At 36.0% G+C, this 115343-nt stretch carries 130 protein-coding genes and 1 other annotated feature (2 of these 131 running past the window's edge); of the genes, 113 read left to right on the top strand and 17 right to left on the bottom strand.

Annotation, left to right across the window (positions count from 1 at the left end; genetic code table 11):
* Positions 1 to 806, top strand: partial view of an AAA family ATPase gene (locus tag AB8S09_RS01515; RefSeq protein ID WP_294181405.1) — the end only. The gene continues 1528 nt to the left of window position 1, outside the view; 806 of the gene's 2334 nt are visible here — the last part of the coding sequence; the start codon falls outside the window, past its left edge; it ends in the stop codon at positions 804 to 806.
* A 48-nt stretch (positions 807 to 854) separates the two neighbouring features.
* Here the strand turns inward: AB8S09_RS01515 and ychF are convergent, their stop codons facing one another.
* Entirely contained in the window at positions 855 to 1952 is a 1098-nt protein-coding gene (gene ychF / locus AB8S09_RS01510; RefSeq protein WP_294181403.1) for a redox-regulated ATPase YchF, read from the bottom strand.
* A gap of 303 nt (positions 1953 to 2255) precedes the next feature.
* On the opposite strand from ychF, the gene mraZ reads away from it, so the two are divergent.
* The 19 genes from mraZ (at position 2256) to AB8S09_RS01415 (ending at position 17807) form a co-directional block, all read left to right on the top strand.
* Positions 2256 to 2684 carry a division/cell wall cluster transcriptional repressor MraZ gene (gene mraZ / locus AB8S09_RS01505; protein WP_294181393.1) on the top strand — a complete coding sequence of 143 codons (429 nt, stop codon included), beginning with the start codon at positions 2256 to 2258 and terminating at the stop codon, positions 2682 to 2684.
* Between the two features lie 21 nt (positions 2685 to 2705).
* Entirely contained in the window at positions 2706 to 3635 is a 930-nt protein-coding gene (gene rsmH, locus AB8S09_RS01500) for a 16S rRNA (cytosine(1402)-N(4))-methyltransferase RsmH (protein ID WP_294181390.1), read from the top strand.
* Positions 3636 to 3671: 36 nt separating this feature from the next.
* Entirely contained in the window at positions 3672 to 4142 is a 471-nt protein-coding gene (locus AB8S09_RS01495; RefSeq protein ID WP_294181598.1) for a cell division protein FtsL, read from the top strand.
* 6 nt (positions 4143 to 4148) lie between these two features.
* The gene (locus tag AB8S09_RS01490; RefSeq protein ID WP_369868350.1) at positions 4149 to 5984 is read left to right on the top strand and encodes a stage V sporulation protein D; all 1836 of its coding nucleotides are present in this window, start codon (positions 4149 to 4151) and stop codon (positions 5982 to 5984) included.
* A gap of 161 nt (positions 5985 to 6145) precedes the next feature.
* Complete coding sequence (locus tag AB8S09_RS01485) at positions 6146 to 7540, top strand: UDP-N-acetylmuramoyl-tripeptide--D-alanyl-D-alanine ligase (protein WP_294181378.1); 1395 nt, start codon at positions 6146 to 6148, stop codon at positions 7538 to 7540.
* A 38-nt stretch (positions 7541 to 7578) separates the two neighbouring features.
* Positions 7579 to 8532, top strand: a complete 954-nt coding sequence (gene mraY / locus AB8S09_RS01480; RefSeq protein WP_294181376.1) for a phospho-N-acetylmuramoyl-pentapeptide-transferase — start codon at positions 7579 to 7581, stop codon at positions 8530 to 8532.
* 87 nt (positions 8533 to 8619) lie between these two features.
* Positions 8620 to 9732, top strand: a complete 1113-nt coding sequence (spoVE, locus tag AB8S09_RS01475; protein ID WP_294181595.1) for a stage V sporulation protein E — start codon at positions 8620 to 8622, stop codon at positions 9730 to 9732.
* 199 nt (positions 9733 to 9931) lie between these two features.
* The gene (locus AB8S09_RS01470) at positions 9932 to 10711 is read left to right on the top strand and encodes a cell division protein FtsQ/DivIB (RefSeq protein WP_294181374.1); all 780 of its coding nucleotides are present in this window, start codon (positions 9932 to 9934) and stop codon (positions 10709 to 10711) included.
* Between the two features lie 6 nt (positions 10712 to 10717).
* Positions 10718 to 11440 (top strand): DUF881 domain-containing protein, encoded by a 723-nt coding sequence (locus AB8S09_RS01465; protein WP_294181372.1) that lies wholly within the window; start codon positions 10718 to 10720, stop codon positions 11438 to 11440.
* Positions 11441 to 11463: 23 nt separating this feature from the next.
* Positions 11464 to 11808 carry a small basic family protein gene (locus AB8S09_RS01460; protein WP_294181370.1) on the top strand — a complete coding sequence of 115 codons (345 nt, stop codon included), beginning with the start codon at positions 11464 to 11466 and terminating at the stop codon, positions 11806 to 11808.
* Between the two features lie 13 nt (positions 11809 to 11821).
* Entirely contained in the window at positions 11822 to 12547 is a 726-nt protein-coding gene (locus AB8S09_RS01455; protein ID WP_294181368.1) for a DUF881 domain-containing protein, read from the top strand.
* Between the two features lie 139 nt (positions 12548 to 12686).
* Entirely contained in the window at positions 12687 to 13352 is a 666-nt protein-coding gene (locus tag AB8S09_RS01450) for a YggS family pyridoxal phosphate-dependent enzyme (RefSeq protein WP_294181366.1), read from the top strand.
* Positions 13353 to 13363: 11 nt separating this feature from the next.
* Positions 13364 to 13837, top strand: a complete 474-nt coding sequence (locus AB8S09_RS01445) for a cell division protein SepF (protein WP_294181359.1) — start codon at positions 13364 to 13366, stop codon at positions 13835 to 13837.
* Positions 13838 to 13882: 45 nt separating this feature from the next.
* A complete protein-coding gene (locus tag AB8S09_RS01440; RefSeq protein ID WP_294181357.1) occupies positions 13883 to 14149 on the top strand; it encodes a YggT family protein in 267 nt (88 codons plus the stop codon).
* A gap of 29 nt (positions 14150 to 14178) precedes the next feature.
* Positions 14179 to 14958, top strand: a complete 780-nt coding sequence (locus tag AB8S09_RS01435; protein ID WP_369868349.1) for a YlmH family RNA-binding protein — start codon at positions 14179 to 14181, stop codon at positions 14956 to 14958.
* 15 nt (positions 14959 to 14973) lie between these two features.
* On the top strand, positions 14974 to 15645 hold the full coding sequence (locus AB8S09_RS01430; protein ID WP_294181354.1) for a DivIVA domain-containing protein: 672 nt from the start codon (positions 14974 to 14976) through the stop codon (positions 15643 to 15645).
* 69 nt (positions 15646 to 15714) lie between these two features.
* Positions 15715 to 16410 (top strand): 5'-methylthioadenosine/adenosylhomocysteine nucleosidase, encoded by a 696-nt coding sequence (locus tag AB8S09_RS01425; protein WP_294181351.1) that lies wholly within the window; start codon positions 15715 to 15717, stop codon positions 16408 to 16410.
* A gap of 37 nt (positions 16411 to 16447) precedes the next feature.
* Positions 16448 to 16903: a signal peptidase II gene (gene lspA / locus AB8S09_RS01420; protein WP_294181349.1), complete on the top strand. Its 456-nt coding sequence runs from the start codon at positions 16448 to 16450 to the stop codon at positions 16901 to 16903.
* The gene (locus AB8S09_RS01415) at positions 16893 to 17807 is read left to right on the top strand and encodes an RluA family pseudouridine synthase (RefSeq protein WP_369868348.1); all 915 of its coding nucleotides are present in this window, start codon (positions 16893 to 16895) and stop codon (positions 17805 to 17807) included. The genes lspA and AB8S09_RS01415 overlap by 11 nt, the downstream gene beginning before the upstream one ends.
* Positions 17808 to 17819: 12 nt before the next feature.
* Here AB8S09_RS01415 and AB8S09_RS01410 read toward each other — a convergent pair whose 3' ends face one another.
* From AB8S09_RS01410 to AB8S09_RS01395, 4 genes are all read right to left on the bottom strand, one after another.
* Positions 17820 to 18581: an exodeoxyribonuclease III gene (locus AB8S09_RS01410; protein ID WP_294181347.1), complete on the bottom strand. Its 762-nt coding sequence runs from the start codon at positions 18579 to 18581 to the stop codon at positions 17820 to 17822.
* An 18-nt stretch (positions 18582 to 18599) separates the two neighbouring features.
* A complete protein-coding gene (gene uraA, locus AB8S09_RS01405; RefSeq protein WP_369868347.1) occupies positions 18600 to 19925 on the bottom strand; it encodes a uracil permease in 1326 nt (441 codons plus the stop codon).
* Between the two features lie 57 nt (positions 19926 to 19982).
* Positions 19983 to 20516, bottom strand: a complete 534-nt coding sequence (gene pyrR, locus AB8S09_RS01400; RefSeq protein ID WP_294181344.1) for a bifunctional pyr operon transcriptional regulator/uracil phosphoribosyltransferase PyrR — start codon at positions 20514 to 20516, stop codon at positions 19983 to 19985.
* 164 nt (positions 20517 to 20680) lie between these two features.
* Complete coding sequence (locus tag AB8S09_RS01395) at positions 20681 to 22429, bottom strand: Rqc2 family fibronectin-binding protein (protein ID WP_369868377.1); 1749 nt, start codon at positions 22427 to 22429, stop codon at positions 20681 to 20683.
* 228 nt (positions 22430 to 22657) lie between these two features.
* Between AB8S09_RS01395 and dapF the strand changes: the two genes are divergently transcribed.
* The 43 genes from dapF to scpB all read left to right on the top strand — a co-directional run bounded on the left by dapF (position 22658) and on the right by scpB (position 57394).
* Positions 22658 to 23479: a diaminopimelate epimerase gene (dapF, locus tag AB8S09_RS01390; RefSeq protein WP_369868346.1), complete on the top strand. Its 822-nt coding sequence runs from the start codon at positions 22658 to 22660 to the stop codon at positions 23477 to 23479.
* The gene (locus AB8S09_RS01385) at positions 23479 to 24549 is read left to right on the top strand and encodes a beta-propeller domain-containing protein (RefSeq protein WP_294181334.1); all 1071 of its coding nucleotides are present in this window, start codon (positions 23479 to 23481) and stop codon (positions 24547 to 24549) included. Before dapF ends, AB8S09_RS01385 begins: the two co-directional genes overlap by 1 nt.
* A gap of 77 nt (positions 24550 to 24626) precedes the next feature.
* Entirely contained in the window at positions 24627 to 26108 is a 1482-nt protein-coding gene (locus AB8S09_RS01380; RefSeq protein ID WP_369868345.1) for a GspE/PulE family protein, read from the top strand.
* Entirely contained in the window at positions 26099 to 27319 is a 1221-nt protein-coding gene (locus tag AB8S09_RS01375; RefSeq protein WP_369868344.1) for a type II secretion system F family protein, read from the top strand. Before AB8S09_RS01380 ends, AB8S09_RS01375 begins: the two co-directional genes overlap by 10 nt.
* Positions 27320 to 27354: 35 nt before the next feature.
* Positions 27355 to 27771, top strand: coding sequence for a type II secretion system protein (locus AB8S09_RS01370; protein ID WP_294181329.1), 417 nt, complete (start codon positions 27355 to 27357; stop codon positions 27769 to 27771).
* Positions 27764 to 28231 carry a type II secretion system protein gene (locus AB8S09_RS01365; protein ID WP_294181327.1) on the top strand — a complete coding sequence of 156 codons (468 nt, stop codon included), beginning with the start codon at positions 27764 to 27766 and terminating at the stop codon, positions 28229 to 28231. Before AB8S09_RS01370 ends, AB8S09_RS01365 begins: the two co-directional genes overlap by 8 nt.
* A complete protein-coding gene (locus tag AB8S09_RS01360) occupies positions 28183 to 28692 on the top strand; it encodes a type II secretion system protein (RefSeq protein ID WP_294181325.1) in 510 nt (169 codons plus the stop codon). The genes AB8S09_RS01365 and AB8S09_RS01360 overlap by 49 nt, the downstream gene beginning before the upstream one ends.
* Complete coding sequence (locus tag AB8S09_RS01355; protein WP_294181323.1) at positions 28631 to 29164, top strand: competence type IV pilus minor pilin ComGF; 534 nt, start codon at positions 28631 to 28633, stop codon at positions 29162 to 29164. The genes AB8S09_RS01360 and AB8S09_RS01355 overlap by 62 nt, the downstream gene beginning before the upstream one ends.
* On the top strand, positions 29119 to 29568 hold the full coding sequence (locus AB8S09_RS01350; RefSeq protein ID WP_369868343.1) for a hypothetical protein: 450 nt from the start codon (positions 29119 to 29121) through the stop codon (positions 29566 to 29568). The genes AB8S09_RS01355 and AB8S09_RS01350 overlap by 46 nt, the downstream gene beginning before the upstream one ends.
* Position 29569: 1 nt before the next feature.
* Complete coding sequence (locus AB8S09_RS01345) at positions 29570 to 30340, top strand: hypothetical protein (protein WP_294181319.1); 771 nt, start codon at positions 29570 to 29572, stop codon at positions 30338 to 30340.
* Positions 30341 to 30346: 6 nt separating this feature from the next.
* Positions 30347 to 30787 carry a hypothetical protein gene (locus AB8S09_RS01340; protein ID WP_294181317.1) on the top strand — a complete coding sequence of 147 codons (441 nt, stop codon included), beginning with the start codon at positions 30347 to 30349 and terminating at the stop codon, positions 30785 to 30787.
* Positions 30788 to 30817: 30 nt separating this feature from the next.
* Entirely contained in the window at positions 30818 to 31231 is a 414-nt protein-coding gene (locus tag AB8S09_RS01335; protein WP_369868342.1) for a hypothetical protein, read from the top strand.
* 156 nt (positions 31232 to 31387) lie between these two features.
* Positions 31388 to 32464 (top strand): M24 family metallopeptidase, encoded by a 1077-nt coding sequence (locus tag AB8S09_RS01330; protein ID WP_369868341.1) that lies wholly within the window; start codon positions 31388 to 31390, stop codon positions 32462 to 32464.
* 324 nt (positions 32465 to 32788) lie between these two features.
* The gene (efp, locus tag AB8S09_RS01325) at positions 32789 to 33346 is read left to right on the top strand and encodes an elongation factor P (RefSeq protein ID WP_294181312.1); all 558 of its coding nucleotides are present in this window, start codon (positions 32789 to 32791) and stop codon (positions 33344 to 33346) included.
* Positions 33347 to 33386: 40 nt separating this feature from the next.
* Positions 33387 to 33794 (top strand): CD1247 N-terminal domain-containing protein, encoded by a 408-nt coding sequence (locus AB8S09_RS01320; RefSeq protein ID WP_369868339.1) that lies wholly within the window; start codon positions 33387 to 33389, stop codon positions 33792 to 33794.
* A gap of 129 nt (positions 33795 to 33923) precedes the next feature.
* Positions 33924 to 34841 carry a stage III sporulation protein AA gene (spoIIIAA, locus tag AB8S09_RS01315; RefSeq protein ID WP_294181591.1) on the top strand — a complete coding sequence of 306 codons (918 nt, stop codon included), beginning with the start codon at positions 33924 to 33926 and terminating at the stop codon, positions 34839 to 34841.
* Position 34842: 1 nt separating this feature from the next.
* Entirely contained in the window at positions 34843 to 35361 is a 519-nt protein-coding gene (gene spoIIIAB / locus AB8S09_RS01310; RefSeq protein WP_294181306.1) for a stage III sporulation protein SpoIIIAB, read from the top strand.
* Positions 35362 to 35418: 57 nt separating this feature from the next.
* A complete protein-coding gene (gene spoIIIAC / locus AB8S09_RS01305) occupies positions 35419 to 35616 on the top strand; it encodes a stage III sporulation protein AC (RefSeq protein ID WP_294181305.1) in 198 nt (65 codons plus the stop codon).
* A 9-nt stretch (positions 35617 to 35625) separates the two neighbouring features.
* On the top strand, positions 35626 to 36009 hold the full coding sequence (gene spoIIIAD / locus AB8S09_RS01300; protein WP_294181304.1) for a stage III sporulation protein AD: 384 nt from the start codon (positions 35626 to 35628) through the stop codon (positions 36007 to 36009).
* A gap of 8 nt (positions 36010 to 36017) precedes the next feature.
* Positions 36018 to 37217, top strand: a complete 1200-nt coding sequence (gene spoIIIAE, locus AB8S09_RS01295) for a stage III sporulation protein AE (protein ID WP_294181303.1) — start codon at positions 36018 to 36020, stop codon at positions 37215 to 37217.
* A gap of 16 nt (positions 37218 to 37233) precedes the next feature.
* A complete protein-coding gene (spoIIIAF, locus tag AB8S09_RS01290) occupies positions 37234 to 37830 on the top strand; it encodes a stage III sporulation protein AF (protein WP_369868338.1) in 597 nt (198 codons plus the stop codon).
* A 14-nt stretch (positions 37831 to 37844) separates the two neighbouring features.
* Positions 37845 to 38504: a stage III sporulation protein AG gene (gene spoIIIAG, locus AB8S09_RS01285; protein ID WP_369868337.1), complete on the top strand. Its 660-nt coding sequence runs from the start codon at positions 37845 to 37847 to the stop codon at positions 38502 to 38504.
* Between the two features lie 60 nt (positions 38505 to 38564).
* Complete coding sequence (locus tag AB8S09_RS01280) at positions 38565 to 39101, top strand: SpoIIIAH-like family protein (RefSeq protein WP_294181298.1); 537 nt, start codon at positions 38565 to 38567, stop codon at positions 39099 to 39101.
* Positions 39102 to 39211: 110 nt separating this feature from the next.
* On the top strand, positions 39212 to 39604 hold the full coding sequence (locus AB8S09_RS01275; RefSeq protein ID WP_294184025.1) for an Asp23/Gls24 family envelope stress response protein: 393 nt from the start codon (positions 39212 to 39214) through the stop codon (positions 39602 to 39604).
* A 137-nt stretch (positions 39605 to 39741) separates the two neighbouring features.
* Entirely contained in the window at positions 39742 to 40203 is a 462-nt protein-coding gene (gene nusB / locus AB8S09_RS01270) for a transcription antitermination factor NusB (RefSeq protein ID WP_294184023.1), read from the top strand.
* 18 nt (positions 40204 to 40221) lie between these two features.
* Positions 40222 to 41418: an exodeoxyribonuclease VII large subunit gene (gene xseA, locus AB8S09_RS01265; protein WP_294184021.1), complete on the top strand. Its 1197-nt coding sequence runs from the start codon at positions 40222 to 40224 to the stop codon at positions 41416 to 41418.
* A gap of 14 nt (positions 41419 to 41432) precedes the next feature.
* The gene (locus tag AB8S09_RS01260) at positions 41433 to 41672 is read left to right on the top strand and encodes an exodeoxyribonuclease VII small subunit (RefSeq protein ID WP_294184020.1); all 240 of its coding nucleotides are present in this window, start codon (positions 41433 to 41435) and stop codon (positions 41670 to 41672) included.
* Between the two features lie 24 nt (positions 41673 to 41696).
* On the top strand, positions 41697 to 42581 hold the full coding sequence (locus AB8S09_RS01255; protein WP_294184019.1) for a polyprenyl synthetase family protein: 885 nt from the start codon (positions 41697 to 41699) through the stop codon (positions 42579 to 42581).
* Between the two features lie 51 nt (positions 42582 to 42632).
* Positions 42633 to 44507: a 1-deoxy-D-xylulose-5-phosphate synthase gene (dxs, locus tag AB8S09_RS01250; RefSeq protein WP_294184017.1), complete on the top strand. Its 1875-nt coding sequence runs from the start codon at positions 42633 to 42635 to the stop codon at positions 44505 to 44507.
* A gap of 19 nt (positions 44508 to 44526) precedes the next feature.
* Positions 44527 to 45351 (top strand): TlyA family RNA methyltransferase, encoded by an 825-nt coding sequence (locus AB8S09_RS01245; protein ID WP_294184014.1) that lies wholly within the window; start codon positions 44527 to 44529, stop codon positions 45349 to 45351.
* Positions 45348 to 46211, top strand: coding sequence for an NAD(+)/NADH kinase (locus tag AB8S09_RS01240; protein ID WP_294184013.1), 864 nt, complete (start codon positions 45348 to 45350; stop codon positions 46209 to 46211). The genes AB8S09_RS01245 and AB8S09_RS01240 overlap by 4 nt, the downstream gene beginning before the upstream one ends.
* Positions 46198 to 46650 (top strand): arginine repressor, encoded by a 453-nt coding sequence (locus AB8S09_RS01235; RefSeq protein WP_294184011.1) that lies wholly within the window; start codon positions 46198 to 46200, stop codon positions 46648 to 46650. Before AB8S09_RS01240 ends, AB8S09_RS01235 begins: the two co-directional genes overlap by 14 nt.
* 11 nt (positions 46651 to 46661) lie before the next feature.
* Positions 46662 to 48356, top strand: a complete 1695-nt coding sequence (recN, locus tag AB8S09_RS01230; protein ID WP_294184010.1) for a DNA repair protein RecN — start codon at positions 46662 to 46664, stop codon at positions 48354 to 48356.
* Positions 48357 to 48515: 159 nt separating this feature from the next.
* On the top strand, positions 48516 to 49601 hold the full coding sequence (spoIVB, locus tag AB8S09_RS01225) for a SpoIVB peptidase (RefSeq protein WP_294184008.1): 1086 nt from the start codon (positions 48516 to 48518) through the stop codon (positions 49599 to 49601).
* 184 nt (positions 49602 to 49785) lie between these two features.
* On the top strand, positions 49786 to 50601 hold the full coding sequence (spo0A, locus tag AB8S09_RS01220) for a sporulation transcription factor Spo0A (protein ID WP_294184006.1): 816 nt from the start codon (positions 49786 to 49788) through the stop codon (positions 50599 to 50601).
* A 230-nt stretch (positions 50602 to 50831) separates the two neighbouring features.
* On the top strand, positions 50832 to 51002 hold the full coding sequence (locus AB8S09_RS01215; RefSeq protein WP_294184004.1) for a hypothetical protein: 171 nt from the start codon (positions 50832 to 50834) through the stop codon (positions 51000 to 51002).
* A gap of 105 nt (positions 51003 to 51107) precedes the next feature.
* Positions 51108 to 51629, top strand: coding sequence for an NUDIX hydrolase (locus AB8S09_RS01210; RefSeq protein ID WP_294184003.1), 522 nt, complete (start codon positions 51108 to 51110; stop codon positions 51627 to 51629).
* A gap of 73 nt (positions 51630 to 51702) precedes the next feature.
* Entirely contained in the window at positions 51703 to 52353 is a 651-nt protein-coding gene (spoIIM, locus tag AB8S09_RS01205; protein ID WP_294184000.1) for a stage II sporulation protein M, read from the top strand.
* A gap of 257 nt (positions 52354 to 52610) precedes the next feature.
* Positions 52611 to 53489, top strand: a complete 879-nt coding sequence (locus AB8S09_RS01200; protein ID WP_294183999.1) for a site-specific tyrosine recombinase — start codon at positions 52611 to 52613, stop codon at positions 53487 to 53489.
* A 129-nt stretch (positions 53490 to 53618) separates the two neighbouring features.
* Positions 53619 to 54830 (top strand): D-alanyl-D-alanine carboxypeptidase family protein, encoded by a 1212-nt coding sequence (locus AB8S09_RS01195; protein ID WP_294183997.1) that lies wholly within the window; start codon positions 53619 to 53621, stop codon positions 54828 to 54830.
* A 112-nt stretch (positions 54831 to 54942) separates the two neighbouring features.
* Positions 54943 to 56118, top strand: coding sequence for a tRNA nucleotidyltransferase/poly(A) polymerase family protein (locus AB8S09_RS01190; RefSeq protein WP_294183996.1), 1176 nt, complete (start codon positions 54943 to 54945; stop codon positions 56116 to 56118).
* Positions 56119 to 56880, top strand: coding sequence for a segregation/condensation protein A (locus AB8S09_RS01185; protein WP_294183994.1), 762 nt, complete (start codon positions 56119 to 56121; stop codon positions 56878 to 56880).
* Complete coding sequence (gene scpB / locus AB8S09_RS01180; protein WP_294183993.1) at positions 56864 to 57394, top strand: SMC-Scp complex subunit ScpB; 531 nt, start codon at positions 56864 to 56866, stop codon at positions 57392 to 57394. The genes AB8S09_RS01185 and scpB overlap by 17 nt, the downstream gene beginning before the upstream one ends.
* 85 nt (positions 57395 to 57479) lie before the next feature.
* Here scpB and ytfJ read toward each other — a convergent pair whose 3' ends face one another.
* The gene (gene ytfJ, locus AB8S09_RS01175; protein ID WP_294183991.1) at positions 57480 to 57956 is read right to left on the bottom strand and encodes a GerW family sporulation protein; all 477 of its coding nucleotides are present in this window, start codon (positions 57954 to 57956) and stop codon (positions 57480 to 57482) included.
* 63 nt (positions 57957 to 58019) lie between these two features.
* Positions 58020 to 58529 carry a DUF2953 domain-containing protein gene (locus AB8S09_RS01170; protein WP_294183990.1) on the bottom strand — a complete coding sequence of 170 codons (510 nt, stop codon included), beginning with the start codon at positions 58527 to 58529 and terminating at the stop codon, positions 58020 to 58022.
* A 189-nt stretch (positions 58530 to 58718) separates the two neighbouring features.
* Between AB8S09_RS01170 and AB8S09_RS01165 the strand changes: the two genes are divergently transcribed.
* Positions 58719 to 59822 (top strand): D-alanyl-D-alanine carboxypeptidase family protein, encoded by a 1104-nt coding sequence (locus tag AB8S09_RS01165; RefSeq protein WP_369868335.1) that lies wholly within the window; start codon positions 58719 to 58721, stop codon positions 59820 to 59822.
* A gap of 67 nt (positions 59823 to 59889) precedes the next feature.
* Here the strand turns inward: AB8S09_RS01165 and AB8S09_RS01160 are convergent, their stop codons facing one another.
* Positions 59890 to 60369, bottom strand: a complete 480-nt coding sequence (locus tag AB8S09_RS01160; RefSeq protein ID WP_294183988.1) for a hypothetical protein — start codon at positions 60367 to 60369, stop codon at positions 59890 to 59892.
* A gap of 212 nt (positions 60370 to 60581) precedes the next feature.
* Between AB8S09_RS01160 and AB8S09_RS01155 the strand changes: the two genes are divergently transcribed.
* From AB8S09_RS01155 to rnfB, 7 genes are all read left to right on the top strand, one after another.
* Complete coding sequence (locus tag AB8S09_RS01155; RefSeq protein ID WP_294183986.1) at positions 60582 to 60998, top strand: SoxR reducing system RseC family protein; 417 nt, start codon at positions 60582 to 60584, stop codon at positions 60996 to 60998.
* Positions 60999 to 61148: 150 nt separating this feature from the next.
* Complete coding sequence (gene rsxC / locus AB8S09_RS01150; RefSeq protein WP_294183984.1) at positions 61149 to 62528, top strand: electron transport complex subunit RsxC; 1380 nt, start codon at positions 61149 to 61151, stop codon at positions 62526 to 62528.
* An 18-nt stretch (positions 62529 to 62546) separates the two neighbouring features.
* A complete protein-coding gene (locus tag AB8S09_RS01145; protein WP_369868334.1) occupies positions 62547 to 63542 on the top strand; it encodes an RnfABCDGE type electron transport complex subunit D in 996 nt (331 codons plus the stop codon).
* A 5-nt stretch (positions 63543 to 63547) separates the two neighbouring features.
* Positions 63548 to 64105, top strand: a complete 558-nt coding sequence (locus AB8S09_RS01140; RefSeq protein ID WP_294183981.1) for an RnfABCDGE type electron transport complex subunit G — start codon at positions 63548 to 63550, stop codon at positions 64103 to 64105.
* A 2-nt stretch (positions 64106 to 64107) separates the two neighbouring features.
* Positions 64108 to 64746, top strand: coding sequence for an electron transport complex subunit RsxE (gene rsxE, locus AB8S09_RS01135; RefSeq protein ID WP_294183979.1), 639 nt, complete (start codon positions 64108 to 64110; stop codon positions 64744 to 64746).
* Positions 64746 to 65327, top strand: a complete 582-nt coding sequence (locus AB8S09_RS01130; RefSeq protein WP_294183976.1) for an electron transport complex protein RnfA — start codon at positions 64746 to 64748, stop codon at positions 65325 to 65327. The genes rsxE and AB8S09_RS01130 overlap by 1 nt, the downstream gene beginning before the upstream one ends.
* 21 nt (positions 65328 to 65348) lie before the next feature.
* On the top strand, positions 65349 to 66209 hold the full coding sequence (gene rnfB, locus AB8S09_RS01125) for an RnfABCDGE type electron transport complex subunit B (protein WP_294184029.1): 861 nt from the start codon (positions 65349 to 65351) through the stop codon (positions 66207 to 66209).
* A gap of 68 nt (positions 66210 to 66277) precedes the next feature.
* On the opposite strand, the gene AB8S09_RS01120 is transcribed toward rnfB, so the two are convergent.
* The 3 genes from AB8S09_RS01120 to AB8S09_RS01110 form a co-directional block, all read right to left on the bottom strand.
* Positions 66278 to 66793: a Gx transporter family protein gene (locus tag AB8S09_RS01120; protein WP_294183974.1), complete on the bottom strand. Its 516-nt coding sequence runs from the start codon at positions 66791 to 66793 to the stop codon at positions 66278 to 66280.
* 30 nt (positions 66794 to 66823) lie between these two features.
* The gene (locus AB8S09_RS01115) at positions 66824 to 67207 is read right to left on the bottom strand and encodes a NusG domain II-containing protein (RefSeq protein WP_294183973.1); all 384 of its coding nucleotides are present in this window, start codon (positions 67205 to 67207) and stop codon (positions 66824 to 66826) included.
* Between the two features lie 141 nt (positions 67208 to 67348).
* Complete coding sequence (locus AB8S09_RS01110; protein ID WP_369868376.1) at positions 67349 to 67837, bottom strand: C-GCAxxG-C-C family protein; 489 nt, start codon at positions 67835 to 67837, stop codon at positions 67349 to 67351.
* 243 nt (positions 67838 to 68080) lie between these two features.
* On the opposite strand from AB8S09_RS01110, the gene AB8S09_RS01105 reads away from it, so the two are divergent.
* Complete coding sequence (locus tag AB8S09_RS01105; protein WP_294183967.1) at positions 68081 to 68722, top strand: lactate utilization protein; 642 nt, start codon at positions 68081 to 68083, stop codon at positions 68720 to 68722.
* Between the two features lie 63 nt (positions 68723 to 68785).
* On the opposite strand, the gene AB8S09_RS01100 is transcribed toward AB8S09_RS01105, so the two are convergent.
* Positions 68786 to 69448: a DUF4397 domain-containing protein gene (locus tag AB8S09_RS01100; RefSeq protein WP_294183965.1), complete on the bottom strand. Its 663-nt coding sequence runs from the start codon at positions 69446 to 69448 to the stop codon at positions 68786 to 68788.
* Positions 69449 to 69542: 94 nt separating this feature from the next.
* A complete protein-coding gene (locus AB8S09_RS01095; protein ID WP_294183963.1) occupies positions 69543 to 70004 on the bottom strand; it encodes a DUF4883 family protein in 462 nt (153 codons plus the stop codon).
* Between the two features lie 88 nt (positions 70005 to 70092).
* On the opposite strand from AB8S09_RS01095, the gene AB8S09_RS01090 reads away from it, so the two are divergent.
* Positions 70093 to 70935 (top strand): Cof-type HAD-IIB family hydrolase, encoded by an 843-nt coding sequence (locus tag AB8S09_RS01090; protein WP_294183960.1) that lies wholly within the window; start codon positions 70093 to 70095, stop codon positions 70933 to 70935.
* A gap of 19 nt (positions 70936 to 70954) precedes the next feature.
* Here AB8S09_RS01090 and AB8S09_RS01085 read toward each other — a convergent pair whose 3' ends face one another.
* Both AB8S09_RS01085 and AB8S09_RS01080 read right to left on the bottom strand, forming a co-directional pair.
* Complete coding sequence (locus AB8S09_RS01085; protein WP_294183959.1) at positions 70955 to 71407, bottom strand: threonine/serine exporter family protein; 453 nt, start codon at positions 71405 to 71407, stop codon at positions 70955 to 70957.
* A complete protein-coding gene (locus tag AB8S09_RS01080; RefSeq protein ID WP_294183958.1) occupies positions 71404 to 72174 on the bottom strand; it encodes a threonine/serine exporter family protein in 771 nt (256 codons plus the stop codon). The genes AB8S09_RS01085 and AB8S09_RS01080 overlap by 4 nt, the downstream gene beginning before the upstream one ends.
* A gap of 192 nt (positions 72175 to 72366) precedes the next feature.
* Between AB8S09_RS01080 and glyA the strand changes: the two genes are divergently transcribed.
* The 19 genes from glyA to AB8S09_RS00985 all read left to right on the top strand — a co-directional run bounded on the left by glyA (position 72367) and on the right by AB8S09_RS00985 (position 90498).
* Positions 72367 to 73602, top strand: coding sequence for a serine hydroxymethyltransferase (glyA, locus tag AB8S09_RS01075; protein WP_294183956.1), 1236 nt, complete (start codon positions 72367 to 72369; stop codon positions 73600 to 73602).
* 116 nt (positions 73603 to 73718) lie between these two features.
* Positions 73719 to 73955: a hypothetical protein gene (locus AB8S09_RS01070; RefSeq protein ID WP_294183955.1), complete on the top strand. Its 237-nt coding sequence runs from the start codon at positions 73719 to 73721 to the stop codon at positions 73953 to 73955.
* 112 nt (positions 73956 to 74067) lie between these two features.
* Positions 74068 to 77832, top strand: coding sequence for a phosphoribosylformylglycinamidine synthase (locus AB8S09_RS01065; protein ID WP_294183953.1), 3765 nt, complete (start codon positions 74068 to 74070; stop codon positions 77830 to 77832).
* Between the two features lie 140 nt (positions 77833 to 77972).
* Complete coding sequence (locus AB8S09_RS01060; RefSeq protein ID WP_369868333.1) at positions 77973 to 78842, top strand: DegV family protein; 870 nt, start codon at positions 77973 to 77975, stop codon at positions 78840 to 78842.
* Between the two features lie 157 nt (positions 78843 to 78999).
* Positions 79000 to 80190 (top strand): ATP phosphoribosyltransferase regulatory subunit, encoded by a 1191-nt coding sequence (gene hisZ / locus AB8S09_RS01055; RefSeq protein WP_294183950.1) that lies wholly within the window; start codon positions 79000 to 79002, stop codon positions 80188 to 80190.
* A complete protein-coding gene (gene hisG / locus AB8S09_RS01050; protein ID WP_294183948.1) occupies positions 80191 to 80850 on the top strand; it encodes an ATP phosphoribosyltransferase in 660 nt (219 codons plus the stop codon). It begins immediately after the preceding gene.
* A gap of 10 nt (positions 80851 to 80860) precedes the next feature.
* Complete coding sequence (hisD, locus tag AB8S09_RS01045; protein ID WP_369868332.1) at positions 80861 to 82168, top strand: histidinol dehydrogenase; 1308 nt, start codon at positions 80861 to 80863, stop codon at positions 82166 to 82168.
* A gap of 23 nt (positions 82169 to 82191) precedes the next feature.
* Positions 82192 to 82776, top strand: coding sequence for an imidazoleglycerol-phosphate dehydratase HisB (gene hisB / locus AB8S09_RS01040; protein WP_369868331.1), 585 nt, complete (start codon positions 82192 to 82194; stop codon positions 82774 to 82776).
* 43 nt (positions 82777 to 82819) lie between these two features.
* Positions 82820 to 83428 (top strand): imidazole glycerol phosphate synthase subunit HisH, encoded by a 609-nt coding sequence (gene hisH, locus AB8S09_RS01035; RefSeq protein ID WP_294183942.1) that lies wholly within the window; start codon positions 82820 to 82822, stop codon positions 83426 to 83428.
* Between the two features lie 29 nt (positions 83429 to 83457).
* Complete coding sequence (hisA, locus tag AB8S09_RS01030; RefSeq protein WP_294183940.1) at positions 83458 to 84171, top strand: 1-(5-phosphoribosyl)-5-[(5-phosphoribosylamino)methylideneamino]imidazole-4-carboxamide isomerase; 714 nt, start codon at positions 83458 to 83460, stop codon at positions 84169 to 84171.
* 22 nt (positions 84172 to 84193) lie between these two features.
* On the top strand, positions 84194 to 85261 hold the full coding sequence (gene hisC, locus AB8S09_RS01025; protein WP_294183939.1) for a histidinol-phosphate transaminase: 1068 nt from the start codon (positions 84194 to 84196) through the stop codon (positions 85259 to 85261).
* A 3-nt stretch (positions 85262 to 85264) separates the two neighbouring features.
* A complete protein-coding gene (gene hisF / locus AB8S09_RS01020) occupies positions 85265 to 86026 on the top strand; it encodes an imidazole glycerol phosphate synthase subunit HisF (RefSeq protein WP_369868330.1) in 762 nt (253 codons plus the stop codon).
* 43 nt (positions 86027 to 86069) lie between these two features.
* Positions 86070 to 86399: a phosphoribosyl-AMP cyclohydrolase gene (hisI, locus tag AB8S09_RS01015; RefSeq protein ID WP_294183936.1), complete on the top strand. Its 330-nt coding sequence runs from the start codon at positions 86070 to 86072 to the stop codon at positions 86397 to 86399.
* 17 nt (positions 86400 to 86416) lie between these two features.
* Positions 86417 to 86752 carry a phosphoribosyl-ATP diphosphatase gene (hisE, locus tag AB8S09_RS01010; protein WP_294183935.1) on the top strand — a complete coding sequence of 112 codons (336 nt, stop codon included), beginning with the start codon at positions 86417 to 86419 and terminating at the stop codon, positions 86750 to 86752.
* A 141-nt stretch (positions 86753 to 86893) separates the two neighbouring features.
* The gene (locus tag AB8S09_RS01005; protein WP_294183934.1) at positions 86894 to 87538 is read left to right on the top strand and encodes a phosphatase PAP2 family protein; all 645 of its coding nucleotides are present in this window, start codon (positions 86894 to 86896) and stop codon (positions 87536 to 87538) included.
* Between the two features lie 65 nt (positions 87539 to 87603).
* Positions 87604 to 88191: a hypothetical protein gene (locus tag AB8S09_RS01000; RefSeq protein WP_369868328.1), complete on the top strand. Its 588-nt coding sequence runs from the start codon at positions 87604 to 87606 to the stop codon at positions 88189 to 88191.
* 94 nt (positions 88192 to 88285) lie between these two features.
* The gene (locus AB8S09_RS00995) at positions 88286 to 89179 is read left to right on the top strand and encodes an AEC family transporter (protein ID WP_294183930.1); all 894 of its coding nucleotides are present in this window, start codon (positions 88286 to 88288) and stop codon (positions 89177 to 89179) included.
* 22 nt (positions 89180 to 89201) lie between these two features.
* Positions 89202 to 89978, top strand: a complete 777-nt coding sequence (locus tag AB8S09_RS00990) for a histidinol phosphate phosphatase (RefSeq protein ID WP_294183928.1) — start codon at positions 89202 to 89204, stop codon at positions 89976 to 89978.
* A gap of 16 nt (positions 89979 to 89994) precedes the next feature.
* Positions 89995 to 90498 carry a flavin reductase family protein gene (locus AB8S09_RS00985; RefSeq protein ID WP_294183925.1) on the top strand — a complete coding sequence of 168 codons (504 nt, stop codon included), beginning with the start codon at positions 89995 to 89997 and terminating at the stop codon, positions 90496 to 90498.
* An 81-nt stretch (positions 90499 to 90579) separates the two neighbouring features.
* Here the strand turns inward: AB8S09_RS00985 and AB8S09_RS00980 are convergent, their stop codons facing one another.
* A complete protein-coding gene (locus tag AB8S09_RS00980) occupies positions 90580 to 90861 on the bottom strand; it encodes a metal-sensitive transcriptional regulator (protein ID WP_294183924.1) in 282 nt (93 codons plus the stop codon).
* Positions 90862 to 90943: 82 nt separating this feature from the next.
* Positions 90944 to 92806, bottom strand: a complete 1863-nt coding sequence (locus AB8S09_RS00975) for a heavy metal translocating P-type ATPase (protein WP_294183923.1) — start codon at positions 92804 to 92806, stop codon at positions 90944 to 90946.
* Positions 92807 to 92995: 189 nt separating this feature from the next.
* Between AB8S09_RS00975 and AB8S09_RS00970 the strand changes: the two genes are divergently transcribed.
* From AB8S09_RS00970 to spoIIGA, 21 genes are all read left to right on the top strand, one after another.
* The gene (locus AB8S09_RS00970; RefSeq protein ID WP_294183921.1) at positions 92996 to 93442 is read left to right on the top strand and encodes an RrF2 family transcriptional regulator; all 447 of its coding nucleotides are present in this window, start codon (positions 92996 to 92998) and stop codon (positions 93440 to 93442) included.
* 87 nt (positions 93443 to 93529) lie between these two features.
* Positions 93530 to 94018 (top strand): PRC-barrel domain-containing protein, encoded by a 489-nt coding sequence (locus tag AB8S09_RS00965; protein WP_294183919.1) that lies wholly within the window; start codon positions 93530 to 93532, stop codon positions 94016 to 94018.
* A gap of 28 nt (positions 94019 to 94046) precedes the next feature.
* Positions 94047 to 95090: an AI-2E family transporter gene (locus tag AB8S09_RS00960; RefSeq protein ID WP_294183917.1), complete on the top strand. Its 1044-nt coding sequence runs from the start codon at positions 94047 to 94049 to the stop codon at positions 95088 to 95090.
* A 66-nt stretch (positions 95091 to 95156) separates the two neighbouring features.
* Positions 95157 to 95345: a binding site (T-box leader), on the top strand.
* Between the two features lie 62 nt (positions 95346 to 95407).
* Entirely contained in the window at positions 95408 to 98047 is a 2640-nt protein-coding gene (alaS, locus tag AB8S09_RS00955; RefSeq protein ID WP_294180331.1) for an alanine--tRNA ligase, read from the top strand.
* A gap of 63 nt (positions 98048 to 98110) precedes the next feature.
* Entirely contained in the window at positions 98111 to 98362 is a 252-nt protein-coding gene (locus tag AB8S09_RS00950) for an IreB family regulatory phosphoprotein (protein WP_294180332.1), read from the top strand.
* A gap of 61 nt (positions 98363 to 98423) precedes the next feature.
* Positions 98424 to 98837 (top strand): Holliday junction resolvase RuvX, encoded by a 414-nt coding sequence (gene ruvX / locus AB8S09_RS00945; protein ID WP_294180333.1) that lies wholly within the window; start codon positions 98424 to 98426, stop codon positions 98835 to 98837.
* Between the two features lie 40 nt (positions 98838 to 98877).
* Positions 98878 to 99126: a DUF1292 domain-containing protein gene (locus tag AB8S09_RS00940; RefSeq protein WP_294180334.1), complete on the top strand. Its 249-nt coding sequence runs from the start codon at positions 98878 to 98880 to the stop codon at positions 99124 to 99126.
* Positions 99127 to 99233: 107 nt separating this feature from the next.
* Positions 99234 to 99698, top strand: coding sequence for a Fur family transcriptional regulator (locus tag AB8S09_RS00935; RefSeq protein ID WP_294180335.1), 465 nt, complete (start codon positions 99234 to 99236; stop codon positions 99696 to 99698).
* 274 nt (positions 99699 to 99972) lie between these two features.
* The gene (locus AB8S09_RS00930; RefSeq protein WP_294180337.1) at positions 99973 to 101640 is read left to right on the top strand and encodes a ribonuclease J; all 1668 of its coding nucleotides are present in this window, start codon (positions 99973 to 99975) and stop codon (positions 101638 to 101640) included.
* A 22-nt stretch (positions 101641 to 101662) separates the two neighbouring features.
* Entirely contained in the window at positions 101663 to 102031 is a 369-nt protein-coding gene (locus tag AB8S09_RS00925) for a YlbF family regulator (protein WP_294180339.1), read from the top strand.
* Between the two features lie 192 nt (positions 102032 to 102223).
* On the top strand, positions 102224 to 104047 hold the full coding sequence (typA, locus tag AB8S09_RS00920; RefSeq protein ID WP_369868327.1) for a translational GTPase TypA: 1824 nt from the start codon (positions 102224 to 102226) through the stop codon (positions 104045 to 104047).
* 15 nt (positions 104048 to 104062) lie between these two features.
* Positions 104063 to 105088, top strand: coding sequence for an endolytic transglycosylase MltG (gene mltG / locus AB8S09_RS00915; protein ID WP_294180344.1), 1026 nt, complete (start codon positions 104063 to 104065; stop codon positions 105086 to 105088).
* Between the two features lie 16 nt (positions 105089 to 105104).
* Positions 105105 to 105752, top strand: coding sequence for an O-methyltransferase (locus AB8S09_RS00910; RefSeq protein ID WP_294180345.1), 648 nt, complete (start codon positions 105105 to 105107; stop codon positions 105750 to 105752).
* Between the two features lies 1 nt (position 105753).
* Complete coding sequence (locus AB8S09_RS00905; RefSeq protein WP_369868326.1) at positions 105754 to 106977, top strand: peptidase U32 family protein; 1224 nt, start codon at positions 105754 to 105756, stop codon at positions 106975 to 106977.
* 78 nt (positions 106978 to 107055) lie between these two features.
* On the top strand, positions 107056 to 108717 hold the full coding sequence (locus AB8S09_RS00900) for a penicillin-binding transpeptidase domain-containing protein (RefSeq protein WP_294180349.1): 1662 nt from the start codon (positions 107056 to 107058) through the stop codon (positions 108715 to 108717).
* 73 nt (positions 108718 to 108790) lie between these two features.
* Positions 108791 to 109492 carry an RNA polymerase sporulation sigma factor SigK gene (sigK, locus tag AB8S09_RS00895; RefSeq protein WP_294180350.1) on the top strand — a complete coding sequence of 234 codons (702 nt, stop codon included), beginning with the start codon at positions 108791 to 108793 and terminating at the stop codon, positions 109490 to 109492.
* 227 nt (positions 109493 to 109719) lie between these two features.
* Positions 109720 to 110775: a type IV pilus twitching motility protein PilT gene (locus AB8S09_RS00890; RefSeq protein WP_294180352.1), complete on the top strand. Its 1056-nt coding sequence runs from the start codon at positions 109720 to 109722 to the stop codon at positions 110773 to 110775.
* A gap of 130 nt (positions 110776 to 110905) precedes the next feature.
* Complete coding sequence (locus AB8S09_RS00885) at positions 110906 to 112180, top strand: glycosyltransferase family 2 protein (RefSeq protein ID WP_369868325.1); 1275 nt, start codon at positions 110906 to 110908, stop codon at positions 112178 to 112180.
* Positions 112181 to 112378: 198 nt separating this feature from the next.
* Complete coding sequence (ftsA, locus tag AB8S09_RS00880) at positions 112379 to 113659, top strand: cell division protein FtsA (RefSeq protein ID WP_294180356.1); 1281 nt, start codon at positions 112379 to 112381, stop codon at positions 113657 to 113659.
* Between the two features lie 19 nt (positions 113660 to 113678).
* Positions 113679 to 114791, top strand: a complete 1113-nt coding sequence (gene ftsZ / locus AB8S09_RS00875) for a cell division protein FtsZ (protein WP_294180357.1) — start codon at positions 113679 to 113681, stop codon at positions 114789 to 114791.
* 209 nt (positions 114792 to 115000) lie between these two features.
* Positions 115001 to 115343, top strand: partial view of a sigma-E processing peptidase SpoIIGA gene (gene spoIIGA / locus AB8S09_RS00870; RefSeq protein ID WP_369868323.1) — the start only. Its footprint extends 455 nt past the window's final position; only the first 343 of its 798 coding nucleotides appear in the window; it begins with the start codon at positions 115001 to 115003; the stop codon falls past the right edge of the window.

Below are 115343 nucleotides of genomic sequence, written 5' to 3'. Positions count from 1 at the left end.
ACAACAGAGTTTCCGAGACAGGGAAAGAGGTTATAGATAAAAAGGATATTCTGGATGTAGCTTATGAGGAAGAGCTGGTTGAAGAACAGATAGATGACATGTATAGGGAAGGGCAGATATCCATAGATGTACGGGAAAAAGTAGTTGGACAGGTAAATGCGCTTTCTGTTGTAAGTACGGGTTATTTCAGCATAGGTAAGCCCATAAAGATAACTTGTACTTGTTTGCAGGGGAGTGGAAATGTTGTGGATATTCAAAAGGAAAGTGATTTAAGCGGCAAGATTCACAACAAATCGGTAAATATCTTAAATGGATGTATAAAAAAACTGGTGGGCGGTTACGAAAAAATACCGGTGGATTTTTATTTGAGTTTTGAACAGACTTATGGCAAAGTAGACGGTGACAGTGCTTCTGTAGCAGAAATTTTAAGTATTATTTCCTCCCTTGCAAAAGTGGGAATCAGACAGAGTATAGCTGTAACCGGATCTATAAATCAGTTTGGAGAAGTGCAGCCTGTAGGCGGTATAAATGAGAAAATAGAAGGATTCTTCAAAGTGTGCAAGATATTGGACAATACAGAGGGAAAGGGAGTTTTGATACCATGGACGAATATAGGTGGATTGGTATTGAAAGATGAGGTGGAACAGGAAATAATGAAAGAAAATTTTCATATTTATTATATGCACAATTTAAGAGATGCTGTGGAAATTCTTATGGATACGGATTATGACAGCGTCATTTATGGAGCCAGAAGGGAATTAAAAAAATATTTGCCTGGAAAAGAAAAACGGAAAAAGAGTTTATAGGAAAATGCAGTAGATTCACAGAAGGTAAATCTACTGCAGATATTTTTTTTATACGTTAAATCTAAAGTTTACTACATCTCCATCCTGCATTACATAATCCTTGCCCTCCAGCCTGTAGTACCCCTTTTCTTTTGCAGCTGTTTCTGAGCCGCATTCCACAAGCTTTTCATAGGGTATGATTTCAGCTCTTATGAACCCTTTCTGCATATCGGTGTGTATTTTACCTGCAGCTTCAGGAGCTTTTGCGCCCCTTCTTATAGTCCATGCTCTTACTTCTTTTTCACCGGCGGTCAAAAAGCTTATGAGCCCGAGAAGTTTATAACTTGCATTTATAAGTTTGTCAAGTCCGGCTTCCTCTAAGCCGTACTCTTTTAACATTTCCAATTTTTCATCATCCTCCAAAGTGGAGAGCTCCTCTTCTATTTTAGCGGAAATTACCACTGCTTCAGAGTTCTCATCTCTGGCATATTTTTCTACTTCTTTTACAAATTTATTTTCTGCATTTCCCGAAGTCAAATCATCTTCTGAAATATTGGCTACATAGAGTACTGGTTTAGTTGTAAGTAAAAAAAACCCCTTTACGAGTTCCCTTTCGTCTTTTGTCAATTCCATAGTTCGTACAGGTTTGCCATCTTCTAGATGCTTTTTTATCTTTAGCATGAAATCATATTGTTCCTTGGCTTCTTTTTCTCCGCCTTTGGCCAATTTTGATACCTTTTCTATTCTCCTGTCCATAACCTCTATGTCGGAAAATATAAGTTCCAGATTTACGGTTTCGATGTCCCTTACAGGATCCACGCTGCCGTTTACGTGGACTATATTTTCATCTTCAAAACATCTCACTACGTGGACTATGGCTTCTGCTTCCCTTATATGAGATAAAAACTTATTTCCCAGACCTTCACCTTTGCTGGCACCTTTTACCAGACCTGCTATGTCGTAGAATTCTATAGCTGTGTATACCTTTTTTTTTGAATTATACATTTTTTCAAGTACGTCCAATCTTTTATCAGGTACGCTGACTACCCCTATATTTGGCTCTATAGTACAAAATGGATAGTTGGCGGATTCCGCACCTGCTTTTGTTATTGCATTGAACAAGGTACTTTTACCTACATTTGGCAGTCCAATAATTCCAAGTTTCATCTATGTACATTCCTTTCTTAAAAATTATAATTTACTAAATATAAAATCCTTTTTAAATTATACTCTACAGGGAACATTATTTCAATGAAGGGTACGGACGATAAAATAGTCTCATTTTATTTATTCAAATATATTTTAAGGGAAAAATGCGGTAATATTTTGTAATAATTTATAATTTAATAGGGTTAAAAAATATATTAAAAGTACTTTAAAAAGAAGGAATTTTTATGTTAATATAGAATAGATAAGTTAGTGGATTGAAGTGGTTTGAAGTGGAGCAAAATAGCATTGAGAGGTGCAGTTATGTTTTTGGGTGAGTATGAGCATGCTCTAGACAGCAAGAAGAGAATAATTATACCCTCCAAGTTTAGAGAGGAACTGGGAATAAAATTCATATTGACTAAGGGTTTGGACGGGTGCCTCTATGCTTTTCCACTGTCTGAATGGCATATACTGGAGGAAAAATTAAAGGGTCTTCCTTTTACAAATAAGAATGCAAGGGCTTTTGTAAGGTTTTTTTTCTCCGGTGCCAATGAAATGGAGCCGGACAGGCAGGGAAGGATTGTTATTCCACAGCCGCTTCTGGAATATGCAAGTATAAAGAAGGAAATAGTGAGTATAGGAGTATCGATGAGGGTTGAAATATGGAGCAGAGAAGGATGGCAGGAATATAATAATTCAAATATAGATTTTGACAATATAGCTGAGCAGTTGAGTGAACTTGGAATATAGCAGAGTTGGAGGACATATTTTATGAAATTTAGACATGTACCTGTACTTTTACAGGAAACTATAGATAGTTTAAATATTAAGGAAAATGGAACTTATGTTGATTGTACATTGGGAGGGGGAGGACATTCAAGGGAAATATTAAAAAGTTTATCTAAAGATGGAAAGCTTATAGGAATTGACGAGGACATTTCAGCAATTGATGCCGCAAAGGAGAATTTGAAGGAATTTAAGAATGTAACTTATATTCACGGTAATTTTTATTATATAAAGGAAATTCTAGATGAGCTCAAAATAGATGGTGTTGATGGAATACTTATGGATTTGGGAGTTTCTTCATATCAAATCGATAACCCAGACAGGGGATTTAGCTATATGAAAGATGCTCCGCTGGATATGAGAATGGACAGGGAAAATTCTCTTTCAGCCTATGATGTAGTAAACAAATATGACAGGGAAAGACTTTACAGGGTTTTAAGAGACTATGGAGAGGAAAAATTTGCTAACAGAATAGCGGATTCCATAGTGAGGGAGAGAAGGAAAAATAAGATAAGTACAACTTTTCAGCTTGTAGATGTAATAAAGAGAGCTGTTCCCTTGAGATTTCAAAGAAACGGCCATCCTGCAAAGAGGACTTTTCAGGGTATACGTATAGAAGTCAATAGGGAACTTGAAATATTAGACAGGGCGCTGGAAGACTGTGTGGGAAAATTAAAGCCGGGAGGAAGGATATCTGTTATAGATTTTCATTCTCTGGAGGACAGAATAGTGAAATTGAAATTCAGGAAGTTGGAAAATCCCTGTACATGTCCCCCGAGTTTTCCAGTTTGCGTATGCAACAAGAAACCTGTTGTAAAAATCATAAATAAAAAGCCGATAGTACCTAGTGAGGATGAAAAGAAGAAAAATCCAAGGAGCAAAAGTTCTAAGCTGAGAACAGCTGAAAAAATTTAGTTCTAAAGTTTAGGTGGGGTGAATAAAGTGATAGTGATGAATGAGGAAAATATGATGAACGGTAATGCTGCACTGCAACCACAGTATAAACCTTATAAAAAACATGACAAGAGAATACATAAAAATAAAAATGAAAATAAGCAGAAAAAAATAAAGAAGAAGCTTAGAGTACTTTTAAATATCTGTGTGTTTTTTGTAATTGGATTAATTCTCATATATAGGTATTCTATAATATACAATATGCAAACCGATTTGAATTCAGCAGAAAATAATGTAGACAACATTAGCAGGCAAAATGAAAATTTAACGGTAGAATTGGTAAAATACAATAATTTGAAATATATAGAGGATGATGCAGTGAATAAGCTTAAGATGGTAGTCCCCAACAAACAAAATGCAGTTTACATTGACTTGGATAAACCTGTCATAAAAACTCAGGAAGATGAAGATAGTATGAAAACACAAAAAGGTATGTTAAATAAGTTGAAGCAATTAATATGGAGGTAAATAATTTTGTACAAGAGAGAATATAGGGATAGAGTTATTATCGAGAAGAGGATGATAATTGCCTTCAGTTTCCTATTTTTGACTTTCTTTTTGCTGATATGCAGGATGCTGTATGTGATGGTATATAAATCGCCTGAGCTTAAATCCATGGCCATAGCTCAGTGGACAAGCGACGTGAAAATTGATGCAAAGAGAGGAAAAATTGTAGATAGAAATGGAAATGAACTGGCTGTAAGTGCCAATGTTTACAGAATTGATCTGGATATGAATACTTTAAAGGAAACTATGCAGGAAAAAAAGATATCTGAAGATAAACTGGCGAGTGAACTTGCAAATATTCTTTCTATGAAAAAAGAAGATGTATCCAAAATATTGAATAAGACACTTCCCGGTGGACTTCCCGTTGGTTCTGCGACTTTAAAGAGGAGGGTGGAAAAGGATGCGGCAGATAAGGTGAGAAACCTGAATTTGAACGGTATACTGATATCTTCGGATACTAAGAGATATTATCCAAATAACAATTTTCTATCCCAGGTTATGGGACATACCAATTCGGATGGAGTGGGACTTACGGGGGTTGAACTCTATTATAATAAGGAACTGGCCGGAACTCCAGGGAGCAGAGTTGCGGAACTGGACAGAAAGAGCCAGCAGTTGCCCTATACTATTTCAGAATTTACAAAACCGGTGGATGGGAAAGATGTAGTACTCACTATAGATGAAATGATTCAGCATTTTGCGGAAAAATCGGCCCAGCAGGCCCTTAATGATTATGGGGCGAAGGCGGTTTCGATAATAGTGATGAACCCCAAAAATGGAGAGATACTGGGTATGGCAAATAAACCGGATTACAACCCAAATGATCCCTGGATAGAAGGGGAGTCCTATGATGAACTTCAAAAAACCTGGAGAAACAGGGCTGTCAGCGATACTTTTGAACCGGGTTCCATATTCAAGGTGGTAACTGCACAGACAGCACTGGAAACAAATTCTGTGGGCCCGAATGACACTTTTGTGTGTAATGGGAGCATAACTATAGGCAAGAGGACCATACACTGCTGGAAGACATCGGGACACGGAGTGCAAAATTTTGAGGATATATTGAAAAATTCCTGCAATGTGGGATTTGCCGAGCTGGGGAAGAAAATAGGAAAGGAAAAGCTAAACGACTATATACACAAATTTGGTTTCGGACAAAAAACCGGCATAGATCTGCCTGGCGAGGCAAAGGGAATAGTTAAGAAAACCCAGGATATAAGCGATATAGATCTTGCAACCATTTCATTTGGCCAGGCAAATACGGTAACTGCGGTTCAATATTTGAGGGCTTTTAATGCCGTGGCAAACGGCGGCAATTTAATCACCCCGCATGTTATGAAGGAAATAAAGCATTATGATGAAAAAAGCGGCAGGGAAGTCGCAGATAAAATATATGACGTTAAGGGAAATACCACGAAGATTTTGGACTCAAGTAAAACTGCCCAGCTGAGAAAATACCTGGAAACAGTGGTTTCTAAGGGCGGCGGGAAAAATGCGTTTATAGCCGGGTACCATATAGCAGGAAAGACCGGAACGGCACAAAAAGCTGGTGTCGGCGGATATCAAGCCGGGAAGTACGTATCTTCTTTTGCGGGCATGGCACCTTCGAGTGATCCAAAAATAACGGTGCTGGTATCCATAGATGAACCGAATCCGTCCAATTACTATGCAAGCCAGACGGCTGCCCCTACGGCAAAACAGGTATTTACAGATTTGTTTAACTATCTTGCTATAAAGGGTGATGCGGTACCTGAAGATACGAGTCAGAGCGCTTCTCAGGTTGACGTCAACCAGGATGACTAAGTTTTTTCTTTACATGTAGTATTTTAAAAATTATAATATAATAGATCGGCACTTTAAACTGTGATTTAAGGCATGCAATATTGAAATTCCCTTATTGCATGCCAATACTATGTGACAATTGATAATTGTCAATTGTACATTGAAGAAAAGGGGTGTTATTTTTGGAACACATGGATTTTGATGAAATTGTAGCTGCTGTCAGGGGCAAAGTGATATTACCCGGAAAATACAGCGGATATAAGGATGTGTGTACAGATACGAGAAAACTGAAGCAGGGAGATATATTTATTGCTTTAAAGGGAGAAAGATTCGATGGAAATGACTATGCAGTCGAGGCAAGCAGGAAGGGAGCTTCTATCTGCATGGTAGATGAAGTTAAATTTAAAAGAGGCGGAATAGAAAAATATACAACTGTAGTTAAAGTAAAAGATGGTAATAGGGCCCTTTTGGATTTGGCTGAACTCTACAGGAGCAAACTTGACGTAAAGATAATAGGAGTAACGGGATCTGCAGGCAAGACTACTACCAAGGATATGATTGCGGCCGTATTGGGAGCCAAATTTAAGGTGCTTAAGACTCAGGGAAATTTTAATAACCAGATAGGCCTGCCGCATATGCTGTTTAAATTGGACGATAGTTACAAAGCCGCAGTATTGGAAATGGGTATGAATAGCAGGGGAGAAATACATAATATGGCTAAGGCCGCACGACCGGATGCTGCCGTTATAACCAATGTGTTGAGAGCACATATAGGAATTTTAGGCAGCAGGGAGAACATACTTAAGGCAAAATTGGAAATAACGGATTTCTTTTCGAAAGACAACATATTGATAATAAACTCTGATAACGATCTTCTCGGAAAACTGAAAATTGATAAATTTCCCGTGAAGAAGGTGGGAGTGGAAAAACCTGCAGATATTTCAGCTTATGACTGTGTGGTAAAGGAGGATTCCATCGGGTTCAAGGTATGTGAAAATGGCATTAGAACCGGAGAAAGCTTTAAGATCAGTTTACCGGGAAAGTACAACATATTGAATTCAATGCTGGCGATTGCCTGCGGGAGACTTTTTGGAATGACTTATGATGAAATAAGGAGAGGTTTTGATAATATAAGGACTACTTCTCTTAGAATGGAGATATTCAGGGGCAAAAAATTCAATGTTATAAATGACAGTTACAATGCAAATCCAGAATCTATGGAAGCTGCACTGGATGTTTTGAAAAATTTCAAATCAGAAAGACGTATAACCGTATTTGGAACCATGAGGGAACTTGGGGAAGCATCCCACAAAATGCATGAGGAAGTTGGAGAATATGCGGCAAATAGTAATGTAGATCTTTTTATAGCTCTGGGAGAATTTTGGGAGGACTTTAGAAAGGGTTTTGAGGCTCTGAGCAAAAAGGGAAAATTTATGTTCTTTAACAGTAAGGAGGAAGTTCTGAAATTCCTCCTGGATAAATATATTAAAAGAGGGGACACCGTTCTTGTGAAAGCTTCAAGGCTTATGAAATTTGAAGAGATAGCAGAAGAACTAAAGAAAAACAGCAGTTGTTAGGAGGTGAAAATCCTATTGATTTAGGATAAATACAAATTATGAATAAATTGATATATTCTGTTCTCATAGCATTTTTAATAGCAATTTTGGAAGGCCCAATTATGATACCTCTTCTACATAAGTTCAAATTTGGACAGAACATAAGGGAAGATGGCCCTAGAAGTCATTTGAAAAAAGCCGGTACACCGACCATGGGCGGAATAATATTTATACTGGCGACTTTTATAACTATGGCGATTTTGGTGAGAAACCCTTCAGATGAAGCAATGGTAGCATTATATGCCCTTGTTGCCTTTGGAGTGATAGGGGCCCTTGACGATATCCTGAAAATAGTTAAAAAGAGGAATTTAGGGCTTAGAGCATATCAGAAAATGATACTGCTTCTGGTAGCTTCTGGATTATTTGCCTTTTATGCTGCCAATAATCCAAGTATAGGCACATCTATAATATGGCCATTTACACATAAAATATGGAATCTTGGAAAATTCTATATTCCATTTATAATAATTTATTTTGCGGCAACTACAAATGCTGTAAATTTGACAGACGGTCTTGACGGCCTGGCTGCCTCTGTTACATTGTTGGTAATGACTTTTTTGGCCCTGGTCAGTTTTGCCACAGGACACCTTACCCTGGCTGTTTTCTGTTCGGTTCTGACTGGATCACTTTTGGGGTTTTTAAGGTACAATGTTTTTCCAGCGAGGATTTTTATGGGGGATACGGGTTCACTGGCACTTGGTGGTGCAGTAGCTGCTGTAGCCATGATATTAAAACTGCCATTGTTGGTTATAATAATTGGTGGGATATATGTGATTGAAGCATTATCTGTCATACTTCAGGTGGCTTCTTTCAAACTTACTGGCAAGAGAATTTTTAAAATGGCACCCATACATCATCATTTTGAACTTTCGGGCTGGCATGAGACCAAAGTTGTTTCTATGTTTTGCATAATTACAGTGATATTGTGTTTGGTAGGTTTTTTAGCTTTGTAATTAAAATCACAGGTAGTGTGATATCAAGAGAGTCCATAACTTTTGTCAGTTTTTTAGCAGTAATGATCTAGGAGGATTTTTATGAAAATTAGCAAGTCGAAGACTAGAATGGGTTCTATAGACTTCGTGTTGTTTTCAACTATAATGTTATTGGTTGCTATTGGCGTGGTAATGGTCTATAGTGCAAGTTCATACAAGGCATTTTTTGATAAAAGTACGCATGACAGCATGTTTTTTTTGAAAAGGCAGGGATTATGGGCTGTAATAGGGACATTTTTTATGTTCCTGACTATAAAAATTGACTATAAAAAAATAAAGAGATATACAAAACTGCTTATGGTGATATCCATAGTATGTCTGCTCTCGGTATTTGCCTTTGAATCCACAAATGGTGCACAGAGGTGGGTGAAAATAGGCTCATTTGGATTTCAGCCTTCTGAAATAGCTAAATACGTTGTCGTGTTTTACATGGCTAAGAGCATAGAGGCAAAAGGCGGGAGAAAAATAGGAACTCTGCTTTACGGGGTCATACCTTATCTCCTGGTTTCAGGATTTTATGCAGGTCTGGTGTTTGCAGAGAAAAACTTAAGTATAGCTGCCGTAATAATGATAGTTACAATGATAGTACTGTATGTTTCAGGGGCTAAAATCAAACATATGGTTGGCGTAGTGGGTCTAGTGGCTCTTGCGGGAATTGCCGGAATAATATTTGAACCCTATAGAATGGCCAGATTTACGAGCTTCATAAATCCCTGGGCGGATCCAAAGGGCAGTGGATACCAGCTTATTCAATCCCTTTTGGCAATGGGTTCAGGTGGTATATGGGGTGTGGGACTTGGAAGATCAAGGCAGAAATGTTATTACATACCGGAACCTCATAACGACTTTATATTTTCCATTATAGGAGAAGAGTTGGGACTCATAGGATGTACAATTATCATCGCACTTTTTGTAGTACTTGTATGGAGAGGAATTGTGATTGCCGTGAAGGCAAGGGATACCTACGGTACACTTCTAGCTACGGGGATAACCTCTGTTATTGCAGTACAGGCAATAATAAACATAGCAGTTGTAACTGGATCCATGCCGGTAACGGGTGTGCCGCTTCCATTTATAAGTTATGGAGGATCTTCACTTGTGATAAATATGATAGCAATGGGTGTGCTCTTGAACATATCCAGACAAAATGAATATACGTAAAATATAGCATTACAGCATTGTAATGCTATATTTTACGTAAAAATACTTTAATGCTTTTTTTATATACCTTTTAATATTCCTGTAAGAAAAAATATATAAAAAATTAATGATTATTTTAATGAAATTAATTTTATTAAGTGTTAATATATATATATCTTATAGTATTTTACATTTAAATTTTAAAGTGAGTTGGTAGGGGATGAGTGATTTTACGTTAAATACAGATACAGACAACGAAATGATTATAAAAAGACGGAGAAAAAGAAGAGTAAAAAAAGCTTTGATTTTTATGTTATTTCTAATAGCATTATTTTTTATCCTCTGTTTAAAACTTCCCTATTTTAATATTCAACATATTGAAGTACACGGCAATAAAAATGTCGTAAGCAGTGATATTGTGAACAGATCCCAGATATATGCCGGAAATAATATATTTTATATTAATTTAAAAAGTGCAAAAGACAGGATACTGAGCAATCCGTATATAAAGGATGTAGTAATAAATAGAAAGCTTCCTGCTACTATTGATATAAACGTTGAAGAAAGAGACGCGGTATTCTATTGTAAAAATGGGGAAAAGTACTATATTATAGATGGAAATGGTATTTTACTTCAAAAAATAGACAGCATAAACAACATGCAGTTGGCTGGATTAAATGGAATTGATTATACTAAAACAGATATAGGCAAAACCATCAGTGCCCAGAAAGACAAGAGAAAATTAAAAGCTGTGTCTTCCTTGGGAAACATAATTGTGAATAATAATCTGCCCTTCCCGATTACTTACGTGGATGTGAGCGATTTGCTGGATATAAAAGTGTATTTTAATAATATGTGTGTCAAATTGGGAAGCGGAGAAAATATAGAAAAGAAAATGAACAGGGCACTTAACATATTGCTTCAGGAGAAATTGAACGGTGCCAAGGGATACATAGATGTAAGGTTTGATGGCAATCCTGTATATAAAGTAGGAGGATAAGATAAAATGCGCAAATTTGGGTCACAGATTAGTGTTGCTTTAGTATGCTGTATACTTGGATTTATGCTTACCTATCAGTTCAAGGCATTGACAAAGCAGGACAATACTGTAAATCTGGGAAGCCAGAATAATACAGATGTTACGGTGACTATAGAACAATATAAAAAGGAAAAAAATGCCCTGGAGGCAAAGGTGAATGATCTTCAAAACAAAGTAAAGAATTACGAGGATGCAGCGGCAAGCAAGAGTGATTCTACTAAAAACCTTGTACAACAGTTAAAAAATACAAGAATACTTACAGGAGAAGTGGATGTAAATGGGCCGGGAATAATTGTATATCTCACTCCTAACAACAAGGACCTGTTTGGAGAGAGCAGCAGTGTCGACAACCACATAACTGACAAGGATCTGGTGTATTTGGTGAACGAACTTAGATTTGCAGGAGCTGAAGCTATATCCATAAATGACATAAGGATTGTTTCCAGAACAGGTATTAGGACTGCAGGAAACTATATACTTATAAACGACAACAAGATATCGCCCTCCAGCAGAATAGTCATACAAGCTATTGGAGATAAAAATTTATTGTACAGTGATATGAGTTTCCCGGAAGTATTTGCAGATATAAAAAATTTATGTGATGTTAAATTTCAAAAATCAGATAATATAACTATAAAGAAATATAATAAGGCATATAAATTTGAATATGCTAAGCCTGTAAAGGAATAAGTTGTTAAAGGTGTGATAAAATTATGATAGCGTTTATTGGTCTTATATTGGGAATAATTATTGGAGTGGCATGCAATGTAAATATTCCAGATAAATTTTCACCTTACATGTCGGTGGCGATCTTAGCCTGCTTGGATTCAGTTTTTGGGGCTATAAAAGCTAATCTTTCGAAAAATTTTCAAACTGATATTTTTATATCCGGTTTTTTTGGAAATGCACTTCTTGCTGCAGGACTCGCATATCTTGGAGACAAATTGGGAGTGCCTATATATTTGGCTGCAGTTATAGTTTTTGGAGGAAGAATATTTGACAACTTTGCAATTATAAGGAGATTGCTGCTAAAGAAATACAAACCCAAACCACATTGATGAGGTGAATTAAATGAAGAGCAATGAAGCCAATATTTTTGTTTTTATAGCTTCTGTGATTATAGGCATACTGATATCCATGAATATAAGTTTTACCAAGGGAAGTACTAACAAGAGGGTTATTTTGAGTGCAAAGCAGTATCAAGATGCATATAATTATAAAAATCGACTTCAAAGTCAAATATCGGATTTGTCGGAACAGTACAGTGAAAACTATGACAAATTGAAAAAATATGAGGACAATGAACAAAATAAAACCCAGGTTGTATCGGAGATAAATCAGGAATTGAACAAGAACAATATAGAACTTGGCAAAGTTGCCGTGGAGGGTCAGGGAATAAAAATATTTTTAAACGATGCGGCCATGGAAGATGGCCTGGATGCGTTTCAGTACCAGATGAGGCTTGTACATAATACTGATGTGATACAGGTGATAAATGACTTGAAAAATGCAGGGGCGGAAGCTATTTCCATAAATGGACACAGAATGGTGGATGTTTCTGAAGTCTACTGCAGCGGGCCTTTTTTAAGAGTAAATGGAGTAAAAATTGCCTCCCCATTTTCCATTTATGCTATAGGTAACAAAGATGTACTTTACAATTATATGATGTCGAATGAAAATTATTTGAAAATATTGATGACCAGGAAGATAGTAGTGAAGGTGACTAAGGAAAAAAGCATAACAATACCAGCCTATAATGGAGATTATAAAGTAGAATTTATGAAAGACAAGGAATAAATTATTTACAATTTATTCCATATATTACACTGTATTTATTAAATTCCAAAAAAATAATTAATTTTTGAAGGAATTTTAGTTTTTGTGAAGAATAATAGATATTGTATACATGTGTTTAACAATGAAGGAGACGGTATTATTGTCAATTGAAGAAAATTTAAATAATGTAGAAGCAGATTTAAAGGAAAGGAAAATTACTTTAGTAGCCGTTTCGAAGACTAAACCGGTAGAAGATATACAGACTGCATATAATGTAGGAGTTAGGGATTTTGGAGAGAATAAAGTCCAGGAGTTTATGAAAAAGCAGCCGCTTCTTCCAGATGATATAAGGTGGCATTTAATAGGACATCTCCAGCGAAATAAAGTAAAATATATAGTAGGTAAGGTTTATCTCATTCACTCTTTGGATAGTATAAGGCTTCTAAATGAGCTTGAAAGACGTTATAGTGCGAAAAAACTGACTGCCAATACGCTAATTCAAATAAATATAGGTCGTGAAGAGAGTAAAACCGGTATATATGTTGATGATCTTGAAAGATTGATAGGGGCCTGTGAAAAGTGTACTAGTGTAAAGGTGAAAGGACTTATGGCCGTTATTCCAAAGGGGGATGAGGAGAGCTGCAGACATTATTTTAAGGAAATGAAGTCTATTTTTGAAGATCTCAAGAAGAGAGAATTTAAGAATATAAGTATGGATATACTGTCTATGGGAATGACTCATGATTATAAAATCGCAATTGAAGAAGGTTCTACTTTAGTTAGGGTTGGCGAAGGCATATTTGGAAAGAGAAATTATAACAAATAGGAGGTATTTTTATGGCTGGTAAAATGATAAACAAAATGATGGGATTTTTAGGCCTTGAAGATGATTTGGATGAAGATGAAGAATTGGATGAAACAGAAGAACAGGAGGATGAGAGAGATGCTGGTACCGGCAGCAGCTATAATAGGTCGGAACCTATTATGAATTCAAAAAGACAGAATAAGGTTGTAAGCATACATACCACTGTTTCTGCTAAAGTCAGGATAGTTAAACCAACTACTTACGAAGAAGCGGCGGATATATGCGATGAGTTGAAGAACAGGAAGATCATAGTCATAAATACTACGGGACTTGAGACTAGAACAGCCCAGAGGCTTCTTGATTTTATGGGCGGGGCAAGTTATGCTCTGGGTGGAGATCTGGAGGAAGTAGAAAAGGGAGTATATATACTTTCACCTTCAAGTGTAGAAGTGAGCAGCGATTTAAAAAATGAATTGTCTGGAAAAGGAATATTTGACTGGAAATAGACGATAATAAAAATATGTAATAAAATAATTATTTTGGAGGCAGAAATGATAAGCAGTACCTTAGCTGTAGCATTGGCTCTTTTGTTTAGATTTCTAGAGGCAGCTATTATATTGGATGTGATTTTGTCCTGGGTTATGCCTGGAAGGGGAAATGCTTTTACAGATCTCCTGCATGTATTTACTGAACCTTTTATGAGACCTGGCAGGATGATTCAGCAAAAAATTATGCCGGGGCTTGCCTTGGATTTTTCTCCTATAATAGCTTTTTTTATAATAGATATAATAAGAGGAGTTGTGTTTTCTATAATTTAAGGACATGTAGATACTGGACGAAGGAAAAAATGATGAAAAAAGATAATTTTGTAGATAAGTTTAATTTTTGCAGTAAGGATTGTGTACTGCTGATTTACGATAAGATAGTACGGGCGGAACGAAGTCATAAAGTTGTTTATACAAGTGAGTTCTATACTCCAAATATATGGAAGACCCTGGAGAATCTAAGTGGGGAAATTGGAGTGAATATTTATAGCTGCGGTATATTTCATGATGCTGAGAGAAAAGTGCTGGCTTTTTCGGAAGATCCCGTAAAGTGCTCTTATCCTGTAAAGCTGTTGGAATTGAGATGCAGGTCAAAATTTGTGAAGTTAAGGCACAGTGATTATCTGGGAAGTCTTATGTCCCTTGGAATCAAAAGGGAGAAATTTGGAGATTTGATACTGCAGAGAGATGACCTGTGCTATGCAGCTGTCTGTGAAGATATAAGCGATTATGTAAAACTGAACATGGATAGTGTGGGAAAATGCCCCTGTAAAGTGAGTGAAATTGATATTAATACAGGTGAAATTCCCAATTACAGCTTTGAAACCTATATTTTAAATGTTTCTTCTTTTAGATTGGATTGTATGGTGAGTTCGCTTTGCAATTTGTCCAGGCGCAAATCAGAAGATATGATCAGGCAGGGTAAAGTTTTACTTGACTATTTACCTGTAGAGAGAAAGGATAAACTGGCAGGGGATCATTGTACGATAACAGTAAGAGGTTATGGAAAATTCAAGGTCGCAGGGAAAACAGGACTTACTGGATCTGGTAGGTACAAGCTCCTTGTAAAAAAATTTAGTTGATTTGAGGTGCTAAATATGCAGATGAACGCTGTTGAAATAACAGATAAGGAATTTAAGAAAAACCTTAGAGGGTATAATATAGATGAAGTAGATGAATTTTTGGATAAGATAGCGGAAGATTACGAATCACTGCAGAAGGAAAATTCCTCTTTGAAGGAAAAACTTCAATCTATGGAGGATAAGATAAATCACTACAATAAAATGGAAAAGACTATACAAAATACCCTTTTATTAGCTCAGAATGCTTCTGAACAGGCCAAAGAAAATGCTAAAAAAGAAAGTGAGTTTATACTTAAAAATGCCAATAATACAGCCCAAAAAATAATAGACAAGGCTCAGAGTGATGTCATTCAGATTAATGATGAATTTGAAAGGGCAAAACAGGAATTTGGAAAATTCAGATCGAGATTCAGAAATTTTATGAAAGCCCAGTTGGAAATGTTCGACGATATGGAAAAGGATTTTGTAAAAAATTACAACATAGGTTATGAAGTGAATGAAAATACTTTAAATGATACTTCTAAAGACTCTTCTTCGAAGAAGGATATTCCTGTGAAGGAAAAAGAAATAGAAGAGGAAGTTTCTCCAAAGGCAGAAAAAGAAGAAACTGAAAAAGATGACAGTGATGATACTTTGACGGAAGAGAATGATCTAGATGAAATTAAGAATTTTTTTGTTAAGGAGTAGAAAAGACCACTCTAAAGTATAGAGTGGTCTTTTACATCAGATGATTATAAATACAGGAGGCAATAAATTATGATTATTGGAATTATTGGAGCTATGGATGAAGAGGTAAAAATACTTTTATCTCAGTTAAAATTAAATAAAATCCAGGTAAAAGCTAATATGAGATTTAATTTTGGGCAGCTTTACAATACTGAAGTTGTAATAGTAAAAAGTGGAATAGGTAAAGTGAATGCGGCTGTTTGTGCTCAAATCCTCATAGATGATTTTAATGTGGATGATATAATCAATGTGGGAGTGGCAGGAGGTACGGCAGAAGATATATACCCCGGCGACGTGGTTATAGCCGACAGTCTGGTGCAGCATGACGTAGACACTTCTGCCTTTGGAGATGAAGTGGGCCAGATACCTAGAATGGATACATATGATTTTAAATGTGACAGAAACCTTGTGGAGAAAGCACAGCAGGCCTGCAGGAAAATAGACGGTATAAAAAGTTTTATAGGAAGAATTGTCACAGGGGATCAGTTTATCTGCAGTACCGAGAAGATAAGGTATCTAAATAGTAAATTCAATGCACTTGCCTGTGAAATGGAAGGTGGAAGTATTGCACAGGTAGCTTATTTAAACAATATACCTTTTGTGATAATAAGATCCATATCGGATAATGCCAATAATGGAGCTAGTATGGATTATAAAAAATTTACACCTATTGCCATAAGAAATTCTACTGAAATATTGAAAAATATGATTATGAATTTATCCTGATACTAAAATATATTGGTTTCAATGCCGGGAGGGAAAAATGGAGATACTTATAATATTGCTGGGAATTTTTATAGATAGGATCACTAAAATTTGGGCCGTTCAGAATTTAGCTCAGTTTTCTCAAATTGTTATAATAAAAGATATATTTTCATTTTTGTATTTGGAAAATAGGGGTGCGGCCTTTGGAATTTTGCAAAATAGGGTTTCTCTCCTGACAATTATAACAATAATGGTAGTTTCAGGTATGATATTCTATATGGTAAAGCACGGTTTTAAATCTTCCATGGTTAAAATAAGTTTTTCCCTCATAATAAGCGGTGCACTGGGAAACTTAATAGACAGGCTGGTTTACGGATATGTGGTTGATTTCATATCAGTTCATTTCAAGGATATATATTATTTTCCCATATTTAATGTAGCGGATATTTTAGTGGTTGTTGGAACGATATTGCTGCTATTTTGTCTGTTGAAGGAAGAAAAATATGAAAACTAAAGTTTTTTTGGTAGGCAGCGAAGATGAAAAAATACGGCTGGATGTGTTTCTGTGCAGTCGTCTGCCTCACAAGTCCAGAAATTATGTTCAAAATTTAATAGAAGATAAAAGAGTTAAAGTAAATGAAAGTATTAAAAAAAGCAGCTATAAGGTAACCTGTGAGGATAATATAACTGTAACGATTCCCGATCCTGTTGAAACAAGTATAAAAGGGGAAAATATACCCATTGATGTCCTCTATGAAGATGGAGATGTTATTGTGGTAAATAAGCCCCAGGGAATGATAGTTCATCCGGCGCCGGGTGTATATACGGGCACTCTTGTGAATGCACTTTTGTATCACTGCGGTGATCTGTCAGGCATAAATGGAGTGATGAGACCCGGGATAGTGCATAGAATAGACAAGGACACTTCCGGTGTACTTGTGGCTGCAAAAAATGACTTTGCCCACAATAAGCTGGCGGAGCAGCTAAAGACCCATTCCATGACCAGGGAATACATTGCACTGGTGGAGGGAGTTTTGAAAGAGGACAGTGGAACTATAGACAAACCCATTGCAAGACATCCGAGAGATAAGATAAAGATGGCTGTGGTCAGTGGCGGAAAAAGGGCTGTCACACATTATCGAGTCATTAAAAGGTTTAAAAACAATACATTGATAAAGTGCATATTGGAAACAGGCAGGACCCATCAGATAAGGGTACATATGGCTTACATAGGCCATCCCCTGGTGGGGGATCCGGTATATGGATATAGAAAGCAGAGATTCAATTTGAATGGTCAGCTGCTCCATGCTAAAAAACTTGGGTTCATACATCCGTCAACCGGGAAATATATAGAGTTTGAAGCAGATATACCGGATTATTTTAAAAGGGTTATAGATATAGTTGACAGCAAAAACTGATTACCCGTATTTTTAAATCATTTCAAGCAGTATGGGACAGTGATCCGAGCCGGTAACCTGAGTTAAAATAGCTGCTTTTTTCACCCTCTTGAGCAGGTTATTTGATACAAAATGGTAGTCTATTCTCCATCCCGCATTTCTCTCCCTGGCTTTGAACCTATAACTCCACCATGAATATTCCACTTTTTGCGGATTCATATATCTGTATGTGTCAGTATATCCGTTTTTAATAAACTTGTCTAGCCACTGTCTTTCCATGGGGAGAAATCCTGAATTCTTTTCATTGGCCTTTGCATTCTTTATGTCCATTTCGGTATGGGCGGTGTTGTAGTCGCCGCATATTACGAGCTTTCTATTTTGAGATACGAGAAAGTTGCAGTAATTCAGAACTGCATTGTAAAAGTTCATCTTGTAATTCAACCTTTCCTGGCTCATCTGTCCGTTGGGAAAATATATATTTAGTAAAGTGAAATCTTTAAATTCCATTGTTAAAATTCTTCCCTCTGAGTCAAATTCCGGAATTCCTATTCCATGTTTTACAGATATGGGTTTGAATTTGGTGTAAACTGCCACACCGCTGTATCCTTTTTTCTGGGCGAAGCTGAAATATGAGTGATATCCGTTTATGTTTCTTAATTTATCATCTAGAGTGGCTTCCTGAATTTTGGTTTCCTGTACACATAGTATGTCGGGATTTTCACTTCTTATCCAGTCAAAAAAATTCTTTTTTGAGATGGCTCTCAGGCCATTTACGTTCCAGGAATATATTCTCATAAACAAAAGTGCTCCTATCTATCCTATTTTTTTTACCTTTTTATCGATTTTTTCAATTGAATTGCTTGACTCTGAGGCGCTCTCTTTAGGTAATATCAAGTTTAATATTATACCTATAATAGATGCAAGTGCGACCCCGGATATCTGTACCGGAGATCCACCAACGGTGAAGTTTATGGAAGCTCCTCCAATACCTATTACTATTATAACAGAAGATAATATCAAATTTCTGTTCTTGCTAAAATCTATTTTCTCTTCTACCAGCACCCTAAAACCCGAGGAAGCTATTATGCCGAAGAGAAGTATACTTACTCCGCCTATTACAGGCATGGGCATATTTTCAATAAGTGCAGCTACAGGGCCTATGAAGGAAAGCAATATGGCAATTACTGCAGCACCGCCTATAACCCATACGCTGTAAATTTTAGTTATGGCCATGACTCCTATGTTTTCTCCATAGGTTGTAGTTGGAGGACCACCTGCAAGACCTGCAAATATCGTGGCCAGTCCATCTCCAAGTATCGATCTGTGCAGACCGGGATCCTTTGTAAAATCACGTCCTACTACATTATTTGTTACATAGATATGGCCTATGTGTTCCGCAAGAGTTACAAATGAAATTGGAGCCATTAGTATCATAGCATTTATATTGAATTTTGGAAGCATAAATGGAGGCAGCTTAAAAAATGAAGTATCTGCTATGGTTTTTAATGACTGCTGTGGTATAACTCCCAGAACTATTGCAGATACATATCCGGTTATTATGGCTATCAGTATGGGTATTATTCCGAGAAAACCCTTGAAATACATGCTTCCGATTACGGCTACAGCCAGTGTTATTCCAGAAACCGTCATCCAGGCCCACCTTGGTGTACTCTGCATTTGGTTCGTCGTATAGGCAGGATTGAAACCGGACCAGTTTATGGCTGTAGAGGCGAGGCTCAGGCCTATTACGATTACTATGGAGCCGACTACTACGGGAGGAAGGGCCCTGTTTAGCCAATCTACTCCGCAAAATTTTATTATCACGGCCACTATTACATACACGCATCCTGCAGCTATTACGCCGGAAAGCATAGCTGAGGGACCGTATCCCCTGGATGCGATAATTATCGGGCTTATAAAAGCAAAGGAAGAACCCAGATAAGCGGGCAGCTTGGCTTTAGTACATATTATATATATGAGAGTTCCAATACCACTGCAGAACAGTGCAATGGACGGACTCATACCGGTCAATATGGGAACAAGTATGGTGGAGCCCACCATGGCAAATAAATGCTGGAAGCTAAGCGGTATAGTAGTCAGTATGGGCAATTTATCTTCAACATCTACGAAATCTTTCATCTACGACACTCCTTTTTAGTCTCTCCGGACTATTTTAAAAGTTCTATTTTAATTAAATTATAGTTCATATATTTTTACCGAATCCTTTTTGTCTATTTCTGAAATCTCTACAGATATCATTTCTTCCCTGGAAGTAGGTATGTTTTTCCCTACATAATCGGGTCTTATGGGAAGTTCCCTGTGTCCCCTGTCGATTAAGACCGCCAGCTGTATTAGCCTTGGCCTTCCCGAATGAATGATTGCATCCATGGCAGCCCTTGCTGTGCGGCCGGTATAAATGACATCGTCGACCAGTATGATTTTTTTGTTTTCCACATCTGTTACATTAAATTCATTTACTACAGGTTGTTCTGAAAGGGGACTTAGATCGTCCCTGTAGAAGCTTATGTCGACTCCTTTGACATCCAACCTGACACCTTCAATTTTATAAATATTTTCTGCTATTCTCTTGGCCAGAGGGTATCCTCTTCTTTTTATTCCTATTAGCATTATGCCTTCTGTGCCTTTATTTTTTTCTATTATTTCATGTGATATTCTAGTTAAGGTCCTGTCCATGGCCTTTTTATCCAGAATAAGTGCTTTTAACTTCAAAATGTCACCTCCGTTACATATTTGGACATAAATAAAAGCCCTTCTCCATGTGAGAGGGCATATTTGCCAAATTACCCTTTTGATCTCACCGGATCGTATTAAAGGATATCAACCTTGTTAATTATAAAATAATTTTTTCTACATTTCAAGCTTTTGAGGCAAATCTATTTTTCCTGTTCTATAGGTGGAATTGAGGAGTCCACATACAGGGTCTTGTTTGTGTAGTATATTACCATACCAGGCCTTGCCCCATTTGGTTTGTGAATATTTTTCACATTGGTATAGTCCACGGGTACTTTTGAGGATCCTTTGGCCTTGCTGTAGTGAGCTGCGAGCATGGCTGCCTCTTCCAGGGTTTTATCCGGGACATTTCCAAAATTTTTTATTATTACATGGGAACCTGGAATCTTTTTGGTGTGGAGCCATATGTCCCTCTTATCTGCAAATTTGAGGGTAAGGTAGTCATTTTGAAGATTATTTTTACCTACATATATTTCTATACCGTCGCTGGAAATAAATTTCATGGGCCTGGATTTTTTGGAATTTTTCCTGGCCTTTGACTTTTTAAGTTTGATATATCCTGCAGACATGAGCTCCCTTTTTATTTCTTCTATGTCTTCGTAGCTGTCTGAATTTTTTATGTTGGTCATTACCGAATTCAAGTATTCAAGTTCTTCGTTTGCTATATTCAATTGTTTCCTGGCAGCTTTTTCTGTTTTCTTTAGCTTGTTGTATTTTTTAAAATAGCGCTGAATATTTTCAGAAGGCGTTTTGTTACTGTCCAGTTTTATGTCCACGTATCGGTTGCCTTCATAATAATTTTGAACTCTCATATGAGAACATCCATTTTTGATTTTGTATATATTGGAAGTGAGCAATTCACCGTAAACTCTGTAAATGTCTTTATTTAGGGAATCTTTAATATTCTCTTTTAGAATTTTGATCTTTTTATTACACCTGTCTAAATTTATATTTATAAGTTTTTGGAGGTCGGAGCTCCTGTTGTTCAACCTGTCTGCCCTATCCTTTTCATAATAGAATTCTTCCACGAGTTTGGAAGGTGAAGTATAGTGGCTTTCTTCATAGTCCTTTAAGTAAGTTAAATTGTCGCAGTAAAAATCTTTCATTTTACCGTCTTTTTTATAGGATATAAAGTAAAATTCATGATTTTTAAGCTTGTTGAAAGTACTGCTGCTGAAACTATATAGTATAGTTATGGATGTTTCGTCAAAAATGTTCAGGTTTTCACATAGATTTAAGCTCTCCAACCTGTGAAATAACTCTTTTGAAAAAGAATTGCTGACTCCTGTGAATACTGTGGAAAAAAATTTTTTATCTATATATTTTAAGCGGTTTTGTATAAAAATTTTGAATTCATTCTTGGAAAAACAAAATGGATTCAATTTGTTTGAAGTCGGAGGGAATTTGTATTTGATTCCCGGCAGCAGGGATCTGACGCTGTTTATTTCAGGAGTTATGTGTTTTATGCTGTCCATTATAAAATTGTCCCTCTGACGGAGCAGTGTGATGTTGCTGTGCCTTCCCATTATCTCCACTATCAATGTGTAAATACTGTTGAATCCAAGTTCGTCTGAACTTTCAAAATCCAGGAATACAACCCTGTCTGTATCCAGCTGTCTTATCTCAATTAATCTTGAAGAATTAAGATATTTTCTAAGTACCATACAAAATATAGGAGGCTTTAGTGGATTTGGTTTGTTTTTGTCTGTAATATGAATTTTAGGATATACAGAACTTGAGCTGATTGAGAGCTTATAGTTTTTCCTGTTGTTTTTTATGCACAGTATGATTTCATCTTTTTCAGGTTGATTGACCTTCTCGACACGGCCTCCCAGCAGTTTATATTTTAATTCTTCCAGAATACTGTATATAAAAATACCGTCCAATGCCATAGTATCATCCTTTCTATTTGTTTTCTGTATCAAATGTCTGTTTCTTGAACTTTAATTTAAAAATTATGACGGCAGTACTCTGATAAATTATATCATCTAAAATTTATTAAATAAAGTTACCTGGAAAAATTCTGCCGATGCCGGTATGAGTTGATTATTGATAAAAGATTAATGCAGTAGTAAACTTAATTCAAATGTGAAATTCTACGAGGGGATGAAAGTTATAATATGAAATTTACTAAAATGCAGGGAAGCGGAAATGATTTTGTAGTTATTGACGATAGAGGAAATGAATTTTTAGGTAGGGAAAGTGAGCTTGGAATAAAACTTTGTAACAGGCATTTTGGGATAGGAGGAGACGGCGTATTGATAATTAGGAAGAGCAATATTGCCCAGATCAAGATGGTAATAATTAATTCGGATGGATCCAATGCTTCTATGTGTGGAAACGGCATAAGATGTTTTGCAAAGTATATATGGGAAAATGATATAGTAAGGGACTCTGTCGTAAAAATAGAAACGGGGGATGGGGTAAAAGAAGTCTTTTTGGATATAGGAAAGAGTGGAGTTGAAAGAATTACTGTGAATATGGGAACTCCGTCCTTTAAGCCCCGTGAAATTCCTGCCAGGTTTGCAGACGAAATTGTAGATAAGCAAATAGAAATCAATGGAAAGAACTACAAGATCACTTCACTGTTCATGGGAGTACCACATACAGTTATATTTGGAGAGCTTGAAAAATATCATGTAGAAGAGGGGAAGTCGATAGAAAAATGTCCCGTTTTTCCTCAGGGTACAAATGTTAATTTCTGTGAAATTTTAGATAAAAATAATATCGAGGTGAAAACCTGGGAAAGAGGGGCGGGACCTACTCTGGCCTGTGGTACGGGAAGCTGTGCCTGTGTCGCGGCTGCAAATAAATTGAATTTGACAGGTAAAAAGGTTAAAGTCAAGGTGCCTGGCGGAAATATATGGGTTGAAATAAAGGGAAGAAGTGTGTTTATGACAGGCCCTGCGGAGATTTGCTTTAAAGGAGAATATGATATTTAATGAAAGTTTTCATGAAAATAATATTCTGTGCGGCGGTATTTTTAAGTATTTTTACATTTGGCGGGTGTACTGCCAGAGATGGATATGGGGATAAAAGCTTAAAAATACCTGCACATTCTGATGTTATGGTGATTGAAAATAAGAATAATGGAGGAAATATATTTGATATAAAAGGCGATAGATTGATTAAAGAAAAAACTTCCGGTAATAACATTTTGGATTTGGCATATAATGTGCAGAAATCAGTCTATGTTTACCTGGTTAATGAAGGTGGAACTGAAAAAAATGGCAGCAGGATCGTTATATTGCATAGGGGAGTAAAAAGTGAAATTAAAGATTTTTTTGCTGCAAAGGATATAAAAATGAGTCCTGGAGGAGATAAAATTGCCTGCAGGGTTTATGAAAATTCTTCTTTGGGCAGTGCACAGGGTATGAAGGTATATGGTTTGGAAAGCAAGAAATACATAAAACTTAAATCCAAAGTTTTGGTTTCGGGAAATTTGTATCAGTGGCTGGATGATCACAGGATAATATACTACGGGAGCATGGAGGGAAAGAAGAATTCTGATGCAATATATCTATATGATTTTAACAAGGACAGAGAGCAGGTGTATTTAAGTGACATGGGTGGATATTGCACTTATTTTGCCGCTGCAGGAAGCAACCTGCTTATTTTGCTGCAAAACGGCAGTGAATCGAATTTGTACTATTACAATCATAAAACCGGGAAATTTCAATTTTTAAGCGACGAAATCGGACAAATATACGTTTCTGCAGCAGACAGTAAAAATAAATGTATATTTTTTATAGGAAAAGACGAGGGAAATGCCGATTCGGTTTATAAATTTTCACAGGAGGAAATTGAAGTTTCAAGAATAACCTACGATTTCCCCAAAGATGTTTCCAGGTACGGCGGCATAGTTCAGGGTAAAAACGGAAAAGTGTATTTTGCGGGTACTGGCGGTGCAGAAAATGGTCAGGATGTATTTATGTATGATCCGAGTGATGGATCTGTGAATATCATATCGGATCATGAGGGAATATATAATATTTATTTTGGCCGTAATTGATTAGAAAATATTTTATTGGGATATAATCTGAATATCAATATTATGAAAAGAGAGGAAATAAGATGTTTTCTGCCAAAATGGAAAAAGTAAATATGGAAGATATTTCATTAGAACCTGACATAGTCAGGAAAATACCCGAGGAAATAGCCCGGGATAATTGCCTCATTGCATTGAGACGGGTCAATGGGAAGGTTATTGTAGCCGTAGATGAGATTCCGGATGTCACTTTAGTGGAGGAATTGAAGTTTATATTGGGTGTTGAATTGGAATTTGTAAAATCTCATAGGGAAAAAATACATGATTTGATAAACACCTATTATTGCAAGGAGAATTTAAACCATGCATTGAAAGACATAAAGGAAAATGAAAGTGTTTCACAGTTGACAGCGGAAAATATTTCGGACAGATATAGATTTCAGAACTCTCCGGTAATAAAAGCAGCCAATTATATTATAAATAAGGCCATAGATGAAAGAGCCAGTGATCTGCATATAGAGCCTTTCCAGGAAGATGCAGCTATAAGGATGAGGATAGATGGAATCATACACGAGTACATAAGAATATCCACGGCTGTATATCCTTTACTGTGTACGAGGATAAAGATAATGGCCCAGATGGATATAGCTGAAAAAAGGCTTCCCCAGGATGGAAAAGTGAAATATACGAGGGGAAAATTTGACTATGATATCAGGGTCTCCACTCTTCCAACTATATACGGCGAGAAATTGGTCTTGAGAATTTTGTACAGAGATGACAAAATAGAGGATTTGAACAAACTGGGGTTTTCAAGAAAAGATGAAGAAAAAATAAAGAACATGCTAAACAGGAGTTCGGGCCTTATTTTGGTGACAGGACCGACTGGAAGTGGCAAAACCACTACTGTTTATTCTATGATAAGCAATATAGATGCCAGAGAAAAAAATATAGTAAGTATAGAAGATCCTGTGGAATACACTCTGGAGGGAGTGAACCAGGTAAATGTCAATTTAAAGACAGGGCTTGATTTTGCTCTTGGTCTCAGAAGCACATTGCGCCAGGATCCCGATGTCATAATGCTTGGAGAGATAAGAGATGAGGAAACGGCACATATGGCAGTAAGGGCTGCGGTGACAGGACATTTGGTAATAAGTACGCTTCATACGAATAGTTCGGCCGAATCTGTGATAAGACTCAAGGACATGGGTGTTCCAGAATATTTTATACAAGATGCACTCATAGGTGTGATATCTCAGAAACTGGTTAGGAAAATATGCCCTTATTGCAGGGTAGAGTATGTCCCCTCTTCCGAGGAAATTAAAAAATTGAAATTGTCTTCCGGACAGGTTCTGTACAGGGGAGAGGGATGTGAGAGGTGTAATTATAAATCATACAGGGGCAGGACGGTGATATATGAAATATCATATGGAAACGGGGAAATAATGAACTTTTTCAAAAATGACAGATTGAATTTTGAGGACAATATTAAAGAGTTGGGCAGGGCTTCCATGAGGGAAAATTGCATGAAACTTGTTAAATCAGGTGTTACTACTTATGGGGAATTTCTGAGGGTGTGCCCGTAACAAAAAAGGAGGTGAATACCATAGTAAGGTACAGTGCAATAAATATACAAGGTGAGAAAGTCAGGGGCAGATGTGAGGGATATGAGTTCGTTGAATTGAAATCTTCCCTGAAGGAAAAGGGATATTATATATATGATCGAAGTATTGTAAAAAGTCACAGAAAGATATTTTTTAAGAAGCCCAATATGATGGATATAAGTGTGCTGTGCAGCCAGCTGAGTATTATGCTGAGTGCTGGAATACCCGTGTCTAAGGTATTTGATGAGCTGGAAAATCAGTATGGCACAAGTTCTGCAAAATATATTCTAAAAGCTGTGAAGGAAGAAGTAATAAAGGGAAAAAACCTATATGAGAGCATGGCTCAGTTCAAACATGCATTTCCCGTATTTATGATAAATATGGTCAAAGTAGGTGAAGAATCAGGCAGACTGGATGAAATATTCAAAAAATTATCTGAATATTACGAAAAATGTTACAGCGTTATATCTTCAATAAAAACTTCTCTCATATATCCTGCAGTGACATTGGCGGTTTCAGTATTTATTCTATTGTTTCTGATGATTGATATAGTGCCTCAATTCATCGACATCATAATTTCCAATGGAGGTGAAGTCCCTGCTTTAACCAAAATTGTCATGTTCAGTTGTCAGTTCCTTGGAGATCATTGTCTGCAAATTTTGGGGGCGTTTGTTCTTATTTGTATTGTATACTGCAGGTTTCGCAAAAAATCCAAAGTGGTCAATGCTGTAGAGAATATAAAAATCAGAATACCCTATTTTAATAAGGTTTTCAGTGATCTTACGATCTTTAAAATTTGTTCTTCCATGGCCATACTCACCAGTTCGGGGGTAAATATAATTGATTCGCTTAAAATTACCGGTGAATTGCTGGGGAATAATATCCTGTCGGGTAAAATTGAAGAGTCAATAAAATATATAGAAGGAGGTGAAGATGTATGCGGAGCTTTAAAAAGGGCAGGAATAGATGACAAATTGTTTTTGTCCCTTGTTAAAACCGGCGAAGACACGGGAAATATGGATGGTATGTTTTTAAAATTGGAACAGCTGTTTGGCAGTAAACTAGATAGGTATTTAAAAAAAATGACTAAAATTGTGGAGCCTCTCATAATAATATGCCTGTCATTATTTGTGGGTATATTTATTATATCTGCACTTATGCCAATATTTAGCATAATGGATTCTACATTATAGTCTTTAAATAAAAATTGAAAGAAGGTAGTTTAATAATGATGGAAAAATTTAAACGCAAAAAGAAAAAAGGATTTACTCTTATAGAACTCATGTTAGTGGTTGCCATAATTCTGGTGCTTTTGGGATTTTTAGTTCCTAAATTTTCTGCTTATCAGAACAAGGCAAAAACTGCAAAGGCAATTAATACGGCTAAGCAGATAGAAACGGCGGCTATGGCAAGCTACGGTGATAATGACGGAAGTTTCAATGAAGAAGATGTACGGAGCTGTATATCAAATCTCACTTCTGCTGGAGGAGCCAGCATTGAATCCGGAGGCAGCGATCAGCTTATCAACATAAGTTATGAAAGTGACAGCGATACATATGTTTTGGAAATTGATGCCGCAAATAATTCATATAAGGTGAGAAAAGGAAATGACCAGATATTTCCTAAAAATACTTCCGGTGAATAGCAGTTTTATGATATCAAAGGTTAAATCAAGAGGTTTTACACTGCTGGAACTGACTCTCACTATAAGCATATTTTATATAATATTTAGTTTTAGCTTGATTACCTTAGGGTTCTATAACAAGATTACCAATGACATAGATGTGGATTTAACCGAGAATAATATTGTGAATTTTATAAATAAATCCAAAACCTACTGCAGGGACAGCAGAGGAGAAGGGGGTTACATTTATTTTGATCAAAGCAGTGAAAGCATGACTTTTAATGTAAATTTGAATGAAATATTCTATATGAAATTGCCTGAAGGCTTTACACTGAATAAAGTGAGAAATGATAACAAGATAGAAATAGACAGCCGTGGGATCACACAGGACGCCTGCAGTATAAAGTTTAAGGATAGAAGGGAAGAAGTCCATTGTTTAACTATGTGTGTGGGAACCGCTTATGTGGAAATAAAATATTGATGCACAAAAAGGGGGAATACAACACAATTCACACTGCAGTGAAAGGTTTTACCTTAATAGAGGTACTGTGCAGCATAGCGGTTTTTTCACTATTGTTTATGACGGCCCTTTATATACAGATAAATGCTGTTAAAATTAAAAATTACAATGAAGATGCAGATAGGTATACGTTGATTATGGAATACATAAAAAATAATGTGAGATGTAATTTCAGCTATGAAGATATTCTGAATTTGCATGAAGAAGGCAGGGTATATTTGGACTGCCGCAATCTGAAGTCTGAAGATATTGAAAAAGTAAAACTCTATGGTTTGTTTTCCAGTGTGAAACCTTCAGGGGAGCCTTATATTATTTTAAACATTGCAGCAGGGGAGGTGCTGAAGATAGATCTGCAGTTTTATGGAAAAATATATGGAGATGTCAAGGTGGATAAATATGAATTCTACAGGGGAAATTATTAAAAATAAAATGAAATGCAGAAAAGGTTTTACAATTATAGAGATGCTTTTAGTTGTGGCATTGGTGGCTTCCATAACCATAGTGCAGATAAGAGTTATTTCAAAATATATGAAGCTTCACAGGGAAGAGATTGATTACAGCAGGGAATTGTTTTATGTCAATGAAGCTTTTATGATAATAGGACATCAGGTAAAAGAAGCTAAATATATAGATATAAAGAATAATATGATCATTTTAAAAAGATATGATGGTGAAGGATATGATTATATAAAAAAGCATAAAGGGGATAGTATTGTAATTTCTTATGGTTCCAGCAATTCCCCTACTTTAAATAATATATTGAAGGGAATAAAGGACTTTAAGGTGGAGAAAAACGGGAAAGTTTTCTATATATCCATAGATATGGGGAAAGGCAGTTTTTATAAAAAATGTTTTGCAGTGGAAAGAGAAAGGCTGGAAGGGGATTTATACTGATATATGTAATTCTTATAGGTTTTATATGTATTTTTATTTCCCTCGGCTGTTATAGTATGGAAATGAATATTAGATCAAATAATTTGAAGAGCTACAATAAATGCCTTGAGGTGGATGCAATAGGCAGACAGAGAGAATATCTTTTGACTGAATTGAATAAATACATAATTGAAAATATAGATTGTGAAGGAGAAAATCCAAAAGAATGCATGTCTTTTCTGGGTGATGTCAGACTGTATTTTGAAGAATGTTTCATATATTATGATAAAAATGCGGATCGTTTTAAAGCAGTGTACATATTTGATGGAAAATTTTATAAAGAGGAGATTTATGAATATAAATTTGAAAAGGGGAAAATTTTATATAGCTGTGTAGATTATTCTTTTGACGGGGAGTGTGAGTGAAATGTACAATAAGGTATTTCTAGAAGTGGATGATAGAGGCATGGTATATAGGGAAATGCCAGGTAAAAATTTTGCACTTGGCCTGTTTGATGCAGGAGAAATTAATAAAAATATTACTTCTGTTAATGAGATCAAGGTGAATTTGAGAAATAAGAAGCTGGTTGTATTGGTACATGGGGAAGAAGTGTATGTGATGTCCATGACATTGCCTAAGGTAGGCAGAAAGAATATATACAGGATCATAGAAGAAGAAATTGAAAATAAATTTAAAAAAATGAATGATATAATGTTTTCTTATAGAATAATCAGGCACTTTAGACATAGCCTGGAAATAATGGTATTCTGTATGAACTATGACAGCAGGAAATTAATAGAAGAGTGTCATAGCGCGGGCTTTTGCGTTAAGGGAATAGTACCGGTTCAATTTTATATATGGGAAACTTACAGAAATAAAATAAAAAGTGAAAGTTATATATTTATATTGATGAGAAACGGGATTTTATATTTTATGGTATGCCATGAGAACAAAATGGTACTTAATAATGTATTTGAAAATATGAAAAAAAGTGACTTTTTTTATATTCTAAGACAATTTCAAATGAAATTAAATGTTCTACTGAACAATTTTAGATTTCAACGAATATTTTTTGTTGATTTTCCGTATACAGATATAATAGAAAAATTGTCCGATACATATTTTTGTGAAGATCTCTCGGATGGGGTGAAGAAAGATATGAAGAAAGAAGCATTAAAATATTCAGATAAGAGGTAGGTAAATGTGAAGGGTTTGTATTTTTTACCCAAGTGGTATGTTAAAAATTTAAGCACGCAAATGGGCAGAAGATTTAAATTTATTATTGTGCTGCTCTTGATAATAAATTTGCTGCTCGTCAATTTATTTATAGCAAATAAAAATAAATTGACTGCTTTAGAAGATAAATTAAGGAAAACTGCACCTGTGGAAAAGAATTTAGACTATGATGACAGGACGTTTAAATGCTTTTCAAACTTCTATGAGTGTGTGTGGAAGGAAAGAAATTTTAAAGATATAAGCATACATGACGGCAATGTGGACTTTAGTGTGGAGGACGAAAAAGATTGTTTTTCACTGGCTGGGGATATAGAAAAATCAAATAAATTCATAATAGAAGATTTGAAATGTCTGGGTACTGCAGGTGATCAAAAGAAAATTTGGCAGATTGGTTTAAGGTTGAAATAAAAATATAAACTTGTTTGAGGTGAAATGGCTGTGAGGAAAATGACAAATGGTGTATATGGAGTTATCATATTAATTCTGACCTTGAGTTGTATATTTTTTTTGTCAGAGAATTGTCTGCTTATTAAAAATTTGAATATTAAAAATTACAATTTTAAATTACAGGAAACAAAATCAGAGAAAAGCTTAAATAACGTAAATGCAATAAATTATGGAGATGTTTTGCAGAAGCTAGATAGCTTGGATGGGGTTCAGATACTGAATTTTACCAGGAGCAAAAATGGGAAAATAGCTGTTAAGCTTGAGATATCGGGGGATAAGGAAAAAATTGCAGATACTTTGAAAAAAATAAGGCAAAGGGATAATTTTTACAACATGGGTAATATTAAAATAGAGCAGGATAAATACAGCAATATAAAAGCAAAAATAGATGTTAATTTTACCTAAACACCATTATGGTGATTCTGGTGTAAATAGGTGCCCCAAGTTTGCAAATAATCACAAATTTTGATAAAATAGCATTGTCTGAGTATGACAATGTTATGTGAGGGAGTTAATACAATTATCCATAGATTGTATTGCATTATTAGGGGAGGAATTATAGTGTTTAAAGAGAGAATTGAAAAATTAAGAAAAGCTATGGATGGGAGAAACTTGGATGCTGTTTTGTTGATAGGTGATCCGAATAGAAATTATTTGAGCGGATTCACAGGAAATGAGAGCTTTTCACTTATAACACAGGAAAGGGCTTTTTTCATAACGGATTCGAGATTTACAGAACAGGCATCGCAGCAGGTAAAAGATTATGAAGTTTTAGAATATAATAAAGGTACGACTTTTGTAGACTTTTTGTCAGGTTTAGTAAAGAAAAATAATGTTAAGAAACTTGGGTTTGAAGAAAATATAGTTTCCTACAGCCAGTATGAGATTTTGAATGACAAATTGGGTTGTGAGCTTGTTCCTATGAAGGGAATGGTAGAGGAAATAAGAATAGTAAAAGATGATCATGAGCTGGAATTGATAGGAGAGGCGGCTGCTGTTGCGGACAGGGCATTTAAACATATGCTGGAGTTTATAAAGGCCGGAATGACAGAAAGAGAAGTGGGGCTTGAACTGGAATTTTATATGAAAAAATTGGGTGCAAGTGACTTGTCTTTCCCATCTATAGTTGCCTCAGGAGTTAGATCAAGTCTTCCTCACGGTCAAGCTACGGAAAAGGTTATAAATAAAGGTGAGTTTTTGACATTGGATTTCGGATGTGTCTACAGGGAATACTGCTCTGACATGACAAGGACAGTTGTAATAGGTAAGCCTTCTGAAAAAATGGTTGAGATATACAATATAGTACTAGAAGCTGAACAACTGGCTTTAAAGGCATATAAGCCGGGAGTTCCCGCAATAGAAGTGGATGCCGTTGCAAGAAACTATATAAGCAAAAAGGGATATGGGAAAAATTTTGGACACAGCTTGGGACATGGAGTCGGCAGAGAAATTCATGAGGCACCTATAATCGGCTATAGAAATAATAGAAAGTTGGGATCCGGTATGGTGGTAAGTGATGAACCTGGAATATATATACCGGGTTTTGGCGGAGTTAGAATAGAGGATCTACTTGTGGTAACTGAAAATGGTGGTAAGGCTTTGTCAAAATCGCCCAAGAATTTAATATGTGTTGATTAAGTCAAAGAATATTGATAATATTGTTATGGTTGAAGGGTGTTTAATGATATAATGTTAAATGGATAATGGATAGCTCTTTGTAAAGGGAACTAAGTTAAAATCATAATGGGTCGAATAAGAATGAGAAAGGGGTTAAAAAAACCGTTGTTTCAATGCTTAATTTTATGGTAATTGAAGTTGTAGGGTGGATTTTACATCCGAATTTACGTCCTTGGAGTGTGAGACCCAACGTGAATATAGCTCACAGCAGCTAGATTTCGGACACTATGAAGGGGAAAATAAGCTTAAATTGAATGTGAGCTTATATAACGGTAGCACGAGAAAATGATATCAGCAGGAGATTTAAGAAAAGGAACTACTTTTGAGCAAGATGGACAAGTATATACAGTAGTGGATTTCCTCCATGTAAAACCAGGTAAGGGAGCGGCATTTGTAAGGACAAAATTGAGAAATGTTATTACAGGAGCAGTTACTGAAACTACTTTTAATCCTACTGCAAAATTGCAGGAAGCAGTTATAGAGAGAAAAGAAATGCAGTATTTATATACAGATGGCCAGTTATATTATTTCATGGATCAGGAAACTTTTGAGCAAATTCCGCTGGAGTACGAGAAAGTGCAGGATGCTATAAAATTTCTAAAGGAAAATATGTTTGCTATAATAAAATTCTATAAGGGAGAGGCTTTTTCCGTAGAACCGCCAAATTTTGTAGAATTGAAAGTAACCCACGCTGAACCGGGAGTAAAAGGAAATACCGCTACTAACGTTTTAAAGCCAGCTACTGTGGAGACAGGTGCGGTTGTATCGGTTCCTATATTTGTAAATGAAGGTGAAACAATAAGAATTGATACGAGAACCGGAGAATACATGGAGAGAGTTTAGTAAATAATAAAAAGTAAATAATATTTTAGGAAGTGATGTTATGGAATCCATTAGATCTAAAGTATCTTATATCAGCGGGCTGATAGATGGATTGAAAATTGATGAAAGTACGAATGAGGGAAAAATTTTTTTGAAAATTTTGGATGTGCTTGAGAGTATGGCAGAGGAAATGGAAAATATGTCTGAGGCTCAAAAATATACAGAGGACTATATGGATGCCATAGATGAAAACTTAGCGTATTTACAAAATGATCTTTATGACGAAGATTATGAAGCATATAGAGGAGATATAGACGAGAGTTTTGAAGAAATCAGGTGTCCTAATTGCAATGATATTGTGTATGTAGACAAAGATATGCTGGGACAAAGGGAAAATGTAACCTGTCCTAATTGTCATACGAATATATCAATTGGCGATACTGACGCCGGCGGAGACAATAAAAAATAAATTGTGTAGATGAAGTGATCCTGTTAAGGTTTATAAACTTAACAGGATTTTTTATTTTATTTTTATTTATATGGAATAATTTTTTGGAAATAGAAATAGGAATTAATATAAAGGAAGGAGATGAGAGAGATATATACTAAAGAAATTTTAAATATTTTGCCTGAAAATTTGAAAACTGCCATTGGAGATTTGATAAAATCACCTTATTTGCAGGAAATAAGGATAAGGGTCAACAGGTCATTGATACTCCAGCTGGGCCTGAAGGAAATAATATGTGGATATATACCGAGGATAGAAGATCTTAAAGTGATAATTCAGAGAATGAGCAACTATTCCATATATGCCTTTGAAGAAGAGATCAAACAGGGGTATATCACTATCAAAGGCGGTCACAGAGTAGGAATATGTGGAAGATGCATTATTGAAAAGGGCGAAATTAAAACCATAAAGGATATAGCATCTATAAATATCAGGATATGCAGGGAAATTATTAATTGTTCTGATCCCATTATGAAATTTTTGGTTAAGGAAAACGAGGTAATAAATACCATAATAATATCGCCCCCTAAAAGCGGAAAAACAACTCTTATAAGGGATATTGTAAGAAATATATCAGGTGGTATGAGGAGTATAGGTCTTACGGGCAAGAAAATATGTGTGATAGATGAAAGAAGTGAAATAGGCGCATGTTTCAACGGTATACCCCAGATGAATCTGGGAATTAGAACTGATGTACTGGACGGGTGCCCTAAAAGCCAGGGCATGATCATGGCTATAAGGAGTATGTCGCCTGATGTTATAGCTTGTGATGAAATTGGAACTTATAAAGATGTGGAAAGTATATTGACGGCGTTGAATTCGGGAATAAGCCTGATAGTGACTATCCATGGCTATGGCATAGAGGATTTATATGCAAGACCGGTTTTCAAGGAGATAGTGGAAAATAAGATATTCAAGAGAGCCATAGTGCTCAGCAGTAGAAAGGGGTCTGGAACAGTAGAATATGTATATGATTTTACAAACAATTCTGTAATATGGAGGGGATGAAATGCTGAAGGTTTTGGGATGTATTATGATAATATTTGCCTCCACCGGGATGGGATTTATTTATGGAGAAGGTTTTAAAAAAAGAGTTAAACAATTAATGGAGATACAAAGGTGCATTAACCAGCTTCAAAATGAAATCATGTATACACATACCCCACTTCCAGCAGCTATTTTAAACACGGCATCAAAAAGCACTGATCCGGTTAAAAGTGTTTTTGAGGATATATCATCTATGCTCCATGACAATTCCGTTGACAATGTTTATGAGGCTTTTAAATGTGCATTTGAGTGTAAAAGAGAAAGTCTGAGTCTAAAAGATGAAGATATAGCTGCAGTATTGGATTTATCGAAAACTCTTGGAGAATCAGATATAGAAGGGCAGAAAAGCATGTTTTTGCTGACCCTGCACAATATAAAAAATCAGATTGAAGTTTCAAAAATTGCAGTAGACAAGAATTTGAAGATGTACAGGTGTCTTGGATTTTCACTGGGGGCTGTAATAGTTATAATCTCAGTCTAGATTGTAATATGTGCGTGTTTAAATAAATTCCACGGAGAAATGAGGGGAGAAAATCAAATGATGGACATAAGTTTAATTTTTAAAATAGCCGGGGTTGGAATAATTGTCATACTTATAAACAAAGTGCTGGAAGCCAGCGGCAAAGGTGATTATGCAGTGCTTACAAACCTTACGGGAATTTTAATTGTACTGATGATGGTAATAAATTTAGTAAGCAGGCTGTTTAATACCGTTAGAACCATGTTTCAGCTTTAGGAGAAAACTATGGAAATAATTAAGATAGCAGCTTTTGCCTTCATTGCGCTGTTTATAACTTTACTGTTTAAGGGAAAGAGAGATGACATAGCAGTATATATAAGTATAGCTGCTGGAGTTATCATATTCTTGTTCATGATAACAAAGATAACGGCCATACTTCAGTTTATTGAACAGCTGGCAGTTAAGGCAAATATAGATTTTGTTTATTTAACTACTGTGTTTAAAATACTTGCCATTGCATATCTGGCTTCCTTTTGCAGTGAAATATGTAAAGATGCAGGGCAGGGAAATTTAGGAGCAAAAGTTGAATTTGCAGGTAAAATTTTAATTTTAGTACTTGCAATTCCTATACTTATGGCTGTGTTACAGTCAATTTTAAAAATTATGTAGGTGTTAATATGAAAAATGTTATAGTGAGTTTACTTTTAATTTTATCTTTTAGTCTAATAATAGACTTTAATGTACAAGCTTTTGACACCAATAAGATAGATGTGAATACACAAAATAGTACCCAGCTTGAAAATACATCGGAAAATAAAGCCCAGGAACAGCAAATTGAAAATTTTTATAATTATATATCCAACATGAAGACGAAAAATGAAGTTTTGAAAGATCTGGATGCAAAAGATTATGTGAAGAATTTTATAAAAAGCGGAGATGGAAAAATATCTTTTAAAAAAATCATGAATTTATTGGTATCCTATGGCTTCAGGGAAGTGATAGCTTGTATAAAGCTTTTGGTACTCTTGATAGTAATAGCCCTTATTTGTGCACTGCTCACAAATTTACAGAGAGCCTTTAGCAGTGAGGGGTTATCCAATATAGCATACTTTGCCTGTTATTCACTTATTATAATAATAATGGCAAAGAGTTTTTATATAGGGGTGGATGTTGCAAGATCCGCCATAAAGGAAATGTCGGATTTTATGACGGCTCTCATACCGGTGCTTGTAACTTTGATAGCATCTGCAGGAGGCTTCGTGGAAGCGTCTATCATGGATCCAGTTATAATAGGTGCTATAACTATAAGTACAAATTTGTTCACAAATATTATAATACCGGTAATATCCATGTCTTTTGTACTTCAATTTGTAAATAACCTATCTTCAGAATACAAGATAGATAAACTTACTAAGCTTTTAAACCAATGTGCACTGTGGGCCCAGGGAATTATAATGACTGCATTTGTAGGCATTATGACCGTGAGAGGTATAACTTCTAAGAGTATTGATGAAGTTACTGCAAAGACTGCTAAATTTGCAGTGGATAATTTTGTACCGGTAGTCGGGAAAAGCCTCTCGGATGCAGTGGCCACTGTAGCTGGATATTCCTTTTTGTTAAAAAATGCACTGAGCAGTCTGGGGCTTCTTATAATCATTATGATATTGATTTTTCCCATAATCAAATTGATCATCATGATAGTCCTGTATAAGCTTACTGCAGCTCTCATAGAACCTATAAGCGATGGAAGATTGGTCAATTGTATAAATTCCGCAGGAGATTCTCTCGTCCTTATAATGGCCTGCTTGATATGTGTATCTGTAATGTTTTTTATAATGATAGCCATGCTGGCCTCGGCAGGAAAAGTTATGGTGTGAAAGAAGGTGGGATTACATGATTCAATCTTTGAGAGAGTGGCTTATCAGTGTATGCACTGCCGTATTTTTTATAATTGCAGTGGAGATGATTCTCCCGGATAACAGCATGAAGAAATATTGTAAATTTGTACTGGGGCTGATTCTGATTACGGTGTTTATAAATCCTATCATAAAAGTATTCAATAGGGATTTTAACATAAATAACTATACTGAAAAAACCATAGAGGAATTTGACAAGGAGCTTGGCAGCAAAAAATCTTCCAGTGAGTTTGATGAATATAAGCAAAAAGGTATATCGGATACTTTAAAAACTTTTGAGGTAAATTTACAGAGCAGCTGTGAGAAAAACCTCAAGGAAAAATATCCCGATGGAAATTATGAGGTTAAGGTTGGAGCCGGGTACGATGGGGAAAATAATGTGGTATATATAAAAAGCGTAGATGTAAAAATTAAAGAGGGGAATGTGGAAAAGGTAAAAAAGGTTGACGTAAGCGGTGAAACCGCATCCGTGGATAATCCAAGCTCTGAAAATACTGAGGAGGCATTGAAGATAAAAACTTATTTAAGCCAAGAATTAAATGTATCTAAAGATATTGTACATGTAAATTCTTAGTGGGGGGTAAATCTATGAATTTTAAAAATTGGTTAAACAAAATTACCAAAGATAACAATCACAAAAATCATAATGACAAAAAGAATATTGTAAATTTGGCAATAGTGTTTTTAGTTGGGGTGCTTATAGTTTCTTTTGTAAGCCTTTTTAGTGATTACAGCAAAGATACTTCAGGCAATAGTACCAGTAGTAATACTGCAGCGGGCAGCAGCAGTGGAAAAAACAGTGAGGATAAACAGGTTAAAACCCAGGGTGAAACTTCTCAAAATAGTTCTGATGATTATGAAAAGTCCATACAGGAAAACTTAAAAAGTACATTGGAACAGATAGATGGAGTGGGGAAGGTAGAAGTTATGATAAGTTTCGAAAGTGGAGAGGAACATGTGCCGGCAGTCAATATAAACGATTCAACCAATACTACGCAGGAAAAAGACAATGCAGGGGGAACAAGGAATACAACTCAGAAAAACAACGGAAGCACAGTGGTTACTACAAGTGATGGCAGTAAGTCGGAGCCGCTTATATTGAAAACTTATAATCCAAAAGTGCTTGGAGTATGTGTTGTAGCCGAAGGAGCAGAGAACAAGGTAACTGAACTCAGAATATCCAAAGCTGTAACTGACCTGTTTGGAATATCAGGGGATAAGGTAAATGTGTATCCAATGAAAAAATAGTATATAAATATACCTTCGTGCATATAATTTTTTTAGAAGGTAGATTAGGGGGGATTGAAAATGAATAAAAAGCAAGCTGTTATTATTGTAACTCTTTTGGCACTTATTATCTGCGTGGGGGTTGTTGCCACAAAATTAAATAGTCCCATAAATTATGTAAATGGAGTTGATAATGGTAGCGGCAAGAGTACAATATCTCTTAACAACAATAACAATGAGACCAAGAAGACATCTCAGACTCAATCTAAGTCCCAATTTTTTGAAGAAACGAAACTTACCAGGGATCAGAAAAATGCTGAGACTCTCCAAACTTTGAAAAGTCTTATAGATGATGCCAATGCATCCAAGGAAAACCGTGCAGATGCGGAAAAGAAATATACCGAGCTGGCAATGAATACAAACTATGAAATGAAAATAGAAAATATTCTGAAGAGCAAAGGGTATGAAGATGTCATATGCTCTATAGAAAATGACAAGGCCAGAATAATAGTTAAGGGAAAGGATAAACTGGCAGATAAGGATACAAGAGTAATAAAAGATGTGGTAATGAGTGTGTCCCATATTCAGGATGTGGAAATAGAAGTAAAACAGGGTTAGAGGGCTGTGAGGCATTACATAAAAATAAATAATTGTAAAAAAAATATTCCTTTGCTATAATATATATAACGTGGATCTTTCGATGGTGTGAAAATCTAGGAGGTGCAACAATGGAAGAAGATAAAAATAACGAAATAGATATGGGTATTGTGAAAATATCTGACGAAGTTGTAGGTGTAATTGCAGGCCTTGCTACTACTGAAATAGATGGAATAGTTGGAATGAGCGCCAGCCTCGTAGGCGGGATTACTCAAATACTGTCGGGTAAAAAAAATTTATCTAAGGGTGTTAAGGTAAATGTAAATGAAAATAGTGCAGCGATAGATTTATATGTAGTAGTAAAATATGGCGTCAGAATTCCGGATGTAGCAGTGAAAGTTCAAGAAAATGTGAAAAGGGCAGTTGAATCAATGACCGGCTTGGATGTTTCAGCTATAAATATACATGTTCAAAATGTTATGATCCCAAAAACAGAAGAAATCAATGATGATGTAGAAGAGTAAGATGGATAATGCACCCTCTATTTAGAGGGTGCATTATTTTATCCTAATAAACTTGAACTAGAATATCAGTTTAAGTATAATTGTATCTGAAATGACAATAATTATTTTTATAAGCTTCATCTAAGTAGGAGGAAAAAATGAACAGAAGAAAATCTAGGGAATTGGCCATGAAATTATTATTTCAGATGACTATAAATAGAGAGAAATCCGGCGGTATCATAACAAATTTAAAGGAAAATGTTACAGAAAAGGGAAAGAATTTAACGGATGACAGTGAGGAAGAATTTTATGGAGAAAAAATTGGTGATTTAAAAAATATGGACATAGAATATATAACGAGGGTCCTGGAAGGCATAGAGAAAAATATAGATACCATTGACAAAAAGATTGAAATGTATTTGAGAAAATGGAGGTTAAATAGATTATCCAAAGTGGATGTGGCAATTTTAAGGATTTGTACCTATGAATTTTTGTATGAAGACGGTATACCGGAAAAGGTATCTATAAATGAGGCCATAGAACTGGCTAAAAAATATTCCTCGAATAAATCTGCATCCTTTATAAATGGTGTGCTCGGGAATATGATTAAAGATCGATAAGTTGAGAGGTCATGTGATATGTATATTAAAACATTAACGGTATCCGATATTAACAAATACATAAAAAAAGCTTTTGACAGTGATTTTATACTTGCCAACTGTTCTATAAAGGGAGAAATCTCAAACTTCAAGTTTCACAGCAGCGGACATATGTATTTTTCATTGAAAGATGAATACAGTAGAATAAATTGTATTATGTTTAGAGATTCAGTTGTCAAGCTGGATTTTTTACCGGAAGACGGCATGAAAGTTATAGTAAAAGGGAGAATATCCGTCTATGAAAAAGAAGGAGAGTACCAGCTTTACTGCAGCGAGATGAAACCCGAGGGGAAGGGAGAACTGTATCTGGCTTTTGAAAAACTGAAATCTAAATTGGCTGCAGTGGGACTATTTGATGAGAATCATAAAAAGGAAATACCCTCTTATGCCTCGAAGATAGGAATTATAACTTCTCCTACAGGAGCTGCTGTAAGGGATATAATAAATGTTACCAGAAGAAGAAATAACAAGGTGGAACTTTTGATTTTTCCTTCACTGGTACAGGGAGTAAGGGCCAGCGAAAATGTAATAGAGGGCATTTGCAAATTTAATTCGATTGAAGATGTAGATCTTATAATTATAGCAAGAGGCGGGGGTTCCATAGAGGATCTATGGTGTTTCAACGATGAAAAACTGGCAAGGGCAATATATAATTCTGAAAAGCCCATAATAACAGGAATAGGGCATGAAATTGACTTTACCATAGCGGATTTTGTGTCGGATAGAAGGGCGCCAACTCCTTCTGCTGCCGCAGAAATTGCGGTATTTAATATGGATGAATTTCTGAAGAAATTGCTGAATTATAAGGATGCACTTTCCAGTTATATTGAAAATAGAATAGGAGTGGAAAAGGACAGATTAGCTCTTGTGAGAGGGAATTTGCGATCTTACAGTCCAATGATATATGTGATAAATCAGTATAATGTCATAGACAAGTTTAAGCAGATTCTTGATTTGAAAATAAATACTAGAATCAGTAAGGAAAGGGAGAAACTTGCCAAGATAAATTCCCTGCTTTCGGCCAACAACCCTTCAAATGTGCTGAATAGAGGATATTCCATAATAGAAGATGAGTGTAAAAATATAATAAATACTATAGATGAACTGGATAAAAAAGATAAAGTTAAGGTTATAATGAAAGATGGGAAAGGTAATTTTAAGTTTAACCGCATTTAAGAGGGAGGATAATTATGCCTAGGAGAAAGGAAAGTTATGAAAGTGTTATGTCAGAACTGGAGAAAATAGTGAATTCAATGGATGCAGGTGGATTATCCCTGGAAGAAAGCTTGAAAAATTACGAGGATGGAATAAAACTCTGTGGAAAATTATATAAGATGTTGAATAGAGCGGAGGGCAGGATAAAGATCCTCACAGAAGAAGGGGAAAAAGATTTTCAGGAAAAAGACGGTGAAACGGAAGATAATAAATAGCAATGGAAATGGAGAGAGTTTACGATGAAAATTAATGACGGCTTGGTTGAAAAACTAAAGTGTGAATTGGATGAATATTTAAAAGACTATATGAAGGGAAAGGGTTCCTATAATAAAAGGGTATATGAAGCCATGGCATACAGTTTGAATGCAGGGGGCAAGAGAATAAGGCCTATATTATTCCTTTTAACCTATATGCTCTATAAAGACAATTACAGAGAAGTGATTGATGTGGCAGCATCTATAGAGATGATACATACTTATTCTCTTATCCACGACGATCTCCCGGCTATGGATAACGATGATCTCAGGAGGGGCAAACCTACAAACCATAAAGTGTTTGGCGGGGCCATTGCCCTCTTGGCCGGTGACGGGCTCCTGAATGAAGCTATGAATTTGATGTTCAGGCACTGTATTGGAAAAGGACAGAATGCATTAAGAGCCTGCAGCATTATTTCTGAAAGCACGGGAGCGGAAGGAATGGTAGGCGGACAGACTGTGGATATATTGAGTGAGAATACCAGAATATCCAGAGATCAGCTTTATTACATGCACAGCAAAAAAACCGGAGCTCTTATAAAGGGCTCTATAATTTCAGCGGCAGTTCACGCTTCCGCCGCTGAACAGGAAATAAAAAAATTGGATTATTATGGACGAAAGTTGGGATTGGCCTTTCAGATAAAGGATGATATATTAGATGTGACGGGAGATACTGCTGTTTTAGGCAAGACGGCAAATAGTGATTTGAATAACAACAAAACCACTTTCATAACTGCCTATGGATTGGACAAATGCAGGGAAATGTGCAGTTTGATTACGGGTGAATGCATGGATGTGTTAAAAGGACTTAAAAGAGATACATCGCATTTGGAGAATTTAACTTTATTTTTATTGAATAGAGAAAAATAATTTTGCTTCATAAAATATTTATGATACAGTATAAAAAAGGATAGATGAAAAATGCTTAGTTTGCTGGATAGATACAAAGATATAAATGATGTGAAAAAAATGTCTCTTATGCAAAAAAAACAGTTTGCTTTGGAAATCAGAAGATTTTTAATTGACAGAGTGTCCAAAACAGGGGGGCATCTGGCGTCCAATTTGGGAATCGTGGAACTTACTTTAAGTTTATTTACCGTATTTGATCTGGATCGCGATAAACTCATATGGGACGTAGGTCATCAATCGTATGTGCACAAAATTTTGACAGGAAGAAAGGATAAATTTGATACTCTGAGGCAGTTTGGTGGAATAAGCGGTTTTCCCAAAAGGTGTGAGAGCAAATATGATTTTTTTGAAACCGGACACAGCAGTACTTCTATTTCTGCAGCCCTTGGCATGGCGAGGGCAAGAGATCTGCAGCATAAAAATTACAATGTAGTTGCGGTTATAGGAGACGGTGCCCTAACTGGAGGAATGGCACTCGAAGCCTTGAATGACGTTGGATACAGGAAAACGAAACTTATAATAATATTAAATGACAATCAGATGTCGATAGGGAAAAATGTGGGAGGAGTGTCTAAGTACTTAAACAAGATAAGGATAGCTCCAAAATATAATAAATTCAAAAAGGAAGTAGAAGACAAATTAAAAAAAATACCTAATATCGGGGAAGGAATGGCAAAACATCTTGAAAAGATAAAAAATGGAATAAAACAGATGGTTGTCCCTGGTATGTTTTTTGAAGATATGGGAATAAAATATCTGGGTCCTATAGATGGACATAATATAAAGGAACTTACGGAGGTCCTCAATTCGGCTAAAAAGTTAAATAATCCGGTAATTATACACATTATAACCAAAAAAGGCAAGGGATATGAATTTGCAGAGAAGAATCCTGGAAAATTTCATGGAATAGGACCATTTAATTGTGGAAACGGAGAGCTGTTAAATGCCTCAGCCAATACCTACTCTAAAACTTTTGGCATTAAAATGACAAGCCTTGCGGAGAAAAATAAAAACATAGTGGCTATAACTGCTGCAATGAGAGATGGTACAGGTCTTAATAGTTTTGCAAAAAAATTTCCAGAGAGGTTTTTTGATGTCGGTATTGCAGAACAACATGCGGTCACACTTGCTGCAGGAATGGCCAGTTCAGGTCTGAGACCTGTTTTTGCAGTTTACTCTACTTTTTTGCAGAGAGCTTATGATCAGCTCCTGCACGATGTGTGCATGCAGAAACTTCCCGTGATTTTTGCAGTGGATAGAGCTGGTGTTGTGGGGGAAGACGGTGAAACTCACCAGGGAGTATTTGACTTGTCGTATTTGACTGAAATGCCGAATATGACTGTCATGTCACCCAAGTGTATTGATGAGCTGCCCTATATGCTGGATTGGGCGTTAAAACAAAATTCACCCGTAGCTATAAGGTATCCAAGGGGCGGCGATGATATACCACTCAAGCCGTTAAAAAAATTTAATATGGGGAAATGGGAATGTATATCCAATAAAGGTAAAATAGCATTGGTAGCCCAGGGCAAAATGGTACAGCATGCAGTTCTGGCGGCACATAGGCTTAAAAACAGGGGCATAGATGTCAAAATCATAAGTGCCTGTTTCGCAAAACCTATAGACAAAGTTATGCTTGATGAGTTGATAAGAGAGGGAACTACTATTATAACGATTGAGGACAATGTGGTAAGAGGAGGATTGGGTTCCTATATTTTAGAATATGTAAATACCTTAGGTGGTGAAACTAAAGTTATAAATCTGGGATTTTCAGATGAATTTGTACAGCAGGGCAAGGTTGATATTTTATATAAATTATATGGGCTGGATTCAAAGGGAATTGAAAATACAGTGCTTAGAACTGCAGCATTGAGCCATATATTTTAAAAGTGTGAGGTAGTTTGATATGTCAGAATCAAAAGAAAGGTTGGATGTACTTCTTGTGAATAAAGGAGTATTCCCTTCCAGAGAGAGAGCCAGGGCCAGTATTATGGCCGGAGAGATATTTGTAAATGGAGAGAGAGTGGATAAGTGCGGCCATAAAGTAAAAGAAAATTCAAAACTGGAGTTCAAAGGGAAAAAACTTCCTTTTGTAAGCCGCGGAGGGTTGAAATTACAAAAGGCTGTGGGAAAATTTGGTATAAATTTAAAGGATAAAGTGTGCTTGGATATAGGAGCATCTACCGGCGGGTTTACTGATTGCATGCTCAAAAATGGAGCAAAAAAAGTTTTCTCCATAGATGTGGGATACGGGCAATTTGCATGGAAGCTCAGAATAGACAAAAGGGTAGTTTGCATGGAGAGAACCAATATAAGGTATGTGACTCCGGCTGATATAGGAGAATACGGAGATTTTGCCAGTATAGATGTTTCTTTTATATCACTTACGAAGGTTATACCGGTGGTTGCAGGTTTGCTGAAAGATGAGGGCAGCATAATGGCACTTATAAAACCGCAGTTTGAAGCAGGAAGAGAAAAAGTGGGGAAAAAAGGTGTAGTCAGGAAAGAATCCACACATATAGAAGTTATAGAAGATATTGTAGGATTTTTGAAAGAAAGTGGCTTAAAAGTAATTTCATTGGATTATTCTCCCATAAAAGGCCCCAAGGGAAATATAGAATATCTCATATATTTTACCAAGAAAAGGGATTTTAATGAAGTATTCAAAAATGAAGATATAGTTGAAGTGGTAAAGGCATCACATGGTGAGCTCAATGGGGAGGAAATATGAAAAATATAGGTATTAATGTAAATACAACAAAAGACTTGAATGAAAAAATGCTGAATTTTATAATAGAAGATATACACAGTATAGACAAAAATGTAAATATAAAGGTATATAGGGATTGTGTGGGATTGGATGAAAATGAAAGCGATACATTGGATATAATTATAGTATTGGGTGGAGATGGCACTATACTTAATACCTCCAAAAATGTTCTCAGATCAAAGACGCCTATACTCGGGGTTAACATAGGACATTTGGGATTTTTGGCCCAGGTGGAGATAAGTAATGTCAAAACAGCCCTGGAGAGGCTGTTTGCGGGGGAATATACAGTGGAGGAAAGAGATATGCTCCAATGCAGTTATGACGACGGCAATAAAATCAGAAAGTATGACGGCTTAAATGATGTAGTACTGTGCAGAAAAGTCAATTCTAGAATACAGAGATATGACATTTATATAAACAATACCTTTTACAATACCTTTAGAGGAGATGGAATTATCGTGTGTACATCCACGGGCTCCACTGGCTATAATTTATCTGCAGGGGGACCTATAATACATCCTTCTTTAAATGTCCTGTGTCTTACACCTATGTATTCCCAGGGATTAACCGCGAGAAGTATAATACTTGACAGCAGTTCACTTATAAGTATAACATCCCGGAAAGAATTTGAAGATGTATATTTGTCTGTAGACGGCCAGCTGTGTATAAAGATAAATGGATTAAATCCATTGAAAATAAGCAGATCTGAAAACAAGAGAAGACTTATTAAATTTAGTAATAATAACTATTTTAATACACTTAAAGAAAAAATTACATTTAAGGTAAAGGGATATGAAGGTGAAATATATGAAGGTAACTAGGCATGCTAAAATATTGGAAATTATCAATTCAAACGACATTGAGACCCAGGAGGAATTGGCAGAACAACTCAGAAAAAGTGGAATGAATGTGACACAGGCGACTGTTTCAAGAGATATAAAAGAGCTGAAGCTTATAAAAGTATTGTCCGATACTGGAAGATATAAATATGCTACCATATCACATACGGAAAATGTTCTGTCAAATAAACTTATCAATATATTTTCACAGACAGTTACAGGTGTCGAGAATGTAAATAATTTTGTAATAGTAAAGACTCTTTCGGGCTCCGCACCGGCAGCGGCGGAAGCGATTGACTCGCTGAATTTTTTTGGAATAGCGGGAACTCTTGCCGGAGACAATACAATATTTGTCATGGCAAGGGACGATGAAAAAGCTCAGAATATAACTCAGAGAATGAAAAAAATGATTTCTGGATAGGAGGGTCGCTCATGTTACTCCAATTAAACATAAAAAATTTTGCACTTATAGAAAAATTGAGTATATCTTTTGAAGCAGGGTTCAATGTACTTTCTGGAGAAACAGGAGCTGGTAAATCCATACTTATCGACGCAATAAATTACGTGCTGGGGGGAAAATTCAACAGGGATTTGATAAGGACCGGAGAAAAGAAGACATTTGTCGAGGCAGTTTTTACTGTGGAAAACTCTAAAACCCTCGAAGTCTTGAAAGAAGAGGAAATTGAATCCGATGAAAATATGATTATAATAAGCAGGGAATCTTTTCAATCCGGGAGGACTGTGGCAAAAGTAAATGGAAGATCTGTATTGATGGCTAATTTAAGGCATATAAGTGCCACGCTGCTGGATATACATGGACAGCATGATAATCAGAATCTTCTTTCGGAAGAAAATCACATACACTATCTGGATTGTTATGGAGAAGATTCCATAGAAAATATATTGGCGGAGTATGAAAGGGATTATGCTGAACTGGCTCGTCTGAAAAGTAAAATATCTGATATTTCAGGTAAAAGTGAAGACAGGGAAAAACTTATTGATTTTTTGAAATATCAGATAAATGAAATTGATTCTGCCGATTTGAAACAAGGCGAAGAGGAAAAATTAAATGAGAGATTTAAAATTCTTTCAAATTCTGAAAAAATAAATAATACAATAAACGGCTGTTATGAAGATCTATACAGCGGCGAAAGGGACAGAAGTTCCATATATGACAATTTAGGTGTAGTCATAAAACAGCTGGCTTCCATAGAGGACATTGTTCCCAAGGTGAAAAATATTTCCGGTTCTCTTAAGGACAGTTACTATAGTATAGAAGGATGTATAGAGGATATGAGAGAAATGAAGGATGATTTTTCCTATGATCCGTCAGAGCTGGAAGCTATAAATAGCAGAATATACAAGATAAACGGCCTAAAAAAAAAATATGGAAGTAGTATAGAGGATATATTGAATTACAGGAACAAGATAGAAAAACAGTATGATGAAATGAAAAATGCATCTAAAGTAATAGAAAAATTGAATTCGGAAAAAATAAAATTGGAAGATAAGATGAAATCAAAGGGAAAACAGCTGCATAAATGCCGATGTAAGGTAGCTTTAAATTTGGAAAAGAGCATCAAAAAAGAACTTAATTTTGTAGGACTTGAAAAGAGTGTATTCAAAGTACAAGTTAATTTGGAGCCAAAATTCAATTTAAAAGGCATGGATAAGGTCATTTTTTATATATCGACAAATCCAGGCGAGCCGCTTAAACCTCTTCAAAAGATTGTATCAGGAGGTGAACTTTCCAGAATAATGCTGGCATTAAAGACCGTATTTGTGGATAAGGATCATATCCCATCCATAATATTTGACGAGATAGATACGGGAATAAGCGGGAGAATAGCACAGCGTGTAGCTGAAAAAATGTATAATATATCCAGGAAACATCAGGTTTTTTGTGTGACACATCTGCCGCAAATTGCATCCATGTCCGATACTCATTATTGGGTTTCAAAAAAAGTTATCAAAAATAAAACCTATACTGAAGTTAAAAGAATGAATAAAAGGGAAAAACAGTACGAAATAGCCAGAATGATAGGAGGCTGTAAAGTTACACAGCTCACTTTGGAGCATGCCAAAGAACTTGTTGAAATGGCCGATCAAATAAAAATTGCAAAATAAAATTTTGGAAGTTGCCTTGAGGTGACTTTTAACTTTTTGTATAAATTTATATCTAAAAACAATACATTGACTTTAGAGACAACTATATAATAGCATAATAACATATTTAAAAGGGCAACTTAATCCTAGGAAAAGCAGTGTAAGACAGGAGGTAAAAGCATGAGCAAAAAAGTCAAAATCACATTGCACTGGATATTTATTCCAATCCTTTTTATAATGTTAGCAGCTTATTATAGAGTTGAAACTATAGATAAATGTATTACAAAGACTACGTTTAAGTCAGCTAAAGCCAATGATATTACCGTATATCCTGGTGGCCAACCCATTGGAATAAAATTGAATACCAAAGGAGTGCTGGTGGTGGCACTTTCGGATATACAAACTTCCCAGGGAAAGGTTACAAGTCCTGCTGCCCTGGCTGATATACGAATAGGTGATAATATAATTAAAATAAATGATACTTTTGTAAAAAATGCCGAGCAAACTCAGACTGAAATAAATAGAACAAAAGGCAAAGACATAAAAATAATTGTAGAGAGAAATGGAAATAAAATTGAAAAGACTGTGAGAGCTGTAAATGGGCTGGAAGATAATAGTTATAGAATAGGGCTCTGGATAAGGGATTCTACTGCTGGAATTGGGACTTTGACATTCTATGATGAGAAAAGTGGAGTGTTTGCTGCACTGGGACACCCAATAGTGGATGTTGATACTGGAACCAAGCTTAATATAAACTCAGGAGATGTGGTTGATTCGTCGATAGTATCCATTAAAAAGGGAATTAAAGGAAACCCGGGTGAATTGAAGGGCATATTTATAAATGAGGAATCTAAATTGGGCGATATAGATAAGAATACAGAATGTGGAATCTTCGGCAGAGGAAATGAGGAACTTAAAAATGGAGACTTCAAGCCGCTTAAAATTGGTCTGAGAAATGAGATAAAAGAAGGACCTGCCAAGATTTTAACTACTGTATCGGGAAGGACGCCGGAGTACTATGATATAGAAATAGAAAAATTATTATCTCAGGATTTGCCCGGACCGAAGAGTATGGTTATAAGAATTACGGACAGCAGGTTACTTAACAAAACCGGAGGGATAGTTCAGGGTATGAGTGGAAGTCCTATAATTCAAAACAATAAATTGGTGGGAGCTGTTACCCATGTGCTTATAAATAGACCCGAAGTGGGATACGGCATTTATATAGACTGGATGTTGAAGGATGCGAACATCTTGTTAAAATAGCAGTAAATTTATATGGAATATGTTAAAATGGTTATGTAGTTGTAAAGATAGCACTTTAAAATGCTATCTTTATAACTACATAAATATAAAAATTTTTATATAAAAAAGAAGGAATTAAAATTCCTTTGTCGAATTTATTATTTGTTAAGATATGGGAATTAATTAAGAAAAGGGGAGTAAAAATATGGAGGATTCAAAAATAAGTGTAATTATCGCAGATGATAATAAAGAATTTTGTAATATTCTAAATGATTATCTTTTAAATCAAAAAGACATAATAGTTACAGGTATTGCCAAAGATGGATTAGAAGCACTTAAACTAATTGAAGATAAGAAGCCGGATTTGGTAATACTTGATATAATAATGCCTCATTTAGATGGATTAGGGGTTTTGGAAAGATTAAATGCTATGAATATAAATCCGATGCCCAGGATAATAGTTCTGTCTGCCGTAGGACAGGATAAGATAACCCAGAGAGCTATAACTTTGGGTGCGGATTATTATGTTATAAAACCTTTTGATATGAATGTGCTTACAAGAAGAATAAGACAGATGTTTAACAACACCATAATGAACAAGGATGAGGTTAAAAGGAGCATATCGTTTGCAGGAGACGGTGAATTAAAATCTTCTCAGGATGATCCTGCGGATTTGAAACAGGAGATAACCAACATAATACATGAAATAGGTGTTCCTGCACATATAAAGGGATATATGTATTTGAGAGAAGCGATAACCATGGTTGTGAATAACATGGAACTTTTATCGGCAGTTACGAAGGAACTGTATCCTTCCATAGCTAAAAAATACAATACGACTGCCAGCAGGGTGGAAAGGGCCATTAGGCACGCTATCGAGGTTGCTTGGTCAAGAGGTCAGGTGGAAACTATAAATAAGATATTTGGCTATACTATACATAATGATAAAGGAAAGCCCACCAACTCAGAGTTTATTGCGATGGTAGCTGACAAACTGAGGCTCAAAAATAAAGTCGGCTAGATAAGTGTTATCAAAGGTTTACAGTCAGTTCGCTTTTTATGCTGGAGAGGGAATTAGAAAAAATAGGTATAAATTTATTGGTAGAAATTTATAAATTTCTCCATTCACAATTATAGGTGAATGGAGATTTTTTTATTTGAATTTTTATGACACTGCAACGAAGATATTGTAAAATAGTATATAGGAGAGTAAATGTATGAAAGTTTTACAGGAGGAGTTGTATAAAAGTTATGAAAATAGAACTGGAAGCAAAGGAAATAAAAAATATACAGAATTTAATCATAAGTAGAATAAATGAACTCAGGGAAAAAATATCAAATGATCCAGATAGGGAAGATGAAATAAAGGAAATTATAAGATACTATAAAAAACTGGTAGAAAAAATAGGAAAACAGATATAATTGACAATTATAATAGTAAAGTATAAAATTGAAAACGATAATTGATTTGGAGTTTTATTTGATAAGTTTTTAAGGTAACATAATTTTGTATTGGAAGTGTATGAAGTGGATTTTTCTGAAAAAACTATAAAAAAAGATACTATATACAGCGGCAAGATTATAGAGGTAAATCTACAGACCGTTGTGCTGCCAAACGGGAGAAAGAGCAAAAGGGAGATAGTAAATCATCCTGGCGGTGTAGCAATACTTGCCTATAAGGATGATGATACCATATTTATGGTTGAACAGTTTAGAAAGCCTATAGAAAAGAGCATACTTGAAATACCTGCAGGCAAGATTGAAAAGAATGAAAATGTAGAAGCCTGCGGGAGAAGAGAGCTTGAAGAGGAAATAGGCTACAGGGCCAAAAAATTTGAATACCTTGGCAAAGTGGTTACAAGTCCTGGATTCTGTGATGAATGTATATATATATTTAAAGCCCGGGATCTGTATAAGGGAAGGGACAATATAGGAGATGAAGATGAGTTTATAAATGTAAAGGAAGTTAAACTTGATAAAATCAAAGACATGATAAAAAATGGTAAAATAATAGATGCCAAGACTATATGTGCTTTTATGATGGTGTAGGGTAGTCATATAACTCTTTTGTGAATCATAGATTATTTAGAGAGAAGATGATTAACAAAAGGGTGATGAAATTATGTTGGAAAATAAAATTTCAGGTTTGATAAATAAACATATAAAAGATAATTTCTGGCTGTACGTCATAAGCCTCCTGTGTATTTTTACAGGTATTGTAGTTGGAATATACAGTGTTAGGTATATGGGGGGATTTGAGAAAAGTGACCTTGTAAATTATCTTAAAAATTTTACGACTGCTGTAAATTCCGGAAATTTAAACTACAAGTCCATATTACTTCAAACTTTAAAGAACAATATCCCCGTGATCTTGGCTATATGGTTTTTAGGTCTTACAATGATAGGTATACCGATAATACTTGTTATAGATGTGATAAAGGGTTTTACTATAGGTTTTACCATAAGTTTTATAATAAATCAGCTGGGAATAAAGGGAATATGGATTTCGCTGGCAGGGGTAATGCCCCAGAATATAATATACATACCTTGCATAATAATTTCCTCTGTACTTGCCATGGAATTTTCACTTATGATATTTAGAGATAAGTCTAGAACACAGTGGAAGTCACATATTTTAGTGAGCATTACATCTTATTCCATATATTTTTTAATAGTATCGATGGTAATGTGCATAGGATTTTTTATGGAAGCCTATTTGACTCCGAATATGGTCAAACTTGTTGCAGCCAGTTTTAGAGGAATGTTGCTATGATATTTAATGAACAGAAATTGGATTTTATCATTGGGGTATTGAAGTGCTTCTTTATATTGATATTTTTTGGATTGTTTTTACCTAAATTTATGGATTTCATTTTATATAATTTTATTGTTGAACCCCATTCTCATGACAACAGTATACTGGTAAGCGGCATATTTAATAAAAACATAGAACTGATATATAATTATATTAATATTTTTAATGAATTCTTGAAATTTTAAAATTATAACTTCAAAGAGCGGGTGATAATTTTGAATGGCCTTTTATTGGCTTATACAAAAGAAATGGAAAAAAAGCATATGAGCAAGAACACCATGGATGCTTATGTAAGGGATATAGATAGATTTTTTAATTTTATAAAGGATAGAAAGGAAAGTATAAAGACAGTGGAAGTCATATCTATAATGGCTTATGTTCAGTATCTTCAGAAAAAAGGCAAAGCTTTGTCTTCAATAGTAAGGAATATTGTATCTCTTAGGAATTTTTACAAATATCTTATGCTTAGGGGAGTTATAGATGAAAATCCTATCTTATATTATCAAATCCCCAAAGTAGAGCATAGTGTACCGGAAATACTTACTGTAGAAGAGGTAGACAAGCTGCTTTCCTCTCCGGATTTGAGTACTGACAAAGGCATAAGAGACAAGGCAATGCTTGAAGTTATGTATGCTGCCGGAATGAAAGTAATGGAACTTTTGAATCTTACGATATATGATATAAATTTAAAATTGTCCTATGTGAGATGCAGCAATTCCAAAAAGAAGGAAAGGATAATACCCATAGGTTCTGTAGCTGTAAAATATTTAAAAAAGTATTTGAATATAAGACCGGAATTAAATGTATATAATTTGAACATTTTATTTTTGAATTTAAAGGGAGTGAAGATGAGCCGGCAGGGGTTTTGGAAAATAGTGAAACACTATGCAAAAGAGTCCAAAATAAATAAAAATATAAATGCTTTTACTTTAAGGCATTCTTTTGCCGTGCATCTGCTTCAAAATGGAGCTGACATTAAATCTGTGCAGGAGCTTTTGGGACATAAAGATCTTTCTGCCACACAGGTGTATTCTTCTGTTTTAAAGAGGAATAAAATTGCTGAGGTCTATAAAAAAGCACATCCTAGAGCATAATTAAGTTATCGTTTTCATAAATACATCACCGTCAAAATATTTTGACGGTGATGTATTTTTTTGTTGTATTTGTGTGATAATATTAATAATTTCAGAGAGAACATATTTTGAAGCAAGGAGAGATATAAAATGAAAAAGAAGCGGAAAATGCTGACTTTGATGAGTATAATATTGAATTTATTTTTTATAATAAATATGAAGGGTATGTCTGTCGGGGCTGAACCCCTAACTAAATCTGACAGGGCAGAGATTAAAGCCATAAAATCGGATTTAAAGGTAGATGCCAAATCCGCACTGCTTATGGAACCCTCAAGTGGAAAAGTGATATTTGAAAAGAATTCTCATGAAAAACTTGAACCGGCTTCTGTTACTAAGATAATGACTATGCTTTTGAGCATGGAAGCTGTTGATTCCGGGAAAATATCCCTGTCGGATAAGGTTACTATAAGTGAAAATGCTAAAAAAATGGGTGGAAGCTCCATGCTCCTGGATACAGGAGAAGTGAGAACTGTAGAAGATTTGTTGAAGGGCATAGGGATAGCGTCCGGAAATGATGCGGCAGTTGCTATGGCGGAATATCTGGCCGGCAGTGAGGATGCATTTGTCAATCTCATGAATAAAAAGGCGGAACAGCTTGGGATGAAGGATACCTCCTTTAAAAATTGCACTGGATTGGGTGCGGAAGGTCATTATACTTCTGCATATGATGTGGGCATTATGTCGAGAGAACTGCTCAAGCACCCTACTATATTGAAATATACGGGAACATATATGGAAACCATATCGGAGGGAAGGAAAAGTCCTATAGAACTGGTGAATCACAATAAACTGGTAAGGTTCTTCAATGGGTGTGATGGGCTTAAGACTGGTTTTACCAGCTCGGCTAAATACTGCATTTCTGCCACTTCCACCAGAGATGGGGTCAGAATGCTTGCGATAGTCATGGGTTCCCCCACTTACAAAGTGAGAAACAGGGATGCAAGTATGCTTATGAATTATGGATTCTCCAAATACTCACGAAAGAATGTCTTTAAAAAGGGAAATGATGTGGAAAGAGTCAATTTGAATAAAAGTGGAAGCAGGTTTTTTATTGCCAGGGCTTCTTCGGATCTGAATGCCGTAGTTGAGAAGGGTAAGGACAGCAAAATCACATATAAATCCGTGATTGATAAGAACAAAAAAGAATATAAAAAGGGTAAAAAGGTTGGATATTGTGATGTATATGTGAATGGTGAACTGGCAGGAAGAGTTGATTTACACAGTGATAGGGATGTAAAAAAGCCGGGGGTGTTTGGAAATCTGAAAGACAATATCAGAAATGTCTTACCTCAGGGAATATAGAAAAATGTACTGTATATATTTTTAAGTGTCAGGATATATAGTATAATAAGGTCAGAAAATTCAATATCCTAATTGAATTTTCTGCTTATTATTTATTTGAGTGAGGCATATTATGGAGATTTCAAAATCATTTGGTTGTGGTGAAATGGAAATTATAAATGAAGTTGGAGAAGTATGCAGGCACAGGGACATAAAATCATATATAGTCGGTGGAGCCGTCAGAGATGCTATTTTAGGGAATAGAGTGAAAGACATCGACATATGTTTAGAGGAAGATCCAAAAATTATTTTAGATGATCTGTGGGGATTGAAATATTGTCAATACCACAGTGAATTTCAGACGGCTTTTTTGACTTTTGAAAACGGCGTCAGTATAGATCTCATAAGATGTAGAAAAGAACATTATTGCAGGGATGGAGCACTTCCGAGTGTTTCGCCTTCACATATATACGGAGATTTATATAGGCGGGATTTTACTGTAAATGCCCTTGCCTATGATATGGAGAAAGGTTATATAATAGATATCTATGGTGGAATGAAAGATTTAAGGGACAAAGTTTTGAGAAAAATACATCCCGGCAGCTATAATGAGGATCCCACTAGAATATTTAGAGCTGTAAAATATGCCGTGAGATATGGATTGAAATTGGAAGATGAAGATGAGATAGAGAAATGTGTGTGTGGAGGTGCATTTGATCTTGTAAGCAATGATAGAATAGTAAAGGAAATATACCTTTTATGCTGTGAGAAAAAGTGGAGGGAAAATATTTATTTATGCAGTGATTTGAAAATATTTGATGTGGATAAATGCCTTTTGGAAATGGAATTTGAAGGTGAAGATCATTCAGACAATGTGGACTTAAAAATTCTCAGATTACTTTATTGTTTAAGGGATAAAAAATATAGCTCGGTGTTAGCTGAAAACTCGGTTTTAAATAAAAAATTGAAAAGTGCTGCCGTGTGGTTCAACGAAAACTTTGAAAAGACAGCCAATTTGATTATGAATACCATGGATAATTATAAGTTGTATATGATATTGAATCATAAAAATGATTATGAACTTGTACTGCTGAGTTGGAATTCAAAATTGAGTTTTAAAATATGCAATTATATTTATAATTTAAAAGGGTATAAGCCTTCCTTAAATGGCAGATATATAATTTCCATGGGAGTAAAAGATGGGAAATCCATAGGGAAAATTTTGAAAAATATAACTGGAATTGAATTAAATTCCGGAATAAAGTGTGGTCAAAAATATTTAGCTGAATATTTAGGAGAGAATATGTAGATGTCTTTGAATATAAAAATAGAAAATTTTGAAGGACCCTTTGATGTACTGCTTCATCTCATAAAAAAGAATAAGATGAATATATACGATATAAAAATCTGTCAGATTACAGAACAGTATTTAAAGTATCTGAGTGATATGAGAAAGATGGATTTGAATCTGACGTCTGAATTTATAGTAATTGCAGCTTCACTTATAGAAATAAAGTCGAAGACCCTGCTCCCGGAAAGGAACTCAGATAAAAATGACGGCGGGGAAGGGGAAGATGAGGATCCTAGAAAAGAATTGGTGGACAAGTTACTTCAATATAAGAAATTCAAAGCAGCAGCTGAATCCTTGAAAAAACGACAGTACAGTACAGGAAGGATATATGGGAAGAAACCGGAGGTAATTGAATCAAAAAAAGAGGATATTTCTAAATTCCTGAAAGGTGTTACTTTATGGGATATGTATGAAAAATATACCGGCTTGATGAAAAAATACGAAAGCAGATTTAATGATAAAAATGTTCTCGACAAAAGAATACCCAGAGATAAATTTAAATTAGAGGATAAAGTAGTTTATATAAAAAATGTTGTGCATGAGAAAAAAAGAGTTAAATTTTCAACTATTGTAAAGAATTGTTCGTTTAAAATAGAGAAGATAACTACATTTCTTGCACTTCTGGAACTTGTAAAACTTAAGATCATATTTGTGATACAGGAGAGAAATTTTAGCGAAATTTACATAGAAAGGACAACTGAAGATGAAAAACAGTGTTGACAAGAACAGATATTTTTCCATAATAGAATCCTTACTTTTTGTTTCTGGAGAATCCCTTGAAGCTAAACAAATTGCTTCTATAATAAAATGCAGTGTAGAATTTACGGTGAACTTGCTTAATGAAATGAATATCATGTATAGAAAAAATTGTAGAGGTATAGAGCTCTTAAGAGACAATAATAGATATAGGCTGGTTACGAAAACTGAAAACAGCAGTTATGTTGAAAAATTACTGAGGAATAACTCAAGACAGGCTTTATCCCAGGCATCACTGGAGACTCTGGCCATTGTTGCCTATAAGCAGCCTGTAACAAGGATGGATATAGATGAAATAAGGGGTGTAAAAAGTGATAGAGCCATATCAACTTTAACTGAAAGGAAACTTATAAAGGAAAATGGAAGGTTGAATGTGCCTGGAAGACCTATATTGTATGGTACTACAGAAGAATTTTTGAGGTGCTTTGGACTTAAGGATCTTAGTGATATTCCCAATTTGGATTCTTTGATTGTCTGACGATGATTTATTATGCTAAAAATAAAGAGTTAAAAGTTTTAATTGGACTTTTGTTTAAACTCTTAACTCTCAACTGGCTTTTAGGTTATAATGATTCATCGTCATGGGGAAGATTATCTTCACTGTAATCTTTCTCATTATTGTCATTGCCTTTTTTTGAAGAACGCCCATTTTTGTCTTTTTTATTTTTGGGCTTTGACATACCATGAAACATATCTATTATTTGGGGAATGGAATCTATTACTTTTTCGCAGGTATTGTTTTGATTCAAACACATCAGCCTTACAGTCTCACCTTTTGTGACAAGAAAAGCCACCGGCTTTACTGTAACCCCGGCCCCAGAACCTCCGCCAAAAGGATAGTCGGGTCTGGACATATTGTCATGCTGCAGATCAAATTCACTTCCGCCCGATGCAAAACCAAAGGATACCTTTGAGATAGGTATTATTAATGAGCCGTCTTTTGATTCCACTGCATCACCTACTATAGTATTTACATCTATCATTTCTTTTAGGTTTTCCATTGTGCTTTTCAATAAATTTTCTATAGGATGATTATCCATTAAAAACTCCTCCTTATAAATCCTGAATCTTCATTGTACAAATTGCCGGTGATTCATCACCAGTCATGTTAAACTTTTTTTGTATTTGAATATCTTTATATATATATAGATAATTTTAGCTAAACTAATATAAATTATACTTGTTATTTCTAGTTTGATGTGTGAATTGTTGAAATCCGGCTCTATACTGTCACTGTATTTTTTTATGTGAAATAATTCATTCAATTTTTTAAGAAAGAATATCTTCAGGGAGCATATGATTCCATATGCAAGTGCGGTTGCCGCGGCATCTCCTAAATTGTAACGGAGTTTTATATCCAGTTTAATTGGTAATCTGAACTTTGTATTTTTGAAATCCGCTGATTTAAGAACATTTATGAGAAAATAAAGTTTGCTTTTTTCTGCAGTGTTTTTGGGAGAGGATCTGCCGAGGGTGATTTTGCTTGCTATGTCCGAATTGTATATTTTAAAAGCAAATTTTCTGTTAGCGTATTTTATCTTTATTTTTACGGGTATTGGAGAAAATAACACGGTGAATAATATCGGAATAGATAAAATAAGCAATATATTCATGTGCTCCTCCTCCCAATTTAATATGATCCATCGATTAATAGTATTTACCTTAATAGGAACTTATATACTGAAATGCAATAAATTTTAATAGTAATATATTTATTTAAGGAAAAAATACTCAATAATATGTTTTTTAAAATCACTGCGTTAGAATTACTTAATCAGGGAAAGGAGCAATTTTATACTGTTATGAAGATAAAGAGGGTTTTGTCATATTTTATAGTGTTTTTTATTATTTCCAATATATTTTCAGGTAAAGTGCTTTCAAAGAATAGAGAGGAACCTCTTGAAAAAGTTCATGTGGATGCAAGGTGTGCCGTAGCTTTGGATAGCAATTCAAAAATTTTGATGTATGAAAAAAATGCCTATGAACTGGTTCCAATGGCAAGTACAACTAAAGTTATGACTACGCTGGTGGCCTTGAGATATGGAAAATTAGATAAAAAAATAAAAATTTCTTCCAGGGCAGCTGGAATAAAAGGATCCACAGTAGGGTATAGAGCTGGCGAAGAGATAACCTTAAGGGAACTTTTGTATGGACTCATGCTCCGCTCGGGAAATGATGCTGCCGTGGCAATAGCAGAAGGAGTAGGTGGAAATATAGAAAAATTTGCAAAGCTTATGAATGAATATGCCGACGAGATAGGTATAATAAACAGTCATTTTGAAACTCCCCATGGTCTTGATAAAGATGAACATTATTCTACTGCATATGATCTGGCCGTGGCCACTTCTGTTGCAAAGAAGAATCCCGTATTTAATGAGATTGTGGGTTCGAGAGATGTAGATGGGAAGGAAAAGGGATTCACCAGGAGCTACCATAATATAAATAAGATTCTGTGGAAAATACCGGATGCAAATGGAGTTAAGACTGGATATACAGGGAAAGCGGGTAAATGTCTGATAACCTCTGCACCTGTACAGGGAAATGACGTAATAATAGTAGTTTTGAATTGCCCTGAAAGATGGAAGGAAACTGAGAAAATATATAATTATATAAGTACAAATTACAATTTTCAGAAGCTGTATTCAAAAGGAGATATAGCTTTGAAAATTAAAGTGAATGGAAAAAATCTGAATCTTGAATATGGAAATGATATTGTAATTCCCTTAAAAAAAGGACATAAATATACTACTAAAATTTTAAAGCCTGCAAGAATAAATTATACAGTGAAAAAGGGTGATAAGGTAGGCATGATCTGCATATACGAGGATGGCAGAAATATATACAAAAATTCATTGACAGCAGCAAATACCGTAAAGGTTAGAAGATTTATGAACTGGAGCTTTTAGGCAATTGACAATTTACAGTTGACAGCTGACAATTGTCAATTGTAAACTGTCAGCTGTAAATTGATGCTCAGTGGCAGTAGAACAGATTTTCTTTTTTAGAATCTTCTATTATGTCAAATCTTTTTATAGGTTCAAAATTATTGTTTTCAACATTTCTAAGTACATTTTCCAAAAAATTTTTGCTGAATTTGGTTTGAAAATCCACAGTCAGTATTCTCTCCATTATATAATCTATGTGAGCCGGGACATTTCCGAATACATATACGGGAAACAGGTGGCCTATTGCCCTGTTGGTAAGGGCAAATTGATATATGGAAGCATCTAGAACAATACCCTTGTATACATTAAAACAGTGTGCAAAACTCCTGCTGTAATTGTCATTTATATGTACGCGGAGCACGCCCTGTATTACAGGGACATCAATGTCCACATATTTGCACAATTGATAAATTAACGAAGATATCAATGGACCGCTGTTTGAAATTGTATATTTACTTATGCAGTATTTACATAGGCTTTTTAAAAAGTTTTTCTCCGATTCTTTCATATGGTTATCTTTCCTCCCTATTAGATATTATAATGTGTTTTTTGAAGAAATGCTATATTTTAAATAATATATTCTGTTTTAAATTAGTACAGTTATAAAAAAATTAATAATACAGAGTAAAAATTTTGATTTTTATGTTATAATATTATATATGGAATAATAGGAGGCATGAGTTATAAAAACGATAACAAGTGTTCAAGGAGATGTCAAAAATGAAAAAGTTGTCAGAAGGTGTCGTAATTGAAGTAGGACAAGACTTTGCAAAAGTCAGGGCCAGTAAACATGGTGATTGTAAAAACTGTGGATTATGTGCAGGTGATGATGCCGCCATAGTAAGTGCAGTAAATCCTGTTGATGCTAAAGTAGGACAACATGTTGTTTTTGAAGTGAAAGAGAAAAATATGTTGAAAGCTGCTTTTATTGTATATATTTTACCTCTTATCGCAATTTTTGTAGGGGCATTGCTGGGAACTTGGGTAGGAAATTATGTTGGACATTCTGAAATAGCATTTCAAATAGGAGGTGGAATAATAGTTTTTTTTATTTCATTACTTTATATAAAGATGTATGATAAATCTACAGGTAAAAATGATGCTATGAAACCTATTATTAGACGTGTTCTATTTTAAATCATGTCCGTTTCAATATACTAGATTATAAAAGCTGTGTAGCAAATTACAGAATGTAAAATCTGTGATTTGCTATATAAGCTATTTTTATATTTTTTTAATTTATAAATGATATTTTTATATTAAAAATATTGAAAGAGGTGTTAAGGAGTGTTAAAAAGTTTTCGAGGTGGAGTGCATCCTGATGATAGCAAAAGATATACAGCCAATAAGCCTATAGAAACGGTACCTGTACCTGATAAAGTATATATACCCGTTAGACAGCATATTGGTGCACCTACATCTCCTATAGTAAAAAAAGGAGATGAAGTTAAAAAGGGACAGCTTATTGCAAAAAGTGATGCTTTTGTCTCAGCTAATGTGCATTCATCTATTTCTGGAAAAGTTGTAGACATAGCTGAGTATCCTCATCCTAATTTTGGCAAGTGTTTATCCATAGTTATTCAAAACGATGGAAAAGATGAATGGGTGGAAGGTATTCCTGTTTCACGTAATTGGAATGATTTGTCTGGTAAAGAAATAATAGGAATAATAAGGGAAGCTGGCATTGTTGGAATGGGAGGGGCAACTTTTCCTGTCCATGTAAAGCTTTCACCGCCACCAAATAAAAAAATAGATGTTTTTATTTTAAATGGGGCTGAATGTGAACCTTATTTAACTGCCGATTATAGAGCTATGCTTGAATATACTGATAGGATAGTATCAGGTGTCAAAATCATTATGAAGGTATTGAATGTAGAAAAGGGATTCGTAGGTATTGAGGATAATAAAAAGGATGCCATCAAGAATATGGAAAAAGCTTTTGAAGGTACAAATGTACAAGTTGTTGGGCTTCCTACCAAATACCCTCAAGGTGCTGAGAAAATGCTTATAAAAGTTTTGACTGGCAGAGAAGTGCCATCCGGGGGACTTCCAATGGATGTAGGGGCAGTTGTTCAAAACGTAGGTACTTGTATTGCAGTCAGTGATGCAGTGGAGAAAGGTATTCCTCTTATCCAGAGAGTTACTACTGTAAGCGGTGGAGCTGTAAAAGAACCCAAGAATTTACTGGTAAGAGTGGGAACTACTTTTAAAGACGTTATTGATTTTTGCGGAGGGTTTAAGAAAACTCCTATTAAGGTACTTTCTGGAGGACCTATGATGGGAATGGCCGAATCGAATCTCGATATACCGGTAATAAAAGGGGTTTCAGGAATACTTGCGTTAACTGAAAGCGATGTTAATACTGGAACGGAATCAGCCTGTATAAGATGCGGTCGATGCATAAGAGCTTGTCCTATGGGATTAAATCCTAGTATGTTGAGTATACTCGGGCAAAATAATTTATATCAAGAAGCCAAAGAAGATTATAATCTTTTAGATTGCGTAGAGTGCGGAAGCTGTGTATATACATGCCCTGCTAAGAGAAATATTGTACAGTATATCAAATATATGAAATCTCAAAATGCGGCTGCGGCAGCTAAAGAAAAGGCCAAGGCGGCGGCTGAGAAAAAGGAAAAAGAAAAAGAAAAGGAAAAAGTTGAAAAATAATAAGGGAGTGATTAAAAGATGGCGGAGACGCAAATAAAGAAGAATGTTCTTACGGTTTCAGCATCACCGCATATTCGCTGTGATGAGTCTATTTCTAAAATAATGTGGAGTGTTAATTTAGCTTTGGCCCCAGCTGGAATTTTTGGTATAATTCATTTTGGAATACCGGCCTTAAATGTAATTTTAACGGGAATAATTTCTGCTGTGGTTACAGAATATATCATTCAGAAGATTAGAAAAAAACCTGTGACCATTTCAGATGGAAGTGCTTTCCTGACAGGATTTTTGCTTGCCATGTGTTTGCCTCCAGATATTCCACCTTATATGGTAGCTTTTGGATCTTTCGTGGCAATAGCAATAGCCAAAGAATCCATGGGAGGTCTTGGATACAACATATTCAATCCAGCCCATATCGGTAGGGCGGTACTTATGGCTTCATGGCCCGTGGCTATGACTACCTGGTCAAAACTTACTGCAAGTGGGGTAGATGTTGTTACTTCTGCAACTCCTCTTGGAATTTTAAAATTGCAGGGTTATTCAAAATTAGTTGAAACTTTTGGAGGTACAGGTTCTCTCTATAAGGCACTTTTTTTAGGAACACGTAATGGCAGTATAGGTGAAACTTCTACTATATTGCTGGTTTTAGGAGGACTTTTCCTCATATACAAGCGTTATATAAACTGGGAGATTCCTGTGGTTATGATAGGAACTGTAGGTGTACTTACCTGGATTTTTGGAGGAAGTGCCGGATTTTTTACAGGAGATCCTGTTTTTCATATGATGGCAGGCGGACTTGTAATAGGTGCCTTCTTTATGGCAACAGATATGGTGACTGTTCCTATGACGAATAAAGGTCAGATTATTTTTGCACTAGGTGCAGGTGCTCTCACTTCTCTTATCAGATTAAAAGGCGGGTACCCTGAAGGGGTATGTTACTCTATACTACTTATGAACTCAGTTACTCCACTTATAGATAAATTTACTCAACCTGTTAAATTTGGTACAAGGAGGTAAGCTTTATGGCTAAAAATAAAGATAATAATAGCATTTTGGCAATTACCAAAAATTTAACCATTACGTGTCTTGTATCCGGACTTATAATAGCTTGCGTTTACTATATAACTGCACCAGTGGCAGCGCAGAAAAAAGTGCAGATACAGAATGACACCATGAGAGAACTGGTTAGCAATGCAGATGATTTTAAAACTATAAATGGCAAAAAAGATTGGTATGCCGCTAAAAAAGGTAATAAAACAATTGCCTATGTAGTACCTGCTGTTACTAAAGGATATGGCGGAGATATAGATATGCTGGTGGCAGTTACTGCAGATGGGAAAGTTATAGATTATAGTATTCAAACTCACAATGAGACCCCGGGACTTGGAGCCAATGCTACAAAGGATCCTTTTAAAGGACAGTTTAAAAACAAGACGGTAGATAATTTGAAGGTAACTAAAGATAAATCCGACAAGAAAGATATCCAAGCTATGACAGGGGCTACAATTACCTCGAGAGCTGTTACTAATGGAGTTAAAAAGGCAGTTCAGCAGGTTACTACATTTACGGGAGGTAAGTAGATATGAATTTGTGGAATATATTTAAAAAAGGATTGATATCAGAAAATCCCATATTTGTACTTGCACTTAGCTTGTGTCCTGCACTGGCAACTACAAGTACGGCTGTAACTGGACTTACAATGGGACTTTGTGTGCTGTTTGTTATAACTTGTAATAATACCGTGGTTTCCCTGATTAAAAATTTTGTTAATCCCAAAGTGCGTGTGCCCGTGTACATCACCTGCATAGCAACTATAGTTACAGTAGTTGAACTTATATTGCAAGCTTTTGCACCGACTTTATACAAGCAGCTTGGCATTTACCTGTCACTGATAGTTGTATTTGCTATAATACTTGCACGTGCAGAGGTATTTGCATCTAAAAATCCTGTAATACCATCTTTTTTCGATGGACTTGGAATGGGATGCGGTTTTACACTGGCGCTTCTATTAATAAGTATAATACGTGAGCTGTTTGGTTCTGGAACTTTATTTGGTGTCCGTGTTATGTGGTCGTCCTATAATCCGATAATGATTATGATTCTTTCTCCAGGAGCATTTATACTTATAGGATATTTGGTTGCCGTGGTGAAAGTCTATAACCAGCATGTTGAACAAGTTAAGATGGCAAAGCTGGAAAAGGCAAACGGAGGTGAAAGATAATGGGTACTTATCTTACCATTTTTATAAGTTCATTAATAGTAAACAACTATGTTTTGACAAGATTTCTTGGACTTTGTATATTCTTTGGAGTTTCTAAGAATTTAAGTGCCTCTGTTGGTATGGGTATGGCAGTTACTTCGGTCATAACTCTTAGTTCAATGCTGGCCTGGGTAGTATATCACTTTATACTTGTACCGTTTAACCTCACATTCTTAAAAACTGTTGTATTTGTACTTCTCATAGCAAGTTTTGTGCAGCTTCTGGAAACTGTTATTAAAAAGCAGGCTCCTGCACTGTATAATATGTGGGGGATATACCTCCTTCTGATAGCTACAAACTGTATAGTGCTTGCTGTACCTATTTTAAACGCCGATTCAAATTTTAATTTTATGGAAAGTGTAGTTAATGCCATAGGTTCTGGTCTAGGATTTGCCCTGGCTATAGTCTTAATGGCAAGCCTGAGAGAAAAATTGAGGCTGGCAGATGTGCCTAAACCATTGGAAGGGCTCGGTGTAGCGTTCATATTGGCTGGAATGTTAGCTCTGGCATTCTTGGGCTTTTCAGGTATGATTTCTCTATAGAAAGGAGATTGTGATATAATGATTAATACTGCAATTATGATTGTAGTTGTATTGACTGTTATAGGTTGTATATTTGGCCTTATCCTGGCCTATGTGAACAAAAAATTTGCAATGGAAGTAAACCCTCTTGTGGAAAAGGTGGAAGATGTACTTCCAAAAGGTCAGTGCGGTGGATGCGGATTTGCAGGGTGCAGGGCCTATGCGGAAGCAGTTGTAGAAGATGAAAAAGTTCCACCCAACCTTTGTGTTCCGGGAAAGGCGGCAGTGGCAGAACAGGTGGCAAAACTGACGGGAAAATCGGCTCCGGCTATTGAGCCAAGGGTCGCCCATATAAGATGTGCCGGTGACTGTACAAAAGCTGTTAGAAAATATGAGTACAAGGGAATAAAGGATTGCGTTGCCGCAAATTTACTTCAGGGAGGACCTAAGGCCTGTCAGTATGGATGCCTTGGTTTTGGAACCTGTGTAAAAAATTGTCCTTTTGGAGCCATGGCTATGGGATCCAAAGGACTGCCTATAATTGATGTAGACAGGTGTACGGGATGTGGAACATGTGTCAAAGTATGTCCTAAACAGGTAATTGGTTTTAGACTTATAGGTTCGAAAGTTATGGTCAACTGCAATTCTAAGGATAAAGGCGGAGCTGTGCGTAAAAATTGCAGCGTAGGATGCCTTGGCTGTGGACTGTGCATGAAGAATTGTCCTTATGACAATATTAAGGTTGAAGATCATCTGGCAAGAGTGCTTGATCATCATGTTTGTGTAGAAAAATGCAGTGAGTCCGCTTGTCTGGCTAAATGTCCTACGGGAGCTATTAAAGCCATTGTGAATGGTACGGATTTACAGGAACAAAGTAAAAAAGAAGCTGCAGCAAATGTATAATTGCGGCTGACAAATTTAAAGGGGATGTCTTAAAAAATCAATTTAAGACATCCCCTTTTTGTTATGCTTTAGCCTTTTAAATTCTTAAACATTGGAATTTTATATAAGTTTTCCGTCAGAAACTTGGTACACCACCCTATGAAATATCCAGTGACCACACCGGAGATCAGAAGTACAGGCAAGTAGATGTATATTCTGAAATCTTCGATTATGATGGAAGCCACAAGCAATTGCCCTATATTGTGGAATATAGCTCCGCATATGCTTATGGCAGATAGACTTATGGAATTTTTAAAGTATTTGTACAATATGATCATAACTATATTGCTTAAAATTCCTCCTGCTATACTAAACATGAAAGCTGACATCGTTCCACCAAATATTGATCCCAGAAGTGTCCTCAAAAACATTACTGTGAGAGCTTCTTTCCATCCGAGAAGTATTAATGCAGTCAGGGAAATTGTATTTGCAAGTCCAAGCTTTATACCCGGAAATAAAACGGGAATCTGAGATTCCGCTATATATATGACAAGTGCCATGCCGACCAGAAAACTTAAAAAAACCATCCTTCTCACTTTATTCATATTTGCACCTTTGCTTTTTGATATATGGATTTAGTTTGAGATTTCATCATATTGTGAATTTTTTCCCTCTATTTTAATTATGAGTTTGTGTGGAAGGCAGACGATGCTCTGGCCGGGTTTTGATATCCAGCCGGTTTTTACGCAGATTTTATCAGGGCAATCTGCTTCTGATATTCGTATTCTGCCATTTTCAACTTCCACTATATTAAAATGAGAGGTCCTGTATTTCAATTTGAATTGTTTTCTGATTTTTACACTGTCCAAATCTATAGTACTTATAATTTTTCCTTCCTGTTTTATTACTGCAATTTTATGAGAACCTTTAACATGCAATTTATATGAAAAAACACCAATGATACTTGATGCTATTAAAATAAATATACAAATTGCAATTATTTTATCTCCTTTTTTCATTATATTCTCCTTATATACGCTGCTATTGAAATTGGAAGTGTTTATCTCTCTATGATTTTACTATAACGGAAATATATTTACAATGATTTATGGCAATTTAAGCAAAAAATGAAAAGCGAGAATTAAATATTTATATGTTTATTATTTTACCTGCACTTGTCCATCGTCAATAAGTTCGTTTGCAACCCATCGTGCGACTTTTCCCGTGATCTTTATACAATGTCTTTGTCTGCCTTCGCTTTTGAAGTCATCTCCAGTCCATTTTTTTGTCAATACTCTGCAGCATGTGGATTTATATTCACCTTTAATGTAGTCATGAAGTTTTTTGGATTCTTCAAACATCTTTTCTTTCATGGGCTGTCCCTTAACTCTTCCATACACAATGCCCAGAGACATCTGTCCACCGGAAATTGCACCGCATACACAGCCGGCTTTGCCCATTCCTACAGGAAATCCACTTGCCAGTTTGACAATATCCTTATTAAATGGATTTCCCAATAAGTCATTGATGGTCTGCAATACTGATTCGCTGCAAAATAGTGCACCACTTCTGAAAAGTTCTTCTGCGTTGGCCTGAACTTTATCAAGAAGTTCTTTTTTTGTAAGATTTTTTGTACAAATTGCCATTATATATTCCTCCTTGAAATTATAATGAGTTTAATTTGATCTCAATTTATTATACATTACTTTATACGTGTTAAGCTTGCAAATAAATACATATTTTAGATAATTTTTTGTTTATAATATAAATTTATAAATAAAAATTTACCGATGAGATAAGTTGATTTAGGGAAGTGAAATTGGGTGTCCGGCAGGAATTTTGTGTTATAATATAAGAGAATTTCAAGGTAAATTCAATTAGGGGGTAGTATTGTGGATGAAAATTTAAAATGGGTAGTTGATCAAAAAATCAAAAGGACTATGAAAAACTTAGAAAAAAATAACATGGAGGCTTATTTTGTAAATGACAAAAAAGAAGTCATAGGTAAGCTTGGTGAAATTCTAAAAGAAGGTGATACGGTTTCTGTAGGAGGTTCTATGTCCCTTTTTGAAATAGGTGTAATTGATTTTTTGAGAAAGGGAAATTATAAATTTTTAGACAGATATGCTGAAAATTTAAAACCTGAGGATATAAAGAACGTTTTCAGAAAGAGTTTCTTTGCAGATGACTATATAGTGAGTACGAATGCACTGATTGAGGATGGACGGCTCTATAATGTAGACGGTAATGGAAACAGGGTAGCTGCCATGTTGTACGGCCCTGACAAAGTCATAGTCATTGTGGGAATAAATAAAATTGTATCCAGTTTGGATGAGGCTGTAGAGAGAGTCAGACGCTGTTCGGCTCCTGCAAATGTCAGAAGATTAAAGGTGGATAGTCCTTGTGCTAAATTGGGATACTGTGTTGACTGCAGCAGTGACAGCAGAATATGCAATGAGTACACTCTTATAAGGAGGCAAAACCATAAGGGAAGAGTAAAAGTTATAATAGTGAATGAGCCTCTGGGTTACTAGCTTTTTTATCTACAGAATTTGGCTGTGAAATGAGGACCTGTTTTTTTGAACAGGCCCTTGAATTTAAAATTGGATGTAGCTGTTGCCGTCAAGGGGGATCAACACCTGATGTGCAGGAGAACCCGATAAATTGCCAACCGAGTATATAGTGTAGAATCTATTGGGGGTTAGCCGTACATTGGGTATATGGAGAACTCTTTCTTGACTGCCGGAATTATTGATTTCAAAAGTATACACACCGGGAACAATAGGTATATATTGGCTTACTTCTCTGTAGGATATATTTGAAAAGAGCGTGTTTCCATTGGAAAGTGCAAGGTCTAAATTGGTAGAATCAGGGGTCAAATTTATAAATCTTATCAAAGCTCTATTTTGAATTTTAGGACGGCGAATATCTTCTATGGGAAGTAAATTTACATTTGGGTACTGGCCTGTCATGGCTATGGTGAATATTTTTTCAGCCGGTATGGATAAACTTTCGTCTATGATTGGGTTCTCGGTACTTCCTGCAGAAAATACCCTTATATTGTAGGTTCCATAAGGTATATTTATATAATCTGAAAAGGATTTATAAGTTAAATTTCTGAATATTAGCCTTTCATTGAGATATACATCTACTGCAGGAGAATTGGGGCTGGCATTTAAAAATCTTATATAGGAAACAGGGGCAGTTTGCGGTAATCTGCAGCAGGCTCTTCGTGCAAAATAAGGACAAATGAACATCATTGGCCACCTTTCATTATATTTATACATTTATAATATATGTGTTCATTGATATCTGTGATACAATAATGTAAGATTCATGGACAAACTAACTGGCTCAATAATTCTTGAATATATATTTGCCTAAATAATATGGATTCAGAGATATGGGAACTTTGTCCATGTTTATATAATCCATTGGATAATTTCCGTCCCAGGGGTAAATGGACAGATATTTTTCATTATATACATTGATGAGTAATTTTTCTTTATTGAAAATAAAAGTAATTTTATATGAAATTTTAGCTGGAAGATCTTTTGGCCTGTTTATAAAATTATTCTTTTTAAGTACTTTTAACATGTTTTTTATATCCGAAATGCTTTTTTCTCCCAATTCTTCTTCATCGTGAAAATTGCATTCTTCTATAATGCACTTTTTAGGTGAAGCTAGAGTTAAGTTTTGTGCAAGCAGATTTGTATAGTAAAAATTATTTGGCTTTTTGTTTAAGCTGTAATTGCAAGAGGTAAAAGAAAAAATACCTACTAAAATTATACTTAAAATCATAAAAATTTTTTTCATTATATCACCTTTGTATAGAGTATTATAAATAAAATTTATGTTTTTAATCTGAAGTTTATACCTTACATAAAAATTGGAGTGTTACAATATGAAATATAAAATTATTGCCGTTGATATGGATGGTACACTTTTAAATGATGAAAAGTCCATATCCAAGTATAATTTGGATATGGTATGTGAAGCTGAAAAATTAGGTGTAAAGATTGTTATGGCTACCGGCAGGCTGCCTTCGTCTTTAAAATTTTATTCCCGGGGATTATTTAAAGATCAGCCTGTTATATGCTGCAATGGTGCTATTGTACTGGATGGAAAAGGGAATATTATAAAATCATCTCCTGTGGATAAATATAATATACTTGAAATTATAGATATTTTAAGAGAAAAAAAAGATACATATTATCATTTTTACGATGGTGAAAGACTTTATTGCGAGCAGTTCAAGTATTCTGCAAAGAGATTTTATGAATTCAACAGAAAAGTGGATAGAAAATTCAGGATTGAGATAAGAATTATACCGGATTCAAAAAAATTTGTGGAAAATACCGGAGAAAATATCTATAAATTGATGGTTATAGATCCGGACTTGGATTATTTGAGTAAATTTAGGAAAAAGATAGACTGCATTGCTGGAATTAATACTACAAAATCAAGTATTAACAATATTGAAGTAATAAGTAAGGAAAGTTCAAAGGGGAAAGGATTGAAGACACTGGCAGATTACTACAAGATCCCAGTTGACGAATGTATAGCTGTTGGAAATGATGAAAATGACAAGAGCATGATTGAAACTGCAGGACTTGGGGCGGCAGTGGGTAATGCCCGTCAAATATTGAAAAAATCTGCAGATTACGTTACGGAAAATAATAATAATGACGGTGCCGTAGGAGAAATCATAGAAAAATTTATTTTATCCGAACGCTGCCATTGCTAGTACTCACTTGATAAATAATTTAAATTGATTTATGCCTGGAAAGATTTCTAGTGAAAAGTGTAAATGCCTTGAATAGTGAGGATATAAAAAATATTCCTACGGCTATGGAACCGGCTATAGCCAAAGTTTTGAGGGCGATAGACAGTGACTGGCTTATATTTCCCTGTACGTACTGAAGCATGGCATTATACATGCTTCCTCCCGGGACCAGAGGTATGATTGCACCTATGATGAAAGTCGTGACCGGGGTTTTTAATATTCGTGCCATTATTTCAGAGTAAATGGATGCAAATACTGAAGCTATAAAAAAGCACAATATGCTGGAAGAGCCTATGTAGTGGGAGGAAACTAAATAGAAAAACCAGGTTATACCTCCTCCAACAGCTGAAAATATGAGATTTTTTCCGCGAACATTTCCTATTATGCCAAAACATAAAGTTGCAATTAAGATATATATGGAGTTTATTATCATAGATGGATTCCCCCCAAAGCAAACCATAACTTGATTATGGATCCCGTACCTGCTGCAATGGCAATGGCTACTAAAAAGGCTTCAATACCTCTGGAGATACCCGATATTAGATCCCCGGCTATGGTATCTCTTATGGCATTGGTTATGGAAAGACCGGGTACCAAAAGCATTATTGAACTTATTATTATAATGCTTACATGGGAGCCTATTTTAAGCTGAACACTTATAAGTGCTATTAAAGCTGTAACAGCTCCGCATATTATATTTATGAAAAATTCATTTGCCTGAAGGAAGCTCAATGTCTTGGAGAGAATGCTGAGAGTGCATCCTATGACGAATGACACTGCAAAATCCTGAAGATTTCCGCCAAATACAGGTGAAAAGAAAGCTGCGGCTATTCCTGAAAACAATATGAGAGTTTTTGTGCTGTAGGGCTTGGAGTGTTGTATCCTGGATAATTTATTTTCCATCTCATCTAAAGTATAGGATTTGTCTTTTATATGCCTCGAGATATCATTTACCTGGGATATCTTTTCTAAATTCAGAGTTCTCTGTTTTACTCTTTTTATTACCGATATAGTTTGACCATATTCATCTGAGGCGGATACTATAATTACATTTAAGGTGACAAAGGCATCGATGTCCTGGATATTGTAGTTCCTGCTTATTCTGGTTATTGTCTCCTCCACCCTGTATATTTCCGCACCACTTTCCAACATTATTTTCCCTGCATAGGTAGCCAAATTTACTATTCTGTTAATATCCATACAAATATCTCCCATATTAAAATCTATTATTAATTTATTATAGCATAAGGTCCTCAGGCATTAAACATTAAAAACTGTGATTTGTAAGTACTTGTATAAATTCAAGTTATAAAGTGATGTATTGATAAATACTAAAGGTTTACAGTATAATTGATAATAGGATATAATTAATTTATAGGGGGTTGATGAAAAGTGGATTTTAGTGAATTAAAAGACAGTGACAGGGCCGTTTTCGACATAATCAAAGAAGAAGCTGAGAGGCAGGAAAATGGCATAGAGCTGATTGCTTCGGAGAATTTTACCAGCAAATCTGTAATGGAAGCCATGGGATCTTTTCTCACCAATAAATATGCCGAGGGGTATCCCGGGAGGAGATACTATGGAGGGTGTTATGCAGTAGATAAAGTTGAAAATATTGCGAGAGACAGGATGAAAAAGCTCTTTGGAGGGGAACATGTAAATGTACAGCCTCATTCTGGTTCACAGGCAAATATGGCAGTGTACATGTCCGTATTGAAGCCGGGTGATACGGTTCTTGGCATGGGTTTAAGCTCTGGGGGACATTTGAGTCATGGAAGTAAGGTAAATTTTTCTGGAAAATTGTATAATTTTATTCCCTATGGATTGAATCCAGAAACAGAGAGAATTGATTATGAAAAGATGAGAGAACTGGCCCTTAAATATAAACCTAAAATGATAGTTTCAGGTGCAAGTGCATATTCAAGGGAAATAGATTTTAAGAAAATAAGGGATATATGCGATGAAGTTGGTGCGTACATGATGGTGGACATGGCACATATTGCAGGGCTTGTTGCGACAGGGAACCACATGTCTCCTGTACCCTATGCTGATTTTGTGACTACTACCACGCATAAAACACTGAGAGGGCCAAGAGGTGGAGCAATAATATGTAAGGAGAAATATGGAGCTGTTCTCGATAAGACGATTTTTCCCGGGATGCAGGGAGGTCCTCTTATGCATGTCATTGCGGGAAAAGCTGTCTGCTTTGGAGAAGCCCTTACAGATGAGTATAGAAAGTATATAGATCAAGTTGTGAAAAATGCCAGGGTACTGGCGCAGGAACTTAAAAAATATGGGTTTAGAATTGTAAGCGGGGGGACGGATAATCACCTTATGCTTGTAGATCTCACCGATAAAAAAATTACAGGGAAGGACCTGGAAAAACTTTTGGATACCGTGCATATAACTGTCAATAAGAATGCAATACCTTTTGACAAGCTCAGTCCCAATGTCACAAGCGGAATTAGATTGGGCACTCCTGCAGTCACTACCAGGGGCTTTAAGGAAGAGGAAATGAAAGAGATAGCTTATTTTATAAATTCAGTTGTAGATAATAGAGATAAAGATCTTGGCGGTATCAGAGAAAAGGTAATTGAATTGTGTCACAAATTCCCTTTATATAAATAATTCCACTTGATATTTTTGCTGTTTGCATATTTTGCGGGCAGCATTTTTGTCTTAACAATTATATTTTATATTTTCTCCGCATACAATTTATTAAAACTATAGCGGAGTTGAGTTAAATGATAAAAAAGGGAAAATTAATTGAAGTAGAAGATGTAAATTTATGCCAGAGTAAAAGAATAATCAAAGTATTTTTAAGGGGCATAAGTTTAAAAGATTGTGAATTTGGCGAACAGACTGAAATAATTACCAGCACGGGTCATGTAGTCAGAGGTATAGTTTCCAAGAATAAATATTTTTATGACAGTTCTAAAATATTTGGAAAGAATGTAAAAGAAATACTGTGTATTAAGTAATTGCAGCATGTTATTCACAAAGCCGTGTATCTATGATATAATATCTACGAATAATTTTAAAAAAAATATCATAAACGTTCGAAAAAAATGAAAAGCAAGGAGAGAAAATAAAATGGGTGTCAAAAGGCTATTTGTAGAGAAGAAAAGAGGATTTGATGTAGAGGCTCAGGGGTTCCTCAGAGATATCAGGGAAGGGCTTAATATTCATGGGCTGAAAGATGTAAGAATAGTAAACCGCTATGATATAGAAAATATCAGTGATGAAGAATACGAGAAATCGAAGTATACGATATTTTCTGAAAAAACTGTGGACAATATATATGATGAGGATTTGCCTGTAGATGAAAACACAAGACTTTTTGCTGTAGAGTATCTTCCGGGACAGTATGATCAGAGAGCCGATTCAGCATCTCAGTGTATTCAGATATTGACTCAAAGCGAAAAAACCCAGGTTGCATCTGCAAAGGTATATTTGATATTTGGAAATATATCAGATGAAGAGTTCGGTAAAATAAAGGATTATTGCATAAATCCTGTGGACTCGAGAGAAGCCTCCCTTGAAAAAGTTAAGAGCTTAAACAAAAAAATACATATTCCGGACATGGTAGAGGTACTCTCCGGTTTTGTGGATATGAGCCGTGATGCTTTGGAAGATTTCATAAAATCACGTGGACTTGCTATGAATATTGAAGATTTGATTTTCTGTCAGGGATATTTTCGGGAAAAAGAGAGAAGAAACCCTACAATAACTGAAATAAAGGTCATAGATACTTATTGGTCTGATCACTGCAGGCACACTACTTTTAACACTGAATTAAATAACGTGTCAATTGAGGAGGGAAAATATTCAATTCCAATAAAAAGAACTTATGAATATTATTTAAGATCAAGAAATAAGATATATAACGGTGGTGAAAAACCCAGATGCCTTATGGATATAGCTACCATTGGGATGAAAATACTCAGAAAAAGCGGTAAATTGAAGGATCTGGATGAATCCGACGAGATAAATGCATGCAGCGTAATTGTGAATGCAGATGTAGATGGCAAAGATGAAAAATGGCTTGTGATGTTTAAAAATGAGACACATAACCACCCTACTGAAATAGAGCCTTTTGGTGGGGCCGCAACTTGTCTTGGTGGTGCAATACGTGATCCATTGTCGGGAAGAGCCTATGTGTATCAAGCTATGAGAGTTACTGGAAGCGGGGACCCCAGAGTCAAAATTGAAGATACCTTAAAGGGAAAATTACCTCAGAAAAAAATAACTTTGGGAGCTGCCGGGGGATACAGCTCTTATGGAAATCAAATAGGCCTTGCAACAGGAATGGTTTCTGAGATATACGATGAAGATTATGTAGCAAAGAGAATGGAAATAGGGGCTGTCATAGGAGCTGTCCCATTTGAGAATGTCAGGAGAAGAAAACCTGCCGTACCTGATGTAATAATACTTTTAGGAGGCAGGACTGGAAGAGATGGATGCGGGGGGGCAACTGGCTCTTCCAAAAAGCATACGGAAACTTCAATATTGACTTCAGGTCCTGAAGTTCAAAAGGGAAATCCCGTTACTGAAAGGAAAATACAGAGGCTTTTTAGAAAGGAAGAAGTAAGCAAAATTATCAAAAGCTGCAATGATTTTGGAGCAGGGGGCGTATCTGTAGCCATAGGCGAACTGGCTGAAGGTCTTAGAATAAATTTGGATTTGGTGCCTAAAAAGTATGAGGGGCTTGATGGAACTGAACTTGCCATATCTGAATCCCAGGAGCGTATGGCAGTGGTTGTATCCAGAGAAAATGAAAAAAAATTCATAGAATATGCTGGAGAGGAAAATCTGGAGGCAACAAAAGTGGCAGAGGTAACTGACAGCGGAAGATTGGAGATGTTCTGGAAGGGAAACCCCATTGTGAATTTAAGCAGAAAATTTTTGGATACAAATGGTGTCAGGGCAAAAACAGACGTCAAGATCAAGTGCCCGGATGCTGCCGGTTATTTTGAAAATAGGGAAAACGGAATGACAGGTGAAGACAATGTCTCAAAATACTGGCTTGATGTGCTTCAGGATTTGAATGTATGCAGTCAAAGAGGATTGGTGGAGAGATTTGACAGCACTGTAGGAGCCTCCAGTATATTCATGCCCTATGGCGGAAAGTATCAGAGCACGCCTATAGAGGCCATGGCTGCCAAACTTCCCGTATTGAAGGGAGACACCAATACTGTTACACTTATGAGCTTTGGTTATAATCCGGACATAGCAAAGTGGAGTCCATTTCACAGTGCGGTATATGCAGTGCTGGAGTCAGTAGCCAGAGTTGTATGTGCAGGCGGAGAACTTGACAGTATAAAATTGACTTTTCAGGAATATTTTGAAAAATTGGGAAAGGATCCTTTTAAATGGGGAAAACCACTTGCAGCGCTTCTCGGCGCGCTGTATGCACAGAAAGATCTTGGAGTAGCAGCAATAGGCGGGAAAGACAGCATGTCTGGAAGTTTTAAGGATATGAATGTGCCCCCTACATTGGTTTCTTTTGCAGTTGCCACAGGGAGGGCTAACGAGCTTATATCACCTGAGTTTAAAGGGTATGGAAATTATGTAGTACTTGTATCCGCACCCAGGGATGATTTTCAGCTTCCCGATTTTAAAAAGATAAAGAAGAATTACAGCCTGATAGGCAAGTTGATATCAGGAGGCAGTATATTATCCGCAGGTACTGTAAAGAGGGGAGGTATCTGTGAAACTGTAAGCAAGATGAGCTTTGGAAACAGGATTGGACTGAAATTTGCAGATAGGAGTGTAGATCTGTTTTCACCGGATTATGGTTCTATAGTGGTGGAAGTTGATAAAAGCGTTGATTTGGAAAAGACATTTGGGGAAATAGATTATAAATTTCTTGGAATTACACAAAAACAGCAGTCAATAGATATGGGAAAAACTAAAATATCTGTTCTTGATATGCAAAGTTCCTGGGAAAAGAGTTTAGAGAGTATTTTTCCAACCAAGGCTCCAGTTGGAGACAGTGAAATAAAATTACATTATTTTAGGAGAGGGCACGGATTGTCTCCGGCGGTGAAAACAGTGAATCCTAAAGTTACTATTCCCGTATTTCCGGGAACCAACTGTGAATATGATTCTGCAAGAGCTTTTCAAAAGGCAGGTGCGAAGGTGGATACTGTTGTAGTCAGAAATTTGACTGCTGCTGAAATAGAAGAATCGGTGGATGCAATTGTAGATAGTATAAATTCATCTCAGATTATTATGATTCCGGGAGGCTTTAGTGCAGGGGATGAACCGGATGGATCCGGGAAATTTATTGCAGCTTTCTTTAGAAATTCGAAGGTGGAAGAAGCCGTGATGGAACTTTTAAATAAAAGAGACGGATTGATACTTGGAATATGCAACGGATTCCAGGCACTTATAAAATTAGGGCTGCTGCCTTTTGGAGAGATAAGGGACATAGAGGAGGATTACCCTACGCTTACTTATAATAAAATAGGAAGGCATGTATCCAGAGTGGTAAATACAAAGATCATCTCTAACCTGTCACCTTGGTTTAATAACGTGTCTGTAGGAGATGTATATTCTATAGCGGTTTCCCACGGGGAAGGAAGGTTTGTAGCAAATCCAGCTCTCATTGAGGATATGGAGAAGAGGGGGCAGATTGCTACTCAATATGTTAACTTTGAAGGTAACCCGTCCTACAATATAAAATTTAACCCAAATGGTTCCTATTGTGCAGTGGAAGGTATAACCAGCCCTGATGGGAGGGTGCTCGGTAAAATGGCTCATTCGGAGAGAATTGGAAAAAATATTATGAAGAACATTCCGGGCAGAAAGGATCAGAAATTATTCGAGGCAGGCGTTGATTATTTTAAAATTTGATTATGTATGGTAAATAATTGGTATTTTTGTTATAATGGCAATAAAGTATTGATGTAGGGATTTATGAATTTGACAGAGTATTGTATAATGTTTACTGTAATGGTTGAAATTAATCCTATTTTACATTGGGGGAGATATTGATGACTAAACCTATAATTATGACTGATGCAGGATGTGATTTACCGAGAAGTTTTATGGTAGAAAAAAATATTCCATTTTTAGGCCTGATGTGTCATTTTAAAAGCAGGGATTATGAAGACGACTTTGGGAAATCTTTGAGTTTTAAAGAATTTTACAGCGGACTGCGAAATGGAGAAATGCCGTATACATCTCAGATAAATGAGTACAGATTTGCTGAAAAATTTAAAGAATTACTGGAAGAAAAGAGACCGATTATATATATAGGGTTGTCTTCAGCATTGAGTGGAACCCTTAATAGTTCAAAGCTGGCAAGGGAATCCGTAATCAGTGAATTCAAAGATGCGGATATAACCGTAGTCGACAGCAAGGGAGGCTCCATAGGAGTTGGACTTTTAGTATATGTTGCCCATAAAATGGCAGAAGAAGGTAAGAGCAAAGATGAAATTGTAAACTGGTTGGAGAAAAATAAATTGAAGGTAAATTACTGGTTTATGGTGGAAGATCTCAAGCATCTAAAAAAGGGCGGAAGAATATCTTCCTCCAAGGCTGTTATAGGAACTCTTTTAGATGTAAAACCTATAATATATATATGCAGTGATGGGACTCTTAAAAATGTAGCCAATGTTAGAGGAAGAAAAAAGGGGATCAAATATCTAGTGGATAGGTTTAAAGAGAGGGCAGTAAATACTGAAGGACAGGTTATATGTATTTCCCATGGGGATTGTCCAGAAGATGCAAATTTTCTAAAGAGCGTGCTTGAGAGGGAATTTCCCAATAATAAATTTATCATAGCCCCTCTGGGGCTTGGCATGGCTACGCATTGCGGGTCCGGAATGCTTTCACTCTGTTTTTTTGCAAATAAAAGATAAACTATTGATTTATATAAAAAAAGCACCAGATATCTGGCGCTTTTTTTTATTATTTGTATTGATATTTTATAAATTAACTGGTAAAATAACATCAATGGCTAATTTTATACTTCACCGAATTAAAAGATTAGCATGATAAAATAAGGAAGTGGACTCTATGGGCAATTGGAAGGGGTATATACCTGACGGAACAAAGGATATTTTATTTGAAGAATGCAGCAAAAAAATAAATTTAGAAAATATATTGAGAAAAATTTATGTATCCAGCGGATACATGGAGGTAAAATCTCCTACCCTGGAATTCTATGACACCTTCAGCGGGAAAAATTCCATAGTGCCTCAGGAGAGAATATACAAATTGATTGACAGGCAGGGAAGAATCCTGGTGCTGAAAGCTGATATGACTACGCCTATTGCAAGAATTGCAGGGACGAAACTGGAAAAGGTGATTCATCCTCTCAGATTGTGCTATAACTCGAATGTATACAGGGCAAGTGAAAGTTTGAAAGGGAAAAACAGTGAAATAACCCAGTCGGGTATTGAGATTATAGGGGCGGATAATATTGCTGCAGATGCAGAGGTTATAATGACTGGAATAACGTGCCTTCTGAATTGCGGCCTTAAAAATTTCAAAATAGAAATTGGTCATGCCAAGCTGTTTAATGCTCTGGTAAAACCGCTGAATGTAGATGCTGAGATAAAAGAGGAGCTGAGAAAAAGCATAGATATGAAAAATTTTACATTGCTGAAAAAAATACTGCGTGCAAATAGGGACAGGCTTGATAAAGATTCTTTTAATATTTTAAGCGAACTGCCTGGGCTCTTTGGGGGTGTGGAGGCAATTGAAAAGGCAGCTGATATTACCGGCAATGAAGAAGCTTTAAAATGTCTTGAAGATATTGAAAAAGTATATAAAACTGTAAAAAGTACAGGGCTTGAGAGGTATTTGGCCGTAGATCTGGGTATGGCATACCATATGGATTACTATACCGGGATAATATTCAGAGGTTATACTCATGGCTTTGGGGAGGACATATTAAGTGGAGGCAGATATGATAATTTGATAGGTCAGTTTGGAGATGAGGAACCTGCTGTGGGTTTTGCCATAGATGTGGATGGAGTAATGGCCGCACTTGAATTCAGTAATGGATTTTGTAATGAAATACATAAAAAAGTACTGATATACTGTGATAAAAAAGATTTTGAAAGTGCGTATGAAAAAGCTCTTAAATTTAGAAATGACGGTATAATTGCAGAAATGAGCCTTATTGATGATGAGAGAGAAGCAAGGAAATATGCAGATGAGAAGGATATGGAATTTATTAAAATAGGGGATGGAAAAAATTAAATGGTAAATGTGAAAAAAGTGCGAATAGCTCTAACTAAAGGGAGAATTGAAAAAGAGGCAGTTAATATGTTCCAGAGGGCACACATAGACTGCAGTGCAATTATGAACAAGGGCAGAAAGCTTATATTTCACGATTATAAGGATAATATAGATTTTGTTCTGGTAAAAGCTCAAGATGTACTCACCTATATAGAACATGGAGTGGTCGATATGGGAATAGTGGGAAAAGACACACTTCTTGAACAGAATAAGAATTTTTATGAAGTACTGGATCTTGGATTCGGGCGGTGTAAGTTTTCACTGGCTGGTCCCAAGAATTCCAATTTCTATTCCGGCTACAACAGGAAGAAAGTTGCGACGAAATACCCGAATGTAGCCAGAAATTATTTTAGAAAACTAGGGCAGGATGTTGAAATCATAAAGATAGAGGGTTCTGTGGAACTGGCTCCTATACTGGGACTTTCGGACGCTATAGTTGATATAGTTGAGACAGGAAACACCTTGAGGGAGAACGGGCTTGTTATTTACAAGGACATATGCAGCATAAGTGCCAGGATGGTAGTCAATGTGGCCAGCATGAAGATGAAAAAAAGTGAGATACAGACAATAATAGATAGAGTCCAAATACAGGTAAATACCAGAGGAAAGGTTTTGAGTTAGGAGGAGAACAATGGCAGATGATATTGTAAATATAATATTTGCAAATACTGAAAAAGGAAAAAAATACCTGGATAATTTCAGAAATAGAGAAGAAAAAAATCAACAAAATGTAACTGAAACAGTCGGAGGAATATTAAAAGACATAAGAGAAAATGGAGATAGAGCTCTCATAAAGTATACAGGCAGATTTGACAGTAAAAAAATAAACAAAAGTAATATTCTTGTAACTGATCGAGAAATAAAAGACGCCTATGAAGCTTCAGGGAGTAAATTTATAAAAGCATTGAAGGCGGCAGCTAAAAATATAATTTTCTTCCATGAAAGGCAGAAGAGAAATTCCTGGATGGTTACCGGTGACAATGGGGTGATATTGGGGCAGCAGGTCAGGCCATTAGAGAAAGTAGGCATATATGTACCAGGAGGTACGGCTGCGTATCCCTCTTCTGTACTTATGAACGCCCTTCCTGCCAAAGTTGCAGGAGTCAGGGACATTACCATGGTTACACCGCCATTGAAGGATGGAACTGTAAATCCTAAAATTTTGGCAGCTGCAGATTTGGCAGGGGTAAATAAAATTTATAAGGCCGGCGGGGCTCAGGCCATAGGTGCATTGGCTTTTGGTACTGAGACGATCTGTAAGGTTGATAAAATAGTTGGCCCGGGAAATATATATGTGGCCATGGCTAAAAAAAGCGTATATGGTTTTGTAGATATAGATATGATAGCGGGTCCGAGTGAAATATTCATAATTGCAGATAAAAGTGCAGATCCACGTTATTTAGCCGCAGATATGATGTCCCAGGCAGAACATGATGTGCTTGCATCTGCAGTGCTGGCCGTGACTTCTGAAAAATTAGCTCTCAAAGTAAAGGAAGAACTTGTAAAACAGATAGGAACCCTTGAGAGAAAGGACATTATACTGCAGTCTTTGAAAAACAGAGGTGCTGTGTTTGTAGTTAGCAGTGTAGAGGAAGGTGTAGATTTGGCCAACAGGATAGCACCAGAGCACTTGGAACTGTGTATATCAGATCCATTTTCAATATTGGGGGAAGTTAAAAATGCGGGTTCGGTGTTTATGGGAAACTTTTCACCGGAACCTCTCGGGGATTACATGGCAGGTCCGAACCATATACTTCCAACTGGCGGGACAGCAAAGTTTTTCTCACCCCTTTCAGTGGATGATTTTATAAAAAAATTCAGCTTTACCCACTATTCTAAAAAGTCACTTCTGAAAGTAAGCGGCGATATAATGGAACTTGCCAGATCAGAAGGGCTTACGGCTCATGCAAATTCCATAAAAGTCAGAATGGAAGGATAACAGATAAGGAGGAGGACATTTTTATGAGAGTAGGAAAGATTTCCAGGCAAACCCTTGAAACAGATATACAGATAAAAATAGATCTGGACGGCAGCGGAGAGAATCATGTGAATACGGGAATAGGTTTTTTTAATCATATGCTTTCTCTGGCGGCAAAACATGGAACAGTGGATTTGGATGTACTGGCAAAAGGTGATCTGGATGTGGATTTTCACCACACCGTGGAGGATACGGGAATTGTCCTGGGAAAATGTATAGAAAATGCCCTGGGAAATAAAAGAAATATAAAGAGATACGGTACGTTTTTTGTACCTATGGATGAAAGCTTATCTATGGTATGCGTGGATTTAAGCGGGAGGCCGTATCTTGTATTTGACGCCGATTTTCCCGCCGAAAAGGTTGGACAGATGGATACGGAACTTGTGGAAGAGTTTTTTAGGGCCCTGGCTTTTAACGCAGATATGACACTTCATGTAAAGGTGCTTTATGGTAGAAACACACACCATATGATAGAGGGAATATTTAAAGCTTTTGGGCATGCATTTAGAGAGGCAGTGACTGTGGACAGAAGTATAAAAGGGGTAATGTCTACCAAAGGCAGCCTTTGAACTGTAAACTGTAAATTGTAAATTGTAAAAAGGTGGTTTTAAATTGATCTGTATTGTGGATTATGGCATGGGAAATTTGAAGAGCGTTCAAAAAGCACTTGATTATATTGGGGCGGATAATAAGATAACTTCAGATGAATGTGAAATAAAAAACAGCAGTGGAATTATACTCCCCGGGGTGGGTGCTTTTCCCGAGGCCATGAAAAATTTAAGAAAAAGGAATTTGGACAAAATCCTGAAAGAAGAATCTGAAAGAGGAAAACCTCTTATTGGAATATGCCTTGGCATGCAGCTCTTGTTTGATGCTGGAGAGGAAATAGAAGAGTGTGAAGGACTTGGACTTATATGGGGGAAAATAGTCAAACTGCATGGAGATATAAAAATACCCCATATGGGATGGAATAATTTGATAATTGACAGGCAATGTGAAATTTTAAAGGGTATTCCGGAGAATAGTTATGTGTATTTTGTGCATTCCTATTATGGAAAACTTAAATTCGGCGGAGATTTAAGTGCCCACAGCGTCTACGGAGAGGTAGATATACCTGCCGTAGTCAATAGGGGCAGCGTCTATGGAACTCAATTTCACCCGGAAAAAAGCGGCAGTGTAGGTATGAGAATATTAAAAAATTTTATAGATATGACAGTTTAAACTGTAGAGATCTGAGGAGGAATTCTAGTATGTTGATACTTCCGGCAATAGACTTGAAAAACGGCAAATGTGTCAGGCTGTATCAGGGTAAATTTGAAAAATTGGATGTGGTGGGGGATGATCCGGTAAAGATAGCGCTGGATTTTAAAAAAGCCGGTGCAGAGTATATCCATATGGTTGATTTGGACGGGGCTCTTGATGGAAAGATAAAAAATAAAGAAGCTATATCAGAAGTTATAAAAACATCTCAGATTCCAGTGGAACTTGGAGGAGGTATAAGGAATTTGAGTACCGTGGAAAGTCTTGTACAACTTGGGGTATCAAGAGTGATACTTGGGACTGCAGCTTTAAAAGATCCCGGATTTGTAAAAGATGCTGTAAAAAAATATGACGGGAAAATAGCCGTGGGAATAGATGCAAAAGATGAAAAAGTTGCAGTAAATGGCTGGACAAATATAAGTAATGTGGAGTATACGGATTTTGCAAGGCAGATGGAGTATATAGGAGTTAAAACCATTATATTTACGGACATAAGTAAAGATGGAACCCTTGGGGGACCCAGTCTAAAACAGCTTTCAAAAATTCAAAATTCCGTCAGCTGTAGAATAATAGCTTCTGGTGGGATTAAGAACATAGAGGATTTACAGAACATAGATAAAATGGGCATATATGGAGCAATTGTAGGCAAGGCCCTGTATGCAGGAAATATAGATTTAAAAAGTTCTATAGAATTATTCAGGTAAAATTAATAGAAGGTGATAAATTATGGGCAAGTACTGGAGTAAAACTACAGAAAGCATAACACCCTATGTGTGCGGTGAACAGCCTAAAGACAAAAAATATATAAAATTAAACACCAATGAAAGTCCTTATGCACCGTCGCCCAAAGTGTTAAATGCCATAAAAAGTGCGGCAGATGAAGATATCAGGTTGTATCCGGATCCGAACTGTGACAGGCTTAGAAAAACTATTTCCTCCTATTACGGTTTGAGAAGTGATCAGGTTTTTGTGGGAAACGGCTCCGATGAAGTTTTGGCGATGTCTTTTCTGGCATTCTTTAATGGAGATGAAGCCATAGTATTTCCGGATGTTAGCTACAGCTTTTATCCCGTATATGCCGGCCTGTATGGTATAAAGTACAGATTGGCAAAGCTGAATGAAGATTTTTCGATTCCGGTTGAAGAATTCCTGAAATCAAATGGTGGAGTGGTATTTCCAAATCCGAATGCTCCTACGGGAAGGTGCATGGATACCGAGAAAATAAGGGAAATTTTAAAAAATAACAGAGATAGGGTAGTCATAATAGATGAAGCCTATGTGGATTTTGGAGGAAACTCCGTGGTTGGCCTTATAAAGGATTATCCCAACTTGCTGGTAGTGCAGACCTTATCCAAATCCCGCTCTCTAGCCGGGCTCCGTGTGGGATTTGCACTGGGGCAGGAGGAGCTTATTGAGGGGCTCAACAGAATAAAAAATTCTTTTAACTCCTATACTGTAAACAGAGTTTCAAATGCTGCTGCAGTAGCTGCCATGGAAGATGAGAAGTATTTTGAAGAATGTGTGGGAAAAATAGTAAGTACAAGGGAAACAACCGTAAGACGGCTGGAGAAGCTGGGGTTTAAAGTCATACCTTCAAAATCAAACTTTATATTTATAACTCATCCTCTCTTTGCCGCCAGGGAACTCTTTGCAAAATTAAGGGAAAAAGGTGTTCTTGTAAGGTATTTTGATAAAGATAGAATAGACAATTACATGAGAGTGACCATAGGCTCGGATAATGATATGAATGTTTTTATAGAAAAAGTCAAGGAAATTATAGGGAAAGGGGTGTAATGCTTGCTTACCAAAAGAATAATTCCCTGCCTGGATGTTGACATGGGCAAGGTTGTCAAGGGAATAAATTTTGTTGACCTGCAGGATGTGGGAGATCCTGTGAAAATAGCCCAGCACTACGACAAGCAGGGGGCAGATGAGATAGTATTTTTGGATATTACGGCCACTCATGAAAAAAGGAAGACAATAGTGAATCTGGTGGAGAAAACAGCTGAAAAAGTATTTATCCCCCTTACGGTGGGCGGTGGAATATCCAGCTTAGATGATTTTAAGAACATACTCAGGGCAGGAGCCGATAAGATTTCAGTAAATTCTTCTGCTGTAAAAAACCCAGGATTGATATATGAAGCTGCGGATAAATTTGGTTCCCAGTGCGTGGTAGTGGCAGTGGATGCTAAAAAGAGGAAGAATAAAAAAGGGTGGGACGTGTTTGTAGAAGGCGGCAGGGAAAATACCGGCATGGACGCAGTAGAGTGGATTAAAAAAGCGGAAAGCCTGGGAGCGGGAGAGGTGCTCTTGACGAGTATGGATGCAGATGGCACTGAAGGTGGATATGACATAGAACTTACCAGAGCCGTATGCAGTGCCGTAAATATTCCCGTAATAGCTTCCGGAGGATGCGGTTCTCTAAAGGATTTTTATCGTGTGTTCAATGAGACGGGTGCAGATGCGGCGCTGGCGGCTTCACTGTTTCACTATGGAGAACTTACTGTTTGTGATGTCAAACAGTATCTTAAGGACAGGGATGTTCCAGTCAGGATGTAATATATTTGCATTTTATAGTTTGAATCAGAAAAGGTGACAGTGGATGGATAGGAAAATTTTAGACAATATGGATTTCAAAAAGTCGGGAGGTCTTGTTCCGGCAATTGTACAGGATTTTGAAAATGGTGAAGTGCTTATGCTGGCATATGTTAATAGGGAATCCCTTGAAAGAACCATTGAAACGGGGAAGACCTGGTTTTGGAGCAGATCCAGGAACAAACTGTGGAATAAGGGTGAAACTTCCGGACATTATCAGTATGTAAAAAATATAAAAGTTGACTGTGATTATGACACTATTTTGATAGAGGTCAAGCAGGTGGGAGCAGCTTGCCATACAGGAAGAAGAAGCTGTTTTTATAGGAAATTATATTAAAAGGAGTGTGTATTTTAATGGAATTACAGAAAATATTGGAGGAACTATGCGGTGTTATAGAAGATAGAAAGGTAAATCCAATAGAGGGTTCCTATACGAATTATCTTTTTAGAGAGGGGATTGACAAGATACTTAAAAAAGTTGGAGAAGAGGCTTCTGAGGTGATAATTGCCAGTAAGAATGACAATAAAAAAGAAGAAGTATACGAAATATGTGATCTCATATATCATCTTTTGGTCCTGATGTCAAATCAGAAAGTGAGCCTGGAGGATATAACCCGGGAACTTGAAAGAAGAAGACAGAAAATATGCAATAAAAAACCTGAAAGGAAGATCATGGAAGGAATACACTGATATCTTGATGCCGGGGACGCATGTGCCCTGGCTCTTGTTTTGCAAAATATTTAATAAATAATTTAAAATTTATGTATTAAATAATCGAGTGATCTTCCCTATAATATAATAGGTAGTATAAAATGTAAAAGTTGGTGAAGTATGAAAAACATAAAAGCAAATTTTTTGCCTTTGGGCCTGATGCTCCTCATACCTGCTGTGAACATAATGTATGGAAAATTGAATAATTCAATTAACGGGTGTTATAATCTGGTCACCAGTTTTGACAGGGATGTTCCCTTTATAAAAGAATTTATAATTCCCTATTGGATGTGGTATCCTTTTGTGATCTTGAGTATTTTGTACATTTATCTTAACTGCAGGGAAGCTTACTATAAGACTATAATAACTATTGTCCTGGGAATGATGCTGTGTTATGTAATTTATTTTTTCTTTCAAACTACAGTTCCAAGACCTGCTGTCTATGGAAATGATATCTTTTCACGTATTATAAGGCTGACATACAGGCTGGATAAACCATTTAACTGTTTCCCGAGCATACATGTCCTGACATGCTATGCTGTTGACAGAGGGGCGGGGGAAGTGAAAAAATCCTCCAATAAACTTATTATAGATTTTTTCTCGGTATTGATAATGTTATCCACACAATTTGTAAAGCAGCATGTGATTTTGGATTTGATCTTTGCAGTACTGATGGCCGAGATCATATACAGATTTTTTGCTGTTCCCATTCTGGAGAAAAGTCTGGTATTTTATAAATGGACTGCATTCAAATTTTTTGCATAATGGATTATAATATAGAAGTAATCTTCAGCCAGTAGGCAGGAGAAAGAGGACAAGGGGGATATGATATGGATAGATCTGAATTTTTGTCTGAGCTGGTGGAAGTGTCTGCCAAGCCTATATTTCAGGCAAAAAATTATTGGCATAAAAGTGTGTACGATACTTTGGAGACCAGAAAAAAAGCTGCAGGGAAAATTGAAAATTATGAGTCAACTTTGAAAGCTGGCATTGTATCGATGAAAAAACTTTGGGCAAAGCATCTGAAAATGATGGAAAAATGGGCCCAAAATGGTAAAATACCTGGTACGGACGAGATGGGAAAAGCTATAGAAAATATTGAAAGAGAATCTGAGACGGAAGTTTCAAAGGGCAGAGTGGTTTTTAAAAACGGAGATAAGTTAAATGGGGATGAACTTGACTTTATAAAGAGGTACAGCTCCATAGAGAATTTGAATGAGAGAATAATATCCATGGAGGAAGATTACCTGTATCTCAGAATAAGGGATTATATAATTTTGAATCTATATCAGTTTTTAGCCCAAAATGAGGAGATGTCAAATAATATATTGAAATGGGGAGCACATGGCAGTATAAAAGAACTTTTTGACCTGATTTCCAAATATGCTGACAGGTGCATGTATACTGATTTGGAGTAGATGAAGTTGTAATGGAAGGAAGAGAGGTGAAAATACCTGATTGCCCGGTATTTAGAGCTCAGGAACGTTGTTGAACATTAAAGTAGTAAATCAAGTGATAATATTGTCAATTATGATGTTGGTTGGAGTTTTCGCAAGAAAGAAGGATATAATAACCAAGGAATCAGTAAAAAGTCTTTCAAATTTTTTATTGGATATAACTCTTCCAGCTTTACTTTTGACGTCTTTTAACTATAATTATTCAGAAAAAATGGTAAAAAATGCAGAAAGCATATTTCTATGTTCTGCGGTAATTCAGATAATTTTCATATTATTGAGTAAGTTTTTTGTTTTACATAATAAAGACAGGGTTAAAAGTGTACTTAGATTTTCAAGTATATTTCCCAACAGCGGGTTCATGGGGTATCCCGTATTGGAAGGAATATTCGGTAAAATAGGAATATTTTATGGTGCCATATTCAACATACCTTATAATTTACTCATGTTCAGCGTAGGGGTAGTACTTTATACGGGTAAAAATAATATGAAAACCGTGAAAAATGCGCTTTTAAACCCTGCTGTAATTTCAACAGTGATTGGTTTTTTGATGTTTGTATTTTCAATTAAATTGCCTTATACTCTATATACTGCAGTCAGTACGGTGGGTTCGATGACTACTCCTCTTTCCATGATTATAGTCGGATCCATGCTGTCAGAGGCAAGATTAAAAGATATTTTTTCAGAGCTTATGGTATATTACGGATGTTTTTTAAGATTGATAGTAATGCCGCTGCTTACCGTATTTATATTGAGAATTTTCCATGTGGACACACTTATGATTCAAATATGTGCTGTAATTGAGGCCATGCCTGCAGCAGTAGTAGCTTCCATATTTGCTGAAAAATACAATGCAGATTATAAACTGGCCGCTAGAATAATATTTATGAGTACTATAATATCAATGTTTACTATCCCACTTATAACCATGATTTTGAAATATATAATTTAAAATTTACAGGAGGTAATATATTTTGTTTGATACACATGTACACACTACTTTTTCAACGGATTCGGAAATGAAGATAGAGTGTGCCAGAAAGTATGCCAGGGAAAATGCTATGTCTCTCATAATAACCGAACATATGGATATTAATTTTCCACAGAAAGATTCTTTCCGCTTTGATGTGGATAAATACTTTCGGGAATATTCCAGGTGGAGAAATGATAATTTGCTTTTGGGAATAGAACTTGGAATGAAGGAAGATTGCCTGAAGGAAAGCAGGGAGCTTATAGAAAACAATCCATTTGATTATGTAATAGGTTCTACACATCTGGTTGATAATAAGGATTTATATTCTCCTGATTATTATAGGGGAAAAAGTAAAAAAGAGACCTATTCCAAATATTTTCAAGCCATACTGGATAATTTAAGTAAATTTGACTTTATAGACAGCCTTGGGCATATTGACTATATAGCCAGATATTCTGGATATGAAGATAGTGAATTATACTGCAGCAGTTTTTCGGAGATAATAGATGAGATATTTAAAAAACTTATAGATCAGGATAAATGTCTTGAGCTGAATACCCGAAGGCTCGGAAATAAGAGTGCAATCCAAAATATGATAGAGATGTATAAGAAGTTTGGTGAACTTGGCGGAAAATACATAACTATAGGTTCTGATGCCCACAATTCCTATAATATAGGCTCTAACTTCAAAAGTGCAGTTGAGATTGCAGGACTCTGCAACCTGAAAGTTGTGTATTTTAAAAATAGAAAAAAAGAATACGATAAAAATTTATTGTAGGAGGGATTATTGTATTATGGAATTCACAAAAAATATGACAGAAACCATTGAAAATATAGGAAAAGGAAGGGCTTTTTTGACAAGCAAGTATAACGGAAAGGTAAACACCATGACCATAGGGTGGGGAAGTATTGGCATTGTTTGGCAAAAACCGATTTTTACCGTGCTTGTAAGGCAGTCCAGATATACTAGAGAATTTATGGAAAAGAGCAATAATTTTACTGTAAGCGTATGTTTTGATGATAGTATGAAAAAGGCCTTTAACATATGCGGAACAAAATCAGGAAGGGATATAGATAAATTCAAGGAGTGCAATCTGAAGACAGTTCCGGGTAAAAGTGTTGATAGTCCTGTCATAGCTGGATGCAGCATGTACTATGAATGTAAGATTGTATATAAGCAGGATATGGATAGGAAATTTTTATCCAAAAATATAGATTCAAATTGTTACAGCGGCAGTTATGCAGGAAATTATCACAAGATCTACTATGGAGAGATAGTGAACTGTTATCAGGGTTAATATTTGAAATTTCCAATTGAAGCCAGGTAAAAAGCAGCCATGAAATTGCGTAAAAACGATGGATGGCTGCTTTTATTTTGGTTAAATCATTTTCGTATACTGATTTAAGGCTCTTTTCAAACTTTCAATTTGAGGTTCCCTGTCACCTTTGCGTAGTGCATCCAGGACACAGTATTCCAAGTGATCTTCAAGTATTATCTGGCTGATTTTCTGCAGTGCTGCTTTTGCCGAATTGAGCTGGATGATTATTTCATCACAGGGTTTGTCATCTTCCAACATTTTGCATATACCTTTTAATTGCCCCTGAACTCTGTTGATTCTTTTGCAAAGTTTATTTACATCATGGTGCTGACAAGCTGGCATAAAATCACTCCCCTCGAATTATATTATAAAATTTGCAGAAAAAATGCAAGCTTTAATGACAAGAATGATTGTCAGAACTTATTTATTCTCTATATGCAAGAAGAAGTGCGGAATTTGTAACTACAAAAACAGATCCACAGTTGTGGACAAGTGCTGCGGTTACAGGGTTTAAAATTCCAAGGCCCGCGAGGATAATGGCAAAAAAATTAAGGCACATGGAGATCACGATATTGAATATGATACGTCCCCTGGTTTTGCGGCAGAGATTTATTAAAAAAGGGAGTTTTCCTATGTCGTCACTCATCAGTGCAATATCTGCGGCCTCAATGGCCACATCCGAGCCTATGGCACCCATGACGATTCCTACAGAAGCTGTAGCCAGAGCTGGAGCGTCATTAACACCGTCTCCCAGCATGCCTACAAAATGGCCGCTTTTTGTGAGCTCTTTTACCGTGGAAGCTTTATCCCCGGGAAGCTGTGAGGCAAATATATCTGTCATTCCTATAGATTGTCCAATAGAATTGGCAACAGCCTCATTGTCACCTGTTAGCATGATTATGTGGGACAACCCAGTTTTTTTCAGTCTTGAAATTGTGCTTTTAGACTCCAGGCGGAGTGTATCTGCAATTGATATAATTCCTGCAATTTTTCCATCCAGTGCTGCAGGTAGTACGGTTTTTCCCTGATTTTGGATTTTCTCAATGAGTTTTGCGGCATCCGGGGAACTTTCCATGATTTTTTTATCTATGGTTTTCATGCCAATTGATAGTTTGTGTCCGTCGACTATTGCAAGTATACCTTTTCCAGCTTGCATTGTAAATGATTCAGGATCCTCTGCGGCAATTCCATAATTTTGACTGTAGGTGAAAATTGCTTTTCCCAAAGGGTGTTCGGAGAATTTTTCTGCACTGGCGATTAATTTTATAAAATATGTTTTATCCAGGTCGTGGTTGAGCATTATTATATCTTTGACCTGCAGCTTGCCGCAGGTGAGTGTTCCCGTCTTATCCATAACCAGGGTGTCCAGTTTTGCAGCAGTTTCCACTGCAGAACCGGATTTAATAAGTATTCCCTTCTTTGTGGCATTTCCAATTGCAGCCATTATGGCAGTGGGCGTGGCCAGCACGAGCGAGCAGGGACAGAAAACGACCAGGGCAGTTACTGCCCTGTATATGTTTTTTGTAAGAAAAAATATAAGTATTGAACAGCCCAGGGCAATTGGAACAAGGATACGGGCCCATTTATCTGCAATGCGGACGATTGGTGCTTTATTTTCCTCAGCTTGTCTTACTAAATTGATCATTTTTTTTAGAGAGGAGTTATTGCCTGCGTTAGTGGCCTTTATTTCTATAACGCCCTGCTGGTTTATGGTTCCCTGGTATACTTCCTCTCCGGCTGTTTTGTCCACTGGAACGGATTCACCGGTCATGATGGATTGATCGACAGAGGTGTTTCCCTTGAGTATTCTTCCATCGACCGGTATGGCCTCTCCAGGGCGAACCAGGAGAATATCTCCCTTTTTGACTTTTGAGGCCAGTATTTCTTTATTGCCCGCTGCCGTATGGAGGCAGGCCTTCTGGGGTGTGAGATTTATAAGAGACTGCAGACTTTTATGGGATTTATCTGCCGTGACATCCTCTAATACTGTACCCAGCTGCATAATAAAAGCAACTTCTCCTGCAGCAAAATATTGTCCTATTACAAGTGCTGCTATTAGTGCAATTGCCACCAGTAAGTCGGCAGTGACGTCAAATTCGGTTATCAATCCCCTTGCTGCCCCGATGATTATGGGAACTCCACTTACGAGAATGGCAATCCATGCCGCATCGAATGGCAGTTGTGGAATCAACTTGAAAAAACTTATAATTAAAACTATGCCTGAGAGTACGGTCAGACATAATGTGCGAAATCCGTCTTCTTTCTTGAATTTGTCGATAAAAGTCATGAAAAATCCGACCTTTCTTCTAGAATAATCATATGCTATATGCCCCTATATGGTATATGATTATTCTAGAAGAATTTTATTGCCTTGTCAAATGGATCCTGCAGGCTATAGTTGACAATTTTACTCTGATTTGATAATATAGAAAATATAATAGCTATTGATCTAAAAAAGTAGATGGGAAGTGGTCAATTGAAATTATCTACAAAAGGAAGATATGGTGTCAGGGCAATGTTGGATCTGGCTATTCACTATAGTGGGGAGCCATCTTCTATAAAAAGCATATCGGAAAGACAGAATATATCGGAGTATTATTTAGAGCAGCTATTTTCCAGCTTGAGAAAATCTAATTTGATCAAAAGTATAAGGGGAGCCCAGGGAGGATATATTTTAAATAGGGAACCTAAAGATATAACCATAGCTGAGATAATGGGTGTATTGGAAGGCCCTGTGGAAATTTCAAATTGTATAGATGAAAATAACGAGAGTTCCTGCAGCAAGATAGACTGCTGTGCCACTAGGCTTTTATGGAGCAAGATCAAGGAAAGTATAGATAGAGTTATGAAATTTACCACCTTGCAGGATATGGTAGACGATTATAACCAGATGGTGAGAAAGAAAAATAAAAAAAATAAATAGACGATTTTAAAATATAACTTGTACAAGTTATATTTTTTTATTTTTTGCGCAAAATAAAGATAATTATTTTAAATTAAAGGTGATATTTTGTATAGGACTGGAGATTTCATATTTAAGGATGTAATAGATCTTTCAGGAAAGATGTTGGGCTTTATAAGCGACATAGTACTGAATTTCGACAGTAAAAAGGTGGCAGGATTTGTCATAACCCCCAATAATATATTTAAAAAAACACTGAATGTGAATATAGAGGACGTGATAAATTTCACGTCGATAATAGTTGTAACCGACGTTAATAAGGGAAAATATCTTCAATTTGAGGATATAAAAAATATGGATGTGCTGGACGAAAAAGGTGAACTCATGGGTGTAGTTGAGGATGTTTTATTTGATGAAGGAAAATTTTCAATAAGGGCACTCGTATTGTCTACCGGATTTATAAATAATTTTATAAAGGGCAGGAAGATATTGCTTGTGGATAATTTGATATTGGGAGATAAAAATCTGCTGTATAGAGGTAAAAACTGGAAATTTGAGTTCTTTAACTTGGCACATGGATCCTTAAAGAGAAAATAGAATTAAGCACGGCAAATTTAGAAAAATTGTGGAAGATGATGTCAGAATGAGTGTTCATAAAAAAGTCAGCATCAAGTATATTATAATGGCGGCTGTATTGGCAATATTTATTGTATTTATTATTGTAAGCTCTCTTTTAAGGGAAATTATAGGTTTGATATTTATATCTTTTTTGATAGCGTATACGTTAAAGCCCATACACAATTCCATGCTGAATAGAGGCTTGAATAGGAGAATGGGCGCTTTTTTTCTAGTGGGCCTGTTGATATTGTTTGTAGTGGGAACTTTTGTAATACTCATACCTTCTCTGTTTGATGAGAGCTTGAATTTAAATTCTGCCGCTGAGGGCATTCAAAATATGATAGATGGATTTTACATGAAATTAAAGCCGGTTCAAAATAACAGGATTATCTATTCCCTGATAAGCAGTTTGAACGGTAAAATTGACAGTGGAATTGTAAATACATGTAGTAAGATGTTTGATTTTATAATTTATATGGGACAAAATATTTTGTCTATAATAGTTATACCTATAATAGTTTATTATTTTTTGGCGGATGGAGAGTGCATAAACGGAAAAATGCTGTCCGTATTTCCGATGGGCAGCAGAGGTGTAATTGAAAAAATGTGCTGCCATGCAGACAAGATATTGGGCAGATATATAATGAGCCAGCTTATTTTGAGCGGATTTGTAGGTGTAGTTACATTTTTCATTCTGGTAACATTGAAAGTGGAATTTCCCATAATACTTTCCGTACTGAATGCATTTTTCAATATCATTCCATATTTTGGACCTATATTTGGAGCACTGCCGGCTGTAATTATAGCTCTTATAAAATCTCCCAGAGCGGCTCTGTGGACTGCTCTGTGGCTTTATGTACTGCAGCAAATAGAGGGGAATATACTTTCTCCTAAAGTTACCGGAGACAGTATAAGCATGCATCCACTGGTAATAATATTGCTTTTGATAATTGGCGGAAAGGCAGCAGGTTTTGTAGGTATGGTATTGGCAGTACCCTTGGGGGCCATAGTCAAAATAGTATATGAAGATTTAAATTATTATTTGTTCTGATTTAACTTAATAAGTGAATATTGACATAAGTGAATATTTAATTTATAATTTGTATCATAATGGAATAATGAAGCGATGAATGGAAGAAGTAAATATTTTCTTACATAAAAGAGAGAAAGTGGAAGGTGAAAACTTTCTGTGGAATATATTGAAGCTGTCCAGGAACTTGTATGCTGGTGTTTGAGAGATATGGATTTTGTTTTAAATATCTATGTAATTAGGGTGGTACCGCGAAAAGAGTCTTTCGTCCCTTCGGGATTGAAAGACTCTTTTATTTTAAGAAATCAAACATATGAGGTTGAAAGGAAGAGATATATATGGAAAAACTAGGATTAAATAAGATCAGGGAGTTGTATTTGAGCTTTTTCGAGAGCAAAGGTCATTTGAGGATGCACAGCTTTTCTTTGGTTCCTAAAAATGATAAGAGCCTGCTTCTGATAAATGCTGGTATGGCACCTCTTAAGCCATACTTTACAGGACTTAAGACACCGCCCCGCAGGAGAGTAACTACCTGTCAGAAGTGTATAAGAACAGGTGATATTGAAAATGTAGGTAAAACTTCACGTCATGGTACTTTTTTTGAAATGCTGGGAAATTTTTCCTTTGGAAATTATTTTAAAAAGGAAGCAATTTCCTGGGCCTGGGAATTTACTACTGAAGTTTTAAAACTGCCAAAAGATAGATTATATGTTACAATATATTTAGATGATGATGAAGCCTATGATATATGGGTAAAGGATACTGACATTGATAGCTCAAGAATATTCAGGCTGGGTAAGGAGGATAATTTCTGGGAACACGGTGCAGGACCCTGTGGACCTTGTTCTGAAATCCACTACGACAGAGGAGAAGGAAAAATAGAGACGGTGGAGGAATTTGTAAAAGCGGGGGATAATGATCGGGTGCTGGAATTCTGGAATTTAGTTTTTACTCAATTTGACAGGGATGAGCAGGGGAATTATAATAGACTTCCGAGACCTAATATAGATACGGGAATGGGTCTTGAAAGAATGGCAGTTATAATGCAGGATAAGGATAATATATTTGAAATAGATACTATAAACGCCATATTAAAAGAAATAAGTGCCATGTCTTCCAGTCCATATGGAATTGACAGGAAAAGTGATATATCTATGAGGGTGATAACAGATCACATAAGAAGTATCGTATTTATGATAAGCGATGGAATACTTCCGTCCAATGAGGGACGCGGGTATGTACTCAGAAGGCTTTTGAGAAGGGCAGCAAAACACGGAAGATCTCTTGGAATTGAAGGAGCTTTTCTGTACAGACTTTCTAAATCCGTTATAGATAATTCTTATGAAGGTTATCCTGAATTGAGGGAAAGGGAAGATTATATAAAAAAAATAATAAAAATTGAAGAGGAGAAGTTTGCTGCAACTATAGATGGTGGAATTCAGATTTTAGATGATTTCATATTTCAGCTGCGAAAAAGCGGCAATTCGGTACTTGATGGCGGAAGGACATTTAAATTATATGATACTTATGGTTTTCCGGTAGAACTTACTGAAGAGATACTGGAGGAAAATAATATGACTGCAGATCTTGAAGGCTTTAAAGAAAACATGGAAAATCAGCGCAACATGGCAAGATCTGCCAGAGCAGAAACAAATTATATGGGTGTAAAAGATACTATTTTGAATAAAATTCCCATGGAAGTTAATACTATATTTGAAGGCTATGATAGACTGAAGTCGAATTCTAAAGTTAAAGTGATCATGAAGGATGAAGAGTTTGTATCCCGTTTGAGTGAAGGGGAAGAGGGAGTTGTAGTAGTTGAAAATACACCTTTTTATGCCGAGATGGGTGGACAGGTAGGAGATAGTGGAACAATATATAACGATACTTTTAGGGGTGAAGTTTTAGATTGTAAAAACAATGTTGCGGGTAAGATACTTCATTTTGTAAAAATAAGTTCAGGTAGTTTGAATTTGGATGATGATATTGTTTTAAGTGTAGATAAGGGGAGAAGAGATAATATAGGGAAAAACCATACTGCAACTCACATATTGGATGAAACACTGAAAAGAATTCTGGGGGAGCAGGTGCACCAGGCAGGTTCCTACGTAGATGAGCATAGATTGAGATTTGACTTCAATTATTTTGAACCTCTGAATTATGATACATTGAGAAAAATTGAAAATATGGTCAATGACAGCATAATGGCAGTTTACCCGGTAAAGACTGTTGTAATGCCCCTGGAAGAAGCTAAAAAAAGCGGTGCAATAGCACTCTTCGACAGTAAGTACAAGGATAAAGTAAGGGTGGTTTCCGTTGGGGACTTCAGCAGGGAACTGTGTGGTGGAACCCATGTAAGCAATTCCGGAAAAATTGGACTGTTTAAAATAATATCTGAAACCGGAATAGCTGCCGGCATAAGAAGAATAGAAGCTGTTACCGGAAAAGGTGCGATAGACTATGTCGATTCTAAAGATGATATGTTGAAAAAAATATCAGGCAAATTGAAGTGCTCCGAAAAGGAGATAATTCATAAATTGGATCTGCAATTTAATGAATTAAAATCAGCTGAGAGGGAAATACAGCAGCTGAAATTAAAATTAGCAGGAAATGCGGAGAATGATATTTTAAATAGAGCAAAGACAATTGATGGAATAAAACTTTTTACAGGGGTATTGAAAGAAGTCGATGCCAGCGCACTTAGAGAGTTGGGAGATAAATTTAGAAGCAGGTATGACAACTGTTTGGTGGTATTGGGAAGCAGTGTAAATGGTAAAGTTCAGCTTATAGCTATGGCTACTGAGAAAGCAGTACAAAGTGGTATTAACTGCGGGAAAATAATAAAGGAAATTGCAGCTGTTACTGGTGGAAATGGGGGTGGAAGACCAGATATGGCACAGGCTGGAGGTAAATTACCTGAAAAATTAGAAGAAGCCGTAGAAAGATGCAGTATAATTGTGGAAAAAAGATCTAGATAGTATACATTTTGTGAAATATGTTCTATAATAAATCTATTAGAATGTTAGCGGGGTGATATATATATGGGTAAGGATAATACTATTCAGTTTGACATTTCTGAGAGTAAAAAAGCACTGACAAAGGAAATATTGACTGAAGTTTATGATTCGCTAATTAAAAAAGGATATAATCCAGTAAATCAATTGGTAGGATACTTGATTTCAGGTGATCCAACCTATATAACAAATTATAATGGAGCAAGGTCATTGGTAAGAAAACTTGAGAGAGATGAAATACTTGAAGAAGTTTTGAAAGTTTATTTAGGTATAAAATAAAAATGTCCTTTTAGGGCATTTTTATTTTGAATATGAGCATAATAACTGGGAGAGTGTAAAATTGAGAATACTGGGACTTGATATAGGCAATAAAACTATAGGGGTTGCAATGAGCGATCCATTGGGCTTTACAGCACAAGGGGTTACTACCATAAGGAGAAGGGGATTGAAGGAAGACATTGATGAGATTAGAGCTATTTGTGAAAAATACGGTGTAGAATTGATTGTTTCCGGTCTTCCTAAAAATATGAATGGAACACTTGGACCCCAAAGTAAAAGTGTAATGGATTTTTGCAAAAATGTGGAAAAACTTATGAAATTGCCTGTAAAAATGTGGGATGAAAGATTAACTACGGTGGCGGCAAATAGGGCCATGCTAGAGGGGGATCTTTCCAGGGCAAAAAGGAAAAAAATAGTAGATAAGATGGCAGCTACATATATTTTACAGGGATATTTGGACAGTATTTCAAATTGACTGTTTTTGTAAACTTGATTTTTACAAAGGGGAAAATTATATGAAAGACGATATTAAAAATTTAATATTGGAGGACGAAAATGGGGAAGAAGTTCAATTTGAAGTGGTTACCAAATTGGATATAGAGGATAGGGAATACGTAATTGCAATACCTGAAGAGTGCAAAGAATCTAAAGAGGCTATAGTACTTAAAATAATAAAGGATAAAAATGGCAGAGAGATTTTTGCAACTGTGGAAAATGAAGATGAATTTAACCAAGTTTCAGAAGTATATGAAACTTTGTTCTAATATTAATTGATTTTCAATTGACAATATTTTTCTGTTATATTAGACTTAAGATTATAGAAAAGTTTTTTATTCATATTTTAAAATTTAATTTGAAATGGGGTATAGTTATGACGAAGCTTTCCTCTTCAGAAATAGAGAGATTAAAAAATAGCTTAAAGGAAAAGGGGTATAAACTTACTCCTCAGAGAAGAGCTATAGTTGATATTATAATAAGAAATGAAGGAAAACATCTTACAACGGAAGAGATATACGATCAGGTCAGAAGTGAATGTCCTGAAATTGGCCTGGCTACAGTCTATAGGACTGTTCAGCTTTTAGATGAAATAGGAGTTATATGCAAACTGGAGTTAGATGATGGGTGCAGCAGATATGAAATAATACACAAAGAAGAAAACCACAGGCACCACCATTTGATATGCACTAAATGTTCGAAAATAATTGAGGTTACGGATGATCTTTTGGAACCTCTTGAAAAAGAAATAGAGAAAAAATATGATTTTAAAATTTTAAACCACAGTTTAAAATTTTATGGTATATGCAGTGAATGCAGGAAATCAGGTAAGTATAAGTAAAATTGCAATTTGTAATTTTTATATTTTATGAGCGGGTTATTTAATGTAATGAGTGGTATGATGAACCCCACTGACAATGGGAAGTATAGGAACTGCGGAGATGTTTTGGCAAATAATAGAAACTGCTGTTCGTAGTGCAGCTGTTGTTGATCAAGTACGCTCTGACTTTATGCAAAGCTAAGTTGGGGTGGTTCACAAATGACTCCTTCATAAAATATTTGTTACCGGTTGTAAAGATAATAAAATAATTTTTAAACAAGGAGGGAAGATTTTATTGCGAAAAGAAAAGGATAAAATAAAGATTATTCCATTAGGCGGACTAAGTGAAATAGGAAAGAATCTTACAGTAATAGAATATAAAGATGAGATAATAGTAATTGACTGTGGAATGGAGTTCCCGGACGAAGAGATGTTGGGAATAGACATAGTCATACCTGATATAACTTATCTTAAGAAGAATGTAAACAAGGTAAAGGGTATATTTTTAACTCATGGGCATGAAGACCATATAGGTGCACTGCCGTATGTATTGAAAGAGATCAATGTACCTGTATATGGGAGCAAATTGACATTGGGAATTGTCGATTCAAAATTAAAGGAGCACGGTTTAAGCGGATCGGTGGATTTAAAGTGCATAAAAGCAGGTGACGTAATTAAATTAAATAGAATGTCCGTGGAATTTATAAGAACTAGCCACAGCATAGCTGATTCTATGGCTATTGCAGTTCATACTCCTGTTGGGATAATAGTTCATACTGGTGACTTTAAAGTTGATTACACCCCCATTGACGGCTGTGTAATTGATCTTGCTAGGTTTGCTGAACTTGGAAAAGAGGGGGTACTTCTTATGCTGGCCGATAGTACCAATGTGGAAAGGCCAGGATATACCATGTCGGAAAAGACGGTGGGCAAGACATTTCAGAAATTTTTTGCAGTGGCAAAAAGCAGAATAATAGTTGCTACTTTTGCATCTAATATTCATAGAATACAGCAGGTAATCACTGCTGCGGAAAAGTACCGCAGGAAGGTTGCTATTTCCGGCAGAAGCATGGAAAATATAATGGAAGTGGCTATGAACCTGGGGTATATAAAAATCAGGAAAAACACTCTTATAAGTATAGACGATATAAACAAGTATCCCGGTAATAAAATAGTGATAATAACTACCGGAAGTCAGGGGGAACCCATGTCGGCACTCTCGAGGATGGCTGCTTGTGAACATAAAAAGGTGACCATCATTCCCGGAGATACGATAATAATTTCAGCGAACCCCATACCTGGAAATGAAAAATTGGTTTCAAGGGTGATAAATCAGTTGTTTAAACAGGGAGCACAGGTGATATACGAGGCTCTGGCAGATGTTCATGTATCAGGGCATGCCTGTCAGGAGGAATTAAAACTCATTCACACTCTTGTGAAACCAAAATTTTTTATGCCTGTTCATGGAGAATACAGACATCTGAAACAACATGCAGATCTGGCGATGAAACTTGGACTCAGTCCTAAGAATATAGTTATTGCGGATAATGGAGATGTTGTAGAGGTTACTAAGAATTCCATAAGAAAAAATGGAAAAGTGGTATCTGGACAGGTATTTGTAGATGGCCTGGGAGTTGGAGATGTAGGGAATATAGTTTTAAGAGACAGGAGACATCTTTCTCAGGACGGTATACTTACAGTGGTAATTACGATTGAAAAGGGAACCGGTAAAGTCATTGCAGGGCCTGACATAATATCTAGAGGTTTTGTCTATGTTAGAGAGTCGGAGGATTTGATGGAGGAGGCCAAACAGCTTGTTCGTGGTGCTTTAAAAGAGTGTCAGGAAAAACATATTACGGAATGGTCAAGCATAAAATCCAATGTAAAAGAAGTACTAAGATCATTTCTCTATGAAAAGACAAAGAGAAAGCCCATGATATTGCCTATAATTATGGAAATATAATAAAGTAGAGGAGTATTTGACGATGAATATATATGATAGGGCAAGGGAATTTGCTGAAGATCTCAGGGAATGTGATGAAGTGGTTAATCTGCGGAAGTCAAACCAGAAAGTGGAAGACAATGAAGATTATAAAAAAATATTGAAAGATTTTAGGAAAATTCAACTGGATGCCTACTCACAGCAGGTTCAAAACGGAAAGGTTTCAGAGGAAGTTGTGGAAAAGTTTAAAGATATGGGAAATGTGATTTCCGCTAACCCGCCTGTGGATGAATATATACAGGCTGAACAGAAATTTAGCGTTATGTGGCAGAACATATTGAAGATGCTAAATGATGCTATAGGAGTGGATTTCTCTTTCGGAGACGGTAAAGATAAGGTTAATGCACAGTGAAAACTGCTAACTTGGGACTCAGAAGTTGACTTTTTAATATTATGATATTAAAATAATGATGGCAGCTTTGAATTGGATACAAAAAGTATCCAATTTTTTTGAGTACTTATTCGATTTGCAAGTTGATTACGGTACTAAATTTGATTTTTGAATATAATTCCATAGATCAAGATATAAATTGGAGGAATAATAATGGATTTATTTACTAGAAATGATATAAGGAATGTAGCAATAATTGCCCATGTAGATCACGGTAAGACTACACTAGTGGATGCGCTGCTGAGACAGAGCAATATATTTAGGGCAAATGAAAAAGTTGAAGATAGGGTTATGGATTCAAATGCTATTGAAAGGGAAAGGGGGATTACCATACTTTCAAAGAATACTGCCGTAACTCACAAGGGAGTTAAGATCAACATTGTAGATACGCCGGGTCATGCTGATTTTGGCGGTGAAGTGGAACGTGTGCTCAAGATGGTGGACAGTGTTCTATTGGTGGTAGATGCTGCTGAAGGTCCGATGCCCCAGACAAAATTTGTTTTGAGGAAGGCACTGCAGTTGAAATTAAAGCCAATAGTTGTGATAAACAAAATAGATAAGCCGGATGCAAGACCTTCCGAGGTTTTGGATAAGGTATTTGATCTGTTTATAGAATTGGGGGCTAATGACGAGCAGCTGGATTTTAGTGTGATTTACTGTTCGGCAAAAGATGGAATTGCTAAAAAAGAAATGGAAGACAAGTCTACCAATATGGAACCTCTTTTTGATGCCATAATAAAAAATGCACCGGCACCCCAGGGTTATCTGGATAAACCCCTTCAACTTCTCATAACTACCATAGATCACAATGAATATGTGGGAAGAATAGGTATAGGTAAAATAACAAGGGGAGTTATAAAGAAAAATGAACCGGTAGTTCTTATAAGAAAGGGAAATAAGGTAGAAAATGTTAAGGTATCAAACCTCTATGTGTATGATGGATTAAAAAAACTTGAAGTCGAAGAGGCTAAGTTGGGAGATATAGTTGCAGTTTCTGGAATACCGGATATAAATATAGGTGAAACGATTGCCTCTGCATCGGATCCTGAACCTCTGCCATTTGTGGATATAGATGAGCCCACGCTGACTATGAATTTCATGGTAAATGATTCTCCTTTTGCCGGTAGAGAGGGAGAGTTTGTAACTTCCAGACATTTGAGGGATAGACTTATGAAAGAACTGGAGACAAATGTGGCTCTCAGGGTGGAAGAAACTGATTCGCCAGATTGTTTTAAGGTAAGTGGAAGAGGAGAACTTCACCTTTCAGTTTTAATAGAAACTATGAGAAGAGAAGGTTATGAATTTCAGGTTTCCAAGCCCACGGTCATATTCAAGGAGGAAAACGGAAAGAAATTGGAGCCTATTGAATACCTCACTATAGACGTACCTGAAGAATTTATGGGTGTGGTCATAGAGAAACTTGGACCCAGGAAAGCTGAAATGGTAAATATGACCTCAGCCGTAAATGGATACACCAGGTTGGAATTCAAGGTGCCTGCAAGGGGATTAATTGGCTTTAGAAATGAACTTATGACGGATACTAAGGGCAACGGCATAATGAACCATGTACTGGATGGATATGAGGAGTACAAGGGAGATATGCCGGGAAGGACAAGAGGATCTCTGGTAGTGTATGAACCGGGAGTATCTATAACCTACGGACTTTTTAACGCCCAGGAAAGAGGAACGCTGTTTATAGGACCTGGAGTGGAAGTGTATGAGGGAATGATAGCCGGTGAATGTTCAAGACCGGAAGATATAGAGGTAAATGTGTGTAAGAAGAAACATCTGTCGAATACGAGATCTTCGGGAGCTGATGAAGCGTTGAAACTGGTTCCTGTATCGGAAATGACTCTGGAAAAATCACTGGAATTTATAGCACAGGATGAATTGGTGGAAATTACTCCCAAGAGTATAAGAATGAGAAAGAAGATATTGGATACGGATTTAAGAAGAAAGGCCATGAGAAGAAAATAGGAAGGGTTGTTTACAGTGAAAAGAAACTTAAAAAAAAGTATTTTTTTACTCTGTAGTGTGGCTTTAATTTTGTTGATTGCCGGTGCCCTGTATCATTCCCTGCAAAGTATAAGGCACCCTTTCAAAATCAGTGAGAAGAAGATAAATTTTCAAGTAAGACAGGGAGAAAAATTGAATCAGGTTGTAGATAATTTGAGCAGTCTTGGATTGGTGAAGAGTCCATCACTGCTGAAGTGGTATACAGGTAGACATTTTGAAAACAGTTCATTAAAGCCAGGAAGGTATTCTTTTTCCGAAAATATAGGCATAAATGATTTTGTACTCTATATGGAAAAAGGCATTAGAGATGACAGACCTGTAGAAATTGTAGTGCCTGAGGGGTATGATGTAGAACAGATAGGAAATTTGCTGGAGAAAAAGGGAATAATAAGCAGTTCGAATTTTATAAAAAGCTGCAGGGAATATAAGCTTCCAAGTTTTATAAAGAAAGACTCAAACAGAAGATATGCCCTGGAAGGATATTTATTTCCGGATACTTATGATTTTCTCAAGGGCAGCAGCGGAGATTATATAATTAAAGTTATGTTAAATAGATTTTCCGAAGTTATGGACAAAGTTCAGAAGGATACGGGAAAACAGTTGAGTGCCGAGGAAAAGGATAGAATTATAACTCTGGCTTCTGTAGTTGAAAAAGAAGCTAAGAAACCTGAAGAAAGAGGGAAGATTGCATCTGTGTTTTACAACAGACTGAACAAGAATATGAAACTTCAGTCCTGCGCTACGGTTTTATACGCACTGAATGTGCATAAGGATAAAGTATATTATAAGGATCTGCAGGTGGTTTCTCCCTATAATACTTATAAAGTAAATGGACTTCCGGAGGGGCCTATATCAAATCCGGGTGAAGAGTGCATACTGGCAGCTGTAAAACCCGACAGGACAAATTATATTTATTTTGTTTCTAAAAATGATGGGACTCACTTTTTTACAGACAGCAGTGAAAAATTTTTAGAAGTTAAGAAAACTACTCAGGGCGAATAGGTTTTGGGAGGCAAGAATGAGCGGAGTTGAGCATGAATATATAAAAGATTATATAGTATCTCTGATAGGGGATCATGATGGAATACTGAAGGAGATAGAAGAATATGCCTCTGAGAAATCCATACCCATAGTACAGAGGGAGACGGCAAGATTTTTGGAACTTATGATAAATATAAAAAAGCCCTCCAGAATTCTGGAACTTGGAACTGCTGTTGGCTATTCCGCTATTTTGATGAGCCTCAGTTCTCATAGAAAGAACCATGTGATCACTATTGAAAGAGATAAAAACATGGTCAAAATTGCCAGGGAAAATGTAAAAAAATATAATTTGGGGAAGTATATAGATGTCATTGAAGGAGACTGTTTGGAAATACTCAGAGATATGAGTGAAAGCTTTGATCTTATATTTATCGATGCCGGGAAAGCACATTATAACCATTTTTTACCTTATTGTTTGAAACTTCTGGATAAAGAAGGCATAATAGTTGCAGACAATGTACTTTTTAGAGGAATGGTGGCTTCTGACGAACTGGTGAAAAGAAGGAAGATAACCATAGTCAAAAGAATGAGGAAATATTTAAACATGGTATCTGATAATGATGAGTTTATGACTTCGGTTATACCTATGGGTGATGGCATTGCCGTTACCGTGAGGAGGAATTGATATGAAAAAAAAGCCGGAATTATTGGCACCGGCAGGCAATTTGGAAAAATTGAGAACTGCTGTGGATTTTGGGGCAGATGCAGTTTATCTGGGAGGAAATAAACTCAATTTAAGGGCCTTTGCAGATAATTTTACAGACAAAGAGCTGGAGGAAGGCTTAAAATATGTTCACGATAGAGGGAAAAAAGCTTTTGTTACGGTAAATGTATTCCCACACAATGAAGATCTGATTGGTCTGAAAGATTATCTGAGAAAATTATATGAGATGAATGTAGATGGGATAATAGTGTCGGATCCAGGCATAATAATGACTGCCAGGGAAATTGTACCGGATTTGGACTTGCATTTGAGCACCCAGAGCAATAATGTTAATTGGATGTCCGCTGTATTCTGGTATAAACAGGGTATAAAGAGAATAATCCTTGCCAGAGAACTTTCACTTAAGGAAATAAGGGAAATAAGGGAACATTTGCCTGAAGATTGTCAGATAGAAGTTTTTGTACACGGAGCAATGTGTATGGCCTATTCAGGCAGATGTATGCTTTCAAATTATATGACGGGAAGGGATTCTAACAGGGGAGAGTGTGCCCAGCCCTGCAGGTATAAATACTATCTTATGGAGGAAAAGAGACCTGGAGAATATTTTCCGGTGTTTGAAGATACAAAGGGGGATTATATATTAAATTCCAGGGATCTTTGTATGATAGAACATATTCCGGAATTAGTGAAGGCAGGTATAGATTCATTTAAGATAGAGGGAAGGATGAAAAGCGCATACTATGTGGCTACTGTGGTTAAAGCTTATAGAAGAGCCTTGGATTCCTATTTTGACAATCCCGACAGGTATGTATTTAAAAGGAAATGGATGGAGGATTTAATGAAGGCCAGTCATAGGAAATATTATACCGGATTTTATTTCGGTGACAGGGACAGCCAGATTTTTGAAAGTTCATCCTATGTAAGAGATTATGACATAGTAGGGGTTGTTAGAAATTATGACGAGAACAGCAGTACTGCAGTTGTAGAACAGAGGAATAAAGTGTACAGCGGAGATAATGTTGAAGTATTGAGTCCGGCAGGTGACAATTTTAATGTGTGCCTGAAAAATATGAAAAATGAAGGAGGGGAAAAAATAAAGTCGGCTCCTGCTGCCCAGATGATATTTACTGTATCGGTAGACAGAAAACTGAAAAAAGGCGATATGCTTATAAAAGCTAAAAAATAATTTGCTGTGTGGTGGAATTGGGCAAATGAATAAAATACCTTATTTTGGATAGAAATTAATCTAGATGAGGTGTTTTTTATGTTGAAAATAAATAGATTCGTAATACACAGGAGGCAGTGTATTTTATTTTTTACAATTGCTTTGATATTTTCACTGCTGTATTTTAAAATAATAGGACTTCAGTATTTTGGAAGTGATAAATTGGGTGTGATGGCGGACTCACAGTATTCTTACAAAGAGGATTTAACCGATGCCGATTATATACTGTATGACTGCCGTGGAAAACAGCTTATGGATTACGATAAAAAATATTATGTAGTCATATCGCCGGAAGTATTTTTAAAGGACAATGAGAATGTGGATTCGGAAAAAATGCTCACTTTGGTTTATACTCTCAGAAATTATAATAGTGACTATGATTTGTCTAAGACAGGAATATTGAGCAGCAGCAAGAAATTGTATTATGAGGTGGATATAAATACCTATAACAAACTCAGGAATATCAGCGGAATAAATGGAGTCTATACTTATGCTTATTCTCCTTTGAAGAAGTCCGGTGCCTGGAGTGTGGAAAACCTGCTTCAAAATTACAAGAGGAGTGAAGACAACCAGGTTAAAAGTAAAAATTCTTTAGAAATGCAGATATATCAAAAGACAAAAGAAAATGAAAAACCTCAAGTTGTATTTGAAAGAGACGTAGATGGAAAGATAATTAGTAAAAAGGTCCATTATCCTGAAAATAACGTAAATGTGCGGTTGACTGTTGATAAAAATATAGAAAACAGGATAAAGAATATATTAAATAGCAGTGAAAATAAGAATTTCAGTCAAATAGGGGTGATTTTGACGGAAGCGGACACGGGAAAGATAAAAGCTCTTGTTCAGAAAGATGACAGCAAGCCCAATGTGAATATAGGTGTTGCCACTAATCACGGCTTTTTTCCAGGTTCCATATTTAAGGTCATAGTGGAAGAGGCAGGTCTGGACAATGGAATTATAAATGTAAATGATAAATTTACCTGTAAAGGATTATATGAAGAGGATAATGAGGTACATGGCAGCGTGACCCCAGGCGAAGCTCTTACCATATCCTGCAATGATGCATTTGCCCAGATAGGAAATAAAGTTGGTTTTAATAATTTCTATGACAATGCAAAGAAGCAGGGACTGTTTCAAAAGGTTTTGAATCTAGATGAAGAGAAGTCGGGACTATTTGAAGTAAAAAATCCAAGTTATGCAGACGGAAGCCTGTCTCTTGCAGCCATAGGTCAAAATATCAGAATAACTCCTCTTGAGGCTGTCAGCATACCAAATACAGTGGCAAACGGCGGGGTATATGTAAAACCGTATATACTGGATGCTTATGTAGACGATAAAAATAGTACAATAGAAAAATTAAATACCACGAACAGTTCTGTTATAAAAAAATCTACAGCCGAGGAAATGAAAAGCCAGATGATAAATGTAGTGAAAAATGGTACTGGAAAATCTGCTTATATAGATGGCATGGAAATTGGCGGAAAAACCGGGAGCACTCAGAGAATAGAATTGACAGGCAAGGGCAGGACTGCAGAGGAGCATTCAGATGGATGGTTTGTGGGCTTTTTCAACTATAATGGCAGATACTATTCTATGGTTGTATTTGTCAAGGATATAGATAAAAACAATGAAAGTGGTGGAAATACTGCAGCCCCGATTTTTAGAAATATAGTTTTGAATGTACGGCAATATCTAAATTAAATTTATTTATATATGCACTTTTTGAAAAAACTCCTCATAGTATATTAATAAGCACTATTAGGAGGAGCAGCCGGTGTTTATAACAAATTACTTGTTAGATATTATTGGAAATGTCATATTTATGACAGCCTATGTTACAAATAATAACTCATTTCCACAACCTCTAAGTGACGATGAAGAAGCATATTATTTAAAGAAACTAAAGGGAGGAGATCTACTTGCTAAAAGTATTTTAGTGGAGAGAAATTTGAGGCTGGTGGCACATATTGTAAAAAAATATTCCTATCCAGGTAAAGAAGTGGATGACTTGATCTCTATTGGAACTGTGGGGCTTATCAAAGCCATAGATTCTTTTGATACATCCAAGGGGACTAGGTTGGCAACATATGCGGCAAAATGTATAGAAAACGAAATATTAATGCTTATAAGAAATAATAAGAAAATTAGAAACGAAGTGTATTTGCAGGACCCAATAGGTGTGGATAAAGAGGGAAATGAAATATCCCTTATGGATGTACTGGGTAGTGATGAGAATTCTATAATTGAAATCGTAGAACAAAAAATACAGGTGAAAAAGCTATACTCTAAAATAAATACGTGTTTATCCCAGAGGGAAAAAAGTGTTGTGGAGATGAGGTATGGGCTTTTGGAGGGAAGACCGAGAACTCAGAGGGAAATAGCAAAAATACTGGGTATATCCAGATCCTATGTGTCCAGGATTGAAAAAAAAGCATTAAAAAAATTGTACAGGGAGTTAAATTATTGGGCAAAATGATTTTATATTGTACTTAAAGTAAATGTTAGATAAATTCCATGCTGTATATCATCCGGTATGAACATGGAATTTATAATATTTTATTATGCAGTTTACCTATAAAGTATAAATAATACATAACGATTATAGATGAGGAGAGATTTGCATAAAACGTTTATTCTTATTTTAGATATTATTTAGAAGATAAGTGATTTTTGGAGTAAATGTTTTAGAAAGGGGAGCGTAAAATGATAGCGTTAAAGGAGCTATTGAAAAAAACTATGGAAAAAAATGCATCAGACTTGCACCTGACAGTTGGAGCACCTCCTGTAATAAGGGTAAACGGTGAACTCAAAAAATTAGGAAGTGAAAAATTACAGCCGGCGGATACTGAACGGTTTTCCAGAGAAATACTGGGAAAAGATTATGAGAGATATAACAGAGTTGGTGAAGTTGACATTTCTTTTTCTGTATCAGGCCTTGGAAGATTCAGGGTGAATTTGTTTAAACAGCGGGGGAGCTGTGCTATTGCAATAAGGGTTATAGGTTTAAAGATTCCAACCTTGAGTGAGCTGAAATTTCCGTCTGTAGTAAAAAAACTTTTAAATTATAAAAAAGGTTTGATTCTAGTGACGGGTTCTACGGGATCCGGGAAAAGTACTACCCTGGCGGCTATGATAAATGAGATAAATTCCAGCAGAGCTGCACATATAATTACTCTTGAAGATCCAATAGAATATTTACATAAACATAACAAGTCCATAATAAGTCAAAGGGAAATAGGGAAAGATTCCCTGAGCTATGCAAATGCACTGAAGTCAGTGCTTAGGGAAGATCCAGACGTGATTTTGGTAGGTGAGATGAGAGATCTTGAAACAATATCCACTACCCTCATTGCAGCTGAAACGGGACATCTGGTATTTTCTACTTTACATACTATAGGTGCTGCAAAAACCATAGATAGAATTGTAGATGTATTTCCACCTTACCAGCAGCAGCAGGTGAAAATACAACTTGCGGCTGTATTAAAAGGTATAATGTGTCAGCAGCTTATACCCAAGGTAAGTGGAGAAGGCAGGGTAGCGGCAGTTGAAATTATGATTGCAACTGCCGCTATAAAGAATATGATAAGGGAAGGGAAGACTAACCAAATAGAATCATCGATGCAGACGGGTTCAAAATATGGGATGAAAACTATGGATATGTCACTGGCGGAGCTTTACAGGAAAGGCTGTATCTCTTATGAATCTGCAATGGATTATGCTGTTGACAATAATATGCTTACTAGAATAATTTCTCTATAAAATAAAGTGAAAAGAGATAGGATTTGAAATTCTGTCTCTTTTGCTGTATATTATTTTAGGCTTTATTGCAAATTACTATAGTAATTAGATTTTAGTTGTGCTAAAATAACCTTAAATTAGGGGGATTGAAATGAGCATTTTTAAGGATATAATTCGTTATACTTCTTGTATTTTAACTTACACGGTTTATATAATAACGATATATTATTTATGCGTATCATTTTTTGGTATAGTTAGGAAAAAAAGTTCTGGAGAAGTAGAGCCAAAGAGAAGTTTTGCACTGATTATAGCGGCCCATAATGAAGAGATTGTGATTGAGGATATTATAGAGAGCCTAAAAGATCTGGATTACCCTAAAAAATTATATGATATTTTTGTAATTGCCGATAATTGTACTGATAAAACTGCGTTGAAAGCCAGGAAAAAGGGTGCATTTGTTTATGAGAGAAACAGTGTGGGAAGGCGCGGCAAAGGGTATGCACTGGAGTGGATGTTCAATAAGATATTCAAAATGAAGAAAAAATATGACGATATAGCTATATTTGATGCAGACAATATTGTGGATAAGAATTTTTTGAAAGAGATGAATAAAAAATTTCACCAGGGATACAAAGTTGTTCAGGGGTATTTGGACAGCAAGAATCCCAATGACACGTGGATTACAGGAAGTTATTCCATAGCATTTTGGTCCAATAACAGAATGTTTCAGCTGGCCAGAAGTAATTTAGGATTATCAGCCCAATTGGGTGGAACAGGTTTTGCAGTGGATACTGATATTTTAAAAAAACTTGGCTGGGGAGCAACCTGTCTGACAGAAGATCTGGAATTTACCTGTAAGCTCATACTGCATGGATATAAGGTGGGATGGGCTCATGATGCCGTAGTATATGATGAAAAACCCCTTACGCTTCTTCAATCTTGGGATCAGAGAAAGAGGTGGATGCAGGGATTTACGGATGTATCAAGCAGGTATTTTTTTAAACTTGTAAAAAAATCAATAAAAAACTGCAACTTTTTATTAATGGACTGTGCCCTTTATAGCATTCAGCCCATAATAGCTGTGCTTATAGGATTTTCAGCTATAAGCGGTGGAGTTCAGCAAATCATGAAGGCATTTAATTTGATATCTAATTTCAATACAGTTGTATATTCTATTAATTTTAATTTGTTAACTGTATTGATGATACTATTTTCAATACTACAATTTGTTTATACTCCTTTTGTTTTGATCTTGGAGAAGAAATTGGATTTTAAAATTTTTATATATTACATATTTTATCCGATATATGCCATTACGTGGTTTCCAATTTCACTTTTGGGTATCATAAGTAAAAATAATAAAGAATGGCACCATACCATTCACAGCCGAAGTATAAAGATAAAGGATTTAGAAAAGGCCAATTGAATTATGAAGCAAATTTTATCAAGGAAAAGGATTGTAAATCTTTTCCTTTTATTTTATGTTATAGAAAGAATAGATGAACATTATTTAATTGCATTTGAGATTTTATTTAAATGTGATAAAATATAAGAGGAAAATTAGACTTTTTGTTGAATATATATTTTTGATGGTTCTCTTTATGCAAAGGAGGGAAATATTTTAATGAATGAATATATAGTCGGCATAGATATAGGTTCTTCCAGTGTCTGTGCTGCTGCTGGAAAAATAGACAAGCATTCTGAAATACAGATAATGGGCATAACCTCTTCAAACTGTATCGGTGTAAAAAGGGGTATAGTTGTAGATATAGATAATACATCGGAGTCTATAAAAAGATGTATAAGTTCACTGGAGAGAATGGTAGACACTAAAATAACGGAAGCCTATATAGCTTTACCTGGAGGGATAAGCGAACTTGTCTGGAACAAGGGAGTGGTTGCTGTGTCTTCAGAGGATCGTGAAATAAAAGAAAATGATGTAAAGAGAGTATTAAAAGCATCTAAAATAATCAATATTCCAAACGATAAAGAAATAATAGGGGTAATACCTCAACAGTACATAATTGACGGCTACGATAAGATAAAAGATCCGATAGGCATGTGCGGTTTAAGGCTGGAAGTGGATTCGCAGATAATACTTGCACAGTCAACGGTAGTTAACAATATTTTTAAAAGTGTAAATAAGGCCGGGATAAAGGTGCTTGGAGTTGTATTTGAGCCTATAGCCGTATCCGGTGTAGTTTTGAAAGAGGAAGAGATTCAGAGAGGTATAGCCCTGGTGGATGCAGGCTCAGATTCTATAAATATTTATATCTATAAAGGGGGTAGTTTAAAGAGTATAAGTACTTTGCCCTTGGGAGGAGATATTATAACTAATGATATTGCGGTTTGTCTGAAAATTCCTATTTTAGAAGCAGAGAAACTTAAGATAAAATATGGAAGTGTGGCAGAAAATTCTTTTGACGATAATTTTAAAGTGGAAGTTAATGCTAACTATAATAACAAAGTAAAGGTAGACTGCAATATTTTAAACCAAATTATAGAAGCCAGGGTTGAAGAACTGTTTTCTTTGATAAATAGGGAATTGAGTAAATCTGAATACTATGATGAACTTTCTGGAATAGTCATAGTAGGTGGAGGAATGGCACTGATAAATGGAATAGAGGAATTTGGAAAAGATGTCCTAGGAAAACTTGTAAGAGTCGGAATACCTAAATACATAGGGGCGGCAAGCCCGCTGTATGTTACGGCAGTTGGTATAGTAAAAGATGTTTCTAATTCTATAAAACTGAAAAATATACCGGGTGTTAATCCATCTAAAAATAATAATTTACCTGATTATAAAAATATAATCGAGGACGAAAATGAGAAAGAAATGGAAAGCGAAAATAAGACCAATGGATTTATATCAAGAATAAAAGATTTTTTTACAGATTTTTTTTAATGAGGGAGGTAGAGTTATTGTGTTAGATTTTGATGTTGATGTTCAGCAGTCTGCTCAAATAAAAGTAATAGGATGCGGAGGCGGAGGGAACAATGCTGTAAACAGAATGATAAAAGAGGGATTGAAAAATGTTGAATTTATTGCTATAAATACAGATAAACAGGCATTGATGCTTTCACAGGCATCACAAAAAATACAAATAGGAGATAAGCTTACCAAGGGACTTGGAGCGGGGGCCAATCCTGAAGTGGGACAAAAAGCTGCGGAGGAAAACAAAGATGAAATATCCCAGGCTATAAAAGGAGCGGATATGGTGTTTATTACGGCAGGCATGGGCGGTGGAACCGGTACCGGAGCTGCACCCATAATTGCAGAATTGGCCAAATCCATGGGAATACTTACTGTAGGAGTAGTCACCAAGCCCTTCCCCTTTGAAGGCAGAAAGAGGATGCTCAATGCAGAGATGGGAATAAAAAATTTAAAAGAAAAAGTTGATACACTGGTTACCATTCCCAATGAAAGACTTCTTTCCGTAGTTGACAAGAAAACTACCTTGATAGAATCTTTTAAATTGGCGGATGATGTTTTAAGACAGGGCGTTCAAGGTATATCTGATTTGATCACTATACCAGGGCTTGTAAATCTGGATTTTGCAGATGTTAAAACGATTATGATAGATAAAGGTTTAGCCCATATGGGTGTTGGAAAGGGAAATGGAGACAGCAGGGCACAGGAAGCGGCAAAACAGGCTATATCAAGTCCTCTTCTTGAAACTTCGATAGTAGGTGCTACTGGAGTGCTTTTGAATATTACCGGCGGCCAGGATCTCGGACTGCTGGAGATAAATGAAGCTGCAGAGATAGTTCAGGAAGCTGCAGATCCCGATGCAAACATAATTTTTGGAGCTGTAATAGATGAGAATATAAAAGACGAAATAAGGATTACTGTAATAGCAACGGGATTTGAATCAAACAACAGTAAAACCAAAGGAAAGAAATCTTCAAAGGCGGATGATAGGAATAAGGACATAGAGAGTAAAGGGGATGAAGCTGCAGCTTCTGCAGAATACGATAAATTTGATGAAGATGATTTGGAGATACCTGCTTTCTTGAGAAGGAAAAAGCAGCGATGAGAAAATTCCAGCTGACATTTAATGTCAGCTGGAATTTTTTTTGGATAAAAGCTGAAATTAAAAAAACTCTGCAGTAATAAAAGAAAAATTTATGACATATTATAGAAAATAAAAATATTGAAATAAATTAAGAAATGACAAAATTTTGAAATATATAGGTATATAATAAAAGTAAATTAAAGGAAAAAGGGGTGGAGGTGGTTGTCTATTTGGTTGTATATATAGATTTGCTGATTTTAATAAATTTAATAGTAGATTTTTTCCTGCTTTATATTACAGGTAAAACTCTCAAGTTGAAAATGAAATTTCGGTTTGTGTTTTTAGCAGCATCTATAGGCAGTATATATACAATTACATTGATATATCCGGGCTTGGAGCTTTTTTCCGCCTTTTATTTCAAAATTATTGTTTCAGTCATATTGATTTATATTTCCTTTGGCAATAGGGGTTTTGTGACCAATTTAAAGATATTGTCGGTGTTTATACTCTATTCAATGCTGCTGGCAGGACTTTGTATATTTATCCAATATAACAAATATTCCTATGTAGATG

It is taken from the genome of Clostridium lapidicellarium, from assembly GCF_041224415.1.
Taxonomy (GTDB): domain Bacteria; phylum Bacillota; class Clostridia; order Clostridiales; family Clostridiaceae; genus Clostridium_B; species Clostridium_B lapidicellarium.
The sequence above is the reverse complement of the archived record's forward strand: the minus strand, read 5'-3'. Positions and strand labels throughout refer to the sequence as shown.

Excerpts from the sequence above, each read along its gene's own strand:
- ychF (WP_294181403.1), bottom strand. The coding sequence starts at position 1,952 with ATGAAACTTGGAATTATTGGACTGCCAAATGTAGGTAAAAGTACCTTG.
- mraZ (WP_294181393.1), top strand. The coding sequence starts at position 2,256 with ATGTTTTTGGGTGAGTATGAGCATGCTCTAGACAGCAAGAAGAGAATA.
- rsmH (WP_294181390.1), top strand. The coding sequence starts at position 2,706 with ATGAAATTTAGACATGTACCTGTACTTTTACAGGAAACTATAGATAGT.
- AB8S09_RS01495 (WP_294181598.1), top strand. The coding sequence starts at position 3,672 with ATGAATGAGGAAAATATGATGAACGGTAATGCTGCACTGCAACCACAG.
- mraY (WP_294181376.1), top strand. The coding sequence starts at position 7,579 with ATGAATAAATTGATATATTCTGTTCTCATAGCATTTTTAATAGCAATT.
- AB8S09_RS01470 (WP_294181374.1), top strand. The coding sequence starts at position 9,932 with ATGAGTGATTTTACGTTAAATACAGATACAGACAACGAAATGATTATA.
- AB8S09_RS01465 (WP_294181372.1), top strand. The coding sequence starts at position 10,718 with ATGCGCAAATTTGGGTCACAGATTAGTGTTGCTTTAGTATGCTGTATA.
- AB8S09_RS01460 (WP_294181370.1), top strand. The coding sequence starts at position 11,464 with ATGATAGCGTTTATTGGTCTTATATTGGGAATAATTATTGGAGTGGCA.
- AB8S09_RS01455 (WP_294181368.1), top strand. The coding sequence starts at position 11,822 with ATGAAGAGCAATGAAGCCAATATTTTTGTTTTTATAGCTTCTGTGATT.
- AB8S09_RS01445 (WP_294181359.1), top strand. The coding sequence starts at position 13,364 with ATGGCTGGTAAAATGATAAACAAAATGATGGGATTTTTAGGCCTTGAA.
- AB8S09_RS01440 (WP_294181357.1), top strand. The coding sequence starts at position 13,883 with ATGATAAGCAGTACCTTAGCTGTAGCATTGGCTCTTTTGTTTAGATTT.
- AB8S09_RS01435 (WP_369868349.1), top strand. The coding sequence starts at position 14,179 with ATGATGAAAAAAGATAATTTTGTAGATAAGTTTAATTTTTGCAGTAAG.
- AB8S09_RS01430 (WP_294181354.1), top strand. The coding sequence starts at position 14,974 with ATGCAGATGAACGCTGTTGAAATAACAGATAAGGAATTTAAGAAAAAC.
- AB8S09_RS01425 (WP_294181351.1), top strand. The coding sequence starts at position 15,715 with ATGATTATTGGAATTATTGGAGCTATGGATGAAGAGGTAAAAATACTT.
- lspA (WP_294181349.1), top strand. The coding sequence starts at position 16,448 with ATGGAGATACTTATAATATTGCTGGGAATTTTTATAGATAGGATCACT.
- AB8S09_RS01415 (WP_369868348.1), top strand. The coding sequence starts at position 16,893 with ATGAAAACTAAAGTTTTTTTGGTAGGCAGCGAAGATGAAAAAATACGG.
- AB8S09_RS01410 (WP_294181347.1), bottom strand. The coding sequence starts at position 18,581 with ATGAGAATATATTCCTGGAACGTAAATGGCCTGAGAGCCATCTCAAAA.
- uraA (WP_369868347.1), bottom strand. The coding sequence starts at position 19,925 with ATGAAAGATTTCGTAGATGTTGAAGATAAATTGCCCATACTGACTACT.
- AB8S09_RS01395 (WP_369868377.1), bottom strand. The coding sequence starts at position 22,429 with ATGGCATTGGACGGTATTTTTATATACAGTATTCTGGAAGAATTAAAA.
- dapF (WP_369868346.1), top strand. The coding sequence starts at position 22,658 with ATGAAATTTACTAAAATGCAGGGAAGCGGAAATGATTTTGTAGTTATT.
- AB8S09_RS01385 (WP_294181334.1), top strand. The coding sequence starts at position 23,479 with ATGAAAGTTTTCATGAAAATAATATTCTGTGCGGCGGTATTTTTAAGT.
- AB8S09_RS01380 (WP_369868345.1), top strand. The coding sequence starts at position 24,627 with ATGGAAAAAGTAAATATGGAAGATATTTCATTAGAACCTGACATAGTC.
- AB8S09_RS01370 (WP_294181329.1), top strand. The coding sequence starts at position 27,355 with ATGATGGAAAAATTTAAACGCAAAAAGAAAAAAGGATTTACTCTTATA.
- AB8S09_RS01355 (WP_294181323.1), top strand. The coding sequence starts at position 28,631 with ATGGAAAAATATATGGAGATGTCAAGGTGGATAAATATGAATTCTACA.
- AB8S09_RS01350 (WP_369868343.1), top strand. The coding sequence starts at position 29,119 with ATGTTTTGCAGTGGAAAGAGAAAGGCTGGAAGGGGATTTATACTGATA.
- AB8S09_RS01345 (WP_294181319.1), top strand. The coding sequence starts at position 29,570 with ATGTACAATAAGGTATTTCTAGAAGTGGATGATAGAGGCATGGTATAT.
- efp (WP_294181312.1), top strand. The coding sequence starts at position 32,789 with ATGATATCAGCAGGAGATTTAAGAAAAGGAACTACTTTTGAGCAAGAT.
- AB8S09_RS01320 (WP_369868339.1), top strand. The coding sequence starts at position 33,387 with ATGGAATCCATTAGATCTAAAGTATCTTATATCAGCGGGCTGATAGAT.
- spoIIIAB (WP_294181306.1), top strand. The coding sequence starts at position 34,843 with ATGCTGAAGGTTTTGGGATGTATTATGATAATATTTGCCTCCACCGGG.
- spoIIIAC (WP_294181305.1), top strand. The coding sequence starts at position 35,419 with ATGATGGACATAAGTTTAATTTTTAAAATAGCCGGGGTTGGAATAATT.
- spoIIIAD (WP_294181304.1), top strand. The coding sequence starts at position 35,626 with ATGGAAATAATTAAGATAGCAGCTTTTGCCTTCATTGCGCTGTTTATA.
- spoIIIAE (WP_294181303.1), top strand. The coding sequence starts at position 36,018 with ATGAAAAATGTTATAGTGAGTTTACTTTTAATTTTATCTTTTAGTCTA.
- spoIIIAF (WP_369868338.1), top strand. The coding sequence starts at position 37,234 with ATGATTCAATCTTTGAGAGAGTGGCTTATCAGTGTATGCACTGCCGTA.
- spoIIIAG (WP_369868337.1), top strand. The coding sequence starts at position 37,845 with ATGAATTTTAAAAATTGGTTAAACAAAATTACCAAAGATAACAATCAC.
- AB8S09_RS01280 (WP_294181298.1), top strand. The coding sequence starts at position 38,565 with ATGAATAAAAAGCAAGCTGTTATTATTGTAACTCTTTTGGCACTTATT.
- AB8S09_RS01275 (WP_294184025.1), top strand. The coding sequence starts at position 39,212 with ATGGAAGAAGATAAAAATAACGAAATAGATATGGGTATTGTGAAAATA.
- nusB (WP_294184023.1), top strand. The coding sequence starts at position 39,742 with ATGAACAGAAGAAAATCTAGGGAATTGGCCATGAAATTATTATTTCAG.
- xseA (WP_294184021.1), top strand. The coding sequence starts at position 40,222 with ATGTATATTAAAACATTAACGGTATCCGATATTAACAAATACATAAAA.
- AB8S09_RS01260 (WP_294184020.1), top strand. The coding sequence starts at position 41,433 with ATGCCTAGGAGAAAGGAAAGTTATGAAAGTGTTATGTCAGAACTGGAG.
- AB8S09_RS01255 (WP_294184019.1), top strand. The coding sequence starts at position 41,697 with ATGAAAATTAATGACGGCTTGGTTGAAAAACTAAAGTGTGAATTGGAT.
- dxs (WP_294184017.1), top strand. The coding sequence starts at position 42,633 with ATGCTTAGTTTGCTGGATAGATACAAAGATATAAATGATGTGAAAAAA.
- AB8S09_RS01245 (WP_294184014.1), top strand. The coding sequence starts at position 44,527 with ATGTCAGAATCAAAAGAAAGGTTGGATGTACTTCTTGTGAATAAAGGA.
- AB8S09_RS01240 (WP_294184013.1), top strand. The coding sequence starts at position 45,348 with ATGAAAAATATAGGTATTAATGTAAATACAACAAAAGACTTGAATGAA.
- AB8S09_RS01235 (WP_294184011.1), top strand. The coding sequence starts at position 46,198 with ATGAAGGTAACTAGGCATGCTAAAATATTGGAAATTATCAATTCAAAC.
- recN (WP_294184010.1), top strand. The coding sequence starts at position 46,662 with ATGTTACTCCAATTAAACATAAAAAATTTTGCACTTATAGAAAAATTG.
- spoIVB (WP_294184008.1), top strand. The coding sequence starts at position 48,516 with ATGAGCAAAAAAGTCAAAATCACATTGCACTGGATATTTATTCCAATC.
- spo0A (WP_294184006.1), top strand. The coding sequence starts at position 49,786 with ATGGAGGATTCAAAAATAAGTGTAATTATCGCAGATGATAATAAAGAA.
- AB8S09_RS01215 (WP_294184004.1), top strand. The coding sequence starts at position 50,832 with ATGAAAATAGAACTGGAAGCAAAGGAAATAAAAAATATACAGAATTTA.
- spoIIM (WP_294184000.1), top strand. The coding sequence starts at position 51,703 with ATGTTGGAAAATAAAATTTCAGGTTTGATAAATAAACATATAAAAGAT.
- AB8S09_RS01195 (WP_294183997.1), top strand. The coding sequence starts at position 53,619 with ATGAAAAAGAAGCGGAAAATGCTGACTTTGATGAGTATAATATTGAAT.
- AB8S09_RS01190 (WP_294183996.1), top strand. The coding sequence starts at position 54,943 with ATGGAGATTTCAAAATCATTTGGTTGTGGTGAAATGGAAATTATAAAT.
- AB8S09_RS01185 (WP_294183994.1), top strand. The coding sequence starts at position 56,119 with ATGTCTTTGAATATAAAAATAGAAAATTTTGAAGGACCCTTTGATGTA.
- scpB (WP_294183993.1), top strand. The coding sequence starts at position 56,864 with ATGAAAAACAGTGTTGACAAGAACAGATATTTTTCCATAATAGAATCC.
- ytfJ (WP_294183991.1), bottom strand. The coding sequence starts at position 57,956 with ATGGATAATCATCCTATAGAAAATTTATTGAAAAGCACAATGGAAAAC.
- AB8S09_RS01170 (WP_294183990.1), bottom strand. The coding sequence starts at position 58,529 with ATGAATATATTGCTTATTTTATCTATTCCGATATTATTCACCGTGTTA.
- AB8S09_RS01165 (WP_369868335.1), top strand. The coding sequence starts at position 58,719 with ATGAAGATAAAGAGGGTTTTGTCATATTTTATAGTGTTTTTTATTATT.
- AB8S09_RS01160 (WP_294183988.1), bottom strand. The coding sequence starts at position 60,369 with ATGAAAGAATCGGAGAAAAACTTTTTAAAAAGCCTATGTAAATACTGC.
- AB8S09_RS01155 (WP_294183986.1), top strand. The coding sequence starts at position 60,582 with ATGAAAAAGTTGTCAGAAGGTGTCGTAATTGAAGTAGGACAAGACTTT.
- AB8S09_RS01145 (WP_369868334.1), top strand. The coding sequence starts at position 62,547 with ATGGCGGAGACGCAAATAAAGAAGAATGTTCTTACGGTTTCAGCATCA.
- AB8S09_RS01140 (WP_294183981.1), top strand. The coding sequence starts at position 63,548 with ATGGCTAAAAATAAAGATAATAATAGCATTTTGGCAATTACCAAAAAT.
- rsxE (WP_294183979.1), top strand. The coding sequence starts at position 64,108 with ATGAATTTGTGGAATATATTTAAAAAAGGATTGATATCAGAAAATCCC.
- AB8S09_RS01130 (WP_294183976.1), top strand. The coding sequence starts at position 64,746 with ATGGGTACTTATCTTACCATTTTTATAAGTTCATTAATAGTAAACAAC.
- AB8S09_RS01120 (WP_294183974.1), bottom strand. The coding sequence starts at position 66,793 with ATGAATAAAGTGAGAAGGATGGTTTTTTTAAGTTTTCTGGTCGGCATG.
- AB8S09_RS01115 (WP_294183973.1), bottom strand. The coding sequence starts at position 67,207 with ATGAAAAAAGGAGATAAAATAATTGCAATTTGTATATTTATTTTAATA.
- AB8S09_RS01100 (WP_294183965.1), bottom strand. The coding sequence starts at position 69,448 with ATGATGTTCATTTGTCCTTATTTTGCACGAAGAGCCTGCTGCAGATTA.
- AB8S09_RS01095 (WP_294183963.1), bottom strand. The coding sequence starts at position 70,004 with ATGAAAAAAATTTTTATGATTTTAAGTATAATTTTAGTAGGTATTTTT.
- AB8S09_RS01090 (WP_294183960.1), top strand. The coding sequence starts at position 70,093 with ATGAAATATAAAATTATTGCCGTTGATATGGATGGTACACTTTTAAAT.
- AB8S09_RS01085 (WP_294183959.1), bottom strand. The coding sequence starts at position 71,407 with ATGATAATAAACTCCATATATATCTTAATTGCAACTTTATGTTTTGGC.
- AB8S09_RS01080 (WP_294183958.1), bottom strand. The coding sequence starts at position 72,174 with ATGGATATTAACAGAATAGTAAATTTGGCTACCTATGCAGGGAAAATA.
- AB8S09_RS01070 (WP_294183955.1), top strand. The coding sequence starts at position 73,719 with ATGATAAAAAAGGGAAAATTAATTGAAGTAGAAGATGTAAATTTATGC.
- AB8S09_RS01065 (WP_294183953.1), top strand. The coding sequence starts at position 74,068 with ATGGGTGTCAAAAGGCTATTTGTAGAGAAGAAAAGAGGATTTGATGTA.
- AB8S09_RS01060 (WP_369868333.1), top strand. The coding sequence starts at position 77,973 with ATGACTAAACCTATAATTATGACTGATGCAGGATGTGATTTACCGAGA.
- hisZ (WP_294183950.1), top strand. The coding sequence starts at position 79,000 with ATGGGCAATTGGAAGGGGTATATACCTGACGGAACAAAGGATATTTTA.
- hisG (WP_294183948.1), top strand. The coding sequence starts at position 80,191 with ATGGTAAATGTGAAAAAAGTGCGAATAGCTCTAACTAAAGGGAGAATT.
- hisD (WP_369868332.1), top strand. The coding sequence starts at position 80,861 with ATGGCAGATGATATTGTAAATATAATATTTGCAAATACTGAAAAAGGA.
- hisB (WP_369868331.1), top strand. The coding sequence starts at position 82,192 with ATGAGAGTAGGAAAGATTTCCAGGCAAACCCTTGAAACAGATATACAG.
- hisA (WP_294183940.1), top strand. The coding sequence starts at position 83,458 with ATGTTGATACTTCCGGCAATAGACTTGAAAAACGGCAAATGTGTCAGG.
- hisC (WP_294183939.1), top strand. The coding sequence starts at position 84,194 with ATGGGCAAGTACTGGAGTAAAACTACAGAAAGCATAACACCCTATGTG.
- hisI (WP_294183936.1), top strand. The coding sequence starts at position 86,070 with ATGGATAGGAAAATTTTAGACAATATGGATTTCAAAAAGTCGGGAGGT.
- hisE (WP_294183935.1), top strand. The coding sequence starts at position 86,417 with ATGGAATTACAGAAAATATTGGAGGAACTATGCGGTGTTATAGAAGAT.
- AB8S09_RS01005 (WP_294183934.1), top strand. The coding sequence starts at position 86,894 with ATGAAAAACATAAAAGCAAATTTTTTGCCTTTGGGCCTGATGCTCCTC.
- AB8S09_RS01000 (WP_369868328.1), top strand. The coding sequence starts at position 87,604 with ATGGATAGATCTGAATTTTTGTCTGAGCTGGTGGAAGTGTCTGCCAAG.
- AB8S09_RS00985 (WP_294183925.1), top strand. The coding sequence starts at position 89,995 with ATGGAATTCACAAAAAATATGACAGAAACCATTGAAAATATAGGAAAA.
- AB8S09_RS00980 (WP_294183924.1), bottom strand. The coding sequence starts at position 90,861 with ATGCCAGCTTGTCAGCACCATGATGTAAATAAACTTTGCAAAAGAATC.
- AB8S09_RS00975 (WP_294183923.1), bottom strand. The coding sequence starts at position 92,806 with ATGACTTTTATCGACAAATTCAAGAAAGAAGACGGATTTCGCACATTA.
- alaS (WP_294180331.1), top strand. The coding sequence starts at position 95,408 with ATGGAAAAACTAGGATTAAATAAGATCAGGGAGTTGTATTTGAGCTTT.
- AB8S09_RS00950 (WP_294180332.1), top strand. The coding sequence starts at position 98,111 with ATGGGTAAGGATAATACTATTCAGTTTGACATTTCTGAGAGTAAAAAA.
- AB8S09_RS00940 (WP_294180334.1), top strand. The coding sequence starts at position 98,878 with ATGAAAGACGATATTAAAAATTTAATATTGGAGGACGAAAATGGGGAA.
- AB8S09_RS00935 (WP_294180335.1), top strand. The coding sequence starts at position 99,234 with ATGACGAAGCTTTCCTCTTCAGAAATAGAGAGATTAAAAAATAGCTTA.
- AB8S09_RS00925 (WP_294180339.1), top strand. The coding sequence starts at position 101,663 with ATGAATATATATGATAGGGCAAGGGAATTTGCTGAAGATCTCAGGGAA.
- typA (WP_369868327.1), top strand. The coding sequence starts at position 102,224 with ATGGATTTATTTACTAGAAATGATATAAGGAATGTAGCAATAATTGCC.
- AB8S09_RS00910 (WP_294180345.1), top strand. The coding sequence starts at position 105,105 with ATGAGCGGAGTTGAGCATGAATATATAAAAGATTATATAGTATCTCTG.
- AB8S09_RS00905 (WP_369868326.1), top strand. The coding sequence starts at position 105,754 with ATGAAAAAAAAGCCGGAATTATTGGCACCGGCAGGCAATTTGGAAAAA.
- AB8S09_RS00900 (WP_294180349.1), top strand. The coding sequence starts at position 107,056 with ATGTTGAAAATAAATAGATTCGTAATACACAGGAGGCAGTGTATTTTA.
- AB8S09_RS00890 (WP_294180352.1), top strand. The coding sequence starts at position 109,720 with ATGATAGCGTTAAAGGAGCTATTGAAAAAAACTATGGAAAAAAATGCA.
- AB8S09_RS00885 (WP_369868325.1), top strand. The coding sequence starts at position 110,906 with ATGAGCATTTTTAAGGATATAATTCGTTATACTTCTTGTATTTTAACT.
- ftsA (WP_294180356.1), top strand. The coding sequence starts at position 112,379 with ATGAATGAATATATAGTCGGCATAGATATAGGTTCTTCCAGTGTCTGT.